Annotated in this window: 103 protein-coding genes, 1 tRNA gene and 3 pseudogenes (2 of these 107 only partly in view); 68 read left to right on the top strand and 39 right to left on the bottom strand. The window is 45.1% G+C overall.

The window, feature by feature from the left end:
- The 3 genes in view from ACJJIO_RS01920 to ACJJIO_RS01910 are tightly spaced (at most 10 nt apart) and all read left to right on the top strand, a layout consistent with a single transcriptional unit that may run on beyond the window.
- On the top strand, positions 1 to 148 hold the 3' end of the coding sequence (locus ACJJIO_RS01920; protein WP_444909989.1) for a DUF6249 domain-containing protein. 653 nt of this gene lie to the left of the window's left edge; only the last 148 of its 801 coding nucleotides appear in the window; its start codon lies off the left edge, out of view; its stop codon occupies positions 146 to 148.
- A 10-nt stretch (positions 149 to 158) separates the two neighbouring features.
- The gene (locus ACJJIO_RS01915; RefSeq protein WP_252085422.1) at positions 159 to 713 is read left to right on the top strand and encodes a sigma-70 family RNA polymerase sigma factor; all 555 of its coding nucleotides are present in this window, start codon (positions 159 to 161) and stop codon (positions 711 to 713) included.
- The gene (locus tag ACJJIO_RS01910) at positions 706 to 1080 is read left to right on the top strand and encodes a hypothetical protein (protein ID WP_252085423.1); all 375 of its coding nucleotides are present in this window, start codon (positions 706 to 708) and stop codon (positions 1078 to 1080) included. Before ACJJIO_RS01915 ends, ACJJIO_RS01910 begins: the two co-directional genes overlap by 8 nt.
- 903 nt (positions 1081 to 1983) lie before the next feature.
- Here the strand turns inward: ACJJIO_RS01910 and ACJJIO_RS01905 are convergent.
- The 6 genes from ACJJIO_RS01905 to ACJJIO_RS01880 form a co-directional block, all read right to left on the bottom strand.
- Entirely contained in the window at positions 1984 to 3138 is a 1155-nt protein-coding gene (locus ACJJIO_RS01905; RefSeq protein ID WP_444909988.1) for a serine hydrolase domain-containing protein, read from the bottom strand.
- Positions 3139 to 3663: 525 nt separating this feature from the next.
- Positions 3664 to 4689 (bottom strand): hypothetical protein, encoded by a 1026-nt coding sequence (locus ACJJIO_RS01900; RefSeq protein WP_444909987.1) that lies wholly within the window; start codon positions 4687 to 4689, stop codon positions 3664 to 3666.
- Complete coding sequence (locus ACJJIO_RS01895; RefSeq protein ID WP_444909986.1) at positions 4686 to 5387, bottom strand: OmpA/MotB family protein; 702 nt, start codon at positions 5385 to 5387, stop codon at positions 4686 to 4688. Before ACJJIO_RS01895 ends, ACJJIO_RS01900 begins: the two co-directional genes overlap by 4 nt.
- A complete protein-coding gene (locus ACJJIO_RS01890) occupies positions 5380 to 6690 on the bottom strand; it encodes a MotA/TolQ/ExbB proton channel family protein (protein ID WP_444909985.1) in 1311 nt (436 codons plus the stop codon). The genes ACJJIO_RS01895 and ACJJIO_RS01890 overlap by 8 nt, the downstream gene beginning before the upstream one ends.
- Positions 6690 to 7922 carry a class I SAM-dependent methyltransferase gene (locus ACJJIO_RS01885; protein ID WP_444909984.1) on the bottom strand — a complete coding sequence of 411 codons (1233 nt, stop codon included), beginning with the start codon at positions 7920 to 7922 and terminating at the stop codon, positions 6690 to 6692. The genes ACJJIO_RS01890 and ACJJIO_RS01885 overlap by 1 nt, the downstream gene beginning before the upstream one ends.
- A gap of 71 nt (positions 7923 to 7993) precedes the next feature.
- Positions 7994 to 8608 (bottom strand): bactofilin family protein, encoded by a 615-nt coding sequence (locus tag ACJJIO_RS01880; protein ID WP_444885381.1) that lies wholly within the window; start codon positions 8606 to 8608, stop codon positions 7994 to 7996.
- A gap of 1109 nt (positions 8609 to 9717) precedes the next feature.
- On the opposite strand from ACJJIO_RS01880, the gene ACJJIO_RS01875 reads away from it, so the two are divergent.
- The 5 genes from ACJJIO_RS01875 to ACJJIO_RS01855 all read left to right on the top strand — a co-directional run bounded on the left by ACJJIO_RS01875 (position 9718) and on the right by ACJJIO_RS01855 (position 20922).
- Complete coding sequence (locus tag ACJJIO_RS01875; RefSeq protein ID WP_444909983.1) at positions 9718 to 10383, top strand: phytanoyl-CoA dioxygenase family protein; 666 nt, start codon at positions 9718 to 9720, stop codon at positions 10381 to 10383.
- A 558-nt stretch (positions 10384 to 10941) separates the two neighbouring features.
- On the top strand, positions 10942 to 11946 hold the full coding sequence (locus ACJJIO_RS01870; protein ID WP_444909982.1) for a hypothetical protein: 1005 nt from the start codon (positions 10942 to 10944) through the stop codon (positions 11944 to 11946).
- A 1282-nt stretch (positions 11947 to 13228) separates the two neighbouring features.
- Entirely contained in the window at positions 13229 to 15115 is a 1887-nt protein-coding gene (locus ACJJIO_RS01865; RefSeq protein ID WP_444909981.1) for a VCBS domain-containing protein, read from the top strand.
- Positions 15116 to 15383: 268 nt separating this feature from the next.
- Positions 15384 to 16355, top strand: coding sequence for a DJ-1/PfpI family protein (locus ACJJIO_RS01860; RefSeq protein ID WP_444909980.1), 972 nt, complete (start codon positions 15384 to 15386; stop codon positions 16353 to 16355).
- A gap of 1060 nt (positions 16356 to 17415) precedes the next feature.
- On the top strand, positions 17416 to 20922 hold the full coding sequence (locus ACJJIO_RS01855; protein WP_444909979.1) for a fascin domain-containing protein: 3507 nt from the start codon (positions 17416 to 17418) through the stop codon (positions 20920 to 20922).
- Between the two features lie 518 nt (positions 20923 to 21440).
- Here ACJJIO_RS01855 and ACJJIO_RS01850 read toward each other — a convergent pair.
- From ACJJIO_RS01850 to ACJJIO_RS01835, 4 genes are all read right to left on the bottom strand, one after another.
- Entirely contained in the window at positions 21441 to 22916 is a 1476-nt protein-coding gene (locus tag ACJJIO_RS01850) for a ricin-type beta-trefoil lectin domain protein (protein WP_444909978.1), read from the bottom strand.
- Positions 22917 to 23254: 338 nt separating this feature from the next.
- Positions 23255 to 23539 (bottom strand): 2TM domain-containing protein, encoded by a 285-nt coding sequence (locus ACJJIO_RS01845; RefSeq protein ID WP_252085435.1) that lies wholly within the window; start codon positions 23537 to 23539, stop codon positions 23255 to 23257.
- Between the two features lie 189 nt (positions 23540 to 23728).
- On the bottom strand, positions 23729 to 24358 hold the full coding sequence (maiA, locus tag ACJJIO_RS01840) for a maleylacetoacetate isomerase (protein WP_444909977.1): 630 nt from the start codon (positions 24356 to 24358) through the stop codon (positions 23729 to 23731).
- Between the two features lie 75 nt (positions 24359 to 24433).
- Positions 24434 to 25567, bottom strand: a complete 1134-nt coding sequence (locus ACJJIO_RS01835) for a homogentisate 1,2-dioxygenase (RefSeq protein WP_444909976.1) — start codon at positions 25565 to 25567, stop codon at positions 24434 to 24436.
- 266 nt (positions 25568 to 25833) lie between these two features.
- On the opposite strand from ACJJIO_RS01835, the gene ACJJIO_RS01830 reads away from it, so the two are divergent.
- The 30 genes and pseudogenes from ACJJIO_RS01830 to ACJJIO_RS01685 all read left to right on the top strand — a co-directional run bounded on the left by ACJJIO_RS01830 (position 25834) and on the right by ACJJIO_RS01685 (position 49233).
- A complete protein-coding gene (locus ACJJIO_RS01830; RefSeq protein ID WP_252085438.1) occupies positions 25834 to 26334 on the top strand; it encodes a MarR family winged helix-turn-helix transcriptional regulator in 501 nt (166 codons plus the stop codon).
- Positions 26335 to 26359: 25 nt separating this feature from the next.
- Positions 26360 to 27550, top strand: coding sequence for an amino acid aminotransferase (locus ACJJIO_RS01825; protein ID WP_444885375.1), 1191 nt, complete (start codon positions 26360 to 26362; stop codon positions 27548 to 27550).
- Between the two features lie 68 nt (positions 27551 to 27618).
- Positions 27619 to 29010: a class II 3-deoxy-7-phosphoheptulonate synthase gene (locus ACJJIO_RS01820; RefSeq protein WP_444909975.1), complete on the top strand. Its 1392-nt coding sequence runs from the start codon at positions 27619 to 27621 to the stop codon at positions 29008 to 29010.
- 443 nt (positions 29011 to 29453) lie between these two features.
- On the top strand, positions 29454 to 29768 hold the full coding sequence (locus ACJJIO_RS01815; protein ID WP_444909974.1) for a hypothetical protein: 315 nt from the start codon (positions 29454 to 29456) through the stop codon (positions 29766 to 29768).
- Positions 29769 to 29851: 83 nt separating this feature from the next.
- Positions 29852 to 30154 (top strand): hypothetical protein, encoded by a 303-nt coding sequence (locus ACJJIO_RS01810; RefSeq protein WP_444909973.1) that lies wholly within the window; start codon positions 29852 to 29854, stop codon positions 30152 to 30154.
- Between the two features lie 113 nt (positions 30155 to 30267).
- Entirely contained in the window at positions 30268 to 30585 is a 318-nt protein-coding gene (locus ACJJIO_RS01805) for a hypothetical protein (RefSeq protein ID WP_444909972.1), read from the top strand.
- Positions 30586 to 30632: 47 nt separating this feature from the next.
- The gene (locus ACJJIO_RS01800; protein WP_444909971.1) at positions 30633 to 31637 is read left to right on the top strand and encodes a hypothetical protein; all 1005 of its coding nucleotides are present in this window, start codon (positions 30633 to 30635) and stop codon (positions 31635 to 31637) included.
- Positions 31638 to 31721: 84 nt separating this feature from the next.
- On the top strand, positions 31722 to 32108 hold the full coding sequence (locus ACJJIO_RS01795) for a hypothetical protein (RefSeq protein WP_444909970.1): 387 nt from the start codon (positions 31722 to 31724) through the stop codon (positions 32106 to 32108).
- Between the two features lie 98 nt (positions 32109 to 32206).
- The gene (locus ACJJIO_RS01790; RefSeq protein WP_444909969.1) at positions 32207 to 32614 is read left to right on the top strand and encodes a hypothetical protein; all 408 of its coding nucleotides are present in this window, start codon (positions 32207 to 32209) and stop codon (positions 32612 to 32614) included.
- Positions 32615 to 32696: 82 nt separating this feature from the next.
- Complete coding sequence (locus tag ACJJIO_RS01785) at positions 32697 to 33308, top strand: LysE family translocator (RefSeq protein WP_444909968.1); 612 nt, start codon at positions 32697 to 32699, stop codon at positions 33306 to 33308.
- A 467-nt stretch (positions 33309 to 33775) separates the two neighbouring features.
- On the top strand, positions 33776 to 34102 hold the full coding sequence (locus ACJJIO_RS01780) for a hypothetical protein (RefSeq protein ID WP_444909967.1): 327 nt from the start codon (positions 33776 to 33778) through the stop codon (positions 34100 to 34102).
- A gap of 134 nt (positions 34103 to 34236) precedes the next feature.
- The gene (locus ACJJIO_RS01775) at positions 34237 to 34935 is read left to right on the top strand and encodes a hypothetical protein (protein WP_444909966.1); all 699 of its coding nucleotides are present in this window, start codon (positions 34237 to 34239) and stop codon (positions 34933 to 34935) included.
- Positions 34928 to 35359, top strand: a complete 432-nt coding sequence (locus ACJJIO_RS01770) for a hypothetical protein (RefSeq protein WP_444909965.1) — start codon at positions 34928 to 34930, stop codon at positions 35357 to 35359. The genes ACJJIO_RS01775 and ACJJIO_RS01770 overlap by 8 nt, the downstream gene beginning before the upstream one ends.
- 46 nt (positions 35360 to 35405) lie before the next feature.
- Positions 35406 to 35864 (top strand): hypothetical protein, encoded by a 459-nt coding sequence (locus ACJJIO_RS01765; RefSeq protein WP_444909964.1) that lies wholly within the window; start codon positions 35406 to 35408, stop codon positions 35862 to 35864.
- A 120-nt stretch (positions 35865 to 35984) separates the two neighbouring features.
- Entirely contained in the window at positions 35985 to 36383 is a 399-nt protein-coding gene (locus ACJJIO_RS01760; RefSeq protein WP_444909436.1) for a hypothetical protein, read from the top strand.
- A gap of 103 nt (positions 36384 to 36486) precedes the next feature.
- Positions 36487 to 36789 (top strand): DUF2004 domain-containing protein, encoded by a 303-nt coding sequence (locus tag ACJJIO_RS01755; protein ID WP_252082824.1) that lies wholly within the window; start codon positions 36487 to 36489, stop codon positions 36787 to 36789.
- A 625-nt stretch (positions 36790 to 37414) separates the two neighbouring features.
- Positions 37415 to 37804: a hypothetical protein gene (locus ACJJIO_RS01750; protein WP_444909963.1), complete on the top strand. Its 390-nt coding sequence runs from the start codon at positions 37415 to 37417 to the stop codon at positions 37802 to 37804.
- Positions 37805 to 38336: 532 nt separating this feature from the next.
- Positions 38337 to 38723, top strand: a complete 387-nt coding sequence (locus ACJJIO_RS01745; RefSeq protein WP_444909962.1) for a hypothetical protein — start codon at positions 38337 to 38339, stop codon at positions 38721 to 38723.
- Positions 38724 to 38819: 96 nt separating this feature from the next.
- Positions 38820 to 39176, top strand: a complete 357-nt coding sequence (locus tag ACJJIO_RS01740) for a hypothetical protein (RefSeq protein WP_444909961.1) — start codon at positions 38820 to 38822, stop codon at positions 39174 to 39176.
- A 689-nt stretch (positions 39177 to 39865) separates the two neighbouring features.
- Entirely contained in the window at positions 39866 to 40186 is a 321-nt protein-coding gene (locus tag ACJJIO_RS01735; protein WP_444909960.1) for a hypothetical protein, read from the top strand.
- A 118-nt stretch (positions 40187 to 40304) separates the two neighbouring features.
- Positions 40305 to 40649 carry a DUF6966 domain-containing protein gene (locus ACJJIO_RS01730; RefSeq protein WP_444909959.1) on the top strand — a complete coding sequence of 115 codons (345 nt, stop codon included), beginning with the start codon at positions 40305 to 40307 and terminating at the stop codon, positions 40647 to 40649.
- A gap of 7 nt (positions 40650 to 40656) precedes the next feature.
- Positions 40657 to 41112, top strand: a complete 456-nt coding sequence (locus tag ACJJIO_RS01725) for a hypothetical protein (RefSeq protein WP_444909958.1) — start codon at positions 40657 to 40659, stop codon at positions 41110 to 41112.
- A gap of 21 nt (positions 41113 to 41133) precedes the next feature.
- The gene (locus ACJJIO_RS01720) at positions 41134 to 41700 is read left to right on the top strand and encodes a hypothetical protein (protein WP_444909957.1); all 567 of its coding nucleotides are present in this window, start codon (positions 41134 to 41136) and stop codon (positions 41698 to 41700) included.
- Between the two features lie 144 nt (positions 41701 to 41844).
- Positions 41845 to 43209: pseudogene (locus tag ACJJIO_RS01715) on the top strand (IS4 family transposase).
- A 1441-nt stretch (positions 43210 to 44650) separates the two neighbouring features.
- On the top strand, positions 44651 to 45655 hold the full coding sequence (locus ACJJIO_RS01710; protein ID WP_444909956.1) for a hypothetical protein: 1005 nt from the start codon (positions 44651 to 44653) through the stop codon (positions 45653 to 45655).
- A gap of 528 nt (positions 45656 to 46183) precedes the next feature.
- Entirely contained in the window at positions 46184 to 46372 is a 189-nt protein-coding gene (locus ACJJIO_RS01705; protein WP_444910967.1) for a transposase, read from the top strand.
- A gap of 24 nt (positions 46373 to 46396) precedes the next feature.
- Complete coding sequence (locus ACJJIO_RS01700; protein ID WP_444909955.1) at positions 46397 to 46588, top strand: hypothetical protein; 192 nt, start codon at positions 46397 to 46399, stop codon at positions 46586 to 46588.
- A gap of 119 nt (positions 46589 to 46707) precedes the next feature.
- Positions 46708 to 46878 (top strand): IS3 family transposase, encoded by a 171-nt coding sequence (locus tag ACJJIO_RS01695; protein ID WP_444910966.1) that lies wholly within the window; start codon positions 46708 to 46710, stop codon positions 46876 to 46878.
- Between the two features lie 110 nt (positions 46879 to 46988).
- Positions 46989 to 47357, top strand: a complete 369-nt coding sequence (locus ACJJIO_RS01690; protein ID WP_444910965.1) for a DDE-type integrase/transposase/recombinase — start codon at positions 46989 to 46991, stop codon at positions 47355 to 47357.
- A 1000-nt stretch (positions 47358 to 48357) separates the two neighbouring features.
- Positions 48358 to 49233 (top strand): RbmA family biofilm matrix protein, encoded by an 876-nt coding sequence (locus tag ACJJIO_RS01685; RefSeq protein ID WP_444909954.1) that lies wholly within the window; start codon positions 48358 to 48360, stop codon positions 49231 to 49233.
- A gap of 633 nt (positions 49234 to 49866) precedes the next feature.
- On the opposite strand, the gene ACJJIO_RS01680 is transcribed toward ACJJIO_RS01685, so the two are convergent.
- Together ACJJIO_RS01680 and ACJJIO_RS01675 are read right to left on the bottom strand one after the other, a co-directional pair.
- Positions 49867 to 50064 carry a hypothetical protein gene (locus ACJJIO_RS01680; protein WP_444909953.1) on the bottom strand — a complete coding sequence of 66 codons (198 nt, stop codon included), beginning with the start codon at positions 50062 to 50064 and terminating at the stop codon, positions 49867 to 49869.
- Between the two features lie 557 nt (positions 50065 to 50621).
- Positions 50622 to 51158, bottom strand: a complete 537-nt coding sequence (locus ACJJIO_RS01675; RefSeq protein WP_444909952.1) for a hypothetical protein — start codon at positions 51156 to 51158, stop codon at positions 50622 to 50624.
- Positions 51159 to 51454: 296 nt separating this feature from the next.
- Here ACJJIO_RS01675 and ACJJIO_RS01670 point away from each other — a divergent pair, with 296 nt between their 5' ends.
- From ACJJIO_RS01670 to ACJJIO_RS01660, 3 genes are all read left to right on the top strand, one after another.
- Positions 51455 to 51844 (top strand): Y-family DNA polymerase, encoded by a 390-nt coding sequence (locus ACJJIO_RS01670; protein ID WP_444909951.1) that lies wholly within the window; start codon positions 51455 to 51457, stop codon positions 51842 to 51844.
- Positions 51845 to 52111: 267 nt separating this feature from the next.
- Positions 52112 to 52447, top strand: a complete 336-nt coding sequence (locus tag ACJJIO_RS01665; protein WP_444910964.1) for a DinB/UmuC family translesion DNA polymerase — start codon at positions 52112 to 52114, stop codon at positions 52445 to 52447.
- Between the two features lie 20 nt (positions 52448 to 52467).
- A complete protein-coding gene (locus ACJJIO_RS01660) occupies positions 52468 to 52563 on the top strand; it encodes a hypothetical protein (RefSeq protein ID WP_444909950.1) in 96 nt (31 codons plus the stop codon).
- A 60-nt stretch (positions 52564 to 52623) separates the two neighbouring features.
- On the opposite strand, the gene ACJJIO_RS01655 is transcribed toward ACJJIO_RS01660, so the two are convergent.
- The 7 genes from ACJJIO_RS01655 to ACJJIO_RS01625 form a co-directional block, all read right to left on the bottom strand.
- The gene (locus ACJJIO_RS01655; RefSeq protein ID WP_444909949.1) at positions 52624 to 53004 is read right to left on the bottom strand and encodes a hypothetical protein; all 381 of its coding nucleotides are present in this window, start codon (positions 53002 to 53004) and stop codon (positions 52624 to 52626) included.
- Between the two features lie 280 nt (positions 53005 to 53284).
- Positions 53285 to 53361 (bottom strand) — tRNA-Arg (locus tag ACJJIO_RS01650).
- 107 nt (positions 53362 to 53468) lie between these two features.
- Positions 53469 to 55688 (bottom strand): ATP-dependent helicase, encoded by a 2220-nt coding sequence (locus ACJJIO_RS01645; protein ID WP_444909948.1) that lies wholly within the window; start codon positions 55686 to 55688, stop codon positions 53469 to 53471.
- Between the two features lie 72 nt (positions 55689 to 55760).
- Entirely contained in the window at positions 55761 to 57515 is a 1755-nt protein-coding gene (locus tag ACJJIO_RS01640; protein ID WP_444909947.1) for a SulP family inorganic anion transporter, read from the bottom strand.
- 112 nt (positions 57516 to 57627) lie between these two features.
- Positions 57628 to 58059: a DUF6691 family protein gene (locus ACJJIO_RS01635; RefSeq protein ID WP_444884371.1), complete on the bottom strand. Its 432-nt coding sequence runs from the start codon at positions 58057 to 58059 to the stop codon at positions 57628 to 57630.
- Between the two features lie 14 nt (positions 58060 to 58073).
- Positions 58074 to 58505: a YeeE/YedE family protein gene (locus ACJJIO_RS01630; RefSeq protein ID WP_252082222.1), complete on the bottom strand. Its 432-nt coding sequence runs from the start codon at positions 58503 to 58505 to the stop codon at positions 58074 to 58076.
- A gap of 4 nt (positions 58506 to 58509) precedes the next feature.
- Positions 58510 to 58824 carry an ArsR/SmtB family transcription factor gene (locus tag ACJJIO_RS01625; protein WP_252082221.1) on the bottom strand — a complete coding sequence of 105 codons (315 nt, stop codon included), beginning with the start codon at positions 58822 to 58824 and terminating at the stop codon, positions 58510 to 58512.
- Positions 58825 to 58921: 97 nt separating this feature from the next.
- On the opposite strand from ACJJIO_RS01625, the gene ACJJIO_RS01620 reads away from it, so the two are divergent.
- From ACJJIO_RS01620 to ACJJIO_RS01610, 3 genes are all read left to right on the top strand, one after another.
- A complete protein-coding gene (locus ACJJIO_RS01620) occupies positions 58922 to 59800 on the top strand; it encodes an MBL fold metallo-hydrolase (protein WP_252082219.1) in 879 nt (292 codons plus the stop codon).
- Between the two features lie 65 nt (positions 59801 to 59865).
- Positions 59866 to 60279: a protein tyrosine phosphatase family protein gene (locus ACJJIO_RS01615; RefSeq protein WP_252082217.1), complete on the top strand. Its 414-nt coding sequence runs from the start codon at positions 59866 to 59868 to the stop codon at positions 60277 to 60279.
- A 147-nt stretch (positions 60280 to 60426) separates the two neighbouring features.
- Positions 60427 to 62139, top strand: a complete 1713-nt coding sequence (locus tag ACJJIO_RS01610) for a SulP family inorganic anion transporter (RefSeq protein ID WP_444909946.1) — start codon at positions 60427 to 60429, stop codon at positions 62137 to 62139.
- A 90-nt stretch (positions 62140 to 62229) separates the two neighbouring features.
- Here the strand turns inward: ACJJIO_RS01610 and ACJJIO_RS01605 are convergent, their stop codons facing one another.
- Both ACJJIO_RS01605 and ACJJIO_RS01600 read right to left on the bottom strand, forming a co-directional pair.
- Positions 62230 to 64407, bottom strand: coding sequence for a hypothetical protein (locus tag ACJJIO_RS01605; RefSeq protein ID WP_444909945.1), 2178 nt, complete (start codon positions 64405 to 64407; stop codon positions 62230 to 62232).
- Positions 64408 to 65339: 932 nt separating this feature from the next.
- On the bottom strand, positions 65340 to 66251 hold the full coding sequence (locus ACJJIO_RS01600; protein WP_444909944.1) for a LysR family transcriptional regulator: 912 nt from the start codon (positions 66249 to 66251) through the stop codon (positions 65340 to 65342).
- A 126-nt stretch (positions 66252 to 66377) separates the two neighbouring features.
- On the opposite strand from ACJJIO_RS01600, the gene ACJJIO_RS01595 reads away from it, so the two are divergent.
- The 5 genes from ACJJIO_RS01595 to ACJJIO_RS01575 all read left to right on the top strand — a co-directional run bounded on the left by ACJJIO_RS01595 (position 66378) and on the right by ACJJIO_RS01575 (position 73454).
- Entirely contained in the window at positions 66378 to 67220 is an 843-nt protein-coding gene (locus ACJJIO_RS01595; RefSeq protein ID WP_444884378.1) for a type 1 glutamine amidotransferase domain-containing protein, read from the top strand.
- A gap of 160 nt (positions 67221 to 67380) precedes the next feature.
- Entirely contained in the window at positions 67381 to 68208 is an 828-nt protein-coding gene (locus ACJJIO_RS01590; protein ID WP_444909943.1) for an SDR family NAD(P)-dependent oxidoreductase, read from the top strand.
- Between the two features lie 454 nt (positions 68209 to 68662).
- Positions 68663 to 69538: an SDR family oxidoreductase gene (locus tag ACJJIO_RS01585; protein WP_444909942.1), complete on the top strand. Its 876-nt coding sequence runs from the start codon at positions 68663 to 68665 to the stop codon at positions 69536 to 69538.
- A gap of 1536 nt (positions 69539 to 71074) precedes the next feature.
- Entirely contained in the window at positions 71075 to 71998 is a 924-nt protein-coding gene (locus tag ACJJIO_RS01580; protein WP_444909941.1) for a DMT family transporter, read from the top strand.
- 280 nt (positions 71999 to 72278) lie between these two features.
- Positions 72279 to 73454: a glycosyltransferase family 4 protein gene (locus ACJJIO_RS01575; RefSeq protein ID WP_444909940.1), complete on the top strand. Its 1176-nt coding sequence runs from the start codon at positions 72279 to 72281 to the stop codon at positions 73452 to 73454.
- Positions 73455 to 74209: 755 nt separating this feature from the next.
- On the opposite strand, the gene ACJJIO_RS01570 is transcribed toward ACJJIO_RS01575, so the two are convergent.
- Complete coding sequence (locus ACJJIO_RS01570) at positions 74210 to 74818, bottom strand: short chain dehydrogenase (RefSeq protein ID WP_444909939.1); 609 nt, start codon at positions 74816 to 74818, stop codon at positions 74210 to 74212.
- A gap of 126 nt (positions 74819 to 74944) precedes the next feature.
- On the opposite strand from ACJJIO_RS01570, the gene ACJJIO_RS01565 reads away from it, so the two are divergent.
- From ACJJIO_RS01565 to rho, 3 genes are all read left to right on the top strand, one after another.
- Positions 74945 to 75832, top strand: coding sequence for a LysR family transcriptional regulator (locus ACJJIO_RS01565; protein ID WP_444909938.1), 888 nt, complete (start codon positions 74945 to 74947; stop codon positions 75830 to 75832).
- A gap of 561 nt (positions 75833 to 76393) precedes the next feature.
- Positions 76394 to 77287: an alpha/beta fold hydrolase gene (locus ACJJIO_RS01560; protein WP_444909937.1), complete on the top strand. Its 894-nt coding sequence runs from the start codon at positions 76394 to 76396 to the stop codon at positions 77285 to 77287.
- 145 nt (positions 77288 to 77432) lie between these two features.
- A complete protein-coding gene (rho, locus tag ACJJIO_RS01555; RefSeq protein WP_444909936.1) occupies positions 77433 to 78371 on the top strand; it encodes a transcription termination factor Rho in 939 nt (312 codons plus the stop codon).
- 103 nt (positions 78372 to 78474) lie between these two features.
- On the opposite strand, the gene ACJJIO_RS01550 is transcribed toward rho, so the two are convergent.
- The 5 genes from ACJJIO_RS01550 to ACJJIO_RS01530 form a co-directional block, all read right to left on the bottom strand.
- Positions 78475 to 78936, bottom strand: coding sequence for a PaaI family thioesterase (locus ACJJIO_RS01550; protein WP_444909935.1), 462 nt, complete (start codon positions 78934 to 78936; stop codon positions 78475 to 78477).
- Positions 78937 to 78957: 21 nt separating this feature from the next.
- A complete protein-coding gene (locus ACJJIO_RS01545) occupies positions 78958 to 79908 on the bottom strand; it encodes a DMT family transporter (RefSeq protein ID WP_444909934.1) in 951 nt (316 codons plus the stop codon).
- Between the two features lie 128 nt (positions 79909 to 80036).
- Complete coding sequence (locus ACJJIO_RS01540) at positions 80037 to 82139, bottom strand: 3-hydroxyacyl-CoA dehydrogenase NAD-binding domain-containing protein (protein WP_444909933.1); 2103 nt, start codon at positions 82137 to 82139, stop codon at positions 80037 to 80039.
- Between the two features lie 60 nt (positions 82140 to 82199).
- Positions 82200 to 83402, bottom strand: a complete 1203-nt coding sequence (locus ACJJIO_RS01535) for a 3-oxoadipyl-CoA thiolase (protein ID WP_444909932.1) — start codon at positions 83400 to 83402, stop codon at positions 82200 to 82202.
- A gap of 56 nt (positions 83403 to 83458) precedes the next feature.
- On the bottom strand, positions 83459 to 85336 hold the full coding sequence (locus tag ACJJIO_RS01530) for an acyl-CoA synthetase (RefSeq protein ID WP_444909931.1): 1878 nt from the start codon (positions 85334 to 85336) through the stop codon (positions 83459 to 83461).
- 457 nt (positions 85337 to 85793) lie between these two features.
- On the opposite strand from ACJJIO_RS01530, the gene ACJJIO_RS01525 reads away from it, so the two are divergent.
- Both ACJJIO_RS01525 and ACJJIO_RS01520 read left to right on the top strand, forming a co-directional pair.
- Entirely contained in the window at positions 85794 to 86993 is a 1200-nt protein-coding gene (locus ACJJIO_RS01525) for an acyl-CoA dehydrogenase family protein (protein ID WP_444885341.1), read from the top strand.
- Between the two features lie 27 nt (positions 86994 to 87020).
- Complete coding sequence (locus ACJJIO_RS01520; RefSeq protein ID WP_444888677.1) at positions 87021 to 88148, top strand: acyl-CoA dehydrogenase family protein; 1128 nt, start codon at positions 87021 to 87023, stop codon at positions 88146 to 88148.
- Positions 88149 to 88224: 76 nt separating this feature from the next.
- Here ACJJIO_RS01520 and ACJJIO_RS01515 read toward each other — a convergent pair whose 3' ends face one another.
- The gene (locus ACJJIO_RS01515) at positions 88225 to 89025 is read right to left on the bottom strand and encodes an IclR family transcriptional regulator (RefSeq protein ID WP_444885339.1); all 801 of its coding nucleotides are present in this window, start codon (positions 89023 to 89025) and stop codon (positions 88225 to 88227) included.
- Positions 89026 to 89401: 376 nt separating this feature from the next.
- Here ACJJIO_RS01515 and ACJJIO_RS01510 point away from each other — a divergent pair, with 376 nt between their 5' ends.
- From ACJJIO_RS01510 to ACJJIO_RS01495, 4 genes are all read left to right on the top strand, one after another.
- Entirely contained in the window at positions 89402 to 90811 is a 1410-nt protein-coding gene (locus ACJJIO_RS01510) for a serine hydrolase domain-containing protein (protein ID WP_444909930.1), read from the top strand.
- Between the two features lie 23 nt (positions 90812 to 90834).
- Positions 90835 to 91629, top strand: coding sequence for a class I SAM-dependent methyltransferase (locus ACJJIO_RS01505; protein WP_444909929.1), 795 nt, complete (start codon positions 90835 to 90837; stop codon positions 91627 to 91629).
- A 501-nt stretch (positions 91630 to 92130) separates the two neighbouring features.
- On the top strand, positions 92131 to 94347 hold the full coding sequence (locus ACJJIO_RS01500) for a M3 family metallopeptidase (protein ID WP_444909928.1): 2217 nt from the start codon (positions 92131 to 92133) through the stop codon (positions 94345 to 94347).
- Between the two features lie 612 nt (positions 94348 to 94959).
- Positions 94960 to 97185 (top strand): M12 family metallopeptidase, encoded by a 2226-nt coding sequence (locus ACJJIO_RS01495; protein WP_444909927.1) that lies wholly within the window; start codon positions 94960 to 94962, stop codon positions 97183 to 97185.
- Positions 97186 to 97373: 188 nt separating this feature from the next.
- On the opposite strand, the gene ybiA is transcribed toward ACJJIO_RS01495, so the two are convergent.
- Positions 97374 to 97931, bottom strand: a complete 558-nt coding sequence (ybiA, locus tag ACJJIO_RS01490) for a riboflavin biosynthesis intermediates N-glycosidase (RefSeq protein ID WP_444909926.1) — start codon at positions 97929 to 97931, stop codon at positions 97374 to 97376.
- A gap of 1331 nt (positions 97932 to 99262) precedes the next feature.
- Between ybiA and ACJJIO_RS01485 the strand changes: the two genes are divergently transcribed.
- Positions 99263 to 101179 (top strand): phosphatidylinositol-specific phospholipase C domain-containing protein, encoded by a 1917-nt coding sequence (locus tag ACJJIO_RS01485; protein WP_444909925.1) that lies wholly within the window; start codon positions 99263 to 99265, stop codon positions 101177 to 101179.
- Between the two features lie 360 nt (positions 101180 to 101539).
- Here the strand turns inward: ACJJIO_RS01485 and ACJJIO_RS01480 are convergent, their stop codons facing one another.
- The 5 genes from ACJJIO_RS01480 to ACJJIO_RS01460 form a co-directional block, all read right to left on the bottom strand.
- Positions 101540 to 103195 carry an amidohydrolase gene (locus ACJJIO_RS01480; RefSeq protein WP_444909924.1) on the bottom strand — a complete coding sequence of 552 codons (1656 nt, stop codon included), beginning with the start codon at positions 103193 to 103195 and terminating at the stop codon, positions 101540 to 101542.
- 110 nt (positions 103196 to 103305) lie between these two features.
- The gene (locus ACJJIO_RS01475; protein WP_444909923.1) at positions 103306 to 104367 is read right to left on the bottom strand and encodes a PQQ-dependent sugar dehydrogenase; all 1062 of its coding nucleotides are present in this window, start codon (positions 104365 to 104367) and stop codon (positions 103306 to 103308) included.
- A 1069-nt stretch (positions 104368 to 105436) separates the two neighbouring features.
- Positions 105437 to 105838, bottom strand: a complete 402-nt coding sequence (locus ACJJIO_RS01470; protein WP_444885330.1) for a hypothetical protein — start codon at positions 105836 to 105838, stop codon at positions 105437 to 105439.
- A 1166-nt stretch (positions 105839 to 107004) separates the two neighbouring features.
- A complete protein-coding gene (locus tag ACJJIO_RS01465) occupies positions 107005 to 107421 on the bottom strand; it encodes a DUF805 domain-containing protein (RefSeq protein WP_444909922.1) in 417 nt (138 codons plus the stop codon).
- A gap of 28 nt (positions 107422 to 107449) precedes the next feature.
- Entirely contained in the window at positions 107450 to 108916 is a 1467-nt protein-coding gene (locus ACJJIO_RS01460) for an MltF family protein (RefSeq protein WP_444909921.1), read from the bottom strand.
- Between the two features lie 149 nt (positions 108917 to 109065).
- Between ACJJIO_RS01460 and ACJJIO_RS01455 the strand changes: the two genes are divergently transcribed.
- The 8 genes from ACJJIO_RS01455 to ACJJIO_RS01420 all read left to right on the top strand — a co-directional run bounded on the left by ACJJIO_RS01455 (position 109066) and on the right by ACJJIO_RS01420 (position 112317).
- The gene (locus ACJJIO_RS01455) at positions 109066 to 109380 is read left to right on the top strand and encodes a hypothetical protein (RefSeq protein WP_252085480.1); all 315 of its coding nucleotides are present in this window, start codon (positions 109066 to 109068) and stop codon (positions 109378 to 109380) included.
- Positions 109381 to 109479: 99 nt separating this feature from the next.
- Complete coding sequence (locus ACJJIO_RS01450; RefSeq protein ID WP_152453976.1) at positions 109480 to 109749, top strand: hypothetical protein; 270 nt, start codon at positions 109480 to 109482, stop codon at positions 109747 to 109749.
- A gap of 59 nt (positions 109750 to 109808) precedes the next feature.
- Positions 109809 to 110033 carry a hypothetical protein gene (locus ACJJIO_RS01445; RefSeq protein WP_444888690.1) on the top strand — a complete coding sequence of 75 codons (225 nt, stop codon included), beginning with the start codon at positions 109809 to 109811 and terminating at the stop codon, positions 110031 to 110033.
- A gap of 24 nt (positions 110034 to 110057) precedes the next feature.
- Positions 110058 to 110255 (top strand): hypothetical protein, encoded by a 198-nt coding sequence (locus tag ACJJIO_RS01440; protein WP_152453974.1) that lies wholly within the window; start codon positions 110058 to 110060, stop codon positions 110253 to 110255.
- Between the two features lie 4 nt (positions 110256 to 110259).
- Positions 110260 to 110511, top strand: a complete 252-nt coding sequence (locus ACJJIO_RS01435; RefSeq protein WP_252085482.1) for a hypothetical protein — start codon at positions 110260 to 110262, stop codon at positions 110509 to 110511.
- A gap of 12 nt (positions 110512 to 110523) precedes the next feature.
- Positions 110524 to 110760 (top strand): hypothetical protein, encoded by a 237-nt coding sequence (locus tag ACJJIO_RS01430; protein ID WP_444885327.1) that lies wholly within the window; start codon positions 110524 to 110526, stop codon positions 110758 to 110760.
- A complete protein-coding gene (locus ACJJIO_RS01425) occupies positions 110753 to 111058 on the top strand; it encodes a hypothetical protein (RefSeq protein WP_252085484.1) in 306 nt (101 codons plus the stop codon). Before ACJJIO_RS01430 ends, ACJJIO_RS01425 begins: the two co-directional genes overlap by 8 nt.
- Before the next feature lie 512 nt (positions 111059 to 111570).
- Positions 111571 to 112317 carry a hypothetical protein gene (locus ACJJIO_RS01420; protein WP_444909920.1) on the top strand — a complete coding sequence of 249 codons (747 nt, stop codon included), beginning with the start codon at positions 111571 to 111573 and terminating at the stop codon, positions 112315 to 112317.
- A gap of 94 nt (positions 112318 to 112411) precedes the next feature.
- Here ACJJIO_RS01420 and ACJJIO_RS01415 read toward each other — a convergent pair.
- The 4 genes and pseudogenes from ACJJIO_RS01415 to ACJJIO_RS01400 all read right to left on the bottom strand — a co-directional run.
- A pseudogene (locus tag ACJJIO_RS01415) lies at positions 112412 to 112642 on the bottom strand (IS481 family transposase); the annotation flags it as partial.
- A gap of 124 nt (positions 112643 to 112766) precedes the next feature.
- Positions 112767 to 113626, bottom strand: a pseudogene (locus ACJJIO_RS01410) (ADP-ribosylglycohydrolase family protein).
- A gap of 130 nt (positions 113627 to 113756) precedes the next feature.
- The gene (locus ACJJIO_RS01405) at positions 113757 to 114059 is read right to left on the bottom strand and encodes an NrtR DNA-binding winged helix domain-containing protein (protein ID WP_444909919.1); all 303 of its coding nucleotides are present in this window, start codon (positions 114057 to 114059) and stop codon (positions 113757 to 113759) included.
- Between the two features lie 14 nt (positions 114060 to 114073).
- A complete protein-coding gene (locus tag ACJJIO_RS01400; protein WP_444909918.1) occupies positions 114074 to 114469 on the bottom strand; it encodes an NUDIX domain-containing protein in 396 nt (131 codons plus the stop codon).
- A gap of 120 nt (positions 114470 to 114589) precedes the next feature.
- Here ACJJIO_RS01400 and ACJJIO_RS01395 point away from each other — a divergent pair, with 120 nt between their 5' ends.
- A complete protein-coding gene (locus ACJJIO_RS01395; protein ID WP_252085488.1) occupies positions 114590 to 114796 on the top strand; it encodes a DUF2905 domain-containing protein in 207 nt (68 codons plus the stop codon).
- A 258-nt stretch (positions 114797 to 115054) separates the two neighbouring features.
- On the opposite strand, the gene ACJJIO_RS01390 is transcribed toward ACJJIO_RS01395, so the two are convergent.
- Positions 115055 to 115343 carry the 3' end of a TonB-dependent hemoglobin/transferrin/lactoferrin family receptor gene (locus ACJJIO_RS01390; protein ID WP_444909917.1) on the bottom strand. The gene runs 1883 nt beyond the window's last position, so only the last 289 of its 2172 coding nucleotides appear in the window; its start codon lies beyond the right edge, outside the window; it ends in the stop codon at positions 115055 to 115057.

Raw genomic sequence — 115343 nt, 5'->3', positions numbered from 1 at the left:
AGGGATTACTTTAATCGCAGTGGGTGCTGCAGTGTTTATCTGGCTCACTTCCCTTGCAGGATTTGGGGTAGGTAGTCTGGGCTTGATCCCACTGTTTATCGGCCTGGCCCGCTTTATCAACTGGAAGCTCGATACTAAGCAGGCGTAGGGACCGAAATATGGACCTCAATGATGAGGATTTGATCAGGCGCACCGTCAAAGACGGGGACCAGCGGGCATATGCCCAGCTGGTGCGTCGCTATCAATCCCAGCTGCGATTCTCGCTCCGCAAGCTGTGTGATGGCGATCAGGGCCTGGCCGATGATATGGCGCAAGAGGCCTTTATTAAGGCCTATAAGGCGCTGCCGGCATTTCGGGGAGATGCCCGCTTTAGCACCTGGTTGTACCGGATCGCCTACAATCTCGTCATGAGCCACAAACGCAAGAACGCTCCAGAAGTGGATCAGGAGGCGGTCGATCGGGCCCAGGCGGAAGAGTCGGTTGAAGAGTCTCAGCGCCTGGGGATGGCCCGGGACCTGAACTCCGCAATGGACTCTTTAAGCGATGCCCAACGCCAGGCGATACACTTGTGTATGCAGCGGGGCTTCTCCCATGAGGAAGCGGCAAGTATTATGAAGTTGCCACTAGGTACGGTAAAATCCCATGTCAACCGCGCGCGAGCAAAGCTACAGAGCTTGTTGCAGCCGTGGCGCGAGGAGGTGGTCAATGGTTAACTTTGAACAGCGCAACACAAAGGGTGGCGCCTTGGGCGATTTAACTATAGAGGGCAAAGACCCACAATTTGATGCTTGGCTGGCAGAGCAGCTGCAGTTCGATGAGCCCTACCTGGACGATGACGGTTTCTGCGAGAGCGTCATGGCAAAATTGCCAATGCCCTCCAAGAAGAACGAACGTCGCGCCAGTCGTGTTCAATACATCGCTGTGCTGGCGGCTTCGGGTATTGTTGCCTGGCAATTTCCTTTTGGCGAAGTGCTTAACGAAGCCGCTCGCCAGTCTATCAGTCTTTATAGTTTGGTTGGTGTGGGAATGCTTTCCTCGCTGGTAGTGATGGCCGGCGGTATCTTTGCCGCTCGTCGCTGATCATCTTGTAGCGGGGAAGCACACTACACAAAATCTGTGCCGCCTCTAATGATGCATTAGAGGCGGACTATTATATCTTATACCCCCGGGCTGCTATGGGCTTGGAGAATCATCTCTTCAAAAGCCCGATGTCTTTTATAACTTAATGCCCCGATTTACTGAGCAGCGCTAATGCATTCAGCATTGAGTTGACTTGAACGCTATATTTTCTAAGCACCTTGATTGGCTGGTGTGGAGATATGGCGGTGCACCACATGTCACGATTTTTCCAATTTGATAAAGCAGAAAGTCTCTCGAACAGTATCACGAACTTCCTTGCCATCGAGAAGAGTGCCACCACACTTAATATGGCAGTGGGCAAAGCCTGTTTAACGCCCTGCGGTAATATTTAATTCTTCTAATTCAAACAGTGATGGAGCCTTAAAGGGTGGCTGCCATTCATCAAAGCTCTCCATAGGCTTTACTGGCCATTTTTTCTTAAATTTTATGTTGGCTGGCATGGATGAATTAGGTTGGAACTTGTGGCTCTTTAAAGGCGGCAAGCGAAAGCTATGATTTTTCTCTGAATGGAAATTCTAGATTACATCTTTAAGAATTCTCTCTATTGAAAGCTATAGCTTCATCAAGTTGCAGTGTATTTCTGAGTCTTTATATTTAAATAAATTGCTCAGTACTATGTATGATAAATAGGATTCTTGTGGCGGGTGACGGTATGCGTTTTCCGTGAGATTATTCTGTCAGGAATATAATTGACTCGCTTTATTCGCAGAGCCATGGGCTTGGATCTTGGAGGCTGGCTCTGATAACTATCCGATTCGCGCTGCTGACTTTAATTAATTATCAAGTATATATTCCAGTAGCCGCTGGATTGCGGACTTGTCAAGACAAGTCCGCTTTTTAGGTTCACTCAAATGGTTTTAGGCGCTCCATAAGAAGCTTGCGGATATCTTTCATTGATTTTTCTGCAGTATCACCAGCAGAGTTCATCGCGATTAGAAAAATTATGTTGTGCTTTGGCATGATAAGTGCATCGGTGAGCCAATAGCCGTTACTACCCGTGTGTGTAAGCAGCAATAACTCTGGATCGACCAATGCCCCCCAGCCCAGTGCGTAATGACCATTTACGGGTGAGTGTAGTTTGCGATAAGTTTCGGACTTCAATAATTTACCGCGGCCATGTACGCCATTGAGTTGGTCCTCTGCGAAGAGAATCCAATCTTTAAGAGAAATATTGACTGTGCCAGCGGGGCCGAGCGCTTGAGGGTTATCACTTTGTATGTCAGCGGGATCGAGTGGTACGAGCTTGCCCCACCAGTTTTTTTTATGACCACGCGGTTGGTCCAACTTGCCGGAGGATCCGGGCGCTGCAAATCCTGCATTTTTTATGCCGAGCGGAGTAAAGATCTGTTCCTTGATGAGATCCTCCCAAGTCTTGCCTGTTCGTGCCTCGGCGATAGCACCCGCGATAATGTAACCGAGATTGGAGTATTTAAATGAACCAGTTGCGGATGTAGGTGGCATTGCAAGGTAACTGCGTGCAACCGCAATACGTTGCGCCCGAATACTGGGTACTGACTCGATTAAGTCTTCAAATTGAGGAAGTTCATTATCGTCGGTCAGAGGTGGTAAGCCTGCGGTATGACTGAGCAATTGCGTGATCGTAATATTGCGGTAAGCGGGGTCCATATTTTTTGCGAAAGCGGGAAAAGAATCAGCGAGTGTATCCTCAAATCGCATGACACCTTGCTCAACTAAGCGTGCGATCATTGTTGCAGTTAGCGCCTTGGTATTCGATCCAATATGCCAACGATCGTCGATAGTGGCTGGTTCCATATGACCATGCGCACGAAAACCGTCTGCAGCTATAGCAGCGGTCTTGCCATCGATTTGAATCAGCGCGGCGACGGCTGGAAGATCGTTTTTGTCACGTGCTGTGGTAAGTGTCTGTTCGAGAAATGTCTGCAACGCTTCGTCCGCACGTACAGCAACGGTTACTGCTAAGAGTGCAATTGTAAGAAAAATCTTTGACAGAATTTTTGTGTGCCGACTATGCATCATGATAAGCCTGTATTAAAAGTAACATGAAAACTGAGTCAGATCTTAGTTACCGCTAAAAGTGGTACGAAATTTCGAGGTTATTGGCGTACTACTTCGATTTCCGACTGGATCGTTTTGTTTAAGTTCCTAAAAAGCATGTAATTGTGAGGGGGAAATCCTATGCAGAAAATTATTGGCGGTAATTTAAACCGTAATCATGATATTTATAACCTTCCAATACCAAGAAGCTGCTTGTGCAAAGCTTGTAAAAGAGGTTGAGAGTATAAATAGGATAAAAAGCATTTGATAGAGTGTCTTTTAAAAAGAATATCAAATAATTTATTTAAGTCATGCGTTTATAAAATTATTGGAAATAGTAAGTTGTTGATGGTCTGCTATATCTAAATCAGATAAGCCGCAGTAGGAAATACCTGCGTACAACTTTAAGAATCTTCTAGAATTTTTCTTATTGATAGATTTTGAGAGTGAGAAAGCCGGATGTTTGTAAAAGCCAGCTGCCCGAAGGCAGCACAATGAAGTAATTGCTCAGCCTAAGCCCAGTTCTTGCTCAATTTGGGCTTTGCGCCAAACGGAATAGTGAGTAGGCAGTTTTGCTTCTTTGGTGTTATCAGCAATGATGGCACGTTTCATACTGGGCCAGGATAAGACGGCTAAAATTTTCGGAGCGATCACCTGAAAGACCTTGGGCGGCCCCATCAGAGTTTTCAGTTTCTGGATCAGCGGAAGCCAAGAGGCGGGAACTACTTGCTCGGCGATTGCCCAGGATGCTTGGGGTTCACTACCCAACTGTTTGGTAAGGGATTCGTAGCGCAGGGTTGCTGCACGCAGCGCTGCTTGAGGGGGTGCCACTAATACAGTGCGAGCTCTCCGCTCGGCGCAAAGAAGGCAAATTTCTCTGGGGAGACTGCTGAGTTCAGCCAGCTTAGGGTTAATCGCCCAGCCGTTGGCATTAATATGGCACTGACAAATTGAGCAGGAATACCTCGGGGGTTCAGTGGTGAATAGTGCAGTCACTTTTTGTGGGCGTTCACCGTTGCGCCAGAAGAGTGGGTATTTTTCAAAAATTGTACCGGCAAAGTATCGTGCGTAAATTAACCAATCGATAGCGGTAACATTACCAAAGCGGTCTTTGTGCAGTAAATCTGGAATATCCAAACTATAAAGGTGGCGCAAGCAGTGCGGACAGGGCTTTAGGTTGTCTCGCGGAAAGGATTTATGTACGGCTGAGAAGTCGCTGCTCGCCCAGAGGGGCCCTTGGTAATTACTTACCGAAGGGCATTTGGGAGAAATATGGACCTGCCCAAAGGAATCTTCCTGTGTTGAGGGTGAATACTCAAGACCAAATACAAATACTGGGATGCCCCGGTAGCGCCATCCGCAGGAAAGTATATCGAGGTCTGAATAGTCCAGCTGAATACCTAAACGAATGGCGCTTGCCAAGCTATTTCGACTCGGCTTGCAAATAGTTAAAGGCTTCTGTTCGGGATTGAGAAGATTTTGAGAGCTTTGCCTTTGACGCTTATGAATAGGCCGCAAGTCGGTTAGTTTCACAGGGCCTCCTCAAGAATCTGCAAAATGTGGCTTTCAGAGTCTCGCACTACTCGGAATGCAACGCGACGAGAGCGATTTGGATCCTCAATACCATTGTTATTAAGGACCGGGCGGGCGGATGAATAACCTACGGCTGCAACTTTTGCACGTACTAAAACGGCTTGATTTGGGGGTAGTAGCGAGTGGGCATATTGCATTACCGCCCGTGACCGCTGCTGAGAAAGACGTAAGTTATGAAAATACCCATCCTCTGGCGCCGACTGCTCACCCCACTCAGAACTTGTGTGACCTTCAATTTGTATTGCAGCAATGGAATCCATATAGGGGGTCAGTGCAGCAATATAGCGGGGCACAAATGAGGACATAATTTCACGCGCATTGTCACTCAAAGTAAAATCCCCAGTCTTGAACAGCGCATCACTATTGTTAAAAGAGATAGCTAGGGTCTGTTTATCCAGAGAGGCTCCCCAGCGAGTAAGGTCGCGGGAGAATTCCTGTTGCAAAGTTTGATAAATCGCCAGCTGTGTATCGCGATAGGACTCGGCAAGTTCTCGAATTTTGGCTCGTTCATCTATTAGGGAACGCATCACGAAGACGGCAATACAGAGAAAGACCATCATTAGGCCGGCCATCATGTCAGATAGGCTGATCCACTGGCTTTCACTGGATTCACTGTTGGAGTGAGCGCTCTCAAACATGCTCCTCTCCAGCGGCCTGCTTCACTTGATTGTCAATTCTTTTCATTTGCTGGATTAACTGGCGAAAATCCCGTGAAAACTCACCGCTCAAGGTACCTAGGGCATCACCCATCGCAGCCATTACACTCTCGACTTCGCTATGTAAGCGTTGATCCAGTAACTCATACTGGCGCTTGATGCTTACGTCTGCATTGGTCAAATCACGAGTGATCACTTGGGATAATTCAGTAATCATTTGTTGATGGGTCTTGGCAATAAGCTGAGCAAGCTCAACCATTGACTCACGATGGCTGTTTGCAGTCTCTCGTATAATGTTGGAAAAGTGGTTGGGGTCGATATTATTCAGGACATCGGCAAGAGCAACGACCTTATTCGTCCTCTGTTCAAAGACTTTCGCCTGGGTTTCACTCAGGGAGATTAGATGTTGAACTTGAGTGCCTAACTGCTGATTCGCTTTTTCGATTCCCTGGGTAATCGACTCAAACTTGGGCGCGATATCCGGAATAGATTTTTGTAGTATTTCAATGGATGCCTGCTGTTCATTAAGCATGACAGAGATTTGTTCGGAGTGAGTGCGCTGCTGTTCAACCAGCGAAGGAATAACGTTAAAGATTTTCGGTAATTCAGTAATACGTTGATGTAACTGCAGAAGATTCTCCTGCGCACCGTTAATTTCAATCAGTAGAGATGTAGTTTGCTCACGGTAGATTGCAGCAAGCTCGGCGTGTTGCTCATGCTGATCGATTAATGCTTGCAAGGCAGGGGATACGGCCTCCAGCTGCTGAATAAACTGCTGTAAGTTATCACCCATTTGTGCGTTCAGCCCCTGATTAAACTTCTCCACAACTGAAGTTAGTGACTGCAGAACCTCTTCACTAATACTGTGTTGAAATTTTGCCAAATCCTGGCGCTGGTGATTGATCGCTTGCAAAATATCATCTGCAGTGGCTTTGGCTGGCTGATCTTTGTTGAATATTTGGAAGATAGTGCGCAAGACCAATGAGAGGAAAAGGCCTAAGATGCTAGTCATAAAGGCGGTTTCCAGACCTTGCATAAGTTCTGAAATTGAGGTATCGATATCAGCAAGGTCAAAACCATAGATACCAAGAATAATACCGATAAAGGTACCCAGAATTCCAAGAGCGGTCAGTAGAGAAGGCGTTTCTTTTACGAAGCGTGGAAACTTGCCAAATGGGTAAAGGGTCAAGGCTATAGTGCCAAGGGCAAGCATAACTATAAGAAAGGTGTCTGTTACCTGCTCAGGAGATAACTTAGTCAACCAGTGGTAGAAAAACTGGGTCATTATTGATCCTTTACAACTTTCTGCATTGTTATTTCGTGATAAAAGGGCCCGTTGGGTATTCTTCCAGTGCCCTGACTTAGAACTTTCATTTGTGGTAGTGCTTTCACTACATCGGTAATAGTGCGGAACTTTGCCTGCTTATTTCCAGCTGCTTGGATATAGGTTCCAACAAGGCCTGATGGCTGAATCTCGAAAACACCACAATTAACCGGAAGTCGCTCTTGCTTGAACAGCAGAAAATGCATCACAGCGCCATTGCTGAGATACTGATATAGCGCATGCGTGATTAACTGAATTTGTTCAGTGGAAAAGAAATTCAGAAGATCCCAGAGTAAAATACAATCCAGGTTTTCAGGCAGGGTGGCCTGTCGTAATGCTGCCTGTATCGCGCTATCAAAGGGTACCTTGCGGCTACATTGCCAGAGAATTGCAGAATAGAGATCGGAAATAAATAGTTCACCCACTTCTCGCTGGAGGTGCTGCATATTCCTTCCAGCTTTTTTCCCTACATCCAGAGCTTTACTGACGGGAGAGCGCTTGGCGTGCATTAATGCTTGATCAAGTGCTGTCAAAGGGATTTCGGTAAGGCTTGTTTGTCTAAAGGCGGAAATTGCAGCTGAGGTGCCCCCCGCACGTATAGCGTTTTGTGACTTTACATTACCGTATTCAAACATCAGCTCAATAAGGTCTTTACGCATGCCTTTTCTATGCAGGAGAGAGGAGCGCAGAGAAAAGTTACCCATGGTTTTCATTAGGTTGAGCGAAGAGTATCGGTATGTAGGTAATGGCTCCGGCAGTGCTAGGGGGGCTGAGTTAAAAGTGAAGCCGGACAAACGCTTGAAGTCAGCGGGGGCTTTAGGCATTGTGCCGGTGTACAGCATTGTGTGGAAGACAGTGCCAGCTTTTAAGTGAGGTCGGATTTCCTCAATTAATTGGGCAATAAGCTGGGGTTCCATAAAGTTGAACAGGTCCCAGCAGAGCACGACATCAAGTTTTATCCGTTGCGGCTTTCTGGTTAGGTGTTCAGTTAACTTTATAGTTCGTGTCCGCAGGTCAAATGAGTGGATTTCAAGCAGCAGGCTACGTAAATCCTCAATAAATGTCTGGCAGGACAGTTCCAAAAAGGTTTGTGTAGTGCCAAATGAGAGGCACCCCAAATCCAATACTTTACCACCTGGTTGAATCACCTCGTCCACCAAGGCGGCAATACCAAACGAATGATGCTGCAACATACTTTCACACCAAAAGCTAGAGCCCCGGCAATAGCCGGGGCTCGTATGGAGGATTAACGGAGGAAGTTAACTCAGCTCTCCACTGTTTCCTCTTCAGTCTCCTTGGTACCGAACAGATAGTCGCTGGTATCGGATAGACGGGATGAATCACTCGCAGTTGAGCTGCTAGAAGTGTAGGAGGCGTTGTTCTGGGAGCGGTTTGCTGGCTTGTCTTCCGTTGCCGGCAGATCTGGGTGCACCAATCGGTCTGAGAATTCCTTGTGGCGTTCTTTCATTTCGGAGTCGGTATCTACCATATCCATAGAGCCACGGAACTTACCACCATCGTCGAGTTTGATTCGAGGGGCAATCAGGTTGCCGTTTACCTGGGCAGTATTTCTGATCTCAATTAACTCATCGGCAAGTGCGTCGCCGTCCAGTGTGCCTTCAACAACAATATTTTTTGCATGGATGTTTGCAGTTACTGCGCCGCCGGTACCAACAGAAAGGTTGTGACCAACCATAATTACTGTACCGTCTACGGTGCCTTCTACATGAAGATCTTCTGTGCCAATCAACTCACCGCGAAAATTGATACCCTCACCAAGCACTGATTTGGCGCCTGAATTCGAGAGAGATGATTGCTGTTCACCAGCACTCATGCCTGCTAGAAAAGGTGTGGAGTCATTACTTTTGTCAGTGCTCATCTAAATAAATCTCTTCGTTGTGGAAAAAGTCAGCGTTAAAACTCTTGTAGCCAGGCCCTCGGCTGAAGTCTTATCCGTAAGCGAGGTAATACATTGAGTCGAAAAATCACGAAAGCTCAATGCGTGAACCGTAATCTCTCGATGGCAAAAGATATATGTTCATTTTTTCACAGAAACATGGATATCATTAAGCAAAGATTTTCTACTATTAAACCATCTTTATCTCTTATCCATGCTCTTGGCTTTGGAGAATTTGGCTGAAATACACATTTCATTCAGCAAGAAAATTTACGTACTTATGGTTTCACCTGTACATAAATCGCTGGTAGATTTTTCATACCTACTCTTAGTAGCTTCAATTTTTTCACAGGCGGTTTGTTCCAGGCTAGAAAATTAATTTAGGCCAGTATGGGAGCATGACAACAGTGAGCACACCAAGCAATTTACAAAACTGAACCCGCAACCTTTAACTGTACAAAAATAGTCCTACTACCTAATTCTAGTGACGAAGAATTGCTGGGATTGCTCGACATAACGTCACATTCTTACTTTTACATTAAGGTGTAATTTGTAAGTAAATATTTACTTTTTGTTGTGGAGGGCATACTGCTTATTATCTGCTGATGGGTATTGAGTTCTACTGGGCATACATCAATATAGATTGAGTTGTTACTACCTTACAGCGTGAAAGCCACCGTAAAACGGCTCGGCAATCAATCAAGCTGACCTCGACTTGAATGGGCTGAATTTAGCACGGATTCCACGTTAAAAGTGTGACATAGAGCACTTTTTCCCAGCCCTGGCCTGGCTTGCAGTTACTTTGGTGTTCTAAGTGCAGCAGCGTCCGTGCCATATGCTATTAAGGAGTGTGTTGCTGGGTAGGTAATATGAAGCGTGGAACAATTCCTCATGTATTATGAGCTGACAAAGATGATCTTAAGAATCTAAACCACAAAATACGGATAGTGTCTATGCGTAAATGGGGAAAGCCTAAACTAAAGTTTCCGGAAATAAAAATTCCAGCTAGAAAACACTTTCTGGTCGGTAATATTTCGCTCGTTGGGTGCGCTGTACATAAAATCCGGACTCTTTTTTGTGGTTATTAAATAATGATCGATTTGGAAAAAGGTTATTTCTTAATTAATGGCATCTTTCCGGAAGGCCAGCTTGAGGTTCTTCAAAATGAGTTTGCAGATTTAAAGCTCGCTAAGCGGACGGGAGGCATACGCAATGTAGAGAAAAAGTATAGCTCTATAGCGGCCTTGGCTACATCGGACTTGATTGTAAATTTAGCGCAGAAGTACTTAATTCAGCGCCCTCGATTGGTAAGGGGTATCCTATTTGATAAAAATGAAAAATGTAACTGGCTTGTTACTTGGCATCAGGATAAGACTGTAGCGGTCTCTTCAAAATTTACTAAGTCTGGATGGGGCCCCTGGAGTGTTAAGGATGGCGTTCACCATGTGCAGCCTCCACTACATGTTCTTAAGCAAATGATTACGATCCGTATTCATCTGGATGATACTGATGCTAATAATGGTTGCTTAAAGCTTATTCCTGACAGCCATCAACATGGAATTTTGAAGAAAGATGAAATATATCAATATGTTAAAGAGCATAATCCAGTTGCCTGTGAGGCAAAATCCGGTTCTGCACTAATTATGTATCCTCATATTCTTCATGCTTCAGATAGAGCTTTATTTCCTAGGCGTCGCAGAGTGATACACTTGGAATATAGTTGCTATGAGTTGCCAGCTGGGGTTACTTGGGCATAGTGCAACTAGATTCAGTTTTCAGTAATGATGTACGAGTTAACGCCCATTACACTACCTTGCTATCAATTAAGATGTTCGTGCTGTATGTTACGATCGAAATTAAGGCATGAAAGGTCGTGTGGCGTTATCTGTCGGGGCGCGGTCCACTGCTTCTGCTTTCTTCTTGTGATTGGGTAAAAAATATAATTATTTACATGATGTTCAGGTGTTCTGAAGGGTTGGTCGGCGATCATGTTTTCCTAGGAATTCATGGTTTCCTAAAGGAGTCGATGATTTTATAGATGTTTCGGCTAATTTATGGGCGCTTTAAGTGTTGGAAATTACTGTTGGCTGCTTATCAATTTGTTGTTTAGGCCTTTCCCGTTGTTGTATTTTTTTGTCTTGGATTTGATCTTTTCTTATTTGAAAATTTAAGATTTGTTTTTTTATTGGTTTCTCTGTTTGGCGACATTTCGTCTGTTAAAATCATCTGCGGTCAGATAAGGGGTTAGTTTATTTGATTGGATGGAGGGTTTTACCTTCTAAATATAAGAATGATCATATTGAAAATGGTGAAAAATGAAAAATCAAATAATAAGGCTTTTAGCTTGCTGGGTGTTCCTTTTGGGCTCTATTCAGGCTAAGGCATTTGAGCCTAAATCAGATTTATCGGTGAGCTTGGAGCGTGTCCGCTACTGTCAAAACTTTTGGTGTACCCAGCAAGCTACTCAATCTGAGTATCTAGCTTGGGAGCAAGAAGGTGTCAGTAATACTCATCAATTATACACTCAGATTGCAAGAGTGCGGCAGCCAGAACGAGAAGATGTGCGAAATTTGGTGTTTATTGCAGCTGGGCAACAGCCTCCGGGATACGGTTCTGAAAGTGCGGTAACAGGCCAAGGGGATAACTTTAAAAGAAACTGTGGTATCTCAGAAGAATCCTGTTCTAGAAGCATAGATGGCCGCTCGCTTGCCCGGCAGGTTTTAGATTCAGAGTATTTTCCAGCAGATGACACCTTCTTTGCCGTAGCTTTTGATGCACAATTTAACTATATGGTGAATAGTAGTGAGAAATCGCGTATAGAAAGTGCCTACCTTAATTGGTTAAAGTCAAAAGCTTATGTATCAAATCTAGAAACCATCTACTTGGCGGGATCATCCAGAGGGGGCTGTTTAGCAATGCGCTTGGCAAAGGCTCTGCGTAATGATCCGGACTTTCGTAGCATTCGAACTATTGTTCATAGTTTTGATGGAGTCTGTAAATGGGATCAGAATGAAATGGGAGTAACTTCTTCTTTTTTCCGCAACCCCGAAAACTCAACTTATTTGAGCTACTATACTGATCTCAATGCTCAGTTCCCCTATAAAGACAATTTATACATCCGTCAACTGGCAGGCGGTGACGAAGTTATCGAATTTACAGGGGTGCACTCTTTTGTCTATGCAGCAGAAGATATCAATCTAGGTTGGTATGCTCAAAGTTGGGTCAATTTGGATCATATTACTATTGATCGAGATATGTACCCAGCTGTGAGAGATCAAACCGTGGTACCCTTTTTAAAGCATTTGCAAGAAGTTTTTTAATTCGTTACTTTGATTTTAATTAATCTAAAATTCAATATTTGCATGTCTAATTGATTGAGTGTGAGGGCTGCTGTTAAGCAGCCCTCATTAACTAGTTAAGCTTTTATTCTGTGGAGTTTCAATAAGTAAGTGATTAACTGTGCTAACGCCGGGTAGTTGGTCAGTTGCTGAGCCAATAAATGATAGTTCAATATAGCCAGCCTGTTCTGAAGGAAATCCCTACGTATACGAATAGAACGGAGAGAAGTGTTACTGGAATTATATGATAAGCGAGAGGTTTTAGGTTTCTGGTGGAAAGATGCGGAATAATTCTGAGTCTTGCGTCAATAGCAAGAAGGAATGTACAGCCCAATATGATTAGCTTATATGAAATAAGTCTCGAAACCGGATTCGAGAAGTTAAACCACTGGGATATATCGGGCAAGAGATTGAAAGCTAGATAGATGCCAGAAATAATCTGTACAAAAAGAGCAGGGATGCCAATTTTTTCATAGCTGCTTTCGAACCTTGAGATAAATTCAATATCCTGACTTCTTAGGGCGGAAGGGAGGATTGTACATGCCAGCACCAGATGGCCCCCGGTCCAAATAGTTGCACCTAGCAAATGCAAAAAAAGTACTACCTCGTACATCTTTATTCCTTTTTGGTTCCTTTTAAGCACTATATCTATAAATGTAATGGGTGCCCACTAATTTCTTAGGTTGGTAAGCTGAATATTGTAGATGTATCACCTGTGAGAATATTTCAGTTAACATAAGATGCTGGTTGATATAAATCAAGATGATATGCTGGATCATGTGGTATTAGTTTACTGCCTCCTAATTAAATAGTGCAGAGATCCTATGTATTTTGTTTATTAGTACTTGAAAAATTCTCATCCCCACTCCATTCGATAATTACCTTAACCTGGCTCGGGCCCTTATCTATTGCTAGAGGCTCTTAATTCAATGCCAATAGATTTTTAATGTTTAAAATGAATCCGGTTTAAGCTCGATAAATTACTTAAGTTTTTTAGTGAGTCTGATCGGCCGGCAAAGATATGTGTTGCGAGGACTGCTTACTGTAGGGCTACTTGCAATGAGTCAAAACTAAGAAATCCTTACTTGGCTCCCAATAGTTGATAAATGATGCCTAAAAAAGAAAAAAGTCAATTGTTCGCAATTTGGAAACTCCAGGTACTCAATATAGAAACAATAATGTTTAACCTAGTTCACAAAATAGAAAAAGAATGTTCTTATAATTTTGTTCCAAAATAAGTGTGATTGAATCTGTAGAGAACAATATGAACAAGCTCTCTAAGCTTCTTATGGTTACTGTTTTGTCCGTTTTCACAGTTGCCTGTAGCGGTGGTGGTTCTAGTGACAGCAAAAACAATAATCCAGAGGTAACTAACAATGGTGGTAATGCTGGGCCCAACCCAGGTCCAGGTCCAGGTCCAGGCTCAGATCCAGGCTCAGATCCAGGCTCAGATCCAGGCTCAGATCCAGGCTCAGATCCAGGCTCAGATCTAGATCCAGACCCAAACCATGGGGTCATTAGTGGTGGGGAAGGTTACGTTAGTGAAGATAATGTAAAGTCTGCTACTGGCATACTGATTGATAGTACAAACCCAAATAGAATTTTTAAGGAAGTTAATGAGTGGGGGAAATACGGCCGCCTCCAAGTTCTCTCAGATGGCACCTGGAAATACACTTTGGATAGTAATCTTTCTGATCCGCTTAGTGAAAATGAACTTGCTACAGATGAATTTTCAGTAGCTGTGGGAGCTGGAAATGACTTTACAGTGATTGTTATCGAAGTAACAGGTGCCGATGATGCCTATATTTTCGAACCAGACTCCCCCCTGGCGACATTAATTGTAGGGAGCAGAGAAAGTGCTAATGGTATTTTGTCGCTGCATGATGTGGATGGTAATACGCCGGGCTTTTCAGAGAAAAATATAGAAAGCACTTATGGTAATTTTAACATTAACAGTAGTGGTGATTGGGAATATATCCTTAATGATAAGGCGGATAGCATAAAAAGTGGTGACTCAGTAAAAGATACTGTTAATTTCCAGTTAACCGATGGTGCTCAACAATCTGTTACATTTTCTATAGTAACTTCAGACCCCAATGGGTCTGGCCCTTTTGAGCTTTCACTGGATCAAAAACGGGTAATGCTCGATAGGCATAATCACCTTCGTCAGCGATGCGCCAGTGGTCAATCTGGAGAAGGAGAAGGGCCTAAAACTGCCGGAAATATGCAAACTCTTTTTTGGGATAATGCCTTGGCTAAGATGGCGAAGGAACGGGCATCGGCCTGCTATTTTGGACATTTAGGTGACTCTACGGGTATTAGAGATTCTTTTGATAAAGTAAAAAGTGAAGTATCTTTTGTGTTGCCCGCCGGTTACGTTGAAATTGGTGAAAATGTAGCTATTCATTTTACCAATCCTCCAGCATCTCAATATGGTGCCGAGCAATGGGCTGGTGCGGTTCAGGCTTGGTATGATGAAAGTTACGCATATAATTGGGAGGATGGACAATGTCACGATGACACCTGTGGGCACTGGGCTCAAGTCTGCTATGGGGAAACTCGTTATGTTGGATGTGCGGTTGCTGAGTGTGACACTATCAATGGTGTTGATGATCCTGCATATAACGATGGCGCGCATGTCACAGTCTGTAATTATTTCCCCGCAGTCGATAAGTCTGTGTTGCCTTTTGTAGATAATTTTGGGTATGAAAACTGCAGAACTTGCCTCAATTATGATATGCCCTTTTGTGCCGATAATATGTGCACTGGCGGAATAGCAAAAAATTGGAATGCATCAGGTAAAACCGACAAAAATATTGATCAGTGTACTGATGGCTTAGGCAGAGATATTGTACCTTGCAAGTATGGGGATCATCCTCCACCCGCTAAGGTTAGTGGCTTTAAATATAGGATAGATGGAATGCAAGTGTTTCTCTCCTGGAATCACACTATTGAAAATGGTGGTGTGCTCCATTACGAGTTATCACGTGATGACGACTTGCTTTTAAAAACACGAGAACCTTCATACAAAGATTCAGATTCAGATTTAGAGTTGGGGAAAAACTACCGCTATAAAGTCATTGCGGTGGATCATTCTGGTAGAAAAAGCCAAGAGCCCGCCTTCCTTGATGTTACGATAAGTAATAATTAGGTGCTTTATAAGCAGATTTTAAATACGAGTAATGAGTTAATGGAAGGGAAATATGGATATGTCCATCGAAAAGGCCATTATCAACACTGCTGCTAATAAAGCATAATCAAACAGGCTGCCCCTAGTAAATTTGCACGCTAATATAGTACCTGGTATGGATTTCCTAACTGCCAATAGCCTATTCTAGATAGGTGCAATTCGCTTTTGTGGGGCGCAATCTAAAATAAATAGGTTTTCTAACCTCAATAATAAACAGTTGGATTTTATTTTGAAAAAAATATTATATATCTTCGTGGCTGTTCTTTTAAGTTTAAATGCCTATGCTAGCAATGGAAAAGTGCTTGTTGTCGTTTCAGCAGCTGACCATTTGACCCTAAGAAATGGTGGTGTAGTCGAATCTGGGTATTTTGTGAGTGAGCTATCAGAAACCTTGAGGCAGCTGGAAGCCAATGGATATGAATTTGATATTGCCACACCAAAAGGGAAAACTCCTGTAATTGATGGTTTTGGCTTGCAAATGTATTTTTATAAAGCATCAGTGGTATCAAATTGGCCTCAGTATGCTTTAAACCCTAAGATAAAAGCCGAGGAGGAGCGCTTAAAAGATATCGCTACAGCAATGAAATATTTCGGTAGGCTCAAGTTTGCTAATCGTTACGCAAATGACGAAGTATCTGCTTTTCTAGATGATGTTGAATACATAATGGAGCAGCAGCAACTTACTGAAAAACCTCTGCTCTCGCTGGAGTCATTGACACAGTCAAAATCTTTAGAAAAATATGATGGAATCTATATCCCGGGAGGTCATGCGCCAAAAACAGATCTTCTGTTTAGCGAGGAGCTGGGTAGTATCTTAACATATTTCCATGAAACCCAAAAGCCGACTGCTATAATTTGCCATGCTCCGATAGTGTTGTTGACAGCAATGGAAGGTATCTATGATCCATTTATCCCCTTAAGTGAAGAACAAAAAAATAACTTCATTTACAAAGGATACAACATTACACTGGGTAACAAGTCTGAAGAGTTAATTCTTGAGAACTTTCTTTATTTAAAAGGCAGTCGCCTAGAGTATTACGTTGCAGAAAAAGTAAGAGAGGCTGGCCTTAAAGTAAGTAATTTTCGTGTACCCTCAATGTCGCAAGTAATCGAAGACAGAGAGCTGGTCACTGGAGCGAATCCGTCCTCGGTTTATTCTCTGGCGGATAAATTTATTTATAAGTTGCAAAAAAGGCAGTAGCTTAGCCAGTAAGCGCAGTTCATTAGCATAGGAGGAATCACGATGTACCTAAAGTGGAGTGATCTCCTTTAAAACGTTTCTGAGTAATTTCTTAACTTGAAGGTTACAGATGTTAAGCGCAACTCTTGTGGGTGGACATTGCCTAGCAAGACCTAATAACTGTAGCTTTCAAGACCTGTCCTCTGGGATAAGTCTGTCACATACAAGCCTGCCTGATTTCAAGGAAAAATTATTTCTTTAGAAAGAGCTCATCCCGGCCGGAATTTCCTGAAATTGATTTACGACAGCTTGGTATTTTCTTTCTGTTCGGAAGCAGATGGTTTTTCGTATCATTATCATCCATTTAAGTATTATAAAAAGCTACAAAGCCTCAAAGTTGCCGGGTTGCTAAGAAGTGATTCCTTTCGGTTATTTTATTAGATCTTAAATTTGAAACCTAGATAATAAGTCACTTTGTTATCCCCGCAATTCGAATTATAAAGCCCGCAGCTATTGTTTTGTAAATTTTGTAAAGGGCTGCGACCATTCCGATGACTACCATTTGCAGCCTTTGCGACCCGTAAAGACATTGCGGAATTATGAGCGGACCTCCTTGATCTTCAATCTTTCTAATGTCCCTTTTAATAAGTTTAATTCTATTTAATGGCTCAAGTCTGCAGATGAATTCCTGATGGGTTGATTTATTGTTCGTTAATTAGAAACCGGTTGCTGTGAAATTTGAAACAATAATCTATTGTCAGTTTCTTACTTTAAAAGATTCAATCCGTTTTATTTTTATGTATATTGTTGCTTTTGTACCAATATTATTTTTAATGGTAGGATGAAATTATTTATTTTCTGTTTTGTTTGTGAGGTTTGAGCTGGTCGGATTAAATTAATATCATTTTTGCGCCATTTAGGGTCTCTTTAGTTTTTATACCCTTTGTATCTGAGTTTAGAGTTTATTTTTTGGGGAATGTATTGTTTTATTGATAATTAACATTGCCATTGATTATTTTAATTTTGTGTTAAGGGTGGGAGATCTTGCTCGGCATATCCTTTTATCAGAAAAAATTAAATTTTGGATTTAGTTATGAATTTTAAGAGAGCCGGCCTGTATATCGTGTATATCATGCTCCTATCTAGCTTAATCATGCCTACATACGCTCATGCAGGCATATGGGATAATTTCACAAGCTGGATTGCTGAAACCTGGGATAAAGTTGAAGAGAGTGCTGAAGAAACTATCGAAGATGTAGTCACTACAGTAGAAGATGCCGCAACTGCCTCTGTAGGATTCTTAGTAGACACTGGTGAATGGCTATATGATGGCCTGACAAATTCAGTTGAGGGGTCACTTGATTTTTTCTTTGGGGTAGCTGATAACTCAGTTACCGCACTAAACTATTTTGGTCTTGATGTCGATATATCTGATTGGTTTAGCACGGGGCCCCGAAACTCTGAAGATGGGGCACAGCCGTGGACTTTAGCAGACTACGATACTGGATCATACCCAGCCTATCTAGCAGCCTTCCGTGAGCGCCAGGCGGCCTATATAGAGCGAGTTTTCGATTCAGCGAGAGAGGAGCCAAATAATGACCACATGGTTCTCAGGGCTTATCTCGGTTTGCCCTTGGATAGGGCAGCATTGGCTCAGCGATTAACAGAACTTTTCACTCCGGGCAAGCATGCTTATAAAAATCCAGACATGCAGTTGATTCTATATATTCGTGTGTTGGCGGAGAGTGATGAGTACGATGACTTGATTCTAAATGAAATTAATAAGCTCCCTTATTGGCAGGACGAAGATACCGAGCGAGTACGTGTGTATACCTCTGAAAATCATGTGCTTATGTGGCTTTCCACTAGCTGGTTGTTATGGGAAATGGAGGGATGGAATATTGGGGGCGGGCCACAGAAAATCAAAGATCGCCTTATACGTTATTTAGAAGTTAAAAAACGTTATGGTGTTTATGAGTCTACTTCAAATACCTATAGTGGATTTTCGATATCCGCGCTATTAAATCTTTACGACTATGCCAAGGATCAGGAGATTAAGGAGCTAGCCGGGGAGGTCGCATTAATATTTCTCAATGATATAGCTATGGTGACAAATGATCTTGGCGCTGCAACGGCTACAGATTCAAGGAGCTATGCGGGAAGTTATGGAGGAGTAAACACTATGAAAAATAGCTTCTCAGAGTATATGGCTTTAGTCACCGGCATGGGTCCACAGGCATTTACCGCTGGTAACCATATAGATATATTTGCCATGACTAGCCTTGATGCTAGCAGTGTTGCTTATAATCGTCTGGAAAAACTAAATGGGGAGGTCAATATCAGCTATTACTCAGGCCACCCTATCACTGAGGTGGATTCGGTATGGGCAGGTCTAGATTTGCAAGATAAGATTATTTTTTCCCAATCTGCTGGTGCCTATGCTCATCCTGAACTGGCTGATGAAATGTTGGAATACTACCTGACGCCTGTTGCCGGATTAAATTTCTTCTTTGAAGATATTATCGTGGAATCTAATCTAGCAGACGATTTGGTTGATATGTCTGGAGTCCTGCTTACGAAGACCAGTGCGCCTTTTACTACCAGTTCTGTAATTTCAGAAAAAACCTTGGATCTCTATCGCCATGGTGTAGTGCAGTTGAGCTCTTACCAAGATTACCATGCGGGCAATGCCGGTTGGCAACAACAGCCTTGGGTTGCCACAACCGGCACGCTTCAGGTTACCACGCGTTCAGGAGTGGGAAATGGTGGTTGGAAAGCTGGTGGCCAGAATATGATGAATACGAACTTGCCCTATATCAAGCAAAACAAGAATGTGGCTCTGGTATTGTACAAGCCGGCTATGGAGTTGCGCTTTATGGATGGCGTAGGTAACGCCACGGATTTTCTACCGATTGATGACTTTGTTACGGAATCAGTTAATTTAACTTGGCCAGCTGATAAGTTTGATGAAACATCCAGCTTCAATAACTGGTTATTTGCAAGAGAAGGGGAAGGTTACGTAGCTGTCTATCGTCATTGCCAGGATACAAAAACCTTTATAGATCACGGAAAAACTATACAGATTTACAGCTGCAATGACGATGAGCAGGTTTGGGCAACAGTTGTTGGTAATACTCAGACTCATGGAGATTTTAGTAATTTTATATTCACAGTTTCACAAGCCAAGATCCAGAGCAAGTGGCGTTGGAGTTGGGCAGAAAAGCGACATGTATGGGAAACTACTCTTGAGGTAGACGGAAAAACACTGGGTTACAGCTGGGAAGCCAATGTCGATGATTTAACCGATCAGGAAATGTGGAATCTGGCGGGTGCCAATAGCTCATCTATCATAGAAACGGCATCTGTGCGCGGTTACCAGGTAAATGATGTAACTAGTAATTTGACTCCTACAGGCCAAGGTAACTGTGAAAGCTCCAATGATATTCTTCTACATCAAAATGTGAGCTACCATGGTTCTGATCCAATTATTTCACGAATATCGGAAGACGCTAACGGCGAGTGCTTTCTGCTGAATGTGGAGGAGCAATCTTTGGATACTGAAACTGACCACGGCGGTGAGCAAATCGATGTGGTGCATTTTCAGAATCGACGTTTTGTTGGAGGGGAAGCGGATAAAGTCTATGCCGTAGACCATGAGTGGACCACAGTTCAGCTGGATTTTAGCTATACCAACCCTGTGGTATTCACTTCTGTCATTGGTATCGCCGGTCCCGACCCTATTACGACTGAAATTCGCAATATAACCTCCAATAGTTTTGAGGTTCGGGTAGCAGAATTTTCATGGAATGATGGTGTTCACTTGCCTGAAACTCTGCATTATGTGGTGATGGAAGCGGGCACTTATACAACAGCTAATGGCGCTGAAATTCATGTGAATGCTGTATTGCTGGAAGATAATCTAACTGGTACCCCTGAGTTTCAAACCGTAGGTATTGATTTACAGGATTACCTCCTAGTGAGCCAAGTGCAAGGCAAGAATATGAATGAAACAATTGGTACTCGTATCAAGGATAAACAAACAGGTTCTTTTGACATTAGTTTAATGGTGCAAGAGGCCCACAAAGAAAAAGGAGAAAATCTGAAAGCCGTAGTGGGTTATATAGCTATTGGTAAACCCGCGGTTAAATCAATGAAAATTGCTTTAAGGGGCCACCATGGTAAATATTTGACCGCAACTAATAATGGTGGTAGTGGGCAAACAGTCAATGCCAATGCTTCAACAATCGGAAGCCATGAGACTATTATTCTCAGCGGTAATAGCAACCAGCAGGGCTGCTTTGTCGACGGTGACGATGTGTGGCTGCAAACCACCGATGGTTATTATTATGGTGCCCAAGAATGGGGAGCACTTGATGTAGCCGTTTCTGCCAGATATAGCTGGGAAACATTTAAATTAATTAATCATACGGACAGAACAGGCTGTTTGGAGGATGGTGATCGGATCTCCTTGTTCAATGTCCGACATGGTAACTATATTGTTGCTGAAGAAAACGGTGGTGCAAATGCAAATCGCAAGAATCTTGACATATGGGAGATGTTTACTGTACATAACTTGATCATTCATTAAGCAATACGAAATGGGCACCTCAACTTGATGTGGTGGGGTGCCTTAATTGATTATGAAGAATCTCTCTCTGGGTTGGATTTTTGCACTCAAACTAAACGAGCCCTTCATATAGGAGGGCTTACTTGAGTAAGAATTCCTATACGAGGACAGCTAGTCTGAACTTATGAATTTCTTAATTTCCAAACTTGAATGCCGACTACACCTTGTATTGGTATGGAAGGTAAGGCTTTCACTTCTCCATTTTCATTAAGGATATTTCGGAGCTTATCTTTACCTATGAAAGCCGGATAGCTGCAGGTGATGGCACCTTCGGTGACTGGAGGCAGTGTGAAGCTGGCGAACTGAACTAACTACTGATTTAATTGGGTATGTTAAGAAATTTCTGCATACCAGGGTTAATAGGCATTTATACGGTAAGGCTGTCGATCTTTGATCAATCTTAAGACCGACGCCTTTACTAACTGCAACAATACTCTTCTTTATACTTGACTCCTGAGAGTCTGAATAAAAAGTAATACTTAGAAGCTTGTTTGTTTCCATTCATTCACAGCATTCAGGGAAAATTTCTGACCAGTGTCACTACTGTTGCACTTATAAATTTGAAGTTGTTCTCCATTATCGGCACTTGCCCCTGGTGTATCAATACAGTATTGCCAATCTTTGTCGCGATTTTGAATAATACCGCTTTCCTGTACCTGCCATTTTTCTGAATTGCCACCATCGCAATCCCACAGGTGTATTTTATCACCATTGTCTGCAGAGCCCGTGTTGTAGTCGACACAGTATTTATTGTTGCCTTTAGGTCTTAACTGTCCCTCAGCGGTGTAGACAAACTGCTGTTCGTTGCTCGAGTTGCAGTTGGCCAAGGTCAGGTTGGAGCCATTGCCATAGCCTTGAGAAACATTCATACAGAGGTTTGGGTTTTGAATGGACTGGATACGAAAATAACCAGGTAGGCTTTTTCGCACACCGACAAAGGGAATAGCTTGGCCGGTATAGCTGGGCGTGTCATTGACGGTATTTGGGTCCATGCCAATAGCGCTAGCGCCGTGTGCAACAGCGATATAGGAATAGCCAAAATCTGTATTGCTGAAGTCGCCAGAGCTGCTCCATAAATGCATCAATTGTTTACTGTTGGCCGCTTCATTGGCTGTTATTTGGTAGTGATCACCGGCTTTTACATTACCGCAAAATATCTTCTGGGAGCTGCTGGAATCCATGGAGTCGACATTGCCAGAAAACTCTTCAGGATCGGCAGTATCTACATCAGGGCAGAGGAAGGCATGTAATGGGTAGTTATCCAGTGCCGATTCCATACGATTATTGACGTTGCCACTCTGGCCACCGGTAAACATGACCAGGACTTTCTTATTCTGCGATTGCAGCTCGCCCAAAGTAGGCCAACCTATATTCTTTAGGGTGTTTCGATAGTCGGAGGAGGGGGAGCTTGCCTGTAGATGTGCTAGTAAGTCCTGGTAGCTGAATTGCAAATCGCCTAAGTGTTGCTTGATATATTGATCCAACACATAGATCTCATCGGCATACCAGGCAGCGAACCAATTACTGTCTGGCTTCATATCAATATATAGCATTAGCGGTGCATTGAGTTCGTTGTTGTCAAGCCATGCCTTGATGTCGTCAAGGCAGTGAACCAGTCGATCATTGTCGCCATTACTACGACACATATGATTGCCGATATCACTCTGGCCGTGGGCTACATAGGGCCCATGATTACTACCCTGCCAGGGGCCGTGGTCAACAACATCCAGTTCCAACGAGCGAAAGCCCTTATCCAGCCAATCCGCAAGAGTTTCTTCAGTTGCAAGGCGCTCATAACTGTTGTGAGGTTGGAGGTAGTAGAGTTGGTCGATACGGTGATCATCTTGAGGGGGCTCCGCTGTTAATTGCGGTGTAGAAGCGATGCTTGCTTGTGAGCTTGCACAAAAAAAGAGGAGTAGGGGAAATAAAAATGAAAAACTAACTTTATTTGGCATAAGGATATCCATTTTGACTGTTATTATGAGGCCGCCCTAACTGATAGGGCGGCAATATTAGTATGGGTGTGTGAAAATGATATGGCATCTAATAAGGTGTTATATTTTTATGAGATTGACCATGCTTTTCGATTATTATTTAAAAGCATTATTCTAGAGCACAGACTGTGAGTTTGGATTCTTCAGCGACTAGTGGGTTAAATTTAGCAAGCCTGCTCTCTCGAGGCGTTAATAAATAAAGAGCGCCTGCACTGATTGAAATGGTTTGTAGATCTTTTACAAAGGTGTACACGGAGGAGAGCGTAACCAGGCTTGAAGCGGTAAGGCTGTGTCTTGACTTAAGGCTTCTTTTTTAATCTTTTCTCTACCTGCTTTTTCTCCCACTCAGGCCCAAACAATGTAAAAGGTTTAAAAGTTCTCACAGCGTGGGAGGCGATTCCGATGCCCCAACCAAGGGCTGCCCAGAGAGACCAAAGGTACTCTGGGGTGAGGATTAAATTAGCTATTAAAAGTCCAGCAATCACTATCAAATAAGTAATTAGGTGTTGGTAAAAGCCTTTGAGCTTTCTTACATGCTCGATGGCTTCCTTCTCTCTTGCAGAAGTTGCTTGCTCAGGCTGCATTTTTTGATCTCAGTGATAGATACTGCGGTGTTATATTTAATTCATTATGTGCAGAATATTAACCACTGCGCGCTATGGTGGGCAAGTGTAAAAGATGGGATAACAGTTGAGTTTTGTTAAGAGTTTTATGACTGGATATTCATGTAAGCCAGAGCCCGGAGAAGCCGGGCTCTGGCTTATTTAAATAGACTATACAGTGCTATCGGGCTGTTTTTCGGGGTGAGCATCAATAAAGGCCGCTAATTCGTTACAGGCCTGGGTGATCTTTTGTATTTTGGGGTACTGATTCATATCCATACCAAAACGTTCGGCGTTATACACCTGCGGTAGTAAGCAGCACTCAAAAAGCCCGGGGGTGTCACCAGCGGCAAAAGGCGCGGGTTCTAGCTGTTTCTCCAGGGCGGCAAATCCCAAGTGAATCCAGTGCTGAATCCACTGAATTTTCTGCTCTTCAGTCACTTTGAATTCAGAAATCAGATATTTGAGCACGCGGAGGTTTTGCAGGGGTTGGATATCGCTGGCAATGCTTTGTGCCAGGGCTCGAACATGGGCGCGAGCCCCGGCATCTTTGGGTAAGAGCGCTGGCTCTGGGTGAGTTTCTTCCAACCACTCCAAAATAGCCATAGATTGAGAGAGGCTGATGTCCCCGTCATTGAGCGTTGGCAGAAGCCCCTGGGGGTTTAGCTGGCGATACTGCTCGCTGTGTTGATCGCCTTTCACTAGATTGACTGGGAGATAGTTATAGCTCAGGCCTTTTAAATTAAGCCCAATACGTACTCGGTAGCTTGCGGAGGAGCGGAAGTATCCGTAAAGGTCCATTCTCTTTCCTTTATTGTCAGTCATTATGGTGGCGGCTGGGAAAGCTGCCGATTAATTTATTAATTCTTTCCCCTGTTACTGTGGCGTTTTCCAGGAGTTCACGTAATCCTCAAACTCTATCGCCTGGGCATCCGGCAGTATATCCCATGGGGTGCGGCTATCGATCATTACCGCCACTTCATCGGTTGCCTTGCGAGCATGTTTTACGCCGGTGGTAAATGCCTTTGGGTGGGGCCCGTGGGTGAATCCCATGGGGTGCAATGTGAGCATGCCGGGGTGAATATTATCCCGGCTGAAAAAATTGCCGCGGTGGTAAAAGATAAGCTCATCGTAATCGTCATTACTGTGAAAAAACGGCACTTTTAGAGCGCCGGGATCACTCTCAATGGGGCGCGGCACAAAAGTGGCTACGACAAAGCCCGGGCCCACAAAGGTGGTGTGCGCAGAGGGGGGTAGATGGTAGCGATGACTCATTACTGGGCGAATATCTCTCCAGTTGATTCTTACTGCGAGGTTGTCACCGGTCCAACCAGTGGCATCTAGAGGGTTAAATGGGTAAGTGATCTTGGAGAGTTGTTGGCGTGCCTTCACCACTACCTGCCACTGGGTGTCTCCCTGTTGGGCGAGAAAGGCTTCGTCGATGCTCGGCACATCCAGGATTGCCTCGTCAAAGATAGCATTGGGGCCGAGAATCCCCTTCTCTGGGAGCTGGAAATGCCCACCGCTTGCCTCGATCAGCAGTAATTCCAGGGGCTCGTTTTCGGTGGGGGAGAGTCTCCACATGGTCCCGCGCGGTAGGAGTATATAGTCACCATCGCGGATACTCAGCCGGCCAAAATCACAGAACAGCTTTCCACTGCCGTTATGGACGAAGAGAAGTTGGTCGCCATCGGCATTGCGTATTAAATGGTCCATGGGTTCCCGGCAAATCCACAGGCCCACCAGGCTATTTTCATTGCGCAGAAGGGGTTTCTGGTCCCAGGGGCTATCGCCTGAATGTTGCAGTTTGGTGCTGTCGAAGGCGTGTGGTCGCAGTGGGCCTGTGAATTGGCTCCAGCCTGTGGGGGGGTGGCTATGGTAGAAATGCGTACAGGGGCCAAAAAAGCCCTCCTTGCCCATTTCCCTCTCAAAGGTATTGGCCGGGAAATCTGCATGGGCCTGTCGGCTGGTCTTCCCTTCAACGCGGGGAAAGCGAATCCACTTGTTCATGGGCGGCCTCGCATCTTGCTCGCAGGGCGGCTGGCGGAACATTGATCAACTCGATGGACTGCCACGCATGTTTTTTGCGTTTAACGGGCAGACTGGTAACAAAAATGGCGCTGAAAACCCTATACTGTGCGACCAATTTTGTCCGGTGCTCCAGGATGTTGCTGCGCAACATTCGTGCGCGCAGTGGTTACAATTGAAACCAATGTTAGTTAAATTGGACATCTGGTACAACCGGGGTTCGAAGATAGGCAGGTGTGAGAGCAGCCATGACCAATGACCACAATTCGCCGGATGCGGCGGTAAAGCAGGATGAGTTGCGCCTGGAGAAGTTCTTGCCATATCGCCTTTCGGTGCTCTCGAACCGCGTGAGTAACGCCATCTCTCAAGCGTATGGTGCGCGCTTCCATCTCACCATTCCCGCCTGGCGGGTGATGGCCATTCTCGGGCGCTTTCCCGATCTTTCCGCCGCTGAGCTGGTGGAGCAGACAGCCATGGATAAAGTGGCCATTAGCCGCGCTGTTTCCTCTCTACTTAAGAATGATTACATCACTCGCAGTGAAGACCCTGCGGATCGCCGTCGTCAGGTGTTGAACCTGTCTGAGCTGGGGAGTGAGGTGTATGCGCGCATAGTGCCGCTCGCGCAGCAGTATGAAAATGATTTGATTGCCTCGCTCTCCTCTGAGGAGCGGGAGCAACTGGATGGCATTATCGAAAAACTGATGGTTCGCGCTAAGGAGTGGTCCGAGCGCGGCTTGATAGACCAATAAATAGGATAAATAAAGGAGTTTTCAAATGTTTGAGCATTTAAGCAGCCTACCGCCAGACCCAATTCTCGGCCTGCTGGCCAGCTACCGTGCGGATGAAAACCCCAGCAAAATTGACCTTGGGGTAGGGGTCTACAAGGATGAGGCCGGCCACACTGCCGTTTTACAGGCGGTAAAAGAGGCAGAGACTCGCTTACTGCAAAGCGAAGAAACCAAAGCCTATATTGGCCCTGCGGGTACCCCAGGGTTCAATTCGGTGATGCAGGAGCTGATCCTGGGCGCTGGCCATCCGGCCATGATTGGAGGCCGAGTGCGCTCAGCGCAAACCCCCGGTGGATGTGGAGCCCTGCGCGCTCTGGCAGAGCTGATCAATCGCGCCAAGGCCGGGGCCACGGTTTGGGTGAGCGATCCTACCTGGGCAAACCATGTTCCCCTTCTTGGTAACGCTGGCCTCAACATCAAGAGTTACCCTTATTACGATCGCGCTACCAGCAGCCTGCAGTTCGACAAAATGGTGGAGAGCCTAAAGAACGTGGGTGAGGGTGATGTGGTTCTGTTCCACGCCTGCTGCCACAACCCCTGCGGTGCGGATCTTTCTCGCGAGCAGTGGAAAGTACTGGCAGAAATGGCGCAAAAACAGGGCTTCACCCCGTTTATTGATATGGCCTACCAGGGCTTTGGCGAAAGCTTGGAAGACGATGCCTATGGTCTACGCCTGATGGCTGAATCTGTGCCCGAGATGTTAGTGGCAGCCTCCTGTTCTAAAAACTTCGGCCTCTACCGTGAGCGTGTAGGCCTGGCGATGGTGATCTATGCCAACGGTGAGAGCGCTGATAAAGGCCATAGCCAGATGCTGAGTGCCATTCGTGGGAACTATTCCATGCCACCTTCCCACGGTGCAGCGATTGTGGAATCTATCCTTACAGATGCAGGCCTTAAAGCGAACTGGGAAGCGGAATTGACCGAGATGCGTGAACGTATCAACGGGCTACGCGCCGGTTTGGTAGAAGGCTTGGCCGCTGCCGGAGCTGCTGGTGATTTCGGCTTTATCCGCCAGCAGAAAGGCATGTTCTCCTTCCTGGGCATTAGTCCAGAGCAGGTGCAGCAGCTGCAGAAGGACTATTCCATCTATATGGTGGACTCCAGCCGCATCAGTATTGCCGGTTTGAGCTCCAACAATATGGAATACTTCTGCAAGGCAGTTGCCAGCGTGCTGTAAATTCGGCACATTTGGGGGTGAGCGTATTGCTCACCCTTAAGTTTTACCCAAAGAAGTAAGAGTGAAAGATGGAAGTTGAGCTAGGAGTCCCAGTGTCTGAATCCCCCACCCAAATCTGGACCCCGCAGAGCTGGCGAAACTTCACCGCACACCAACAGCCCAAATACACCTCTACCGATGATGTTGCCCAGATTGCCAAACAGTTAGCTGGCCACCCACCTTTGGTATTTGCTGCCGAAGCGCGTGAGCTGCGCCGCCAATTGGCCCAGGTAGCGGAGGGTAAGGCGTTTTTGTTACAGGGCGGTGACTGCGCCGAATCTTTTGCCGATTTCAACGCAAACCGCATTCGCGATACGTTTAAAGTGCTGCTGCAAATGGCTGTAGTACTGACGTTTGCAGGTAATTTACCCGTAGTAAAAGTGGCTCGGATGGCCGGCCAGTATGCCAAGCCCCGATCTGCCGATACTGAAACGATTAATGGTGTTGAGCTGCCAAGTTACCGTGGAGATATTATCAACGGTATCGACTTTACTGCGGAAGCTCGCCAGCCAGACCCTCAGCGTATGGTCACCGCTTATAACCAGTCGGCGGCGACTCTCAACCTGCTGCGCGCCTTCGCCCAGGGCGGCCTGGCTGATTTACACCAGGTGCATGGTTGGAACCTGAGCTTTCTTAAGAACAATCCGCAGCGTGAAAAATACGCACTCTTAGCCGAACGCCTGCAAGAAGCGCTGGAATTTATGGCGGTGTGTGGCGTTACCTCAGAAAATACTCCCGCAATTCGAGAGACGGTGCTTTACACCTCGCACGAAGCACTATTACTGGAATACGAGCAGGCGCTCACTCGCACCGATAGCCTTACCGGTAAATGGTATGACTGTTCTGCGCATATGCTCTGGATTGGTGAGCGAACTCGCCAGCTGGATGGTGCCCATGTGGAATTCCTCTCCGGGGTTTGCAATCCTATCGGCGTAAAAGTCGGCCCCAATATGCAGCCTGATGAGTTGCTGCGCTTGATTGATAAACTCAACCCTGAGAACGAAGCTGGCCGCCTTACCTTAATTACCCGTATGGGAGCCGATATCCTCGCCGATAAGCTGCCCGCACTGGTACGTGCAGTGCAGGCAGAGGGGCGCTCTGTGGTCTGGAGTACCGACCCCATGCATGGCAACACGGTAAAAGCTGGCAATGGCTACAAAACCCGCGATTTCGATAAAGTTTTACGAGAGATCCGCGACTTCTTCTCGGTACATTGGTCCGAAGGCAGTCACCCCGGCGGTATTCACCTGGAAATGACCGGTGAACATGTTACCGAGTGCACTGGTGGCGCCTGGAAAATTTCCGAAGCGGATCTTGCCAGCTGCTATCGCACCCAATGCGACCCAAGACTGAATGCCGACCAAGTGCTGGAGCTGGCTTTCTGCGTATCTGAATGGCTGCGTGCAGGGCGAATTGCCTAACGGCTTAATATAAATACTAATACATTAAAACCCCTTGCTCTGAGATCGTTAATTGGGCAAGGGGTTTTTCTTTACTGGAAATAAAGCTGAGGGTTAAGTGCGAGCTGATAGTTCCAGCGCTCAATCATTTCAAATGTGAAACCTACCTCCAATTCATGACCAAAACAGAACAGAGATTTCGATCGTCGTGACCGTTATTTTTGAGAAGTTGTGGGTTGGTGATGAAAGTCTAATGAAATCAACGGGTTGGATGCGGAAAGAAATCTGTGATAGTGGTCATGATGACCATTTTTCCATTTGTGAAGATAGTGCCAATTAATTGTATCTAGTTGATTTTTGAGGGGAAGTCAGAGCCATGGCGGGAATTTGCATCTGAAATAGTAATCAAGATAATAGTGGTCGTGATGATCACTATATAAATGTTATGTTTATACGAGGTTTTCGTGAAGAAAGAAAAAGAAATTCAATATCTAAATGGTCTTTTGAAAACCATGGATAGTCAAGCGGACGCTGATATCCGGGCTAAGTTAATACAATGGTTGTGCTTTATTGCGGGTTTTGCAGGTTATATCTCAGCATACTTTATGGCTAAGAATCTTACATTGGAGCCTAAGCATTGTGTGACTTTTAGTTTTGTTTCTGGTGTGCTGTTTTGTGTGGGCATATATGTGCGCGTGGTTAGGCAGTATAGCCCGGTAACGGTAAGCCACTTAAGTCGTGAGTCAATCGTTGCAAGGTTAAACGAAATAAAAACATAACAAGTGCAGGCAGCCGATGCAAAACCGCTATCGCGGTTTCACACAGCTGCTACGGGCGTTATGAGCATTCGCAAGGAAAATAAATGAAAGCAAAGTGGTGCTGTGAAGGAATGAAGCATTCCTACGAAGATCGTAAAGGAAGAACCATCTTTGCGTTTGCAATAGAAGATCCGAATAGCGAAAAAGCTTCACCCTTGTTCTGGCTGGGCTCTAGAGCTGTCGAGCAAGAGCATCTGGGAAAAATCAACTTCAAATCAGAATTCCCGGTAACCATGAGCACAAGAGTGCCAATTATTTATTGTCCGTGGTGTGGTGTAAATCTCGCAAAACATTACAGTAAATCATATGGCATGCTAGTAGATAGCAGCTTAGAAACAATTGGCTAATGTTATAGTGCATCATTCAATCGCAGGTGCTCATAACAAGTGCAGGCTGCCGATGCAAAACCGCTGTCGCGGTTTCACACAGCAGCTACAGGCGTTATGTTTAGGTACGAGCAATGGCAATACCGAAAAAGGGATCGAGGAAAATAGTTGTCAACACAGTGGAGTACCGTTGGATTGTGCGAAGCAAGCCTACATATAGTCAAGGTGCTTTCGGTGACGATATGACTGCGGCAGTTGAATTAGCTGAATCACCGGGACAAGTTTTATCTATTACTTTTCCTTGGATTCGTTGCGATAGTTGGATTGGAATCCCTGAAGTACCAGTAACTCCAAAAGATATCGAAGCGTCTATTACCGCTGCGCTTCAAATAGGTTGGCAACCCGAGAAAAAAGGCAGCGCATTTAAATATGTGCATGAAGCTAAAACATAACAAAGCCAGGCTAGGGAGCCACTCCGTGGCCCCCAGCTGGCGACGTTATGCCCCTTTCAAATATCGGAGAAAAAATGGCAAGAGGTGACTACAACACGATCATAAAAAACAAAATCTACATTGAATCAGAAAAAGAGTGGAATATTGAACTCCAGCAATCTGATATGGTTTGGTATGACCTAGTTGTTAATTCTCATGAAATTTTCCCTCTCAAAGAGCTATTCATAGAAAGGTTTAAAAAGCTAAACAAACAGGTAAAAGACAATTTAGAAAAGAGATTTGTCTATTTTATATGCAGCCGAAAGAAAGTTAGGTTCAGCCCTTCAAAAAAACCTAGATACTCGATTACAGGTAAAAAACTCTACTTATACTTAGAGGTTGGAAGAGATAAAAAGCCAGTTAAAATCACCTTGCCAGCCCCAAAGAAAAAATCTGACAAACCTAAAGTTGAAGTAACTGATAAATTTATCACCTTTACAGACAATATTGGTGACAAATACACCACACCCCTACATGATTTTTTACTTAACAACCAAATAGACATAGGTATAGAGACCATTGTTCATTATGTAGGAAAAACAAAATTGCCTGAGAAAAGACCTCTAAATGGCTCTCATACTGGCCTCAACAACATTCTTCACAATATCTCGAATGAAGAAAATGATATTTTTATTTTCTACAATCTGTTCAAGATCATGGTTTCTGCTAATAACAATGAATTCAAAGCAAACTTCATTGTTCCTAACTCAATGACAGATGAAATAAACGTAGAAAAAGAAGGTGACATATTAGAGAAGTCTTTAATTCTTCACTTTGCATCAGAAAACCAACTCAATAACCTAAATAAAGAGCTAGGTGAGCTAAGAAACAATCTTTCTCAAATAGCAAAAGAAAACAACATCAACAAAATAACAATGCGGTATGAAGTAGATGACACCAGTGAATATTATAAATTTGGCTCATCTGCAATAACACCTAAGCACAATCATACGTTCTCCTTCTCTACCATCAACGGAGTCTTGAAAAAGGAAAATCATGACAGTTCATACTAAAGACATAACAAATCAATCAACTACGCACCTTCGGTGCCGGACGCAGCAAAGCTGCGCCGGTTATTGAGGCGTTATGTGTAGATCATGAGACTGCTACTAATCGCAATTTTATCAGTGATTTTGTTTTTCCCTCTCTATTGGGCTTTACATCCATTTTTTGGCCCAAATTGGGGAGCTGGTATTTCTGCTTTTATGATGTACATTGGTTTTCCTACCTTATTCCTACTGAAGTGGGGTAAACGGAGCAGCCATCCTTTCATCAAGGCATGTAACTATGTACTAGCTACGATTGTGTTAGCTTTACTCGGCTGGGTCTTCTATGGGGTGCTTTTTAACAATGCCCCTTTACCCAACTCAATTGCGTTGGTGGGTGTCTACGGTTATCTGGCCTTCTATTTTTTAAAGAATGGATATATGCCTTATCAAGCTGAGGAGTTAGAGAAAGAGGTAAATGAGCAGCAAAACACATAACAAGCGGTTCAATTCGCTCCAGTCACAAAAAGCGTGGCTTCCGCTGGGACAGGCTAGGCGCTGCTTCGCCTGCCCATTAACCGGGCGTTAGAAGCACAATGAATATGCATCGAGTTAAAAGTATAGTTTTGGTCGCGTTCCTGCTTTCGCTGCTGGCATGCTCCGATTTATCAACGAGTTCACCTGATGAACAGCTGGCTCAAGATATTAAAGCCAACAGTTACTCGTTTTTAACATGGTATGACGGCTGGGGTGGCCATACAGTTTGGGGCATCGGTAAAGTCGGTGCATGTTTTACCTGTGGTAAGGTAATTTGCGGTACTATTAAAGTTGATTTTATAGTCACCTATGATTCGCACACGAGGTCTGCTGACAGCAAATACCCAAAAGATAAGGATTATGCAACAACATACAATTCCATGTTGCTATCTCATTTTAATAACCAAGAATTGGAGTGTGACTTTGAGTTTATACCCACAAATGACAGTTCAGCTTCTAACAAGTAGCTGCACCGGAAAAATTACTCGCTACGCTCGCATTTTTCCGGTGAGCTAGGCGTTATGTTTCCGAGCTACCAAAGAGGTAAAGATGGAAAGTTATTTATTGTTCTTGCTTATTGCTATAGCAACTGTCTTGAGCCCTGGTCCCGGTGTTATTCTGACACTTACCAATGCTATTCGATATGGTATGTCTGGAGCTATTGGTGGCATTCTGGGAATTGCATTCGGAACATTTATTGTTGCGGGAGTTTCTGCGACTAGTCTTGGAATACTATTGGCTACTTCAACAGTGGCTTTCAGTATTATGAAATTTATCGGGGCAGCCTACTTAATATATCTCGGTATCAAGCTATGGAAGTCACCAGCTGCAAAAATAGATCCCAAAGGTGTTGCAATAAAGAGTCGAAAACGGCAGTTTTCTGAAGGTTTAACTCTACAGCTTACAAACCCAAAAGCCGTTTTCTTTTTTATGTCCATATTTCCACAGTTTGTTGACTTTTCATCAAATCATGTAGGCCAGTTCGTACTTTTGGTGGTTACTTACAGTAGCCTTGTAGTCTTAATCCATTTGTTCTATGCGCATTTGGCTAAGTCTGCACGTAGCTGGCTTTCATCAGATAAAGGCGGTCGTATGGTTAATCGGCTGGGTGGCGGTACATTTATGTGTTTTGGTGTTGGTCTTGCGTCAGCTGGCAAGTAGCAACATAACCAGGCCATGCTGACGGACAGCTTACGTAACGCGCTTCGCGCTAAATACGTTTCAGCTGCCGCAGATGGCAACGTTATGTGTACTAGATCGCTACTTAAAATAGAGAGTGAATAGAAAAACATGAATATTGTTATCTTACTTTTATGTGTAGTTATCGTTCTTCAAATATTCATTCTTTTATCAATCAGAAAGTCGAGGCAGGTACAGGTTGCAACAACAACCGCAACGGCTTCTGAGCTGGGCAAAGCTTTCGACTGGGTGGACTCAGGCTTAGCCAATTCGCTTGAAAATTACAGGGGATATCATGAATAGCGATGAGTCTCTATCAGTTAGCAAAAAATACACATAACAAGTCAATCAACTTCGCTCCAGCTGCTACGCAGCTTCCGCCGGACAGCACACGCTTTGCGCGGTCTGCTGGTTATTGAGGGCGTTATGTGGTTACCGGAGTTTGAGAGATGATAATTAACAATTATGTACTGGTTAGAAGAGATAATGCCAATATTGGCTGTTTCAAAAAGAGTATTGAAATGCCATGCGTGCCTCCAATCGGAACCAAGGTCTTGTTTAACAAAGCTATAGGCAGTTTATCCTTCATAGTGGAAACGATCACTTATTCAGAGGACTCTGCGGAGTTTAGTTTGCATTTTGAGTTGGACGTTAGTGAAGAAGAAGTTCGCACAGAGCAGCCTTTAAATGACAGTCATTTCCCTAAGCGCCTTATAAAACTGGGTTTTGAGCTTGAGTGGCTTGAAGAGGGCTACGAAGATCTAATAACCACATAACAAATTGTTCAAGCAGGCAGCTAACGTTTGGCAATTTCGGTTTGGTTTGGTTTAGTGATTACGGTGGCTTTGTTTGAGTGTAGTGGTAGTTAGCTGCTACTTAACAAGGCGTTATGCAAAGGGAACACTGAGTAATGTCGGTAGCTGAAAGATTAGAAAAAGAGCTAGAGACCGCTCGAAATCGAACGAGATCAGATTTCCTGAGCTTTCATGAAAAAAGCAATGTTCTAGTAGTTTGCATCAATGAGTTAGTTGCAAGTCATCTTGATTTCATTAAGGGGAAAGATTGGAGGCAAGTCGATAATGGCGAGTACATTCACAAGTTAATCGTATCTTTTACTCGTTCTCACTTTCTGCTGTACGATCTAATACTGACCGGTGAATTGATCGATGCTGGTTTATTATTCAGAAAGCAAGTTGAGCTGTTTACGCGGCTCTGTGAACTCGAATCCGGGGCTGATCAGGTTGCACTGCTAAAAAAGACCCCCAATATAAAGCATATCGACATCGCTCTACGTAGGTTGTATTCCGATTATTCAGAAGTTGCGCATTCCTCCACGCTAGATAAGTTAGGGCTAATAGGAACTATTCAAGTCGATGAGAGCCTTTATACGCAGCATTTACCGAGTTTTGACGAAAATGCTTACGTTAACCTGCTACATCTATTCATGTTGGTCGCTGAGTATCATTACTGGATAGTCGACTCCTATTCTGAGTGGTTTTCCGAATACGACTCTACTCAAGACTGCAAGCTGTTTGCTAGGTGTGTAACAGCTTATGAAAGTATCTATATTCAAGACATTAAGTTCAGTAAAATCGGAGTGCGTGCATAACAAACGCATGCATTTGACCTCCGCTGCGCTGCGGCAAATGATGCGGGCGTTAACCCATATGAGCAAAATGGAAGATATAGAAGTTTATGTGAAGGGAAATGAAACAACGCAAGTGGTTTCATTCCTTAATGAAGAGATTGGTGCACTGTCCTACGATTGCGAAATCGATGAGGGACATACTTTATTCACGTGTAATAAGATTGCGGTTCTAATTAATACTGGCATTCAAGATGGTTATATATCAGTTAGTATCAAGGGTGCAGAAAAATGGAGTTCTGACGTTGAATTTGCTAGAAGGCTAGTGGAGGTTCTTGGGGTTACTGTTCGCTGTGACCCTGGTGTCGAGTTTCCTGAAATTTCGCCTTACTCAGATATTTTCGTTGAAATAAATGAGCAAGGGGAGAGTTTTCTTGAGTGGGGTTAACAAGGCAAAACACGCGACAAGCGCGTGTTTGCGACGTTAGGTGAATATGAGATCAATACTTTTAACTATTTTTTTAGCTCTTGCTTCACAAGCGACTGCTTGTGGTGAGTGTGATCTTGTAGATACTTTGAGCCGGATCTCTGAATTCAAAAATATTTCACGAGAGAAACTTTCGCTAGCCATTGACCAAGGAAAGTGGAATAAGTGGAAAAGCGCTTATGCGCTTTGCTACAAAGAAGAGTCTTCACAGTGTTACTTAATTATCTTCGGGGCAGGTGACCCGCATGTAACCGACATGAGTAAAATCGAGCATGCAAACCTCGGTAAATTAGGTGCACCAGGAACTAAGTATAAAAACGTAAAAACAACAGTAACTAAATGGTTTTATTCGGACAACAGGTTCTTTCAGTTAGAGCTAAAAACCGTTGCTTATAGAGATGGACAGAGACTTACAGTAACAGAACCTGTATTCGTAAAGAAGAATGGCGAACTTATTTATCGGTAAGTCACCTAACCAAGCCAGGCAGTACGCTCCGGCGCTGCGCGCCTCCGCAGGACGGCCTACGCTATGCACTGCGCGCATACACAGCGTAGGCCGCCTCTGCTGGCAACGTTAAGCATAAGCATGATTAAATATCTTTGGATTCTCATAGCATTTACTTTTTTGCTGTCAGCTTACAACTGGTACGAAGAAGGTTATTTCAGTTTTTTGGGCTTTTGCGTAGCAAACCTTGGCGCTGTAGCTACGCCAATATTGGCTACTCTGATCCTGCAAGGTGTTTCTAAATTATCAGGCTTGCCCGATCTACCATTCAAATTTTCGGCCGTCCTTTCTGTGGTCTTAAGCCTGGTTGCATATGCTTACTACGCCTTGAACGGTCGCGCTGAAAACTCAGGCACATCAGCCGCACAAATGCATGTTATCGTGGTACCAATAGTGCTCTTGTCTTTTACTCTGTTAACATCGTTAATGGCTTTGGTGACAAGCGTTGTATTTAAGCTGTCGGAGGGGAAAAATGCTTAACAAACACAGGCAGATTGCTCCGCCCCTTCGGGCCTGTGCGGGACGGCCTACGCTACGCTTCGGCCGCCCCTGCTGTGGGCGTTAGGTGTAAAAGTAGTATCAAATGAACAATGAAAAAAAGGCCCTTGAGGGCATCAAGCAATCTTCAGGCACTGAGCAAGGTGAGTACGGTATTGATGAGTTTGTCTCCCATCACTTGGAAGAGTTACCACCAAGTTATTGGGAAGAGCATATCGGTACGTCTAAGCCCACAAATGACGATGTAATAGGCTTGCTTGTCTTGCGTAGTAAATGGGACGAAGAGGAAGTCTATGATTTCACTCTACCTAACGAAGTCACAGACTACGTAGTTAGCGTTTCTTTTGATGAAGACGGTGTTATCGAAAGTATTTCTATGGAGAGCTAGTAATTACACCTAACAAGCGCAAGCAAGTTGCTACGGCCCTTTGGGCCTCCGCGGGACGCCCAACGCTATGCATCTTTTGTGCTGGTCGTTGCACTCCCATTTTTGCACAAAAGCTGCATAGCATTGGCCGCCCCTGTTGCGGGCGTTATGTGTAAACTAGTATGAAATTAATTTTTTCCCTCATGGCCCTCGTTTCGATGATGGCGACATCTTTCTTCTTAGGTATGAAGTGGGAAAAGTACCGAATTTTGGAGTCGGACAGCTTGGAGCTCCAGGCTCCGTTCGTACTTCAGTCAGATAAAGGCAATGGCCAATTGCCTGTTGGCACTATTTTGTATCCCTATTCATCTGGGCCCAGTATAGATACCTTTGTCGTCTTCATTAATACTAAGAACTTGAATGCACTAGAACCATTTTTATTTGAAAAGCCCTTTACTATGGTTCCATTGGATGCATACCAAGAGTGAAACACATAACAATCACAGGCAGTGTGCTACGGCCCTTCGGGCCTCCGCGGGACAGCTTACTTTGTGCACATTTCGCGCAGGTCGCTACGTTCCCATTTTCGCGCAAAATGCGCACAAAGTAAGCTGCCCCTGCTGTGGGCGTTATGCATAAAGGCCGAATGAATATCATCTACTCAAAATTGATAGAACTGATTGGCTTAAATGAAGGAATTGTGTGGGGCGAAAGCTCGTGCCACGATTCTTACTTCCGTTTACAATTTTACATTCATGATTCTAAAACCAGATTGTTAGCTCATTATGTGGCAGAAGCTTCAAATACGCTATTAAATGTTTATGCTAAAAAGCCACCAGGAGAGCTTGATCACGAGAATAACTTTGATAGTGAGCTTGTCCATGAGTACAGGTCTGATTCGGATGATGATGCTCTGGATAAAGCATGTTGGCTAGGTGCGCATTTTACCTGGGCTATGTATAAAGCTGGCATAATCAGCCCCAAAATGGAGCAAGAATTTTGTGGTGTGTTTGGCGCGGCAAGTAGAAATGCATAACAAGCGCATGTTGTTCGCCGCTATCGCGGCCGGACGGCTTACGCTATGCTCCAGCCGCCGCAAATGCGAACGTTATGAGTAATGGGTAGTACGGAGTGGAAGAACCAAAAACAATGAAAATATTGCAGTTAATTACTGCAATATTACTAATGTTGATAGTTTTAGTGCTGGGCGCAGTGATGCTCGCAAATGGGTACTTTTCTGGCGAGATGGGCAGTATAGGAAGGGGGGTAGAGAGCAATATACATTAGCAGACGATCCTGGTGGATATTGGATGAACATGCTTGTGGGTATAGGGTTATGGTTGTTCATAGCTGGTGGGTTAATACATCATATAGTTAAAACAATACGCGGTATTAAAAACTCATAACAAAGCCAAGCATCTGACGGCTTTTCCGTTGCTTGGCTTATGCGCTTTCCGCTACGCTAGCGCAATACCAATCAACTACAAAGCCGCAGCTGTTGGCGGCGTTAAGTACACAAGAGTATGGCGTTCATAAAATTTAAAAAGGTTTGGGAAGATGATGATTCTATGTTGCAACTAGAATTAGCAGCCTCTAATGATCTCATAGCTACAACACAAGATTTTTATATCTATCCAGATGACTTTTCTGCCTTCGCAAAGCAGCTTGAAAATTTCTTTCCGAAGCTTGGCAAAGGTGAGGTTGTACTGGAGTACGGTTCAGAGGTATCAAATTACTACGCTTATGTTTTGTGCAAAGTAACTTACAAAAAACTCGGAGAACTAAATATAGAAATTCGTACCAATAACAACTCCGAAAATAAAGACGAATCTACGGCGATTGCACATTTCTTTTCCAGTATATCTAACCAAGAACTAAACAACCTTGGTAAAAAGCTGGTAACTTGGACACAAAACATGGAGCAGCCTTTTTCTTATGAATGGCAAAGTACTTAACAAGCAGCAGCACGATCGCCCGCAAAAAGCGCGGGCTGAACGGCCTACGCTACGCTTCGGCCGCCCGTGTGCTGAGCGTTAAGCATCAAGACACATATGCCTAAAAGAAATAAGCCCTTTTTTATCGTTTTGGCCATTGTCAGCGGCGGCTATGCAGCGACATCTGCTGTCTTGGGTGAAGTGATTGCATATCAGAGAGCTGGACTATCCGAGACTATTAATGCTTCAGATAATCCGGAAAAATTCTGGGGTGTAGTACTAATGTATACGGCCATAGCCTTTGTCTCTGCCATCCTTGGGGTGAAATCCTATTTCCATCCTAGAATACAGGCGTTTCTCAACTTTGGAATGGAGACGAAGCTTTCTCGAGTGCAAGTCATATTCATCTTATCCTTTGCGTTCGCTGTGTTTATGAGTATTACTTGGATGTCCGGTGTCCTAGCAAATGCTTAACAAACGCAAGCAGGATACTCCGGCCCTTCGGGCCTCCGCGGGACCCCCAAATCTGTGCACCTTTTGCGCGGTCGCTTCGCTCCCATTATTGCGCAAAAGGCGCACAACATTGGTCGCCCCTGTTGCGGGCGTTAAGTTTGCTGAGCATGGACGAATATTCGAGCACACGAGCTTTAAATAAAACCATCCGAAAGATGGAGAACCGCTTCGCTATCAATTTAGCCAAATCTAAATGGCAACGAAGACAGATTGAGAACAATCTCGAGTGGTTTGTAACCTGGAAAATTAAGCAGGTTACCAAGCCTGATACCTTCTGGTGTGACGGGGTCAGGGATTTACATTTGGAACGTCTATCTAATCGCTCGCTACTCATAAAGGCTATAGTTCGGATTGGTCCAGAGAGTGACGTAAATTGTATCAATGAAGCAACGTTGCATGGCACACTTGTGTTGAGCTCGCACGGTAAAAGACTTAAGAGCTATAAAATAGTCATTGAGGCAAGTGATTCTACATATGTGCTTTCGAAAAAAACTTAACAAGGCCGGGCAATTTGCTCCGGGCCTTCGGCCCTCCGCGGGACGGCTTACCTTGTGCACATTTTGCGCAGCTCGCTACGCTCCTATTTTTGCGCAAAATGCGCACAAGGTAAGCCGCCCCTGCCGGCGTCGTTAAGCCCTCAGAGAAAAAGTATGGATGCCAAAGAGTTTGTAAAACGCTGGAAGATCGAGAAAGAAGATCTCCTGAAACTTTATACCTCCGGCAGTGAAGAAACTGAGGTGGCTTCCATAATTAAGAATATGGAGCTAAACCCAAACCAGCAGAAGTTGATGGTATCAGTCCTAGATGGTGTTCTTACTGATACCTTCTATTCCTTGCTATTGGGGCTTGATGGCTCTGGAAGCATAGGCGGCACTCAACATAGATTTAAGGTATATGACGAGTCTGGAAATTTAGTATCAGATTGTGGTGATCTTGAATCTGAAGCGTGGGAACAGTTTCATGGTGAATAGCGAGCTTCGTGCCAGGCTTAACAAGGCGCTCAACTACACTCCGGCCGCAAGCGGCCGGAGTCGGACAGCCAAAAGCGTGCTTCGCACTGGCTGCCGGTTAGCTTAGCGTTAAGTGCCTATGAGCGATAAGTACAGTGCATATAAGATAATTCTTGAAGAGTTAGTATTGGTTCTCGGAGAATATAATGAAGAGAATTGGTTCGCCTATTTCTCTAAATCCTTGGAGCTACTAGAAAACAATAAGCCACAAGCAAGTATTTCTCACTCATTGCGTGCATATGGAGGAATGTGTAGCTTCAGTGATGAATTGTATTTTACTGGCGCTCCTCCAGTTGAGGCGCAAAGAGGGTATGAGCTTCGTGAATTACTATGGCAGCAATGCAAGGACAGCGAAAATGTTCTCAAGCGTATTTTTGAGCTACGAGCACTTAACAAATTTAGGCAAGCGACGCGCGCCTGCTAAAAGCGTTATGCGTAAAAAGAACTACAAAGACATGAATGGAAAACCAGAGTTAATTGCGATAGATCATGATAACTATCATGCTCGGCATATCGGAACTACCAAAGAAGGGCTGCAATTCTTCCTAACAACTCCTTTTGAGCCGGGTATCGCTGAATATATCGCGTTATTCAAATTTGACGGGTTGGGTAATTTAGTAGATTCAGATATTGAGGCTTTAGGTCGTAGAGGTTCTTTCTCAGAAGATGAAGCAAAAGCGAAGTATTCATCGAAATTAGAAGGCCTCGGAAATGTAAGTTTAGGAAGAATTGAAGTTAAGCCTTTTTCTGTAAGGATCAATGAAACAGAATTCGGGCTAGTTGTCAGTGAGCCTGAAGATGAGGATGATATTTGGGCTGTAGAATTACTACCCGGTAACTACATGGCATTTTTTGAGCCATGGGATAGCGGCGAGTACGATACGTAGAGCGCATAACAAGGCCAGGCAATGAAGCTTCGGGCCTTTGGCCCTCCGCGGGACATCTCACCTTGTGCACCTTTTGCGCAGGTCGCTGTGCTCCCATTTTTGCGCAAAATGTGCACAAGTAAGCTGCCCCTGCTGGCGGCGTTATGCGTAAGTAAAACTATGAGTCATCCAAGAGAGCTTTTAGATATAATCGAAGAATCGTATGATCTTAATTCATTCGAAGATGAAATATTTACGTTTATGATTCGTTGTTTAAATAGGTTTAAAAACAAACTGCCTAACTCAATAAAGCAGGAGCTAGAAATCGCTAACGAGTTTCGTTTAGGCAATGTTAGTGAAACAGAGCTTGAGCTATCTAAACAACGTGTTTGGACATTTATTGCCAAAAACAAAGAACAAATTGGTAAGCAAAAAGAAAGCTTGCTTCGCGCTCTGATTTTTACTTTGTACCCAAAAATAGAATCAGATAGCGACGCATTTGAGTGGGTTGATTGGTTCATTGAGTTTTCCAACGCTTCTACACCGATGGAAAAATTTCAATGTCAGTTAATCGAAGAGATTTTCGCGGAGCAACTAAAATCCGCATAACCAGGCGCTCAGGCAAGGACGCGCATTAATGCGCGCCGCTTAGCTTGGCGCTAAGTTTATACACAAGTTTTTTTCAGTTTTATTATAAAAATCAATGAGTTACAGTTTGTACGGTATAGGAGCTACAGATTTGGCTGGATAATAATGCAGGACTGGGTCAGGGACGAAGTGAAAAATCAGGTTATGGGTGATGCACGATTGAATAAGCGGTTGTCCAATATTCTCAGTAATTTAAGTTCCGACCCAAAGAGCAGTATTCCCTGTGCAAACAAGTCTTGGGCAGAAACCTTTGCAGCCTATCGATTTATCGAAAATGATAAAGTCAACTTTGACTCCATTATGAGTGGCCATAAATCAGCCACTCTTGAAAGAATCAAGGTTCAACCAGTTGTTCTTATCCCTCAGGATACCACTTTCCTAAATTTTGCTACCGATTTAGAAAACAAAGAAATGGGAACACTCCGACGCAAAGAGACTAATCAGCAGCTTCTACATACGTCTATCGCTATAACACCATCCAGAGATAATCTGGGTATTATTGAGGGTAGCATGTGGCAGCGAGATAAAGAATCTAGTGCTAATTCTCGCTATACCAAGTCGATACAAGATAAAGAGAGTCGACGTTGGCTAGACCATTATGAATCAGCTTGTGAGATACAAGAGCACTGTCCTGAAACCACGATTGTGAGCATTGCGGATAGAGAGGGGGATATTCATGAGTGGTTTCAATTAGCTGAAGATCAAAATGAACATCGGCGTGCAAGCTATATTGTTCGAGCCAAGGCTAATCGTAGTTTAGAGATCGAAGGAGAAGATACGACTTTACTTTGGGACTATTTGACCAAACAGAAGTCCATCGGAAAATACACAGTAGGTATCCCCAAAAGAAATGGAGAGCCAGAAAGGTAAGCTAAGGTCAGTGTATCCATTGCAGAAGTAAGATTGCAGGGAAAAGGAAAATCAAAACGACCTCTTTCTATCTACGCAGTTTTTGCTAAGGAATTAGGCCCACCAGAAGGCAAGAAAGGTATTGAATGGATGCTGCTGACCGATCTTGCAGTTGAGGACTTTAAGCAAGCAAGGATTATCATTGAGTGGTATCGAAGTCGATGGGAAATTGAAACCTATTTTAGAGTGGTGAAAGGCGGATGCCAGATAGAAAGTAATCGCTTTAGAACCGAGCAGCGAATGCTGAACTGTATTGCAATCTATATGATTATTGGGTGGCGTCTACACTCCATGACAACACGAGCACGAACGCTTCCTAATACATCGTGTACGAAAGTCTACTCTGAAAAAGAGTGGCGTATGATATGGATAATGCAGGCTAAAATCTCCCCACCAAGTGAAGCTCCAAGTATGAGAGATATAACTCGTATGCTGGCAGGACTTGGAGGCTTTCTGGGGCGGAGCGGCGATGGTGAGCCTGGAGTTAAAACCGTTTGGCAGGGGTACACTAAAATTCTCCATTATATGGAGGCAGCGGAGGCTTTAAATGGACTTAAATGATGTGTATAAAACACAGACTGGGCGTTATGTGTGAGTAAAATTTTGAGTTATCAATGAAATTATTTTATGAGATATGCTTCTTCGGCTTTTGCATAAGTTTGTTTCTTATTGGGGTTATGATATTGGCAACAGGAGATCTTCCTCAAGGTAAATCCGCTGAATTCTTTGTGAAGTGAGAGGGTAATAGAAGATATTTTGTTGGTGGCTTCCTAATATTTGCATCATCGTTACTTGCAGGATTAAGAATTAAGGATATAGCTAAGGATGGCTAGTTACATAACAAATTACAGGAAAGGCTCTCTCTAATTGCTTGGAATACGTTGGCCTAAATTTCAGGCATAGGAAGGTTTTAACGTGTCTTTCGAAACAAACGTAGCCAATAGAAATATAAATCTAAAACATAGGATGTAGATTTTGGGAGAATTACTGTTTGCACATAACAAGTTGATGCTGTTTGTTCCGGCCCTTCTGACCTCCACCGGACAGCCCGCACTTCGTGCGGCCTGCCTCAGCTCAAGACGTTTAGTTGCTAATACATGAATGAGCCTACGAGTGCACCATACATAGCACCCCTCACTGCAGGAGTTGTTGGCGGGCTGTATCTTGCACTGAATGAACTAATATTCTTCAGGGATGGGTTTTCCTTTTTGTTTGCGGGACTGTTGGGTATTTTTCTGTATGGCTATTGGGTCTGCTATTCGCTAGTATCCTTCTGTTTCCACTTAAGCTAATTTTCAAAAAATATACGCTATATATTTCCTGCGCCGCTTTTCTAGTCGCAGGTATAGTTGTTCCACTGGTGTCGCAGCATGGCCTAAATCAAATCCATGCTCATGGCATCGCCCCATACTCACCCGAAGAGAAATGGAGTACGATAAGCCGCATGGTCATAATATGCTCTATTGGGGCTGCTAGCTCTTTTAGCGCTTAGTTCACACTAAAAAGAAAGCTGCAAGTAAGTGACAACTAACAGGGCAAGACTAGGGACAAATTACCTGCGCTTCGCTCCAGCAATTTTCCTCAGCTCGCGACGTTAAATGCCAAATGGAGAAGCCATATCAACACTACTGAAAAAACTATTATCGTGTTGTCATTGTTAATGTGCATACCAACTTGGTTTTCATGTGATGGGCCGAGGATATATGTATTGCAAATAAGCCTTACCTGGAAGGAGGGAATGCATATCATTACGTATATGGCAGTATTCTCAGTACTAATTTGGATGCCCTTTTTGGGGTTTTTAGTTTTCAAATGGTCACATATACGAAATATTATAAAGGCTATAACCTTGTTACCCTTTATGAAGATTCCAAGGGTATTCCATGGTAAGAGCATTTAATAAATACATCAAAAACCGCTCCACTACGTTGGGCTCGACGTTGCTGACGCTCAGCCTTTTATGTTGGCAAGACCAAAACACTCGATCAGGAAAGGAGAAATAATGAAATATATAGTATTATCTTTTATAGTTTTATGGAGTAACTGTTCTTATTCTGCGGATTCATTCAAGATTTATATTTCCCCATTGGGGAGTGACTTTAACGAAGGCCTCACAAATTCTTACCCTATAAAAACCCTCTCGCGAGCTCAAGATGTTCTTGAACTATACAAACCCAACCAGCCAGTAGAGATTCATATAAATCAAGGAACTTACTTTAGTCAATCAGTTGTCTGGACCTATACTAATGGCCACTCAATTACATTTACACCTATCAATTTCACAAAGGACAGGCCTGTTTTTGATGGAGGTGGTAATGTGGATACCTGGTTTACATTGAGAAAGTCAAATAGTTCAGCAAGTAATCTGAAATTTAGATATATTAAAGTTCAAAATTATCACACAGCCATGTCATTTGAAGGCAATAGAAGCCACGTTAGCAATTGGAATTCTGAAAATGAATTGTATGGAATGTATTTTTATAGGATAGGAGGAAAGTATACTGGTTTTGGTAACTCTACAGCCGCTGTTCGCTTTGTGAATTCTCGCAATAATTCAATTGCTAATACACACTTCGTAGATATATTGAACAACCCGGCAGGGGCATCAGCAATTCATGCAATATACTTCGCTCATTACTCGTCGAATAATGAAGTATTAAGTAATCGTTTTCTGCGTATAAATGGAGACCCAATAAAGGTGAGAGATGAATCAAACTATAATTACATAGCTGATAATCGCTTTTACTCTTCTGGGCGAGTGGCTTTTTATCAAGGGTGGTACTGTAATGCGGATGTTAGAGGATGGAATCTAGATGACAGCAACTCTGATGGCTGTACTAAACCATCTGGGGAATGCCCCTCTATTGGTAACGAATTCCGTAATAATGATCTATATGGAGGCTATGATGGAGCCATCAAGGTTTTTGATGTGCGAGAAGTCGATAATTATTGTGGAACATTAAGCAGTCCAAGATTGAGAACATCGGGCAACGTTAAATACTATTAAACCACTGCTAATAAAGCGCTGCCACGGAAAATTTACCTACTAAAGTTTCTAAATTTCCGTGGAGCGCGGTATTAGGTGCTCTACTCATGATATTTTTATCTGTAATTGGAGTTGTACGATGGTCTTTATCTGTAATAGCAGAAATACCCGAATAGTATAAGCATGATGCTATCAAAAAACATCGATGGAGCAGAAGGTGTCATTATCTATAAAGTAAAAAGTTTGAATCTACATTCGGTAAATGGGCAACACTATTCTTACAAATTAGATACTGAAATGGTTGAAGAACTAAAGTGAGTAGCCCCAAAAGGTAATTGCTATTCCATCCATACAGAGGGTGAGTGGAAATCACCGATAAAGGTAGGCAAAACTAGAATTGTAATACTGAGCAATAAATACACAGGTGAGTGTGGGGCAATCGAACCAGGTTTCTATGCGCCAGCAACTGAAGATTATGTGTCATTATTTAATTCCATCGTTTCATCCGAGACCTAACAAGTTGCTCAACTAGCGTTCTGATCTTTCCCCATTTTAACGGACACCAAAGTCAAACAGACGAGGTGTCTTATACCGAAATACAACAAACCTAGAAAGACTTGGCAGTATTCAAACGAATTCAAAGTGAAAGCGGTAATGCTTAGCTTGATAGAGGGTATTCAAGTTAAGGAAGTGGCTGAAACTCTCGATATTCACTCTTTCATGCTGTCACGATGGTGAAAAGAGTATCAGGAAGGAAAGATTGTGGCTGATAAACGAAAAAAGCTTACTGGGGTAGTCTCTAGAGCAGAAAAGGAACTTTTTAGAGTAAAGCGTTTAGTGGCGGAGAATCGTAAATTAAAGCAGGAGCTTGATTTGCTAAAAAAGTGGCAACGGTTTCTTGCGGAGGGACATCAGCAAGATCTCAATTCGTCCAGAGGTTCGGATCAGAACTAGGAATCAAAAGAACTTGTCAGTGGCTGAGTGTATCACGCAGGGGCTATTGTGATTGGCTGAATAGGACGCGATCAGAATGAAAATACCAAGATGATGGTCTCAAGATTCAGATTTAAAAGATTTCCGATGACTCTGCAGGGCGCTATGGTAGTCCAAGAATTTGGAAAATCTTGCTGACTAAGGGCTATGAAGTTAGCCCTAAGCGCGTAGCCCGGCTGATGCAGGAATTAGGGGTCGTAGCCAGAGTTACGGGAGTGACACGTAGGGCATCAGGCATAAACGTTTCCTAGCCTCCGAGGAGAATCTTAGACCGGATGGAGCTGTGCCTAAAAGCAGGAATCAAGTTTGGGTTGCTGATGTGACCTACCTTAAGGCTAAGGGGGAGTGGTAGTACTTGTCAGTGGCGATGGATTTGTACTCTCGCCGAATAATCGGTTGGAGTTTAGATACGAAGAGAACAACAGAATTAACTCGAAAAACCCTGATAAATGCTATAAGGGAAAGAGGATCACAGCCGGGATTAATATTATACACGGACAGATGTGTAGAGTATAGAGGAGCTGAGTATCAAAAAGAGCTGAGAAAATATGGTATCAAGTATAGCTTAAATAGAGCAGGTAAATGTACGGATAATGCTCATATGGAGTCGTTCTTTCACAGCTTGAAAGCTGAACTGATTAGAGAAAATAGCTTTCAGGCAACAAGCTATCTGAAGTATGCTCTGGCTCGATACATTAATGATTTTCTAAAAAGTGAGAAGCATACCTGAAAGATCAAAAGCTGAAAGAAAGGTAAAGCTGCCCGCAGCTTGTCGAACAGATCAAAAATCAGGTTTGGGTCGGTGACGTTGGCCAGCTAGTATTTCAATTACTCGGAGTAGGGCGCTTAGGTGGCTGGGCTGTCTACGACCAAAGCCAGTTTTTAGCGGTTATCGGTGAATGACCAGAGCGCAGACATCAGCCCAGCCACGCTCACCATCCTAGGCATAGCCACTATCGCAGTCGGCTAGCTAAATAGCATCATCAGCCCAGGCCCGAAGGCACAAATCTGCGTATTAGCAGGAATCAAACAGCTTAAGCGACATACCCAATAACGGCAAACCCTTCGCACAAGAGGACACCCTAGCGCTCGCCGTTAAGCCCTGGATACCATCAGCGCACGACTACAGCTAGAAGAGCAGGCCATACAAAACGATCCGCCGGGCACTGCTAGTATTGGCAAGCGTAACCTAGAGACTTCAGGCAGCGGCGCCTGGGCCGGCAAAGTCGGCTAGCTTGAGCTATGTGGCAATGTCAGGCTACAGACAATTTTGCCTGGCAAAAGTGGCCCCGAATAAAGCGGAAAACTGCTGTATATGTAAGGCAACAGCGGCTGGCGTATCGCTTACCGCGGGGGGCTCTGCCGAAGATCACTGGGAGTGCAAGCAGCGATTTGGCTGGGGTGCTGGGGCGGATGTTATCCGCGTTAAATAACAATTACTGGGGTAACCAGGTTAGTTGATCGCTTTGCTTTTGACTGTTGGCTTAGTTGGTACGTATATAAAGGTGAAAATTTTGAGGCATGGGGAAAGAATGAAATAAAATACTTCGGACAGTTTTGGCCTGGTTGTTTTGGGGTTGTAGCTCTGTAAAGGTATTTTTTCACAATTTGGAGACGTCCAAGACAGCGATTAATACCGATTATCAAGCTGCAGGCCTTATTAGGGCTGGGCATTAAAAAACTGTATGAAGTATTTATTTGTTTCATAGTATATGTAATAGGTTGTAATTTTGAAAAAACTGGCTACAGAATCCGCTCTGCACAGGGCTGTGTTAAAAAATTCTATCGGTGGTATCACTTTTATCTGTGCATCGGCACTGGTTCATGCAGATACAATCAATACAAAAATAGATCTAGGTGAGCCGTTTCCCTTTAGGATGGAAGATGGAGTTAGACATGAGGTGAATTTAGATATTGGCTATCAATTCGATAACATTAAGAAAATTTGCATCAATACTAAGGTTAAAAATGGAACTGCCGACGCTGCATTTTATATAACAGAAAGTGAACCTTCAGGGCCTTTCACTCTCCCAATTATTGATTCTAAGGCGCAAATGCTGGTTAGGAGTATAGAGCTTCCAACACCGGAAAATCCTAACCCTATACCACAGCTACAAGAAAGCATCAATTTCTGCGGGGAAGAAAATAGCGTATTAGCAAAAAATTTTCTTGATGGAGATGGCAAGTTTACGTTCAATGTATCTGGTGGTTATGTGGATTTCTGGGACTTTGAGCTGGTTGTAGATGGGGATGTCTCTGATACTCAGTTGGCGATTGTGCTTGACGAACCTGTTGAATTTTCAGTTCCTGCCTATGGAGGAAGAGTCAATTATGATGCAAGTATTCGCAATTTAGATTCTTCACAATCATTGGTTACTCTTGAGCAATGGAGCGTGCTCACTCTTCCCAATGGGGATAATTACCCCATTCATAAATCACGTGATGTCGTGTTGAATTATTCTGAAGCAAAGGACTACACTCGAAATTATCTAACGATACCAGGGTGGTTTGAGGCTGGAGATTACGAGTTAACCTGGTATGTCACTGACCCAAGCACCGGGATTCGGGTGAAAGACAGTCTGCATTTCACTAAAAGTGCTGACTAAGTTTTAAGCTTTCGGCTGAGCTGGGGCGCTCTTGTGTCCCAGCTGTCATGTTCTAATCATATATGGCTCAGCTATCAAAATAAGCTGACTGCCTTTCGATGTTAAAGCACTGTTGTATATTTCTCTTGCTTGCCGTAACAGCCACTTTAAACGACTGCTACTAAACTGAGCCCGAGACTTATGTTCACAAGCAGTGGCTTCCCCAGTGGTCCGATGCCGATGGTGACTGTCAGAATACTCGCCAAGAGCTGCTGATTCACCTCTCCTTGACTTCGTTGAACCTCAGAAATGAAAAGGCCTGTACCGTTATGCCGCGCATATGGGTGGCCCCCTATAGCGGCCAGTTTTTTCAAAAGGCTTCGGATCTGGATGTTGAGCATATCGCTCTGCTCGCTTGAGTCCATAAGTATAGCGGTGCCAATTTGGCCTGCGAGCAGCGCCGCGCCTTCGGCAAAGACCCGGCCACCTATGGCTGGTGGAAGAGGGCCATAACCAGAGCAAGGGCGATAATGGCCCCGATGAGCGGCCCCCTACCAGAGCCATTTACAAGCGGCAGTTTGGGATAGTGGCTGGTAAGTATGGGCTGATGTGGCGCAAAGAAATTAGGCTCGATAAGTAGGGCCTATTTTTTAGTTACATGCTCATTCCTGAGTCTGAAAAACCTTGCTCTTGCAGAAGGCTTTCAAGTTTTGTAAGCGCAGCAGCTTTGCTTCCGCGAGTGAAGATGACGCCTACGGGTGTTCTGATTTCATTAAGAATGAAGTCGCTTTCTTGAAGTAGATTGGTTTCGGTGTGTACTTCAATTTCCCTTTTTTTTAGAGGTTTCAACATCTATATGTTGACTACTTACTAGCCCTTTAATTCAACAAATTATTTATTATGATAAATTTCCCTCGGTGTAATGCAGTTAATAGAAAAAATGAATTGGGAGATATACAATTATTGATCAACAACTACTCGGTTTCGTGCATGTATTGAGGAGGCAAACAATGCCAGACAATAATTTGATCTGGATCGAATTTAAGCCCGATTTAATAATTCGCAAACTCTGTGTTGAGAGGGCGTGAATAACCTAGAGAGCATTTCACTGATACTCATTGCCGGGATGACCTACAGCGTGATTATTGAAGGCTTCCTGTGCATTTTGCTGGCACTCTTGCAGTGCCTAAAGTTCTCGCCTTGAGGGAGGGCACGAAGGGTTCCCAAGTGTGTCAATGCGCCCAGGAGGACAGACTGGTGCCGTTTCGGCCCGCCGTCCAAGGTGGTGAGGCTGGAAATTGATGGCAATATGCGGATGCGCTCTATTAAAACCCTAATGAAGGTTAGCAAGCGCCGCATACTGGAGTTTTGGCAAAACCGAAAACCGGGCTTTTAACTCTACATGGTGTCTAGTTAGTTGCGCTAGCCGATAGAGTGGAAAAGTGGTTATGTCCATCTTTAAAAATGCTTTTTGTGAGGGCGTTCAACTTCTTTTGTAGCCGCTTAAAATTTTCTTGGTCCTGAGCAAAAATTCCAACCGACTGCGTGGCAAGCTCAATTGATTTCCTCAGATCTTCAATCTGCGTTTGTACTTCTGGCTCGAAATGCGGCGCCAGTTTCCCCAGCCTTTTATCAGCTTTATTGAGGTGCGAGATGAAGGTTTTTTTGGATTTTGTAGCTTTGCAGCCTGGACTATCGTCTTTACTTATTTTCTCGAATTCAGCTAGAAGGCGGTTTAGTTTCGACTCCAGGCCACTTATCAAAAGCACGGCATTTTCGTATGCCTTCATCTTTTCATCGTAAAGGACTTTTTTCTCAGGAACTCTGTCTTCTAAGCTTTTTAGTGGCTTTATTACACGCCAGACTATAAAAGCGCTAATTAGGAAAAAGGTTATCGTAACAACGGCAGTGCGAATGATCTTTGTTCCAAATTCGAGCTCGTCCATGATTTCTCCTGAGTCATTATTAAAAATAGTCATGCGATGCAGCAGCTTCTGAGTGGTTACTCCTCAGTCTTCACCGCAAATAAATCCGGCTGCTGTTTCAGTACTATCGAAAACTCCAGCCTGGTAATCAGTCGCCCTGTTGCTTGTTATGCGGCGCACCCTTATTAGGTATAAATTGATTCGCCCCATTTGTACCGCTTAACCTGCGAGAATGTAAACCAGAAATCTGTACACCTTAAAGCGGTCGCTGAAGCCTCCAGACATGGGGACTGCAGGATAGCCGCTATGCCAGCGGTGTGCAGATATTCCGGCCGGACCTGCGCGCCCACCGGGTAGTGATTTTCTCCAGCAATTATCTACTGTATGGCGGTGCTTTCCAGTGGGTGATGGCCACTTTGCGCGAGTTCGGCCCGAATGTGGAAGTCTATAGCATTGATGAGGTGTTTATGGACCTGCACGGGATGCAAGTGGATTGGCAGGGCTACGGCCACAAAATCCGTAACACGCTCTGGCATAATATCCGCATGCCTGTGGGAGTGGGTATCGACCCCAGTAAGACATTGGAGAAGCTCGCTAACCGCGGGGCCAAGCCCCCCCCAAGTGCGATGGCGTCTGTGTGCTGGATACCCCGCAGAAATGGCAGTAGATACAGCGCCGCACTACCGTCAGTGATGCGTGGGGCATAGGTCGGCGTCTCACCAATCGTCTGGCGGATTTCGGCATAGAGACCGCCTATGACCTGGCCAGGTCAACCCAAAAATATTGCGCCGCCGTATCAATATGAATATTGAGTGCACTATTGAAGAATTGAGCGGGATTCCCTGCCTGGGATTGGAAGAAGAGCCCCGGCGAGGAAGCAGAACTATTTCACCCGCTCCTTTGGTGAAAAGCTCAGTGAGCCAGCGCCCAGACTGCAAGCCACCGCCCTCTAGGCCAGAGGGGTCACAGAGAAGCTGCGCGCACAGAAATCCCAGGTAAAGTCGATACAAGTATTCCTGTATATCTCACCCCATGAACCCAGCTACTACAGCCGCAGCGCCGAAGTGCAGCCCCTATACCCAACCGATGACATGTGGGTGATCGTACGGCTGGTGAGAGAAGTCATTGCCGAATTATACCGCACAGGCTGCCGCTTTATGGAAGCGGGCGTCGGACTAATCGAGATAATCACCCGTGCGCTCGGCCAGAATGATTTGTTCACCCCAGGGCAATCACTCAGGGCAGACCAAGCAGGCGAGGGGCCGGATCAAGAAAAAGTTTTGTCGCGGGAGGCTGTTTCTAGGAGCTGAAGGCATCAAGAAAATGGAAGATGCGGCAGGTATTTACATCGCCTACCTATATCGCCCGGTGGGGGAACTTGCCTGGGGTGGTGACTGGAGGGGTTGGTAAAGTTTTAGTTTTATAAGTAAGTGCTTCGTTCAACTTTTGGCTTTGAGTCACGAAGATGAAAATCCCTGATTACTTGTTACACCGACTTGATAGCACTTACGAGGCCCTTCACCAACCGACCTGTTAAAGTTGCAGGAACAATATGAAAACCAATTACAAGTACACGATCGACTAGGCGAATTTCTCTGTACTGTACAGGGGAAAGCTTTTTCTTAATGGTAATCGTCTCTGCTCCTAGCCAAGATTTACTTCCATAGGTAGCTTTATTTCCTTGTTCTAAGTCGACAGAAAACTTCTTTAACTCGGATGCGTCCATTTGAATTAAGTGGGAAGTTTTTTGGTATGCAACAGCAAAGTTGTAGGAAGGGTCAATTTTTAGTTCAAAATGATCGGCGGAAATTTTAGATAGTACGACTAAAACCCCATTATCGTTATCTCTAAATATTTCTCTATTCATATTTATGTGGCCAGCGCCGCGGAGTGGCTTTGCCCTAAGCATCGATTTTAAAGAGAGAGTATTTATAGTGGTTGATTCACTAACTGATGCCTAGATTGTGTTGCCTCTAAAGGTGTTACGCGCACTTTTCCGGGGCCAAAGTGTTCATGCTTAAGTTACTTGTCGAGATAGGGGGGAATACGGGGCCGTCAAAATATACAAAATTTGAGTGATTCCCCTATTTAATTTGCACCACAACAAAAAAAGGCTTACGCCGTGTGACGTAAGCCTTTGCTTTGTATGGCGCGCTCGGGAGGATTCGAACCTCCGACCGCCTGGTTCGTAGCCAGGTACTCTATCCAGCTGAGCTACGAGCGCGTTACGGGTGCGGATATTATAGAGACGCTTTACCCAAGTCAACTGTTTTCTTAAAAAAATCGTTACAAATCATTGTCTTACCCTATACATACTGATCTTGCCAAGCGCTACACCAAATAGCGGGCCAGGGTGTCCCAGTCGAAGCGCCGTGTTTTACCATCGCTGAACTGCACTTCCACACGCTGATCCTCCCATTTTAAAACCCGCCCTTGGCCGAGCTTGTTGTGGCGCAGGGCTTCGCCTTGGGTGGGCTTGCGTATGGGGGCGGCGGGTGCGCTGAGGGTTGGATTGTAGTCGCAGGCCTCTAGGTAGCGCAGGGCCTGGCGGGAGACCGGGATATCGGTATGGATATGTTCGGGGCGCCCGCGCAGGCATTGCGCCATCAGCTGGCTGAGGGGCAACTGCATTTCGTCGATAAACAGCGAGGGCTGTGCGGCCTCGGGATTTTTGCGTTTGGCCTCCTCGGTGGGGGCCAGCAGAAATAGTTTGGACTTTGCCCGCGTCATGGCCACGTACATTAGGCGGCGCTCACTTTCCAGGGAGGCGGGGGTGCTGAAATCCCGCTGGGACTGGTAGGGCATATTGTGCTGGGAGAGGGTGGGAATAATAACCTGGTCCCACTCCAGCCCTTTGGCCTGGTGCATGGTGGTAATTTGGATAGCCTCCGCGGCAGTCTGCTCGCCTTCGCGGTGTTGCCGTTGTAGTTCTTGCAGGTGCGCCAAGGCTTCTGCTGGAGGTTGCTTGAGGGTATCCAGATATTGGCAGAAGGCCAGAATAGTTTGCTGCCTCTCCTCACCCTGCTGGCGGGTGAAGGCGTCTTCGGCAATACCGCTGAGGAGTTCCAGCTCGCCAATATGCCGGCGCAGTAGCTCGCCGGCGTGGCCACGCCAGCCCTCTATTTGTATCAAAAGCTCCGCTCTTTGGCGCAGGCGCTTGGCCTGCGGTTTGCTCAGGGTCTCTGGCAGTTGCGCAAGCAGCTGTTTGCCCCAGCCTTTCTCTTGTGTGGCGAGGGTGGCACAGAGGGGTTCAAGTACTTTGCGCGGGATGCGCACATGCGGCGCGGTGAGCCATTCGTACAATCCTTGCTGGCGCCGTTTGGGAGAGAGTTCGCTAAAACGGCCCGAGGCGATATTCAGGCTCCAGAACAGTGGCCGCAGTTCACGGCGCGATAGCACTGTGTTGCGGCTGGCGGAATGGTAGGGGATGCTGTTGGCCAGCAGCGCCAATTCCAGTGGTGCGGCAATGGACCAGAGGCGCACCAATATAGCGATACCGGCTAAAGATTGGCCCTGCTGTTGGCAGCGGCGCAAGTGTTCTACCAGCCAGTGGCCTTCCTTGTCGGTGTTTATTTGTTCAATTGGAGTTTGCCGCTCGCCATCGGCGGAAACACAAAAAATCTCGGCACGATCGCGGTTGTTCTCAATAAAGTGGTTAGCGGCCAGGGACAGCTGATGCCCGTAGCGAAAAGTACGGCTCAAGTGGTAAATGTGAGACGGTGGAAAATCCTGGTCGAATAATTTGAGCAGGAATTCCGGCTTGGAGCCGCGCCACTCATAAATGGTCTGGTCGGGATCGCCAATGGCGATCACATTGCCATTGCCGCCGTGCAGCACTCGCAACAGAAAGTGCTGTATCTCATTGATGTCCTGGTACTCGTCCACCAGGATATCTTCAAAATTTCCACCGTATTGTTGTGCCAGCTCCGGCTTTTCATGGAGTAATTTTGCCGGGTCGTAAATTAAGTCGGCGTAGGTCACGGCCGCCTGGCTGCGGCGCCAATCTTCAAAGGTGCGGAATACCTGTAAAAAATAACCGTATTCGTCGCCGAGTTTTAGTTCCTTGAGCGCGCTGTGTTCGCCGCAGAGAAGGGTTTTACTGTAGTCGATAAAAAATTCTGCGGCCTCGATTTCCGACTGCTTGCGTTCGCGAATTTCTTCCAGCTCATGGGTGGGAGAACACTCCTCGATGGCCTTCCAGATTTGTAGCTGTACGCTGGATTGTGACAAGGGGCTGAGATTCGCTGCGGCGATATGGCCGCTGGCAATCATGCGCTGGTAGAGGCGGTAGCCGATGCTGTGAAAGGTGTGCACTGCCGGGGTATGGTTGCTGGCCAGCTGGCCCATACGGCGTTCGAAATCTTCCCGCGCGCTGCGGTTGTACATCAATACCAGCAGCTGGGCGGCAGGCGTGCCGGCATCCAGGCGATTCTTTACGTAGTGCAGCAGGGCGGTGGTTTTTCCGGAACCGGCCACGGCAATAATTTTGGCATGGCCACCGGAGTGATCCGCAATGGCCTGCTGTTCCTGTGTCAGTGTATCGCCAGCCATGGTGTCCTTCGCCCAAATACTGGATATTTTGCCAGTGATTGGTGGTGGCAGACAAGTTTACCAGGTGATGGATCAAGTGGGGTCGGCGGGGGAGGGCGGTGTGTTGGCTTGGCCGTCGTCATGGATATTGTGATGGCGCAGGGCCAGCTCGGCGATATAGGCGGAGAGAAAAACCCGGCCGGTTAATTCCTGTAGCAGCTTGGAGCGCCCCAACCGGTCCAGAACAGGGCCCTTTACCTCTGCCAGGTGCAGACGGATATTGCGCTCGAGCAAATCTTGGTTGACTTGTTGCAAGCGCTCAATGGCGGTGCTGTCGATACGGTTGACCGAAGAAAGGATCAATACCAGGTCGTGCAGGCTTTTCTGCCGCTGTACTTCCGCAATCAGGCGGTCTTCAATCGCGCTGATATTGCTGAAAAACAAGTTTTCATCGATGCGCAGGAAGAGGGTATCTGGTTGGGTTTTTACCGTGTAACGCAGCACATTGCGAAAGTGCTCGGTGCCGGGAACGCGCCCCACCACGGCGATATGGGGGCGGCTAGCGCGCCAGATTAGGGTGGCGAAAGAGAGCCCCACACCCAGGCCGATACCGGCCTCAACACCAAACAATATAACGCCCAACAGGGTGCCACCCATGGCCAGACCATCGGTGCGGTCGTAGTGCCAGTGGTGCGCCAGCGCACGCAAATCGATCAGATTGGCTGCCGCGACAATAATCGTTGCAGCCAAAACGCACACCGGCAGTTCGGTGAATACCTTGGTGGCGTAAAGCAGTACCAGGGCAATAAATATTGCGGCGATAACGCCACTCAGTGGTGATCTCGCCCCAGCCTCGTCGTTCACCGCGGTGCGGGCAAAGCTGCCAGTTACCGCAAACCCACCGGAAAAAGCGCTGAGGAGATTGGCGGTGCCGAGGCCGCGTAATTCTGCATTGGCGTCGAGCTTCTCCCCCCGCCGCAGGGCGATGGTATGGGCTACCGAGAGGCTTTCGACAAAGCCGATCAAGGCGATAATCAGGGCCGGCAGCAGCAGCTGATAAATCATGGTGGGGTTAAAAACCGGCAGCGTGAAGTCCGGTAGCCCCGCGGGAATTTCGCCCACCACGGGTAAATCCTGCTCCCAGTGAAAGATGGCGGTAAGGGCGATGGAGAGCAGTACAACCAGCATGGGCGCCAGGCGCGATAGAAGCTTTGCCCGTGTGCGCTCAACGCCCAGTGTACGCAGTAACAGGGGGAGCCCGAGGCGGGCGATAACCAGGCTGAACAGAGCGATCAGCCCCATTAATGCTGCATCCGGGTCGCTCATGGGGCTGTTGTCTATGGTGCTCAATAGTATCTCCAGGGCCGTGTGGCCCTCACTCTTGGTGCCGAGCAGGGGAGCTATTTGCCCTGCAATGATCAGCACCGCGGCGCCGGAGACGAAGCCGTTGACTACAGGCAGGCTCAGCAGGTTGGAGAGGCTGCCGAGGCCGAGAAAGCCCATCAGTAGCAGCATGATCCCGCTGAGCAGGGCCAGCAGTATGGCTCCGTTGATATATTCGGCACTGCCGGGTGTGGCGATGGGGGTGAGGGCGGATGCGGTCATCAGGGCCAGTATTGCCACGGGCCCTACAGAGAGTACCGAGCTGGAGCCAAACAGGGCATAGCCCACCAGGGGTAACAGGCCTGCGTAGAGGCCCAGGTAGGGGGGTAGGCCGGCCAGAGCCGCATAGGCCAGGGCCTGGGGAACCAGCATCATGCTGGCAAGGATTGCGGCCACGGCATCCCCTATCAGCCACTTGGGCTGGTAGTTTTTCAGCCAGGAGGGGATCAGCTGGTGCGCACGCATACCTTTATCTTTTGGGTATCGGCACCCGCTGTGCGAGCGCCCTGAAACAACAAGATAGACCGCTGCGGCGGCGCGGGTTATTCGTAGCAGTCGCCGCCCACAGTCTTTGGCCTTAACCTTGCGCCGGGACCATCTTGCGGGCACTGAGTCTGAAAATCCCCATACCGGCCAGCATAGCCAGGGTGAATATCAGAGCTTTTTCCTGCCCGGCACCACTCGCCACAATAGCCGGGCCGGGGCAGAAGCCCGCCAGCCCCCAGCCGGCACCAAACATCAGGCCGCCAATCAGCAGACGGCGATCAATATGATTGTTTGTCGGCAGCTGTATGGTTTGCTTCAACAGGGATTGGCTGCGGCCTTTAAATAATTGGAAAGCGGGCAGGCTCACGGCGATGGCACCAGCCATCACCAAAGCCAGGGAGGGGTCCCAAGCGCCGGCAATATCCAAAAATCCGAGGACTTTTTCCGGGTTGGCCATGCCAGATAACAGTAGCCCGAGGCCAAAGATCAAACCCGCCAGCAGTGCAGTAAAAGTGGTTTTCATAATTCGATCCTCGCTTAAGCGGCCAGCAGGTGGCGTACAACGTAAACAGTGACAAAACCCGCAGCCATAAATACCAGCGTGGCGACCAGAGAGCGCTGGGAGAGGCGGGAAAGACCGCAAACCCCGTGGCCGCTGGTGCAGCCGGAGCCCAAGCGAGTGCCAAAGCCCACCAGTAGACCGGCTGCGATTAGGGTGGGGTAGCCGGCTTCAATTTCTATGGGTGGCAGGACAAAAAATAATTGCCAGGCCAGCGGCGCAGCCAACAATCCGATAACAAAAGCCAGGCGCCAGCCGATACCGGGGTTGCCCTCCAGCAGGCCGCCCAAAACGCCAGAGATACCGGCGATGCGGCCGTTAAACATCAGTAACAGAATGCTGGCTAGGCCGATAAGAGCGCCGCCGGCGAGTGCTGTGGCTGGGGTGAAAGCAGTCCAGTCGATGGTCATGGGGTTACTCCGCGCAGTAGAGTTGGTAGAGGGTTTGTAAAAGGGCCATTACCCGTGGATCGGCTACCCGGTAATAGACGTGTTTGCCCTCCCGACGGGTATCTACCAGCCCCTCGCGGCGCAGGACCCCCAACTGTTGGGAAAGACTGGGTTGGCGAAGCCCCAGACGCTCCTCAAGTTCGCCTACATTTAGTTCTTCCTGGCTGAGCTGGCACAGCAGCAGCAAGCGGTCTTGGTTGGCCAGGGAGCGCAGCATGGCCGCGGCTTGGCCGGCGGAATCACGCATCTTGTCTAAGTCGAGGTTTGTGGTATCGGGCATGAACTTGGCCTGGCAATAATTTACAGATCAATAATATATTGTTTTATATATTATCAAAATGTATATTGTTCTGGTAGTGAAATTTGGAGGGCATAAAATGTCGCAGTTAGAGCAAGGCACCCAGGTGCAGCCATTCCTGGACAAGGAGACCGAAACCTGGAGTTATGTGGTGTATGACAGGGACGGCGGCTCGGCCGCGGTGGTGGATGCCGTGCTTAACTTTAACGCGGCATCTGGGCGCACCAGCAGCAAGGGTGCTCAGGCGATAGTGTCGTTTATCCGCGAAAAGAACCTCACCCTGGAATGGATACTGGAAACCCACGCCCATGCCGACCATCTCTCTGCAGCCCCTTTCCTACGGGAGCAATTGGGCGGGCGCATCGCCATTGGTGAGCAGATTTGCCAGGTACAGAAGATTTTTCGTGAGGTCTTTAATTTGGAGCGGGAGTTCCTTGCCGATGGCAGTCAGTTCGATCACCTATTCAAAGATGGTGAAACTTTTCAGGTGGGGGCACTAGAGGCGCGGGTGATTTATAGTCCCGGCCACACGCCGGCGGATATGGCCTGGCTGATCGGCGATGCCCTATTTGTGGGGGACACCCTGTTTATGCCCGACGTGGGCAGTGCCCGCTGTGATTTTCCCGGTGGCGATGCCGCGCAGTTGTATTTGTCGGTGAAAAAAATATTATCTCTGCCGGATGAAACCCGCATGTTCATGTGTCACGATTACCCGCCGCAAGACGAGCGGGACTATCAGTGTGAAACCACGGTGGGTGCTCAGCGCCGCGAGAATATCCACCTGCGCGACGGCATTAGTGAAAGCGAATTTGTGGCAATCCGTAAAAAGCGCGATGCCAGTCTGCCTATGCCGCGGCTGATTATTCCCTCGGTGCAGGTCAACATCCGTGCAGGGCAACTTCCCCCGGCGGAATCCAATGGCACTGTTTATTTAAAAGTGCCGCTGAATCAGCTGTAAAAAACCAGTTAATCCCAGCGCTGTAGTTCTATTTTAGTGAGGACTGCTGTCATTTCGAGACGACTATGAATATTAAAAAGTTAGATGAACAGGTGAGTGTTTCTGAACATATTACCTGTGAGGCAATGGCACCGTTGGCACAGAGTGGTGTACAGGTGGTGGTTTGCAATTGCCCGGAGGGGGAGAGTGAAGTACACCCCAGTTACAAAGCTATGGAGCGGGCCGCCCAGGACGCCGGCTTGCGTTTTATTGCGATCCCTTTTACCCGTGGGCGAATGACGCGGGAACACTGTGAGGCCTTTCGTGATGTATTGCAGGGCGGCGAAAAAATCCATGCATTTTGTCGTACCGGCAATCGTTCCAGCCAGGTGTGGGCTGGCGCCAAAGTTTTAATGGGCGCAGATAAAAAACATTTGTTCGGCCAAGCGCAGATGGCCGGCTTCGATGTCAGTGCCGCGCTGGTTGCTATTGAGCCCTAATAAAGACATTTCAATGGCCGGCTAGGTCATACCCAGAATTGCGGCACAGTTGTGAAAGTGTGCCGCAGTTAAATGCCCGTGATGTGCCGTGATAAAACGGGAGATACCGGCGTTGTTAAACAACAGAGTGGAAGGTGAACCAAGGTTATGCAGCAACTCTCCCGGTGGTTTCCCATCCTCACTACTTTTCAATCCTATAACCGCCGCACCTTAAACCGCGATCTGCTCGCCGCCGCAATTGTCACAGTGCTACTGATTCCCCAATCTCTTGCCTATGCCCTGCTGGCGGGCCTGCCGGCGGAAGTCGGCCTCTATGCGAGCATGGTACCGCTGGTGGTTTACGGTATTTTTGGTTCCAGTAGTACTTTGTCTGTGGGGCCGGTCGCGGTGATCTCACTGATGAGCGCCGCCGCCCTGGGAGAGGTCACCGCCACGGGCGAGGTGGACTATCTGAGCGCTGCCGCCGCGCTGGCACTGCTTTCCGGGGGAATACTTTTTCTGCTGGGTACATTACGCCTCGGCATGCTGGCGAACTTTCTCTCCCACCCGGTGATCTCTGGTTTTATTACGGCTTCGGCATTACTGATAGCCCTCAGCCAGTTGCGGCATTTATTGGGGGTGGCCGCCCAGGGTGATACCGCACCGGAGCTGCTGCTATCACTATGGCAGAACCTGAACAGTATCAATAGCCTTGCTTTGATCACCGGAGTAGGGGTGCTGATTTTTCTCTACTGGAGTAGGGCCCTTGCTGCAAAATGGCTGGAGAAAATGGGCTCGTCTAGCAGCAATGCCGAGCTGTTTGCCAAGGCGGCCCCAGTAGTGGGTGTACTGGTAACTATCGTCTTATCCATCTCCATAAATTTTGAAGCACATCAAGTGGCCTTGGTAGGCGCTATTCCTGCTGGGTTACCGCCCCTATCACTGCCGCACCTCTCACTGCCGCTGCTGCAATCTTTATTTGTGCCCGCACTAATGATTGCCATTATTGGCTATGTAGAATCTATATCGGTGGCCAAAACCTTGGCCGCCAAGCGCAGGCAAAGAATTGATAGCAACCAGGAATTGGTTGCCCTAGGGATGGCCAATATAAGCTCAGGCATTTCTGGCGGTTTCCCGGTGAGCGGTGGTTTCTCCCGCTCGGTGGTGAATGATGCAGCGGGGGCGCAGACACAATTTGCCAGCCTGTTTACCGCATTGGGTATCGCCCTGGCTGCACTCTTTTTAACTCCTTTTCTATATTACTTACCGAAAACCACACTAGCCGCCACCATTATTGTTGCGGTTCTCTCCCTGGTGGATTTCTCCATCCTGCGTAAAACCTGGCACTTTGCTAAAGCAGACTTTATTGCCGTTACCCTAACAATTGCCGTTACCCTGCTAATGGGCGTCGAACCCGGTGTAGCTTGTGGTGTTGGTGCATCCTTATTATTATTTATTTATCGTGCTTCCAAACCCCATATCGCCGAAGTGGGCCTGGTGGAGGGTACCGAGCACTTCCGTAATATTCACCGGCACCAGGTAAAAACCGTTCCCGAGATTCTCACCTTCCGCGTAGATGGTCGCTTAATCTTCTCCAATATCGGCGTATTGGAAGACCGTATCTATACCGGCCTTGCCAATAACTCACAGGTAAAACATGTCATTTTGATGTGCAGTGCAGTGAATGAAATAGATTGGAGTGCTTTGGAGGTACTTGAGTCTATTAATAGCAATCTATTGGATAGAGAAATTCAACTGCATCTATCGGAAGTTAAGGGGCCGGTGATGGATTGCCTGGAGAGAAGTAGTTTTCTGCAGAAGTTATCTGGAGGTATATTCTTAAGTCAGTACCAAGCGTTTTCTTCTGTTACGGAGTATTAACTACTCGGAATCCACTTAGATTGTTGTTCATTAAAAATGGAGAGCAAGGCTCTCCATTTTTAAGTTATGAGTGATTTCTCTATAGATGAATTAGTTAACACTGTTTGAATGGTAAATCATCGCTTGCCAAACATTTTGCTTGCCGCCACCGTAATTATCATAGGTGGGGTTCTTGATGTATGACCAAGCTACTTTACCGTTGCCAAGGAAAATGGGTTCATCCAAGCCACCCCAACCAAACTTGGTTAGTTTTACTGGCCCTTCTAATACATTGAGGTCTGCGTCAATCTCCATAACATAATAGGCCTTGGGGACCAGCATACGCATTGCGCCATTCTTCGCTGAACTTCGGTTGTACGACAGGTTGTCGGAGATGCACTGAAATTGTGCGTAGCCAAACAGGTAGCGACCATTTTTCAAATCAATAAGTTGAGGATCACTGATTTGACAGTCGGGCTCTTCTACCAGCCATTTAAAGCCTTGCCCCTCGATACTGCCGTTACCATCGACTTTGGCGATACCAATACGGGTTAAAGAAGAGGCGTCCAGGGCATCGCCTCCGCGTAGGCCCTGCCTGGAGATGGTTGGGTTGCTGTTGCTTGACATATAGGAGAAGAAGCAATTCGTACTATCTGAACACTGCTCATCAAAGGGGCCGCCACTACTTGTATCAATGCCGTATTCGCTTTGTAGAAAGCGATTCATTTCCTCGTCATCAATATACTTGGGGGAGACGATAAGCGATAGATTTGTGTCTTTATCAACCGGCACTACCGTGTGCCCACCGCCATTGGAGAAGAATGCATTGTCGGAGGGAACAAGGTAATTGTAACTTCCTTCAAATCTACTGGTAGAGGAAGTATCCTCCATCTTGATCGCAATAGTGTTTAACCCGCGAGACTGATTATATTTTCCGCCATCGCTGGTACAAATTGCTCCATACTTTTCATTACCTGGATTATAGAAGGCGCGAATATTTAATACATGGCCATAGCCACAAAGCCAATACCAACCTCTATTATTACTTCCACTCATGTTTAGGGACCAGTTATCCCTATCAATAACCGTCATTCCTGCAGAGTAGTGGGAGCCACCATAGCTGCCGTCAAATACTCGCGCTGTTACGGAGAAGGCATAGCTGGTGCGGCCTTGGCTATCATTGTCCACATAGATAAGCTCCTGGGCTCCGGCATGGCCACCACCGTGCATCTTGTTCACAACATAGGCCGCAGGCTTTTCACTGAGTGGTTGATTGTCCCACTCCATGAGCCAGATCTGGTCGTTATATTTATAACCTCTCTCACGAATGTACTCGACCATCGCGTTATAGTCGGCTTCAGAGAGCTGATCGACGATATAAGCCATCTCCTCTTGCATCTCTTTCCCTTTAATGGTCTTAAAGGATGGAGAATCACCAAAATCGGTCTCTGGGAATTTAGCTTTAAGCCCAGGGAGGAAGTCCTCAAATGTCAGGGTGGCATGATCAGTAAAGTAGCCGATGTACTGACTATGATTGGTTGATATCATCAGGCCGATGTCCCTTTCAATACGGGCATCAATAGGGCTGATGTTATCTTCCATTTTCATCCAATCGCTACCGTATTGCTCTACCAAGTCACCCTGCACCTCATAGCGCTTGTTGGCTTGGTATTCCGTGTTGCACAAGACCGCAACCCGGGAGCAATCTGAGCTGGCCGCAATACCGTGCGACTCGTAGCATTGTTTTAGTATCGTTGTGTTACCGGTTTGATCGAAGCTTGAAGTCTCTGGGTTATATTGCAGCTCATAAACAGTGCCATAAGTGACTTCATTATCTCCACTACCCTCGCTTAGGGTCTTAGAAACAAACATTCGAGGTTTGTCGGTGTCAGTTGCGCAGGCAGCTGTGTAACTTCGCATGGGGACCGACTTTAGGGTGTCGTCCTGGGTGCTGTCTGTTCTGGCAATATAGTGTGGGAGCCCGTGAACCTCTTGGGCATTGGGTTGGCCATTCGGTAGGGTGATATCCCGAGAAGTGATTCGGGCAAATCCCAAGTCTGCAGTTTCAATATCGCCAACAGTCACTGTGCCGGGTTCATTGTCTGGAAGTGGTGTAGTGCTACCTGATCCGCTGCCGCCCGTACCACTTCCAGATCCCTGGCCACTACCATCCCCCCCCGTGGATGGGGCTGGACCGGAATCCGAAGAGGAGCCTCCACCGCCGCTGCATGAGGCCAATACGACAGTAAGTGCCAGTGCCAAAACTTTCTTGCTAAATAGCTTATCCATAGTCTGCTCGAAGATACATTATTTAAATCGAATGCAATGTGGGAACTTGTGGACCACTTCACAGTGTTGAAAAGGTAAATTTGGGGAATCATTCTAGTACCCTTTATTTACTTTTCTGTGCAGTACTTAATATATTTTCCACTGAACCTTTTTTTAAGCGAGGATCTTGATAAATTTAGAGAGCACGCAACTCTTGAGGTTTACAAAAGTATTATGATATGAAACCTCTCTGTTTGGATGGTCTCCAACTAGAGAGGACGTATACAGAACTTTGAGCAATCTCGGATATGTTCAATTCCAAGTGGGAAAATCAATAGGTAGTAAAGAAAGGTGGGCGATCTAGTTGGGAGAGAAATCACCAGTAACTGCGGAATTCGAATCTCAAAGTGTCTTGGCTGGGTGCCTGACATATTCAGTACTATCTCGTTGTCGATATAGAGTGCGATGTGGTGGTGATTGCCCATTACTGCATAGGCAGCGATATCTAGCGCAAATTTTCCAGCTGGTTTATGCATTTGAAAATCAATCCACAAGCGGAAATATTTGTAGTCTCAATATTCTAAAGACCTAATTTATGAAAGTTGTAGTGGTAGTTATGATATTGATAGTCGGTGTTGTCTATTTTTCCAGGCCGGAAAAAGCAAGTGAGTTACTTGCTGAATACTGCAGAGCTTCCTATCCGGATAGGTCATTAGAGAATTGCAGACAGCAAATAACGACCCCTAAAATAAGGTGTGATATTCTGAAAGGTACCCTGGAGGAAGGTGATGTGTGTGTAAGGTGGAGGCCGCCAAAAGGTTCTCGGCGGCCTCTTGATAACGATATCAATTTATAAACTAAAGATTTGAGAGGTTTCACTGATTGTAGTCACGTATAATAAAGCTGATACTTGATGCATTAATTAAGTTGGTTAAAACTAAACTCACTTGAAACTAGTATTCAATACGAGCAACTTCCACGATCTTTTCTCTCAACCATTTATTTGCCGGATCATCCTTATTTTTTAAGTTCCAATAGGCTTTCATAGAGTATTGGGGGAGGGTGACAGGTGGAGTAAAATGCACAATATTGAATTTTCCGGCAATAGACTGGATAAATTTTCTTGGTGCGGTGAGGATTCCGTCACTGCATTCTACGATGTAGGGCGCACTGGAAAAATTCGCTACTTTAAATTGAACATTTCTGGATAAGCCAATTTCTTCTAGTGCCTTGTCAACTGTTCCGCGGTTATCTCTCCCCGTGCCTGCCATAATATGCGGATATTGACAAAAACTATGAACATTTTTCTTGTCTTTCAAAAATGGATGATTATTTCTTACCGCTGAGACAAAAGAGTCTTTATACAAGGTTTTTACTATCAGGCTTGGATGACTTGATTCCATAACACTGATAGAAAGATCCGCCTCACCACTCTCAATTTGGTTGGCGATCCTGTGCTTATCTAACTTTATAAAAATAACCTGAACTCTCGGAGCGTCTTTTTGCAGTAATGCTATTAGGGGGGGAGCGATACTTTGCTCCACCAGGTCGCTCGTCGCGATATAAAAAGTGCGTTGCGTACTTTCAGGATTGAATTCTTCTTGATTTAAAATATTCCGCTCAAAATCACTTAGCCAGCGACTTAACGGTGTTTGTAGGGACTCAGCCCTTGGAGTCAGTACCAGTTGATTGCCTTGCCTGATGACTAGTGAGTCATCAAAAGTGTGGCGGAGTTTCTTCAGCGTATGGCTTACCGCAGACTGCGTTAGCCCTGCACGCTCACCAGTCCGGGTCAGGTTTCGGGTCTCAAATATAATCTGCAGGAGCCTTAGTTGGTTCAGCTCAATGTCCGAAATATTGCCCATTCTAACCAGTCTCAGCCATTAGTTATGCTCATGCCTATATTAGGTTAATTAATTTCAGTAATGAAGCCTGGGGTCCTATTCTGTCGCCACTTCAATTGATTCAACCCTAATTTCGAGGAAGTGATTATGAACTTGAAGAAACTGCTTGCGATGGCAGCATTGCTAGTCAGCCCACTGGCGGTGGCAGATAACGTTCTGGTTGTGATGTCAGACGTGTCAGAAATGAAGCTGAAGGGTGGTAGTGACTACAAAACGGGCTTCTATTTGAATGAGCTTATGGAGCCGGTCAAGTTGATGATGGAAGCTGGCCACACAATAACATTCGCTACCCCGATGGGGCTGGCACCGACACTGGACCCGGTTTCAGACACGCCTGACCATTTCTTGGATACTAGTCAAGAAAACTACAATGCCCATAAAGCGTTACTCAACCAGCTAATGCTGACTGACAAAGATCACAGCCCAGTAGTTAGCTTTGCTCGCATTGAGCAAATCGGTATAGAGAATTTTGATGCGCTGTTTGTACCTGGGGGTCATGCACCTTTAGGTGACTTGGTATCCAATGATCAATTGGGCAGTTTCTTACGTCATTTTAACGCTGAGTCCAAGCCTACCGGTTTAGTGTGTCATGGCCCAGTTGCGCTGTTGTCCGCTTTGCCTAACAGCTCTGAATTTGAAACCCAAATGAAAGCCGGTAAGAAAGCTAAAGCTGCCAAGGGCTGGGTATATGACGGTTACAAAATGACCTCTTTTAGTAACTCAGAAGAAGCTGTAGCTACTCAATACTACTTAGGTGGTGATGAGCTGTTCTACTGGCCTCAAAATGCACTCACCAATGCCGGTGGTAATTACTCCCGTAGCAAAGAAGATTGGCAGCCGCATGTAGTTGTTGATCGTGAACTGGTAACAGGCCAGAACAACAAATCCTCCATTGCTGTTGCTCAAGAGCTTCTAAAATTGATGAAATAGTCGTCTATCTTAGTAGCAGGCTTCTTCAGGCAAAACTCCATTGAGAGTCCCAAGGCTGTAAAGAATGATTTCGGTAAAAAGCCTATGCCTGAAGGAGCAGTATTAATACCGTATTCCACAAACTCTAATTTATGTCTTTGACGATAATCCAGGAATCCCAATGAGCACATCTACTATCTTTCAGTCGAATAATGTTGCAGTTATTACTGGTGGTGCCAGCGGAATAGGTTTTGCGGCAGCAAAGGCCCTATCAAAAAGAGGGATGAAGATTTGTTTAGCAGATATTAACAAAGAAAAACTGGAAGAAGCTAAGCGCGCTCTACCAAATGATACTTTAATAGTAGAAACCGATGTGAGTGATTTTAGCTCGGTACTAGCGCTCAAAGATCAAGTTAAACAAGAATTCGGTCGTATCAACTTTCTTTTTAATAACGCAGGAACTGTTGTTAAAAATGGAAGTTGGGAGAATTTAGATGGTTGGAATAAGATTATCAACACAAACCTTTGGGGTGTGATTCATTGTATTCATGCATTTGCCCCCGAAATGATCAGTCAAAATAGCCCATCTGTTATCGTTACGACCGGATCTAAGCAGGGAATTACCACTCCACCGGGAAATCCGGCTTACAACGTCAGTAAGGCTGCGGTAAAAGCTACTGCGGAGGCGTTACAGCACTCTATTCGAAATACACCTGGAAGCCAGGTCTCATCTCACTTGTTAATTCCTGGTTTCACTTACACGGGTATGATTGGTAGCCCTAGTAAACCAGATGGCGCATGGACTGCGGATCAAGTGGTCAATTTTATGCTGGAGAGCGTCGAGCGTGGTGATTTTTACATTCTTTGCCCGGATAATGACGTAGATCGTGAAACTGATGTTAAACGCATGAGCTGGGCGATAGGGGATATTATTAACAATCGCCCGCCACTCTCTCGTTGGCACCCCGACTACCGTGAGGCATTTGAGGCGGAGATGGGTAAACAATGAGAATACAACTTTCCTAGTGGGAAATATAACTAGGGTTATCTAAATGGTATGTGGGTAGGATTTAATTCAATTTTTTAATTGTTTAAGTCCTATACTTGTATGGTGCTAGATGACTGCTTTTAAGGTTTTCATTCCTTAGGCTGGTTATTCAAAATATCTTATGATTTTTTATTCTGCACGTTGTGTCTAGCTATTTTTCCAGTAAAAACTAGATGCAAAATCTGATAGATAACCAGTGCGGCTCTTAGTGCTGAAGGCCTTTGCTCTTAATTTTTTTCAAAACCCCCTGATTGAATGTCTGATCAATAGGGGTGCCTTATGAAGCCTTTTGCGTACTGGTTTTGTGGCTATTATTTTTATTCATTGCTATATGCATTAAATCAATTTCATTAATGCACGTGCAATTCTTAATCTTTACACCAGTTGATGTGATGCAAAATTTAAGGAGACAATCATGACTCAAACAGCGCTTATTACTGGTTCAAATAGTGGTTTTGGTTATCTAATAGCCAATACACTTGCAAATAATGGCTACAAAGTAATCGGCACTATGCGTGACCCAAGTGGCCGCAATGCTTCTGTAGCCAATGAGCTTATTGCTAAAGGTATCGTTGTCGTCGATATTGATGTAACCGATGATGAGAGCGTCGCCAAGGGTATTGCTCAAGCAACTAAAGAAGTCGGCCCAATTGATATATTAATTAATAATGCGGGAGTCGGTACGCTCGGGTGGCAGGAAAGCTTTACCATCGAGGACTTTAAAAAGGTTTTTGATATCAATGTTTTTGGCGTTCAGCGTTTAATACGTGCAGTGTTGCCGCAGATGAAACAGCGCAGCAGTGGAACTATTATTCAGATATCAAGCATTTTAGGTAAGTTCGTATTACCTTTCCTTGGTTCTTATAATGCCACCAAACATGCTGTAGAAGGAATGGCAGAGAATTATCGCGTTGAGCTGGCGCAATTTGGTATTCAATCTTTGATTGTTCAACCCGGCGGATTTGGAACCGATTTTGGCTCAAACCTGTTAAGAGCAAGTGACAAAGAAGTGGCTGCGAGTTATGGTGAGTATGCAGATGCCCCTGAGCAAATGTGGGCCGGTACAGAGAAGGGCCATGAATCAGAGAATGCCCCGAGCCCACAATTGGTTGCAGAAGCGGTTCTGAACTTACTGAAGACAGAGCCTTCAAGTCGACCGTTTCGAACAACTGTTGATGGTACAGGATTGAACCCTACGATAGAAAAGATCAATCAAGTTACCGAAGAGGCAATGCAGGAAATTTATTCAGCATACGGAATGGGTAATTTATTCCAGCTTAAAAAATTCTAAACGACTTATGGTATTAGTGGGCACTCTGCATACTTTCACAGGTATAAAGGTGCCTTTTTGTAAATGTACCTATCAAAACTTCTTGAGTTCGGTTGTGGATTTTGCTTGAAAATAGAAATCATCAAGTAGAAATTAACGTATGCTAGAGTATGGTGCCTGGGAAGAAAGTAAAGAGATAGACAATGGGCTTTGCACTGCGGGAGAGTTATAGAGAACTATTGATGCTGTTATTTTAAGCGCTTATTTACTAAAGAGATCGCATTTACCACAGATTGCCATTTTCAACTCTTGTGAATTCTACCGTACCAAAGATGATTTTATTGGAAGCCGTTTTATAATTTTAAATTAACAATTTGTATAGTCTTACGGAGACATAAGATAAATAAGTGTGAGTAGATTTAAGCCAGTATTAACCTACTCTCAGTGGAAATTGATTAATTCTTGCTTTCTCCAATTTAAATGTAAAAAGCTGCCCTAAACCCATTGATGATCGTGCATATTTTGAAAATATCTTGTGCGTTTTGTGTTCAGAAGGGAGGTGGGAGTACTTCTATCCATATCACCTCTATCCGAATATTTGTTGAAAAAGCCTTCATTTTCTGGTTGGGGGTCTTAATTGGGGACTTGGCCTAAAACTCTCGAGCACCCAATTAAAGATCCCTGATTAACTTGGAGGAAGGTTTATCGGGTGGCAGCGTTGCTTCAGCAAAGAAAGCGATCCAGGGGTTAGAAAAACCAAGTGGTTCGAGGGTGTAAAGTGGGTAGTGTTGGTTGATGGAGAGGGTATTTAATTAGAATGTGTGGTTGCTTTGACTTCGTTAGCAGAAGTAAATTTATTACATTCACCATTGGATTTTACCTAAGAAAAAAATTAACGTTTTGTGTACGACAAAGCTATAAATTATTCCCCACTGTAGGAATGGAAGGAAACCTCCAAAATAAAATAACAAAAATCTTAGAAGATATGTGCGACCTAAAAAAATGCGCGAATTTTTGTATAGATAAGGAGATACCGTCAATTGGTCGTCAAGAGGAGTCACTATTTTTTCTGTATTGCTTAAATCTTAATTATATGAAGAACAAATCTAGATATTAACTCCATTCTTTTTATCAACGATTCTGGCATATTCAGCCCCAGGTTTTCTCTAACAATGACAGATTAACATTGCGAAAATATTGGGTTGGCAGGCCATTTGGTCTAGCTTAATGCCACTAGTTTCTCAGGTAGCTTCGCCATTTGTGTTTATGTACGGCTTTGATGAGTCAATATTTAAGGTTATCAATATATTTAGAGTCGCAGCAATATATTTATTTGTCGAAGATAGGTTAGCCTGTACTGGTATTTTTTATGAATCTGCTCACGGTTTGGTTATAGATTAGTTTTTAAAGCATATTTGTATGTGGGGCATTGTCTGAGTGGCCTTCCTGCAAGTAGATTATATTTGGCTGGCATTAGTGAGGGGGCTGCACTATTGCATAGTGAAAAACAATCGATGTATCATGTTTACTTGATTTTTTCAACTGGGGAATATGGAGTTGAGCATAAAAAGTGGTCGAGGAATATTCCTCAGTATTGTAGCTATGCTCTGTATAGCTGGTATGGATGCAGTCGGAAAGCTACTTGTTGAAACCTATCCTATTGTGCAAATTATGGCTGTCCGATTTGCATTTTTCTTTGTTGTTGTAATACTTATTGCTTCTCTCAAAGGTGATCTCAAGCAAGTTCGAAGTAATATTTGGGGTACTCAAGTTTTAAGGTCGCTTTTACTTGTGGTTGAGGTTACGGTATTTATACTTGCCTTTAGCATGATGCCATTAGCTGATGTCCATGCTATCGCTGCAATGGCCCCATTGTTCGCCATACTAATGGCTGGATGGTTTCTTGGGGAGAAGGTAGACCGAAGAAGCTGGATTGCCGTTGCTATTGGCTTTATAGGTGCTTTGATTATTATTCGCCCTGGATTGGGTGTTATGAGCTGGTATGTTGTTATACCGATCAGTGGGGCTATTTTATGGGCGTCCTATCAAGTCCTTTCTCGTCGTGTCAGCCAATTTGATAGTTCTGCTACAACAGTCTTTTATACGGCCTTTATAGGTCTCATTGTATTTGGTGGGCTTGCTCCCTTTAACTGGGTAGAGCCGACGTCGATTGGCTGGCAACTATTAATACTTAATGGGCTGCTTGGTGCAATGGGACATTACTTATTGATTAAAGCTCTTGCCTATGCTCCGGCTTCAACTTTGCAGCCTTTTAGCTATACCTTGTTGTTTTGGGCTATAGCAATAGGCTTTATTTTATTTGACGAACTGCCAGATGAGCTCACACTGATTGGTGCAACTATTGTGTTGAGTGCGGGGATATATGCTTCAGATGCTGGACGGGAAATTAGTAAAATTTATTTGGTTGGATTTAAAAAGAGATTTCATAGTGCACGAACTACGCCAAAGATACTAGATTGACATTTTTTATTAAAAGATGGATGCTGTTTTAGATTTCGCAAGCAATGTTTTATTGTATGTCCTAAATTTCATTTTAATTTTACTGGCTTGAAATAGATCTAAAATTATTTGCTTAAGATATAGTTTTACTTTTTTCAGCATTAGAGGAAGCTGAAATCAATGTATCTTCATATATCAAGTATTGCTTGATTGTAAGGCTATAAAGTGTTCTATTTAAAGTTTCAAATAAAGAATGGGTATGTGTTGAAAGGTTAATCTCAATTATATTTGGAGGGTGGTAGTGCATATTCTTATCCCTGTCTACTTTATGGCGCCACTGGGTGGACTTCATTCTCATGTATATGCTCAAGCAAGAGCAATTGTCAATGAAGGGTGGCGCTGTACTATATTGTGTAAACCTGGCCCTTTCGCTCAACAATGTCGCAGTAATGGCATAGAAGTTATTGAAGACGATTTTAGAAGTCCTTTTGCATCGGCCGATCGAATTGCTGAGACTTTTGATTTCGATCTTATACATACACATCCCTTTGCTTCTAGGGAGATCGGGCAGCGTATTGCTAAAATATTAAATATTCCCATAATACTTACAATTCATGGTAAGTATACTGATTCTTTGGAAGATGATTGTGAGGATTTTAGCCGTATTTACTGCGTTAGTCTTGGTGTAAGGGATCACCTTGTAAAGAAGCGAGTCGAAAACCTTCATAAAATATTGGTATATCCAAATGCAGTAAATACCGATGTTTTTTATTGTGACCATATCAGTCGAGAGGATAAAGTAGGCCTTTTAAGGAATTTGATTTCTAGCCCAATCAGGAAGGATGATCGAATAATTGTTTTTACGTGTCGTATGGGGCCGGATAAAAAATTTATAATTAAATGCGTTATAGATGCCTGGAAGGATCAAGGTAAGAAGGAGTTGGATTCTTGGCAATGGATAGTAGCTGGTGATGGCTCGGAGAGAGATGAGTTGATATCTGCCGCAAACACTTTGAACAAAATTCTTGATCGTCAATGCATAACCTTTTTAGGATGGCAGTCGGAAGATAAGCTAAACACCCTTTATCAATCGGCAGACTTAGTTATAGCTCCCGGAAGGAGTGCTCTAGACTGTATGGGAAGTAGTAAGCCAGTAATTGCTATCGGTTCTAAGGGTTATATTGGCATTATAGATGAGGAAAACTGGTACAGGGGTGCCTATTCAAATTTTGGTGGTGTTGGTGAAAAAGATTATATTTCTGGTAAGTTATTTCAGGATATTAATACCATTATCAATGATGATGAGAGGCTTGCAGCAATCGGTAGATTTGGCAGAAAACAAATTTTAAGTTTTTATAATCAAAAATATTGGAATAATTGGTTGCTAAACCAGTATCGTGAAGTTGTGACGCTACACAAGAAAGTTATCCCTCACCTTAGTGAATCAAAGAAAGATTTAATTTCGCTTGATGTTTGATTTAATTCTAGTCAATAGATTCTCGATTAATTTTTAAATTGGCCTATTCTAGTTGATAGAATAGGGTGTCGTATTTTGCCAAGTATATGTTGATTGGAATAGTACTTTTTTGATGTTCTGATGTATAAACCATTAGCTGACAATGAATTAGGGTGGGGATATGCGTGTGCTTAAATATATAAATGTAGTGGAATACCTTAAGAGCAGTTGGTGAGGTCGTAGCTACATTTGTAGCAGTTGCTATCTTGGTTTGTCTCGCTGATTTGATCAGGGCACAAAACAAGGAGCCGAAAATAGCTTCTTCGTATGGAATATCTGTCGTATATAGGGAGGTTATGACAGCCATCTGTGAGTGAGATATGGCATATATCTATGCCAAAGTGATGAAAGAGTTTGCCTTCCTGCCCAGAGCAGATACTTTACGACTTATAGGGTTTGTATGTGGATTTTTTAAGGTTTAGGTTGAAGTCTTTTTTCAGTATAAGACTAATTAATTGGATGTTATCTCTTGGGGATCAAGGCGGTATAACAATTAGCAATGCCTGAGTCTAGACAAGTGGGAATATATTAAGGCTAATGTGAGATATCTGAAAATGAATGATATCTTTTATAGTTCCCATAAGTCCGTAGTAGAAGATTCGTAGCAGCATAAACTGTACCAATCCGCTAAGGACACCTAAAGAAATTTTAGGAGGTCTGCTCCACGATTATATCTAGTTACTTCACACAGGGAAGGGGGGTTATCCCCCCCCGGGCTAGGCATCAACGAAGATTACTTCGCCAGTGATAAATCCATCTACAGAGCGCTCAAAAGCTTTTCCGACCAGGTGCCCCGGCACGGGCTCAAAGCCTGGCATCATGCCACCGTAGACATCCCAGGCTTCTTCCAATAGCGTCGGATTAACCGCATTGATTCGAATCCCCCTGGGGAGTTCATAAGCAACGCATTTGACAAAGGTATCAATTGCTCCACTGGTTGTTGCATCGGCAATTGCCATGGGGATCGGCTTTATGTTTAGAATGCCGGATATTAGCGTAAAGGATCCTTTATCGGCGATATACTCTTGACCTATTCTTACAAGATTGATTTGCCCCATCATCTTGCTCATTACTGTTGTCATCCACTGTTGCTCAGTCATATCGACAAAGTTTGCGTATTCACAGAAACCAACGGTGTTTACGACAGCATCGAAGTCACCCACTGTCTCAAACAGTCGTCTGATAGACTCTTCATCAGTAATATCAACCTGATGGTCACATCCCTTGCCCGAACGACTTGCTGTGATAACCCTATGACTGCTTAACCCTGTTAAAGCGGCCTGTCCCATTTTACCTTGTGCGCCAATGAGGATAACATTTTTCACTCTAAGTACCTGTTTTATATGAAGAATTTGCTATTTGCCGCAATGCGATGCTGCTCAATTACTAGGAGAATGCTAGTTTTATTGTGATACAATGTTAAACAGTATTTATTTGTAAGAGATACAAGTGTGAACCAAATAAATCGATTGGAGGTCAAGCAACTCCGAATATTCCAGGCATTAATGTCTGAAAGAAGTGTATCTCGTGTCGCAAGCCAGATCGGCCTTACTCAGCAAGCTGTTAGTGAACATTTAAAGAAGTTGAGAGATATTTTTAGTGATGAACTTTTTCTCCGGAAAAGCAATGGACTAATTCCAACGCCGACAGCAATAAACTTAGGGAAAAAGGTTGATGCGATCCTCCAAGGGTTAGATAAATTGCTGGAGCCAGCAGTTTTTGATCCAGCTAAAATAGCACAAACCTATACCATCGCTGCGACAGATTACTCCCAACAAGTGGTGCTTCCCAGCTTATTGCCTAAACTCAGAGCGCTAGCTCCCAACTTGAAAGTGGTAATACGGGATATTTCTACAGACAGACTGGAAGAGTTAATGAGTGAAGCCAAGGTGGATTTAATCGTTGCAGATTCGGATGTAAATTCTGAGCTGTACTCCTCTATCACGTTATTTACTGATTACTATGTCTGCGTTACGGCGAAGAGTTCGCCTCTGACCAAGAAGAAACTGAGTTTGGAGGAAATAGCTTCTGAGCCGCATCTTATGGCATCTCCTGTTAAGTCTGGAGCATCAGGAATTATTGATGGTTGGTTTGCAAAGCACCGTTTGCGTAGAAATGTTGTTATGTCTACACCATGTTTTACCACGGTTCCACAATATCTAAAGAAAACAGATATGCTTGCTTTTTTACCTAATCGGGTAGCGAGTGATTCAAACCTTGCCATTCTTAATCTGAAAAACAAACCGATAGAGTTTGATGTTATAGCCGCATGGCACCCACGTTCAGATCATGATGCTTTACATAATTGGGTTGTAAACTTGTTGAGAGAGAGTGCCTAGTATTCTGTAGTTGATATTAAAGTGCATAAAGGTACGAGAGGGCATAGAGATTTCTGGAAGAGCTGAATAAATGAGATCTTTAGAAACGCAATTTTATCAGAAAACAAATGACTTTTGATTTTTGTTCGTGCAATAAGAAGTTGAATAGGAGAGGCACGTCGGAGAGGGGGCGTAGAAATATACCAAGCCCTTAAATGTAGAGATTGTAATAGAGCATGAGACTTTGCTATTCCTGTTGGGATGCCACGGTTTAGCTCTGTGGGTGAGCATACCCATTGTGATATTGAGGAGATGTATATCATTTTAAAAGCTAAAGGTACTAGGCTATCGACGGCGAGAAGATACGAGTTTCCGCTGAATGTATAATTTTAACTAAAAAGCTGGAGCCCATGGATTAGTTAATGACTTATCGAAAGAGATGGAATTGTTAATTTATCAAGCCATTTTGAAGTGGTGCCAGCTTAGTAAGTCAGTTAATTCGACGGTAGAAAATTACCAGGCTTTAATGCCCCAATTTTTATTGGGGTGACGATTTAACAACGTGATTGGGAGTGGGGAAGAGTGTTGAAAATACGAAACTTCTTAAGAATGGTCTTTATTGGGATTGGTTTATCTGTGGTTAATGTGGCTGCAGAAGAAGTCGAGATAGATAAAGACCTCACTATTTATTATGAACAATCGGGGAGTGGCGATACTGCCATTATTTTTATTCCTGGCTGGATGATGTCGGTAGACGTTTTTGAGCATCAACTTGCCCACTTTAAAGATTCTAAAAAGTACCGCGCGCTGGCATATGATCCCCGTGGGCAGGGCAAATCATCAAAGCCCGTCGAGGGGCACACCTATCAACAACATGCTAGAGACCTGGCTAAGTTAATAGAGGCATTGGATATAGACAACGTGATCTTGGCAGGTTGGTCATATGGTGTAACGGAGCAATTGGCCTATTTGAATCAGTTTGGTTCCGATAAACTGACAGCGATGATCATGATTGATACTGGACCAGATATAGCGGGAGCAAGCCGTGATGAGTGGGTTTGGTATCTAAATGATGATTCGGACGGCTATTCACGCTCATTTACTGAGGGCATTATAGAAGATCGAGATAATGTAATTAGTGAATTTGTGAAATGGATGCTTGAAAACCCTTCAAAGGAAAATATTGCCTGGGTTACCCAGATTGCTAATCAGACCTCTAGTAGTGTCGCTTCAATTACCAACGCGACCGGGTTTTACCTGGACTATAGTGATGATCTTGTAGCATTGGAAGGTAAATTGCCCCTATTGTATGTTGTGAGAGAGGAAGTTAAAAGCGTTGCGGATAAATGGATTAAGGCCAATACACCGTCTGCCACTGCTGTTTATATGGGAAAACACATGATGTTTTGGGAGAGACCTAGAGAGTTTAATCAGGTGCTCGATCAGTTTCTATCTGCCATGGAGAATGATAAATAATATATAAGCCCCTGCTTTACTTGACTTGTATTTAGAGTGGTTTCGTGGTGATAAACACAGAGGATCAAGAAAACCTGGTTCTCTGTAGTTTTGTTTCAAAAGTTAAAGTGCTCCCCAATGGGGAATGATTTGTAAAGCGCATATTATGTCTAGAAAAATATTATCCTTAAAGGTAAAAAGAAATACGGAACCTAAAAAGGTTGATAAAAAGCAAGAAGATACTTCTGATCCAAAGAAGCGGTTCTTAAATGGTGTAGCTATTAATCCATCTGAGCCTATTCGCCTTGAGTCAGGTTCTCAGCAACTTACGGTACGGGCGATGGATTTGATTACGCCAATTGGCAAGGGGCAACGGGGCTTGATTGTGGCTCCACCGGGCTGTGGCAAAACCACTATCCTCAAGCATATCTGCCAAGCAGTGGGGAAGGCTTACCCCGAAATAAAGCTGTACGCTTTGCTGATTGATGAAAGGCCAGAGGAGGTTACTGACTTCAAGCGAAGTGTACCGGCGGAAGTTTATGCGTCCTCTTCTGATCATAGCTATAAAGAGCATGTGCGTGTAGCTAATGAACTCCTTGATAGGGCCTGTAAGGAAGCCGGTGAAGGCCTGGATGTAATGATTGTTGTTGACTCGTTGACAAGGCTATCAAGGGTGCATAATGCGCAGCAGAGTGGTAGGGGACGTACAATGTCAGGTGGGATAGATGCCAGGGCTATGGAGATACCCAGAAAGCTGTTTGGCGCTGCGAGAAAGATTGAAGGTGGCGGATCACTTACGATTCTGGCAACGATACTCGTGGATACCGGAAGCCGAATGGACCAGGTGATATTTGAGGAGTTTAAGGGTACGGGAAATATGGAGGTAGTATTGTCAAAGGAAGTTGCGAGGCAGCGAATTTTCCCTGCCTTGGATATTACTAAAAGCAGTACTCGTCGTGAGGAAATTCTGTTTAACTCGAAAGATATCGCAACGATAAGAGCTTTACGAAGAACGCTTGCCAGCCTCAAGACTGTAGACGGCACTAAAAAACTTATTGAACTCCTTAAAAAGTACCCGACTAATGCGGAGTTACTTGGCCACTAATTTTGGTTAAGTTTAAGGGGAGTATTTAGCCGCTTAACATTTTAGGGGTTAGTTACTGAAAACCCGAGCCCTTATTATGACAGCTGTTAGTCAGTTGAGGGCTTCACACTTTAATTCTATGGTGTGTTTTTGCAGGATACTCTTCAATGGCTTCCCCCTCTAGTATTTCACTACCAGTTTGGTAACGCATTGTCATCTGGCCAGTTGCAAGCAGAGTTCCTACACTGTCATAAACTTCGGTATAGGAATAAAAGATTTTATGCCCCGAGCTGGTCAACTTACCTATGGCGGTTAACTGGTTGGTTTTGGCTCGACCGGTGAAATTAGTTGTTAATGAAAGCGTGAGGGATTTACGCTGACGATTTGGGTGCGGGCAGTAGAGGCCACAGTAGGAACCGGCAATATCAATTAACGTTGTAATAAATCCCCCATGGGGTACTCCGTGGCTATTCAAATGCTCAGGAAGTACGGTTACGCTGATCACCACACGGCCTTCCTGCCACTCATCAATTTTCACACCCAAATGATCATTAAACGGTGGTTGTTTTTTATTTTGCCAGCTCATTTGGACTTACCTTTTGGGAAATTAGTTAGGAGCAGGGTGCGTTCGGGCAGCCTGCTGGGTGGAGAAATACACTGTAAGCAGACCTGCTGTGACCACTATACAAATTCCTATCAGCGCAATTGTGTTAGGTAGATGTTGCCATATCAGCCAGCCAAAAATGCCAGCAATAACCACTCCAAAATAGCTGATTGGTGAAACTACACTGGGTTTTGCATAACTATAAGCTTTGGTATAGAGCCATATCGCTAATAAAATAGAAACTCCATTAAAAGCCAGGTAGGGAATAGTCCAGCTAGGTATTGATTGCCAGTAGTAGATACCCAGGGGCAGGCTGCACATAAATGAGATAAGGACATAGTAAAACAAAATAAGACTCGACTTATCAGTGTGTGACAAAATACGTGTGCCCACCATAGAGGCAGCTAGAGTAATACCTGACAGTAAGCCGAAGGCGTGGCCACTGCTGATACCATGGATATCAGGTTGAAGAATCAGTGCGATACCAAGTAGCCCAAGCACAATGGGTAGCCAGCTTGTGGCGGGAATCTGTGCGCGCGCCCAAAGCCAGGCTACAAGCGGAACAAAAATAGGGGCGGCATTGCGCAGTAAGCCTGCCTCCATCAATGAAATACGGCTGAGTGCATAAAAGTAGGAAAAGAAGCAGAGCCAGCCTGCAAAGCCGCGCAGTAAATGGGTTTTCCAGTGTTGTGTTATGAGCTTTTGGGGTGATTGGCGCACCAGCCAGGGAATAAGTAATAGTAAGCAGATGCTGTATTGGCTGAGCACTATTAAAGGTACTGGTACGGCGGGTGATATCCATTTACTGGCTGCGGCGGCTGTACTGGCAACCATAGCGGTGGCCAGTGCGTAACCTATGCCTTTCCAATTGTTTCTCTTAACCCTGGCTTGGATCGCTTTGTGGTGATCTGGCGGTTCTGGTGACTGTTCGAGCTGCAGCTCATTAAGACGCATTTGGCTCGGTCGTAGTTTCGATTCTATTAACGTATCAGGCCTTATCATTGTGTTGCCAACTAAAAATCTCTCAACTTTGGCAAAAAGGGTAACCGGTACTTTTACCGGTTACCCTTGAGAAGCGAATACTATCGCTGATCGTCTGCCCAGTCCGTAAATGTTTTACCTTCTTTTGCCAGTTGGACGAGCAATGGTGCAGGAGTCCAGTTGGCTTCGCCATGTAGGTCACGGAATGTGCAAATAGTATCGTAGATCTTTTTCAGGCCGATGCTATCTGCGTAAAACATGGGGCCGCCACGATGGGGAGGGAAACCATAGCCATAAACATACACAACATCAATATCACTGGGGCGTTGGGCTATTCCATCTTCCAGAATCCTGGCTCCCTCATTAATTAAGGAGAAAGTAAGGCGATTAAGAATTTCTTTATCAGAGATTTCTCGCCGCTCTATCCCGTGCGCTTTGGCTTGAGCCTCTATAATTGCTTGGACTTCGGGGTCACCGGTACGAGCGCGAGTTTCTGGGTCATAGCGGTAATAACCGGCTCCACTCTTTTGGCCCAGGCGTCCCAGCTCTACTAAAGCATCCGCAATGCAGTAGGTTTTGGGGTCGCCTTTTTCTGCTTCGCTCAGGCCCTCGCGGGCCTTGTGGCCAATATCGAGACCGGCCAAATCTCCAACCGCTATGGGCCCCATGGCCATGCCCCAGGATTGCATTACGGTATCTATTTGCTCCGGGGTGGCTCCTTCTATTAAACAGAGTTGCGCTTCACGGGCATAGGGCCGCAGCATCCGGTTGCCAATAAACCCATAACAGTTTCCGGCTAGGACGGGAACTTTCTTGATAGTTTTTGCCAACCGCATTGCGGTAGCGATAACATCGTCGGCGCTCTTTGAGCCACGAACGACTTCTAGAAGTTTCATAACATTGGCGGGGCTGAAAAAGTGTAAGCCGATAACATCTTCTGGCCGATTGGTAGCAGCGGCGATCTGGTCGATATCCTGGTAGGAAGTGTTTGTTGCGAGAATGGTGCCGGGTTTACAGTATTGGTCCAGCTTGGAAAAAATTTCCTTTTTAAGCGTTACATTCTCAAACACAGCTTCGATAGCGAGGTCTACCTCTACCAGGTCGGAATAGTCAGTGGTGCTCTGGATTAGTGAGAGACAGTGTGCTTTTTGGGGCTCTGTAATCTTCCCCTTTTTCATACTGATATTGTAATTCTTGTCGATTACTGCTCGGCCACGTTCTACGGCAGCTTGATCGATATCTAGCAGCTTAACTGGGATACCGGCATTGGCAAAATTCATGGCGATACCTCCCCCCATCGTGCCGCCGCCAATAATGCCAATACTGTTTATTTCTCTGATAGGGGTATCTTTGGAGAGACCCTGAACTTTTGTCGCACGTCGCTCGGCAAAGAACATATGCCTCAGGGCGGCGGACTGACTTGAGAGTAGGCATTCGATGAATAGATCCAGCTCTTTAGCCAGCCCTTTATCGAATGGCAGCTTCACTGCTGCCTCCACACAGGAGACAATATTCTGTGGGGCCAGTTGACCAGGTGCTCTTTTTTCCAGTCGCTGGCGGAAATCCTCGAACAGGCCCTCTGGAATACTGGCAGGATCTATTGTGATGTCCCGGACTCTGCGTGGTGGGGCTTTCTGGTCAATTAGTTCGCGAGCAAAGGCGAGGGCCCCTTCGAATAGATCATCATCAACCACGTGATCGATCAGCTTCATGCTTTTGGCTTTCGCGGCCGGGATTGGGGCACCCTTGGTGATCATTTCTAATGCAGCCGCAACGCCGGCCAGACGTGGCGTGCGCTGAGTACCACCGGCCCCAGGCAATAACCCCAATTTAACTTCAGGCAGGCCGACTTTGGCAGATGCCAGGGCACAGCGATAGTGACAAGCCAGTGCCACCTCAAAGCCCCCGCCCAATGCGGTCCCGTGAATAGCGGCAATCACCGGTTTACGAGAGTTTTCGATTTCGGTAATCACTTCAGATAAGGCAGGTGCCTGTGGTGGCTTACTAAATTCTGTGATGTCTGCACCAGCAATAAAAGTGCGGCCTTCACATATTAAAACCAGTGCCTGAGAGGCATCTTCCTGGGCACTCTTGATCGCTCCCCATATGCCTTCGCGCAGCCCGTGGGAGAGCGCGTTGACAGGGGGGTTGTTAAGTCGAATAACACCAATATCGCCAATAAGTTCATAATTTACGGTAGACATTGTTATCTCCAGATCTTAAATGACTATTAGATGGTTTCTCCTAAAGGGTCTCGCCGGTTTTTATATACGCTCTATAATCACTGCGATTCCCTGGCCAATACCAATACACATGGTGGCTAACCCGTAGCGCCCGCCGCTACGCTCCAGCTGGCGTAATGCTGTGAGTAGAATGCGGGCTCCGCTGGCGCCGAGCGGATGCCCAACTGCAATTGCACCACCATTGGGGTTAACCCTGGAGTCCTCGTAATCAATCTCGAGCAATTTCAGGCAGCCCATGGCCTGTACAGCAAATGCCTCGTTAAACTCCATGACATCCATATCTGCCAGGCTCAAGCCTGCACGAGCCAATGCCTTACGGGTAGCCGGGACCGGGCCTAAACCCATTACTCTTGGCTCCACTCCCGCAATAGCACTGGCGAGAATACGTGCGCGGGGCTTGAGATCTACGGCCTGGCCGGCTTCCTGGCTGCCAATAATGAGTGCTGCGGCACCATCGTTGATTCCGGAAGCATTTCCGGCAGTCACTACGCCGTCTTCAAACAATGGGCGTAGTGTTTGTAGGCGCTCCAGGCTAGTATCGGGGCGGGGATGTTCATCAGTATCGATAAGGCGAGGTGGTTGCTTTCTGCCCTGTGGCACCTCGATAGGGATAATTTCATCAATAAAAAAGCCATCAATACGCGCGCTTTCATATTTTGCTTGTGAAGCTAGTGCAAAGATATCGCACTCTTCCCGCTTAATATTCAGGTCTGCGGCAATATTGTCTGCAGTTTGCGGCATGGTATGGCTGCCAAATTCTGCAACAATATCGGGATTGGTGAAGCGCGGACCCAAAGTGGTATCCGCCAGTTGCTGGGTGCGATCGAACGGGCTGCTTGCTTTGGAGAGGACCAAAGGGGCACGGCTCATGGATTCAACACCACCGGCAATGAATAAATCACCTTCCGAGGCCCTGATGCAACGTGCTGCATCGGCAACGGCAGATAAGCCTGAACCACATAGGCGGTTTACCGTAATACCACCGGTGGAGATCGGCAGTCCTGCAATTAACCCGGCAAAGCGAGCGATATTACGACTGTCCTCACCGGCCTGATTGGTATTTCCGGCAATCACATCCTCAAATTGCTTGTGATCGAAATTATTACGTTCAACCAGGGCTTTAATGACATGCGCGAGCATATTGTCAGGCCTGATACTGGAAAGGCTACCTCCATGGCGACCAAAAGCACTTCGGCCGCCATCATAGATATAAGCTTGTGGCATTGTCAGTTTTCCCAATGATTGATTATTGTTTTGTGAGCAGTAGTAAATGTCCGCGCTTAATCAAACTCCAGCGCTACCGGAATGTTTTCCAATGCCTCCTCTGCTACCGTTTTAGCTGAAGGTTTTTCCAGACGAACTTTTGCAACCTGGCCCAGGGCACTATCAAAACGGGCAGAAAAATCTGCAGATATATTTTTTTCCTGAAGTGCCTGGCCAATAACATATTCGGTAGCGCGATTACGCAAAGCGGGTTTGAATACCTTGGCTACAGCGGTTAGGGGGATTTCATCAATGATCTCGATCCGCTTGGGTATCGCTGCACGTTCAGAAATCTGGGTGCGGCAGTAGTCGATAAGCTGCTCTTCCGTGGGAGGATTTTCGGACGGATATAGAGTGACATAGGCCACCGGAACCTCACCGGCATAGGCATCGGGCTGGCCAACGGCAACGGCCATAGCCACGGCGGGGTGACGGCTTAGCGGTTCTTCAATCAAGGCTGGATCTATATTGTGGCCGCCACGAATGATTAAATCCTTGGCTCGCCCGGTCAGATAAAGATTGCCATCGCCATCGACATATCCCATATCGCCAGTATTAAACCAGCTGTGGTCAACCCAAGCCTTGGCGTTATCCTCTTCGGAGAGATAGCCTGAAAAAATATGTGGCCCCCGTGCAAGTACAATACCGACTTCACCGGTGTTACAGGTTCTCACTAGCCGGTTTCCATCCACTTCGGCAATTTTCATTTCCATATAGGGGAGGCGGCGGCCGACGCTGCCCTCGGGTGCTTGCATATCTGTTGGGGGGCGGGCCAGCAGGCAGCTGGACTCTGTCATGCCATAGCCGTTACTTACCGTCACATTGAATTTTTCCTCAAACGCACTCTTAAGCGCTGCGGGTAAAGGCGAGGCCCCGCAGCCAACATCAGTCAGGCAGCTGATGTCATTGTCGCCCACAGGGATTTGCATCAAGATGCCGAGAATAGTGGGCACGGCGCCAAAGCCCTGTACACGGAAGCGGGCGACGTGATGCCACCAGTTGGGGAGCACATTGGGGGAGCGAAAACCTGAGGGGGTCATTATAACAATCGTGCGGCCGGCGAGCAGAGTGCCAATGCCGGCGACCACAGTGCCGAAAATGTGAAACAGAGGAAGGCCACTGAGGGTAGCAAATCGCCCCTTACTGGATGTTGTGTCCACACTCAGCTGTGCGACAAACGCAATATTGCTGTGGGTCAGGCGTGCAATTTTAGGCCGCCCGGTTGTCCCTCCGGTGTGGAAGTAACTGGCAATTTCATTGCCTTGAATAGTTCTCCCACTAATTAAATGGTCATTTGGCTGTTGGGCAATAGCCAATACAAAATTCTCTACCTTAATGCCGGAAGGTATGGATAGGGTGCTAACCGGTTTTTTACTGATTAGCAGCAGTGCCTTCAAGGTTGGAACCTGCTTAATGACCTGCGCAACCTTTTCCCAAATCTCCTCACTGAGATCCTGCCCAAGGCTGACTAATACCTTGGCTTTGGTGGCATTCATGATCTCGGCGATATGCTCCGGTTCCAGCAACGGATTGATAGGGCTGGCGATTCCCGCGGCTTGTCCACCCCAGAGTGCAAAATGCGTTTCAGGAAGGTTGGGTAATAGTAATGAAACGGTATCTGTCGAATTAACTCCGAGAGAATGGAGTAGATTGGCGGTTTGGTGAACTTTTTCGGATAGCTGCGAGTAGCTCACAGTCACACTTTCTTCATCTGGTACAGCGGTGGGAAGAAATTCGATGGCTGCATCTTGTTGGTAAAGACGGGCGGCCTGCCGAATTAAATCGTAGGTGTTTTCCCAGGGATAACGTTGTAACAAAGGTACTTTTTCATATTCCTGGATTTCTGCAAGAGATTGCAGCATGGGACTGCCAGTGGAAGTGGACGTGATAGACATGGGGGCTTCTCTCACTATGGTTATTATGTTGGTGACAATATCAAAAGTGAAAAGAGCATTCCACTCTGCGGAATTCAGTGGTAATGTTTTGTGCGTCGAGTGGTGATTTAAAAGCTAATTGGTGGGAATTGGCGGATAAATATTTACACCAGCTATGTATAAACGCCACTAAGTAGAAAGTTGCGTCAATAGAGTTGGCTCGATAATTGAGGACCTACTTGCGTGAGTCGGAAAAAGTCAAAATAGCGATGCTCAGATATCAATATCATCCTGAAATTGTTTGTAGATAGGTTTAATTAAGACAAAGAGTGGAGCTCGCCGAGCCAGATCGAAAGTGAATTTATTCCGCTTGTATAAGGGAACTTCCGAATTTAGTACATGTTGATTGTGCAAGTTGGTGAAGGAAGTTAGCTGAAAAATCTCTGCCAATTGCACCCATATAAACAGGAGCAAGCGAATGAATATAGATTTTTCCCCCGAAGAATTAGCTTTTCAGCAGGAAGTTAAGCAATTCCTGCAAGAGAAGCTTCCGGCGGATATCAGTGAGAGGACTCTGGATGAAATTCCCCTGGGAAAAGAGGACTATGAACGCTGGCAAAAGATCCTGTACGAACAGGGTTGGGCTGCGACTAACTGGCCAGTTGAATATGGGGGTACCGGTTGGACGCCAACACAAAAATACATATGGGCCAATGAGTGTGCCAACTTCGGGGCGCCAGATGTAATTCCTTTCGGCTTTAAAATGGTTGCACCGGTTATCTTCACTTATGGTAGTGAAGAGCAAAAACAGCGGTTTTTACCAGATATTTTGGCAAGTAATGTTTGGTGGTGCCAAGGGTATTCGGAGCCAAATGCGGGCTCTGATTTGGCGTCGTTAAAAACCACAGCAGTGCGAGACGGTGATGAGTATATCGTTAATGGCACCAAAACCTGGACTACTCTGGGACACTGGGCCGATTGGATTTTCTGCCTGGTTCGTACCGGAGGCCCCGAAGTCAAAAACCAGGCCGCAATTACTTTCCTATTAATTGAAATGAACCACCCGGGCATTACTGTATCGCCCATTATGACTTTGGGCGGTCATCATGAAGTGAATGAAGTGCATTTTGATAATGTACGGGTACCAGTGGCCAACCGTATTGGAGAGGAAGGTCACGGCTGGACCTATGCCAAGGTACTGTTGACCCATGAACGCACGGGCATTGCACGGGTTGCCACTTCCAAAAAACGTTTACAGACTTTAAAAAAACTGGCAGGTGATACTTGTGATGGTGACGTCAGCCTCCTGGAAAATCCAGCCTTTGCGCAAAAGCTCGCAGAAGTTGAAATAGATCTTTTAGCTTTGGAGTTTACTGAGCTAAGAGCACTTGCGGCAGTGAGTACCGGTAATGCACCGGGGCCGGAATCCTCCATTTTAAAAATTAAAGGAACTGAAATCGCCCAACTTATTGATGAACTTTACATGGAAACTGCGGGTTACTACGGAATGCCATTTGTCCGGGAACAATTTAAAAGCGGATTTGATGGCGAGCATGTAGGCCCTGGAGTTATTACCAGCAGTGTGCCCCGTTACTTAAATAACCGTAAATCCTCGATTTATGGTGGCAGTAACGAAATTCAGAAAAATATTATCAGCAAGTGGGTACTTGGCCTGTAAACGCGACGTTTAATGAGGATTGGAACGATGGATTTTTCCTATAGTGAAGAGCAGCAGATGCTACAAAGTAGTGTGAGCAAATTTATTCAACAGGATTATGACTTTGATCGTCGCAGTAAGTTAATAGACAGTGATACTGGGTTTAGTGAAGATAACTGGAAGTTATTTGCTGAGCTGGGCTGGCTAATGGTTCCATTTAATGCAGAAGACGGTGGTTTGGGTGGCTCTGCTGTTGATCTGATGGTAGTGATGGAAGAGTTTGGTCGTGGCCTGGTAGTGGAACCCTTCCTGGCCAGTGCAGTTTTAAGTGGTGGACTAATAGCAAGCGGTGCCAATGAGGCGCAGAAGCGAGAGCTAATTAGCTTGTTGATGGAAGGCCAGTTGCAGCTGGCATTTGCATTTGCTGAGCCCCAGAGCCGTTTCAATCTGTCTGATATTGCCACTAAAGCTATAAGGAGAGGAGACAGCTACGTAGTGAATGGCCACAAAGCCGTTGTTTTGAACGGCTCAGCCGCAGATAAACTATTGGTGGCAGTACGTACTGGCGGCGGCCAACATGATTGTGAAGGTATCACTTTATTATTGATAGATGCCAACTCTGAGGGTATTCATCGCCAGGGATATGCCACTGTGGATGGGCACCGTGCGGCTGAGGTAAAGTTTAATAACGTGATGGTCCCTGTGGCAAACCGAGTTGGGGAAGAGGGAGCAGCTTTACCTGTAATCGAACAGACAATTGACCGGGCCACACTGGCGCTGTGTGCCGAGGCAGTAGGGGCCATGGAGAAAATTTATAAAAAGACCGTGGAATATACCAAGACCCGGGAGCAGTTTGGCGTTCCCATTGGTAAGTTCCAGGCCTTGCAACACCGGATGGTGGATATGTTTACCGAATATGAACAGGCCCGCTCTATTCTATTAATGGCAGCGTTACAGTTGGATGTGAATAATGGCGTTGCCCCTAAGGCAATTTCTGCAGCAAAAAGCCGCATTGGAAAAGCTGCCCGGTTAGTAGGCCAGGAAGCAATTCAGTTACATGGCGGTATAGGGGTTACAGAGGAGTTGGATGTGAGCCATTATTTTAAACGCTTAACCACAATCCAGTATTTCTTCGGTAGTACAGATTATCATACTCGCCGATTTGCCGGGCACTAGCGAGGCAGGCAGCCGTGAGGTGATGAGTTATCCCCCAGGTTGGTCGCATTGCGCTACTAACCTGGGGTTAAGCTATCTAGTAGCGGATCAGCATGGCCTCTATATTGCCGACCATATTTTTCAATAAGGGGGCGACTTCTTCTTCCAGGAATTCTGGACTCAGGCGGTAAGCAGGTCCGCCCGCATTAAATGTATAAATGCGCCCCTGGCTTAATTGTAGGGGGACAGCAATACCATTAACATCGCGGTTCCAGTCGCCAAAGGAGCTACAAAAGCCGCGCTGCTTATAGCTTGCTACCGCTTCTTCAATTCCAACCTTGATTTTAGGCCAGCGCTCGCTATTTCTTTTCTCCAGGTGCCCATAAAAGTACTCGCGCTCCTCTTGAGGTAGCGCTGCCAGGAAAGCCCTTCCTGAACCACTGGTAGCTAAAGAAACACGGTTACCTATTTCGTAGCGAAAAGTCGTAACATTAGCGGCTGCACAAAACTCGACAAATATCATGTCGAGTCGATCACGGTCAGACAGCCCTACAGCAGTTCCTGTGGAGTTTGCCAGGTCTTGCATTAGGGGTTTGGCAACCTGCCGAATAGCCAGATTAGAGACGAAAGAGTAACCCAGCGCTAGTACGCCGCTACCTAATTGGTACTTTTCCAGTCGGTCTGAGTAGGTCAAATAGCCTAATTTTGTCAGAGTATAGGTTAACCGTGAAATACTGGAGCGAGGCAAGCCTGTGCGTTGGGCGATTTCAAGGTTACCCAGAAAGCCATCACCGGGCTGAAATGCCCGCAGAACATCCAGTCCTCGGGCGAGGGCTTCAATAAACTTGCGATCGGGTTCTGCGCTTTTCTTTCTTGGGAGATCACTCAGCGGAGCCATGGTCTTAAATCCTGCTTCTACAGTAGCAAGTATACAAATTTTACTCCTGGATCTGAAGTTAGATACTTAGCCTTAAAGAGAAATTTAGGCCTGCGAAGGGTGTTTGGATAATAATGAGCGGTAACGTAAATTGTGGTTGTACTTGGGGGGGCAACTGTGAGTCCGGGGCAAGAGTGTTCTTTAAAGCCGATATGGTTTAATTGTATTTTTTGCGAAATACCTATATATACATTCTATTTATCGTATTTTGCATAGTTGCTGCTTGTTTCAAAGGTGAAATTAGTGTTTGAATCCGTTACCAGTGAACTTTTCCAGGTTTGAGCTCATTTAAAAAAGAATTTTAGATATGATAAAAAGGCTTCTCATTAGTATCACAATGGCTTTGATTGTCGTTAGTAACTGTTATGCCATAGATGATAATGTTGGAAAAGAAATAAAATCAGCTCTGGAAGAGCTGTCTAATAGCAACCGCTTAATTGGCTCACATTTTGTTGCGGTAGTTGATAAGAACGGGCTTGATTTCTTTTATGCCTATTCTGAAGGTGGCCCTCAAGTTACAGAGAACACGCCTTTCTTAATCGCAAGTCACACAAAGTCTTTTACCAGTACTTTGATGGCTATCCTGCATAACTCGGGCAAGTTAGATTTAGATAAACCCATATCATCTTATAATCTCCAGCTGGGGCTTGAGGGAAAAGTTGACACCAATAAAATCAGTGTTAGGGATTTACTTACCCATACGTCTGGATTTACAAGTGTTCAACATACCTTCAAGTCAGCTTTTTTAGGTTATTCCGGTCAAGAGGAGCTGGTACATTCATTAAGTGAGAATCTACTTATAGCGCCAGATTACAACTTTAGGTATTCAAATACGGGCCCGATAGTCGCGTCGATGATTGCAGAGAATGTCACTGGAAAAGCTTGGGGAGAGCTTATAGAGAAGTATATAACTGAGCCTCTGGATATGAATTCGACTACGAATAAGGTATCCAAAATGGATAATTTTCTTCCATCTATTATCACCTCCAGTGATGGTAATATCTTTACTTCAGGACATTTCAAGTCTGATCAAACGATGCACCCCTCAGGAGGCTTGGTTTCTACTGTAAGTGATTTGGCGACATGGCTTCAGGTAAATATAAGTAAAGATAGGTCAAATGTATCTAAGATTAATATTTTTGATGAGCTTCATGAAAAGCAGGTAGATCAATCAAAAACCTATTTCACCTATAAGAGAACAGGCTACACCTTGGGGTGGGATCTGGCAGAGTATAATGAAGAGACTCTTTTAACTCGGTTTGGAAATTATGGTGGATATAGCATCCATGTATCATTTATACCAAAAAGAGAGATTGGTGTAATTGCATTCACCAATCAGGATGCGGCTTATATGTTACCCCATGTAATGGCTAATTATACTTATAACTCAATTTTAAATAAAGCAAATAGAGATACGCTGTTTGAGCAGGAGATTAAGCGGCTGAAGAAGTCTGTCCGAGGCGAGCTATTGGAAGCGCCAGATCCTGCATTGGTTGTCAGTGCCGAAAATTTTCCAGGAAACTTGCTTGGCATCTATGTGAATAGTAATGGCTGGCCGGAGCAAAAACTCTATATTGAGGGTGGTAAAATAATGGTTAGTTGGGGAGGGCTCAGTGGACCATTGCTAAAAACTGGGGAGGTATATAAGGTGCATTTAGGAGCGCTCCAAAGAGATCTTTCATTTCATTTTCAGGGTAAGGGCGTTGTAATGTCTCAGAATGGATCAGTCAAGTTTATTAAAATATAAGCTGGGTGCTAAAGAGGTGTTCCATGAAAGAAAATACAGATTTTTTTGTCAGTAAATCCTTGGCCTCCTGGGATGAGGCTGGACCTGTTCACTGGGAATTCAGCAAGCGGCTACTTGAGAAAGTCTCCGAGTCTAATTTTAATGCCTTAGAACAAGACTTTGATGGCATGTTGGATGGGTTTGATCTTTCCGGAAAGTCAGTGGTTCAAATTTGCTGCAATAATGCGAAAGATTTAATCTCCATCAAAAAGAAAGGTGCCGGGCTCTGTGTGGGGATTGATGGATCCCAAGCTTTTGTCGATCAAGCTCGGCTTTTGGTAAATGCCTCAAGGTGTTCGGATGTAGAAATCGTATGCTCTAACATCTATGAGTTGCCTGATGAGTATATCGGCCGTTTTGACTTTGCGGTTATCACTATTGGCGTACTTAATTGGATGCCGGATCTAAAGCAGTTTATGAGAATTTGTACTTCCTTGCTGAAGCCGGGTGGCTATCTTTTAATGGAAGAAATACATCCGGTTCTAAATATGTATGAGGAAGGTAATCCCTCACACATTGCCATGTCTTATTTCAATCGCGAGCCGCAAAAGGATGATCAAGGTTTGGGCTATTTGGATGGTAGAAAATATCAGGCTAAAGAAAATTATAATTTTCATCACACCTTGTCAGATATTTTGATGGCGGCAATTGAAAGTAATCTATCTCTACAGAAGTTTGTTGAACTCGGGAAGAATGTGGGTAATTGGTGTGGAGATTTGGAAAGCTCTAAATGTGTTCCGCCAATGGCAATGCTGGCTTGTTGGAAAAAGGACGTATAGATTTTGACGTTCACCAAGGTCCTAAGCTATAGAGCCAGTAGAAATAGGCTAAGAAAAGAGGCCTGCCATTAAAGTTGAGTCTTAAATTCCTTAATTTTTGTATTTACACGAACAATATTTCTTCCGGCGGTGAGAACTCAATGTTTTAGCGGGCGTGCCACTGTTGTCTACTTGATGTTCTGTAGATTTCTTGGGCAGCAGCACCCGTATTGAGATCGCCTAACTTACTTTATTGAGAGGCTAAATGAGCCACATTGGCTAATTATTCGAATGATTTATAAGTTCAAATGAAATCACTTAATAAATCGTTATCAAGATAAAGTATACTCTTTATGTCCATGGTGGCGCCGGTAGTCCAAAGGGGGAGGTTGTCGCACAAATCACTCACTTAGCCGCAGTTTCAGACTGCTGAGACGGTAGAATTGGCCGGCATAGGCCAAGAGAGGGTAGAATCCCGCTCTTAAAACTATTAAAAGACCCTTTTTTACGAGGAGATAGCAAATGCGTCAGACAATGATCGCACTAGCCGTAGCCGCATCCCTGGCGGTTGTGGGCGGTTGTGGTGAAAAGGCAAAACAGGCTGAGGTAGCTAAAGACACTGTGAAAGCCGAAGAGTCCATGGCTGTAACTCCAGAGCACGCCAGTAACATGCTGCTGGCAGAGTGGACTGGTCCCTTTGGTGGTGTACCTGCGTTTGACAAGATGAAGCTGGAAGATCTCAAGCCCGCAATTGAAAAAGGTATTGAGATAAGCCTTACCGAGCTAGGTGCGATCGCTTCAGATTCCGCTGAACCAACCTTTGCTAACACCATTGTGCCGATGGAGCGCAGTGGCGCCGAGCTAAGCCGCGCAACGGCTTACTATGGAATCTGGGCTGCGAATATGTCTTCACCAGAGTTCCGCAAAGTTCAACAAGAGCTGGCACCAATCTGGGCTGATTACGAGTCCAAAATTTATCAGAACAAAGACTTGTTTAAGCGCATCAAGGCGATCTACGACCAGCGCAACGCGATGGACCTGGATGCTGAACAGAAGCGTGTGGTTGAGCTGATCTATACCCAGTTCTCTACCAATGGTGCGACCCTGGAAGGTAAGGCCAAGGAGCGCTATGCGGAAATCAACAAGCGCCTGGCTGAACTTTATACCAAGTTCTCCAACAATGTACTGGCGGATGAGGAAGGCTACGATATCTTCCTGAGCAAAGATCAGTTGAGCGGCCTGCCGGAATCCTTTGTTGCAGCGGCGGCAGCACTGGCGGAAGAGAAGGGCGAGAAGGGTAAGTACGCAATAACCAATTCCCGCTCCTCTATGGATCCATTCCTGACTTACTCCGATGATCGCGAGCTGCGCAAGCAAGTATGGACCAACTACTACAGCCGTGGGGACAATGGCGATGAGCACGATAACAACGCCATCATCGCTGAAATCCTGAAGCTGCGTGATGAGCGCGTAGGCCTGCAGGGCTTCGATAACTACGCTGAATGGCGCCTGCAAGACCGTATGGCTAAAAATCCTGAGCGGGCCATGGACCTGATGGAAGCGGTATGGCCCGCAGCAGTTGCCCGCGTAAAAGAAGAAGTAGCTGATATGCAGGCGGTGGCGGATGCCGAGAAAGCCAATATCACTATTGAGCCCTGGGACTACCGTTACTACGCCGAGAAGGTTCGCAAGGCCAAGTACGACCTGAACTCCGATGAAGTGAAGCAGTACCTGCAGCTAGATAACCTGCGTGAAGCCATGTTCTACGTAGCTGGTGAGTTGTTCAACTTCAAATTCACCCCGGTGAAAGAAGGTTCCGTACCGGTATTCCACGAAGATGTTAAAGTCTGGGAAGTCACTGACAAGACCACTGGCGACCATATCGGCCTCTGGTACCTGGACCCATTTGCCCGTGCTGGCAAGCGTTCCGGTGCCTGGGCAACCATGTATCGTGACCACTCCACCTTTGATGGCAAGAAGAACGTCTTGTCTTCTAACAACTCCAACTTTATCAAGGGCGCGCCGGGTGAGCCTGTGCTGGTGAGCTGGGACGATGCCGAAACCTTCTTCCACGAGTTTGGCCACGCGCTGCACTTCCTTGCTTCCAACGTGACTTACCCGACCCTGAACAGCGGTGTTCGCGACTACACCGAGTTCCAATCCCAGCTGCTGGAGCGTTGGTTGTCTACCGATGCGGTTATCGATAACTATCTGGTGCACTACAAGACTGGTGAGCCTATTCCTGCGGATCTGGTGAAGAAGATTAAGAAAGCCGCCAAGTTCAACTCTGGTTTTGCCACCACTGAGTACCTGGCCTCTGCGCTGATTGATATGAAGTTCCACACTGCTGATCCAGAGGGTATCGACCCAGATAAGTTTGAGCGTGAAACTCTGGATAAGCTGGGCATGCCGAAAGAGCTGGTCATGCGTCACCGCACCCCGCACTTTGGCCATATCTTCTCTGGTGAAGGTTATGCAGCTAGCTACTACGGTTACATGTGGGCCGACGTGCTGACTTCCGACGCCTCTGAGGCCTTCTCCGAGTCTAAAGGTGGCTTCTACGACAAAGAGGTAGCAGCCAAGTTGGTGAAACACCTGTTTGCACCGCGTAATGCTGTAGACCCCGCTGATGCTTATCGTGCTTTCCGTGGTCGTGATGCCAATATCGAAGCGTTGATGCGCGATCGTGGCTTCCCGATCCCGGAGAAGAAAGAGAGTACGGTTGCCTCCAAGAACTAGTTTATTGATTTAATAAATTGTTCATGAAAAAGCCGCATCTTTGGATGCGGCTTTTTTTGTTTAAGTGGTCTTTGAGTTAAGAAGTGCTCGAGAATAAAAATTCATTAACCATATGTTTGCGGCATATGCAATCTGCATTGTAAAAATTTCCTATTCAGTATTGGTCTCGTGATCCCCTCTTTGGCTGGTTAGTAGATACCCAGAAGTTATTTCTAGGACGAATTTTCAATACTGGGCAAGGTCTTCATTTCTAAAAGTAAGTCCCTAGCTATATCTGCTGCCCTCTATTTTTAGCGGAATCAGATAGCTGGTTCTTATGTTCCATTTCTGATTGGTCGTTGTTCTTTTGTTTTGTTATTTGTTATTTGTTAAAAAAATTTAACTAAAAATATTAGGTTGCTTGTTGAAGTGTTCTTCTCTTTTTCTACCCTTGTGCTTATAAATTAGCAATAAATATCCTATCGACCTTAAATTTCAACGGCTGTATTCTTGCCCGCGTCGACATGCCCATTGATATTTTATTATTTTGACTTATATCAATTGGTTTTGTCGTCTTTCAAAATCTTAAACACCAGATTAGGTTACAAATCCGTGAATTTTCAGAGAAGGAACATGAAAAAGTTAACCGGTGCAGTGCTGGGGGTTACTACAAGCTTGGCCTTATTAAGTCAATTGACACTGGCATCAAGCCAGGCAGTGGCTAATAGCATTCCAAACTTTACCGAGAATGAATTTGCACAACTGGAAGAGCAATTCTCCTCAAGGAAGGTGATGGTTGATGGCAAACTCTATCAGTTAACTGGGGATATGCTGGAGCTGGTTCCACAGGAATCCGGGCAGGCCAGTATAATGTCAGCCTTTGAGTTGTCAGCAAATAAGTGGCCTGAAGGTGTTGTCTATTATGATTTTCATGAAGACGTAACAGAAGAAAACCGCCAGCGATTCGTTGATGCTACCAAGGTCTGGGAAGAGGTCGCAGATTTACATTTTAAATTGCGCAAAGACCAAACCAATTATATCTACGTGCGAAATGGCAGTGAAAATCGATCTATGGTTGGAATGTCTGGTGGCGGGCAGTTTTTCAGTATGAAAGACTGGAGTATGAAATATATTATTGTTCATGAGCTGGGTCATGCTATCGGCATGAGACATGAGCAGCAGCGTTCTGATCGGGATCAATATGTGATGATCCTGGAAGACAATATAAAGCCAGCGTATATCTACAATTTTGATGTTCGCCAATCACACAACTACAGCGAATACGACTTCCTGTCAGTCATGCACTATCCCTCCCGCGCATATAGTGCTAATGGGAGTGCGACAATTGTCCCCAAAAAAGGCTATGAGAAATATGATGGCATTGTAGGGCAGCGCGTCGACCTCGGAGCAGGTGATCAGGTAGGGGCGGCTTCTCACTATGGTACTGTGAATATCAACATTCCTGATTCGGCATTTAAATCTTATTTGCTTGCTTATTTTGATGCCGATAATAATGGTGAAATAAGTAGTTTAGAGGCGGCGAAGGTTGAGGAAATTCATACCCCTGGAAACGGTGAAATTCAATCTTTGCAAGGTATACATCTTTTTCGATATCTAAAACATCTTACTGTTGCCAGTGAAAATCTAACCGAGGTTCCTGAGTTACCCAAGCGCTTGGAGTCTATGAATTTCTCTGGCAACCATTTGGATTCCGTTCAATTTGAGTGGGTAATGGATAAGCCTTTCCTAAAAGAGGTAGATTTCACCAATAATTTATTGGATGTTTATTCCTGTGAAATGCTCACTTTTATCAATGGTGTGATCGAGGGCGGTAATATCCAATACAGCCCGGTTAAGGGTGGTGAAACATTTATTTGTGATGAAGAGGCGGAGCGAACACTTATTTCTGGCAAACCAAGGGTCGACTTACGGGGGAAAGATGGCAAGCTATTTCACATTGATGTCCCTGAAAATGCTCAAAAACTGACTATTCAAACAGAAGAGTCGGAAATAGGCGGTGAGATGAATGTATATGTGGCTCATAACCGCCTACCCGATACCACAGATTTTGACTACAAGTCTGAAAATGCCGGTAATATCGAAAACATACAGATCATCTCGCCTCAGTCAGGCCGTTGGCATGTATTGCTCACACCGGTAGAGCGTTCATTTGAAGGCGTGGATCTAACCGCGACTCTGGATTTGGGAGGTGAGCCTGGCAACCAGCTAGTCAACCTTCAGGAAATAGGTGGGTTGGCTGCCAGCAAGGGGGAGGCTTTGTATTTCACCATGAACGTTCCCCAAAATGCTAAAGATCTACAGTTTGCCATGAATGGCGGCAGTGGTGATGCAGATCTCTATGTGCGTTTTGGTGAGAAGCCAACGGAATCTGTCTACGACTATCGTCCCTATATAAGTGGTAATGACGAAACTGCTTCAATTGCTAATCCGAAAGCGGGTGTGTGGCATATTATGCTATTGGGCTATGCGGATTTTGAGCAAGTCACTTTAATGGGCTCCTTCAAAACGTCTACCCCAGAAGAGTTTCTCGTAGCTGGCGAGACCATCGCCGACTTGGATGGCAAAGCGGGTGATGCGCTCACTTTTAAAGTTCAAGTGCCAGAGGGCGTAGCCAAACTCTCTATTGCCACCGGGACTTCATTTATCGCTTCTCTTGGTGATGCAGATTTGTATATAAAGTACGGTGAGGAGGCTTCTGTGAGCAACGCGGATTTCACTTCAGAAAACTGGACCAGTCATGAGTCTATAAATGTAAATGCGCCCCAAGCAGGTGTCTGGTATGTCACCGTTTATGGCTACACTGATTTTGAAAATCTCTGGTTAAGTGTTGATTATTAACGGCTAGGTAATTTATTGATTTTGGGTGATGGGTTGATTTAAATTTAAATCAACCCATTGCCTGCTTTGCTTTTAAAAAATTGATCAAGTGCAATATTTTGTGTGTACTTGATTCAGTGAAAGCTATTTAGGGAAGGTTGGATCATATTTTATTGGCGATATTGGTTGAAACTACTTAGGGCTTCATCCTAGGAGGGGTTAAAGCTCAGTTGATCTCTCACTTCCATAAGTGCAAAGCCCATAAGGTTAAGGCCTGCCCAGCTTCTTGGGTCTTGTATTGTCGAGCTATCCTGCGCTTGACCTACCCCCCAAATTTTATCAACGGGGCTAGCCTCCACCAGAATCCTATCCTTTGTATTGAGCAGAAATCTCTTCAGGTCATTATTTTGGGAAAACTTAGCAAGGTTACCATTAACGACAATCTCAAATCGTTTTTTTATCCAGATATCATGGTTAAAACCAACAACCTGCCGGCCTAATTCCTTGGCTTTACCTGGGTGATCTGAGGTTAGAATCTTTTCACAGGCTTTATGGTCCTTAAAAAGTTTGGCCTTGTGATACATCATGTAGTGCTCAGCGGTAATAAAATGATACCCATCTTCCTCGAATTTGGTGTCATACCACTGGCTAAGACAGCTCTTTGAGATCTGATTATCTATTTCTTGATGGTCCCAAAAAAAGACATAATTAACTGTATTTCCGTTATCTACGAAGTCGATAAGTTGATCTCTTGACCTTATATTCATTTTTCATCCATTTAAAGATTGTTTAGGTGTAAAACACTTTGTTCGGAGAGTTTGTTACTGAAAAGCTATAGATCCACTTTTAATGGAACATTATAGATATAATTGGGGCTGCTGGAGCTCCAGATCACATACTTTTAGTATGAGTTTAGACAAGTATCTGGGGATTTATGCAGAGAATATAACTCTTAGCTAATTATAATTATTGCTGAGATTCTTTCTCTCCTTCAATCCAAGTCTGCAAAACCTATATCTGCCAGATTTCTTGTGAGTTAATTTCAACAATTCATAACTCGAAAGATAAAATTGGCAAATTTTCTGGGCGGTAGGTCGCCTATGATCTCTTCCTGATGGCTGGCATAGGCTGCATTCAGGGGAAATGCATATAAAAAGCCTCAGAGCCATTACTTCTATGGTACGCCAGTCTCTAGTGGGGGTACTCAGGTGGTCAAGACGGGTTACTATTGTATGGAGGCAATCAGGGGGAGCTGCAGGAAGCGGATAATATCTCCACCTCAACTACCTGCGCTGGCGATATCCTTACTGACTTTTCTTTTTATCCAGGCTCTCAAGAACCCTGAGCACGATGTGGTTGGCTCTACAGCCAATTTCATGTTCGTTTGCCTGAAAATTGTTATCAATGGCCTGCTTTAGTAGCGATAACAGTTTTCTCTCTGGGTAGAGCTGCAACCCTTTCTCCTATCAGTAGTCGTGATAGTATTCCAGAAGCGCCGCGCCACGCCTGCCCAGGGCGCCATCGGTAGATAATTTAATACTGCGTATGTAGTGTCGCGCATCAAAGTTGATACTAAGAATTTTGCTCTTAAATAATATTTTTTAGAAAATAGATCGCTAAAATGAATCTCAAATAGAGGAAAAGTTACTAAGGGGCAATTTTTTGACTTGGCTAGTAGTTTGTTTTGCCATTTGAGTGCAGCACAAAGCTAGTATGAGCGCTCAGATCCACTGAAGGTCAACATGGTTAGATGAAAGGAAATAAGCTCAGGTCTTTCGTGTCATTATTTTAAGTCCGATATCATCATAATTACATCGCACTTCTTACTTGCATGTCACTTGCGGTTAAATGTTGACGCTTATTGTTATGTTGTGGCGTGACACATCATTAATTTTTTCAAGGTGGCTAACTAAGGTAGTTGTTCGCATCGCATTTTAGCACGCTGGGCGAGAATGTGTAAATAAGCTACCTAATGTTGTGAATTTTTTGAGGAACTTACATATTCTTATATGGCATGGTTGAAAAGTATTTGTAAATGGCGACAATATTTTGTGATTGAAATAAAAATTTCTTTTAGATTAATATAAAGCCGAATAAAATGAAAAAAATAATTTACTTTCCCTTGCTGGCTCTTTCTCTGGCTGTAAATGCTGAATTCTATGATCCTATTGATGTGGATACTTTTATAGTATCAGATACTTATAAAAAATTGAGATTACAAAGAGATTTCAATTTAAGGACTCCATTTTCGCAGCAAAGTTTTTGGGGGTCGCACAATACTTACAATACTTACTCTCATAATTACCCATGGCCTAACCAGGGTATCAGTATATATGATCAGTTGAGAATGGGGGCTCAATTCATTGAACTTGATTTGAGTTATGAAAGGAGTGGAATTCGACTATGCCATGCAGTTTGCGGGATTGTTGATCAGAGCTTGAGCGATGGCCTATTAGAAGTAAAAAACTTTCTTGATAACCCGTCTTTCAAGAATCAAGTTGTTATTATCTACTTGGAGGATAGAAATAATAATGTAGGTTATAGTGATAATGCAAGTGCTGAATTGTTGGATACAATTAACAATACGATTGGAAATTATGTCTATAAAAGCAATGGCATTGGTAGTATTCCGAAGAATTTAACTCCGCAAAATGTTTTGGCTCAAGGCAAACGCGTGGTTATTTATAAAGATCGTGATGTCAGTGTTAACGGTACATTAAATAACATGCTGTTTACTGGCTTGGGGCATATTGGTAGGAGTGCAGAATCAATTGCTAATGATTTTATTCCTCCCCAGAACCCATGGGAGAGTTTTAAGGATTTTGACTTCGATAAAATCCAAAATATTCACAGAAGTAACCGAGCTAATCTAGTTAATCTTGACCATATTGGTGGAGAGTACAATGACCTTGCCGCAATGGTTTGGAGTTGGGATCCGCTAATGAGAGGAAATGCAACTGGTGATAGTTACTTGAGGGCTATTGCTTCTGATGGTGTTTACCTCAATTCTGGCTGGAATGTCAGTGGTAATACATCTGAAAAGGCGCGATTTGCTTGTACAGATGGGAATACCTGGAGGATTACAGCTGGGGAGAACACATTTAATACAGGCGAGACGACCTGTCAGAATGAATTTAATGAGGGATATCACTTTGCGTATCCGAGAAACGCCTATGAAAATCAGCAATTAATAAATGCAATTACGGAATTGTTTCCCGATAGTACTTCTCTGATTGTTTATGACAACCAGCATAAGACTGGCGAGTCAAAGGTCATCAATGTTGAGGGTAGTTTTGGAGAAACCATAAATTTGAGTGAAGACTGGCATGACCGAATAAGCTCTCTGGTGGTTCCGAGTTGCTGTTACATAACAGCATGGACTGAAGAAGATCAAGGTGGGATTCCACAATTTTTCTACGGAGGAACATATAATACCATTTCGAATGGTTTTGATAATGCAATCAAGAGTTTTGCCATTTCTGAGAGGGGGCCTAGCGATCCCTACCGTCCACCGGTAAAAGTGTGGTTAGCATTGACTGTGGGGGACAATCAAACTACCACTACTACCACTACTACCACTACTACCACTACTACCACTACTACCACTACTACCACACAGGCTTTTTGCGGCCAATCTGAATTGCCAGTATCAGATAGCCAGCCAGCAGAACATACAAATTTTTACAATGGTGAAACTCTGCTAGCCACTAATAAGGCTCGCCTTGAATTTAGTGGTGGGGCATTGAATTACTATGTGTGTGAAAAAAGAGTATGGACTTCTCCCAATTGGAGGCCTACTAATGACTCTCCAAGGGTGGTTTTCCAGGGGGACGGACACCTTGTAATTTATGGTTCATTAGAGGGTGGATTCCATCATCCCGTTTGGGGGTCGGGGACACATGGTAAAGGTGTTACCGCGCTTCGTATAGACGAAAACTGTAAGCTTGTATTTGAGGATTCTAGCGGCGTAGTTAAAAAAATATTAGTTGATGGATCATCTAACTGTTCCAAATGATCGACAACGAGTCGCTCTTAATTGCAATGATAAGATTGAGAATCCTTGTTGCTTCAATTTAATCGAATAAATCTTAGTGCAAGTATTTCTTCTATAAAGTTGAGACATATTTTCCTTGCTTTAGATAAAAGCTGATAAATCTGCAGCTTATCGATGCACAACTTCGATCGCTCAGACCCATCTGAGCGATCTGTTTGTGAAAAAGTAAATAGGGAGCTAGCAAGTCCTTGTAACTATTTACTATGAACTAAGATCTGCCTTTTAATACGATATCTGTAGAGTCGCGCCTTTAAATTTATGGATCCGAATCCTGCAGTGGGTATTCGTTGACCATTCAGGGTAGGAGAAGTGTAGACAAACCTATAAAAACGTATTCTGGTAAACCCTTTTCCCCTCAACCCAGGTCTCCATTACTTTTACTTTCCAGATTTCCTGAGGGTCAATCTTAAAGATATTTTTATCCAATAAAATAAAGTCTGCAAATTTCCCTGCTTCAAGACTACCAATCATTTTCTCTTGGTGGCCGGCATAGGCTGCATCCAGGGTAAATGCGCGTAGGGCTTGCTCCAGCGTCATTGCTTCTTCGGTGCGCCAGCCTTTGCTAGGGTAACCCCGGCGGTCGCGGCGGGTGGCTGCGGCATGAAGGCCAAACAAAGGGTTGGCGGGTTCAACCGGGAAGTCGGAGCCAGCGGCTATTGGTGTGCCCTGGTTGAGAAGTGTTTGCCAGGCGTAGGCGCCGATCAGGCGTTTATCACCAAGGCGGTCACCCGCCATATTTTTGTCGCTGGTGGCGTGGGTGGGCTGCATGGAGGCAATCAGGTTGAGCTGTGCGAAGCGGGGAATATCCTTTACCTCTATAACCTGTGCGTGTTCTACGCGGTGGCGATACTCTTGCTGGCTTTTCTTTTTATCCAGGGCCTCAAGATGGTTGAGTACGATATGATTGGCTCTATCGCCAATCGCATGTACGTTCACCTGGAAGTTGTTATCCGTGGCCAGTTTCAGTAGCGATAACATTTTGCTCTCTGGGTAGAGTAGCAACCCCTTCTCCTGTGGGCGGTCGTGATAGGGTTCCAGAAGCGCTGCGCCACGGCTGCCCAGGGCACCATCGGCAGATAATTTAATGCTGCGCATATAGAGTCGCGTTTCTGGGCTGCCGATATGGCCAGCCTTCAGCAACTTAACATAGTTGTGGCTGTCCACCGATAACATTGGATAAACCCGCATAGGTATGGCGTTTTCCTTGGTCAATTCTCGGTAGGCAGTGAGGGTTTGTTCGTTGATACCCGCATCGTGCACACTGGTCAATCCCAGAGAAAGCGCCGTAGTAAAGGCGTTTTGCAGGGACTTTTTTTCCTGGGCTAGGGTGGGGGAAGGTACTGCCTGTTGTAGCAGGCTCATGGCGTTGTCAATTAAGATCCCAGTGGGTTCCCCTTCGCTATCCCGCAGAATCTCTCCGCCCTCAGGGGCCTGAGTGCTCTTATCGATACCAGCAAGATGCAGGGCTTTGGAGTTTGCCCAGCCTGCGTGGCCATCTACCCGCCGCAACCAGATGGGATGATCAATCTCCAGAGCGTCCAGTTGCTCTCGACTGGGGAATTGTTTACCGGGCCAGGTGACTTGGTTCCAACCGCGGCCAAGCAGCCACTGGCCTGGTTCCAGTCTCTCGGCTTGGTGTTTTATCGCCGCAAGGGAATCCTCCAGAGAGTGGTCGCGCAGATCCAGTAATTCATTAAGTTGCCCAAGGCCCAGCATATGTCCGTGAGCATCAATCAGGCCGGGCAATAAGGTCTTGCCCTTGGCATCTATCCGTTCAGCATCTGAATACTTTTCATCCAGCTCAGTAAAATTACCAGTCTCCAGCACCTTGCCCTGGTCGAAGGCCATGGCATTGAACTGAATTAACGTTTTATCTGTGGTTTGGTATCCTGAAAAGTTATGGATGAGTGTCACTGCCTGGGAGCTGATAGAAGTGGCGGCAAGTAGTGTCGCCGCCAAAGTTTGGGCTAGACGCATATTGGAATGCCTTGTTGTTTTCGTTATTGGCCATTCTATGGTGGCTTCATGCCCCCTGAAAAGTAGATTAAATGGCTACTGGGTTAATGAGTGTGGGAGTAGGGGGCTTCTTACTGATCGGGTTCTATACGAAGTAAATGGCCCTGGGGTCCATCGGTGATGATGTAGAGATTGCCGTCTGCTCCGATTTCAGCGTCTCGAACCCGCTCACCGATGAGAATTCTTTTCTCAATATTCAGCGGATCCCCTTGCGGATTGATTACCCTCAGGTCTTGGGTGACCAAACCAGCGGAAAGGAGGTGACCACGCCACTGTGGAAATGCTGTGCCGGTATAAATGGTGAGGCCGCCGGGGGCATGGGTATCAATCCAGGCAAGGAACGGAGAGGTAAATTCCGGGCTGGCAATTTTGAAAGAGATATTGGATCCATCCCGATAATCCCTACCAAAGGTCACTCTAGGCCAACCGTAGTTAGCGCCCTTTTGGACCTGGTTTAATTCGTCTCCAGCTGCAGGACCGTGCTCTGAGGACCAGATAACCTGGCTTTCAGGGTCGATAGCAAGCCCCTGAGGGTTGCGGTGGCCAAAACTCCAAATCTCTGGGAGGGCGCCTTTGGTATTTACAAAGGGGTTGTCATCAGGTACTGAGCCATCAGGGCCAATACGGATTATTGAGCCAAAGTGTGTTTGTAGATTTTGTCCCTGCTCACGGGCAAAGATGTCGAGAAAATCCTGTGGGGGATTGCCGCCGTCCCCAATACTGGCCAGGAGGGTACCGTCAGGTAGAAAGGCAAATCTCGAACCAAAATGTGCGCTATTCTTTTTACCCTGAGCTGCCTTGAATATCTCTTGAAAGTCCACCAGCTGGCCACTTTGCCACTTTCCCCTACCAATAGTTAGGCGGTTACTTTCGGTATTGCCACTAGCGTAACTGAAATAAAGTAGCTGGTCTTTGTCAAAGTCTGGGCTGGCAATTACATCCAGAAGCCCTCCTTGCCCCTCAAAGAAAACCTGTGCTGGAAAATCAATAGCTTCGGAAAGGGTATTGTTGCTTATGGTGCGTAACTTACCATCTCGCTGAGTGATGATTAGAGTGCCATCAGGGAGCAAGGCTATACCCCATGGATATGGAATAGGGCCTGTCACCTTACTAATCTTAATTTTGTCTATCACGGGGATCGCGCCCCGGGAAAGAAAAGTATCAGCAGAGCTTGCACCAGAGATGATTGTGCAAGTGAACGCTAATAATGTTGTATAAAAAGAAATCCTTCTCACTTTAGGCGACCCCTGGGGTAGGTGGGTGTGCCGAACAGTATAACAATAGGGCTATTGACAACAATATCGATTTGCCCAGTGCAATGAGCACTACGCATTGCATGAAGAGTCTCTTTCTTAGTGGTACCTAGTCTATACTGAACTATTTTTTATTTTGTAAAAATTCAATAGTAAAATAATCAACCGTTTCAGCCTATCAGCTAAAAGTAGTAGGAGAATAGTTTACCCAAAATTTTTTAGGTTTTTCCACTTTCTACTTATATCGAGATTGTGATAATGGTAGTGAAATTAGTTGATGTGGCGCCAAAATACTTTTGACTTGTGGCAGTAGATGGGTGTCAATGAATAGCAGATAACGGGGGGGGATAGCAGCTCTTTTGGTGAAAAACCAGCAAAGGGAGGTAGTTGTTTTAGGGGGTGTAATTGGAATTTATAGACTTTATTGTTCAGCGGGGCTGATTTTTCTGGTTATCAATACGGTCAAACAAAATCCTCTGTTTATGGTTAAGTGGTATTTTAATTGAGCGTGGTATGTAATACCTATGTTAATGCTATGGCCTTCATTTTAGGGTTTAAGATCTACATTGACAGTCCTTAATAGTCAAGCAGGCTATAGCAACTCTTAAAGAGTTCTTCTCAAGAAAATCTGATGTTTCAGCGGATTCTACCCCAGCCTCATTGAGGCTAAACAAAGAAGTTAACTCCCTTCTTTTTGAAAGCAAGCATACATGTACTCCATGTATCAACCAGGGAGAAATGGCTACCGGCACAGGCTGGAGTTAAAGAAAGCCAGTTGCTTTTCCTTTCATTGGTGAATAGCTGTTACTCAGGCGACTAATAATTTAGTTTTACGCAGGATAATAAGCCATATCTACTGGTTCGGGTTGTTATTTGCTGAGATAGAAATAACGTGTTAAGCAGCTCTTTATATTTTTATTTCAAACAAAACTATTTTAATACTTTTGTCTTAGTGGCGATTGTTGTGTTTAGCAGTTGCTTTTATATTTGCCACTTGCCTTACCCCAAGCCCGAACCTTTTGGCAACTGCTGATCGAGATTCACCAAAGTGCAAAGCTTGTAAAATCTCACGATTACGTGCCTGAATGTCGATTTGTCGTGATGTGGGTAAGGTGAGATAGGTACCGCCATAGATGTCACTAAGGGTTTGCAAGGATTGGATGGGTAGTATATCTATCAGCTTGCTTCTCTCTGGATATTTAGGGATATAAACATCCTGCCCTCCAAAAGAAGCTATCAGTATAAGCATATCGCTATAGCCAATTAGCTCGATAAGCTCTTGCATCAGATCTGGTAGCTTCTTGTGATCAATCTCCACACTATAAAAGCGGTTTTGGTTCCCTTGCTGCATCTTGTCATCCTTGTCAGATATAACATGCAACGAGAGTACGATTAACGATATACCCTGGCGTAGAGTGAAATGGTTCCCAGTGCGTTATGGTGTGGCTTTGTGCTCTTTTGATTTTTTTAGGAATGGATGAAAGTGAAAAAAGATTTTATGATGAAAGGAAAGGTAGTATTTACAAGTTGTGGGGAAAAGTAACACCGGAGTTTGCAGTATCCAGGGTTGAATTTTGATTTTTTGATCTTTGTAGATATTTAGGAAATATATGTGGGCTCAAAGGTATTGACCTGCTAGCCGATAGCCAAATACTTTAATTCATCGTTCTATGGTGGCTCGTAGTTAATGATGAATGTTGACATTTTCAATAAATGTCAATGATTTAATGCTTCTTGGTTGGGTAGAATTAATCATTGGTTGATCTCTACTTGAACTTTTCTTCTTTTAAGGGGCGTTCTATGAAGCAAGCCCTCTTGAAATAATTGTCTGGGAGAGGAGCTGATAAAAGTTAGTAGCCGCTTTAAATCAAGTTGATGCAGCTATCAGAGGAGTAATGTTTGCCCATACTCCTAGGAGTCAATCCTTTGGTGCTTTATGCTCTTTAGCTGTGATTTATAAGTAGGACGATTCTAAAAGATGAAAGAGAATGTTCACTTTAGAGAATAGTTGTTAGTTTATTGGGTGAGGGGTGGCATTCAAGAGTTGAATACACATGCCTCACGCCCTTCTATCATTCTATGGGAAGAGAAGTCTATATAGGTGTTTGAGGCTTCTTTGCTCCCTATCTTCTTTGCGGTACAGACTTTACTTTACAGCTTATGAGGATGCTCTATTTGTCTTTATTTGATTAAAAGAGGTAAATAGAAAGTAAGGGTTTAAAAATTTATTTTTGAATTGTGATGTAATTCACTTGCTGTGTAAGTGAATTACATTGACGTGTAGAGTTTATATCTTAAAAATTGGCTCCATGTAGGACCGTAATAATGCTTGTGGGGTGTTGTTGCTCTAAGAATTTTGTAGTTTTTTTCTTAGAGGGGGCAGTGTTTTTCATAAATTTTTTTAAACTGGCTGAAATTATTTTGTAATTAGGAGGGTGGTTGTCTGGATATGATAGATCGCACTGTATGGTAATGTTTGATGTAAGTGCGCCCAGCGGATGGCCAGGCGCTATTTTCCTACTGAGTGTCAGGTCTGTTGTACAAGGTGTCTTCAGGTTCTAGCAATTTTTCGCTGTTTAAATTCTTGGCTGCATTGGGGGCAAAAAATAACTCTGCGCAAACCCATATTGCTCCAATGCCTGGTATGGCAACGATCAACATACGACGGGGTAGCCCAGAACTGCGAAGGCGTTTGCTGCATACTGTTAGCGAAACCCAGATTATGCTTAGCTGAACCGGGACACTGACTACCGCCATAAATATTTCTGCAGTTTTCCAAATTCCATCGCTAAAATTAAAATTGCCATATTCCAATATTAGCCCAGTAATAAACTGAATGCAGAGCACCGGTATTATAAAAAGCAGCCAGAACTGTCGCCGCGTTACGTTACCATCAAAGTTGAAATAAAAATCCAGATAGTCTTGATCCCTCATGAGCATTTCCTCATCTGATTGTCAGAGCTTATATGGTGTGGTTCCGAGGTGATGTATTATCATCGGGAATTGCTTCACTGTTTTTCTTAAGGCTCTCAAGTTGGGATCGATAAACAGCTTCTCTCTGAAATATTTTGCGCACATAATGGCGGGTTTCCGTGCCGCGGCAATAGCCATATTTTACCTCTGGACTATTGTAGAACTCTGCTTTTTGCAAGAGTACGATGTAATCTTCAACTCCTTTGCTGTTGCTGGTTGAGAACCATTGGTTAGGGTTCGCCCCATCCTGCAGTGCTAGTCGGCGGGCATCTAAGACGTGTCCTGCACCTGCGTTATAGGAAGCAAAAGTAAAGGCCATGGCATCCCGTTTCGGTAAATTCATCCAACGTTGATATTGATTCAGATTGTACTTGGAGCCACCTTGGATATTTTGTGCCGGGTTAAAGTTATCCTTTACTCCCATTTCATTGGCAGTTTCAGGCATTAACTGCATTAGCCCCTGTGCCCCGGCGCGGGATATGGCATTAGGCCTAAAGTTGGATTCTGTAGATGCTTGTGCGGCGAGCCATACCCAATCGAAAGGTTCAATTGCATAGCGTTTAAAGAGCTTGTCCCAGGGACTTAGCGTGCTGTTGGGTAGGATATATTCTTGTTGGTAGCCTATTCTTAGCTTGTTCGGTTGGCTCAGAAATTTCTGGAGTATTGTCTGGGCCTCAGCACTTTCCAGCCAACTGTTGAGGTCGTCGAGGAGAGAGGTATCATTATCCTTAGTTAAAGCAAAAGCAACCTTTCGATTTTCCCCAAATACCAGCGAGGTATCTAAGTTATTTCTGTAACCATTACTTCCATTCACGATATGTTCATCGGCGATAGTGAAATCTATTTCCCCCATGCTAACGGCATCAATGAGTTCAAGAATTGATACTGCTTTATCCGCAAAACCAATTCTGATTGCTGTCATGTTTTTTGCGTTTCCGGGATAGGTCAGGGGAATTTCTTGAGATAGGGCTTTCTCCTCTATTTCTTCAAGATAGGCGCTATCTTGATGAATAGTGAGTGTTTTTCCTTTTAGATCCTTGAATACTGCTAAAGCTTTTTTTTTGCGCTGTACGAGTACCTCCCGTGTTTCAAATAATGTGTGACTAAACGTTATTTGTTTTTCCCGTTTGCGGGTGTGAGTAAGATCTGCAGCTGCTATATCTACGTTTCCTTCTTTCACTAAAGTTAAAATTTTTTTAATCGATGACACTTTTTTGAATTCAATATTTACGCCCAGGTGCTCTGCATAGGCTTGTAGTAAATCGCATTCCAGCCCGGCAGGCTGACCACGATGATAATAACAGCCCACCCCATCCATTCGTGTGGCGACAGTTAACGTATCTATTGCTAGGATACTGTTGAGTCGATTCTTCGGGATCTTGCAGGCATAGATAATGACTCCTGAGAGGATCATTGCTGAGAGAAGGAAAATCCAACTTTTATTGAATGACTTCATGATAGCTCCTTGACTTGGTTTAAATCTTGGAGCCTATCGATGTCTCGCTAAGCCAAAAGGAGGAAGCAATTCCCGATTAACTGGTTATAAATCGCGGTTTAGAGTGATCGGGCTACATACCTAGCAACCCTCTAAGAGAAGGAAAAAACATGTCTGATGAAACTGATAGCAACTTGGAAGGAATTGATCCCTCGCCTTACCGGGATCGGCTCGACCCCAAAGTATCTGATGAAACCACTTCAAGTGCTGCGAAAAGCCTAAATCTAGATGGATTGCGCGATCTGTCTGCACTTTCCAAATTACAGGTACGTGAATTTACTCATACCAGTTCTACCCAGATGCAGGCCACATCCAATGCCATGACACAAATGGCTGCGGCTGGCGCCACTGCGGTAAATGCTATTTTGGGTAATGGTAGTAAAGGGGAGGGGCAGAAAGATACTGCACAGCTATCTAATCGCTGATGGAGAAAAGTTTCCCGATTATCAGTGATTGGGATTTTCCGTACAGTGATATAGCCCAATAACTGGGTTGATTAATTAACTGATTGAAAGGAAAAAATTATGTCTGATGAAACCAATACTGTAGACGGTATTCAACCTTCCCCTTATCGCGATCGTGTTGACCCTAAAGTCTCTGACCAGACAACCAGTTCTTCAGCACAAAGCCTGAATCTGGATGGTCTACGTGACCTGTCTGCGCTCTCCAAGCTGCAGGTTCGTGAGTTTACTCACACAGGTGCAACACAAATGCAAGCAACCTCCAATGCTATGACGCAAATGGCGGCGGCAGGTGCAAAGGCCGTAAATTACATCATGGATGGCGGTAAGTAAGGTTTTTGACCTTCAAGGGGTAGCGGTTTATCGCTACCCCTTAATAAAAGGAGCAAGTTATGAGAGATACTTTCCGAGATCGCCTGGCGACTAAAGTGGTTGATCAGATGGCAACTTCTTCAGCACTTAGCCTTCATCTAGATGGTCTGCGCGATTTGTCTGCACTATCTAAACTACAAGTACGTGAATTTACCCATACCGGCGCAACTCAAATGCAGGCAACAGCAAATTCAATCCTGCAAATGTCGGCAGTTGGGGCGCGCACATTTAAAGATACCTTCTAATTTACTGTCTGAAAGGATGAACAGATGGCAAAGGACGATGATACACCAACGCTTAGGGAGCTCTCCGCAGGGAAGGGGAGGCTGATTGATGTGATGTCTAGTGCTTACTTGCAGCGTTCCATCAATAGCGCTGTGGAAACTACGCTGCAAGATCAAGTTAATGCGCGCAACCAGCGTATGTTGTTGATGACTAAACAGCTAAATAAAATAGTTGATTTGTAATTTTATGAAAGACGAGGGGGGGGCGGCAAAAGAAGGGAAGCGTATGTCTTCCTCTTTTTTGGTTCAAAGTGCAGCCGATCATGTAAGGGATACAGCCTTGCAAACCTCTACAGTTGCCGGGAAAGCTTTTCAGAAATGGTTGACCCAACCATTCAACCTCATCTTCCTGCTGATAATCATCGTTGCACATATACAGTTGATCGTGGCTGTGATTCAGAGTTTCTTGATGCTGTTGCTTTCGATGTTCATGCGTTAAGGATTTCAACTTATGCCTAATACAAAACCTACAAGAGAAAGTTACCTCCCTCCGGATTTTGAAGAGCAGCTGGATAAACTGATTAGCAGTCAAGGCACTGATGTTGACTTGGGTGAAGAACTACAGCAGTCAATCATGGCTATCTGCCGAGAAGTTAACGATGCATTGACAAAATCCTTTTCGGATATATCAACTACAGGCTTTGAGATGGATGACCAAATAAAGGGGCAAGGAGAAGATAATGAGTAATCAGACTAAAAATACTTTTCAGCCGGATGTGAGTAATATTTCCAAGCAAATTGTGAGAAACGCGGTAGAGCTACAAGGAATTCACATTTTACAAGGAAAATCTGACTCGTTAAGGGATGAAAGACTTAGCAATATCATGTTAAAAAATAGTGTGATGATGAAGTGGCTTCAGAATCCATCCAATACCAGCTATAAGGAAGTATTAAGTGGTATAGGTGTCAACTCACTAAAAGACGATGTCAGAGAAGCTTATCAGTATGCTCTTGAAATGGTCCATCAAAAGAGTGATAAAAGTTAATATAGCGCTCTATTTGACCTTTAGTGACTAGAGGGCAATAACTCCTGGGGTTTCCTGGAGAGACCGGGGAGAGAAAATGCAGCAGGAGCTTGCTGCAATGCAGCCAGATTATGATTTTGCGGTTTTTATCGGCCGCTTCCAGCCATTTCATTTCGGCCATTTGGCTGTGATTTAAGGTCGCTTACAAGAAACTAAATTTTTATATATTGAGATAATTATAGTTCTCTAGAAAAAATTTCCAGAAATTTAGATGGCGGCGATTGATTGGATAGATGGCTTGGTTAATCTTTTTTTCTACGCCGATCGTTAACGGCTTCTCCAATGCTTGATCTATTCACCATGAAATAAATGTATATGTAATCAAGCTAAGGATTAAGATACAAAGTAAATGCCAAGAGTATACAAAAAGGAGAAACATAAAGACAAAAAACCTTTCTAGTTAGCCCTAGACTTCTGTTAGCTATGTCAATGTAGCTTATTGAACACTCTGTAATTTTTTAAGATAGGAATTAATGATGCCAGTAACACAACTTAGCCAATTACCTAATGCTCGCGCAATTTGGAGTGCAATAGATCAGTACAATATTTATGTGGTCGCCACAATGAGCGATGCTTTCGCACAAATACCGGACACTGGAGCCGACTTTCAAATGCCACCTCCGATACTTATGTATCATGAAGGAGACATGTGTGCACTTCTTATAATGGGAGAAAGGCATGGCGCACAATCTCAGGATATAAGAGCAGCTGCAAAAAATACTGCAACTGCAATTTTAAATATTCCCGACACGATGATAGCAGTTGAAGAACCTATTGAAGTTAATGATAGGCTCTATTCCAATGGTGGGGCCCAGAAACAATTATCATTAATTGGTGATCAAAACCTACTTACATACGACCCCTCTTTGAGAGGTGCAATTAGCGCCGAGCTTGCTGATCAAGGCTATCGTCTAAATACTGATGCTCAGCCCTATCGTTTTTCTGCAGAACAAGGAAGGCGTTATGATCCTAGATATGGACAAAATGGAAATGCGCCATTGATAAACAACCAAATGGCCACTTCTTTAAGCACCTATGCTAACACGGGGGCACTCATAGCTTATCCAGTTGGACCCGACCATCTAAGGTTTGGGCCCGCTGCCTACGTCAGAAATGAGAATGAAACTTTACAAGGTCAACTCCTAGCAAAAAATTGGACGGTACTTGAAATTTCAGAACCTCCTCGTGGCGGTAACGGTAACGGTAACGCTCAAAATTGACAGATAAATAAACATATCAAATTATTAATCTGTTGTAGTTCAGACTTGATCTGACAGTCACCGGTTTTTCAGAAGGTGCTCTGTCAGGTCAAATTCAGTTTACGAGCTCCTCCTTCCAGATACTTTTACCCTCTTCAAAGGTTGCTATCGGTGTGCGACCACAACACTTTTTACCCTGATGAGTTCGATCATTACTGTAATATACGAGCCATTCGTCTAGATCCTTTTGTAGGTCTTCTATTGATCCATAGTTCTTTCGTCGCAACGATGGTTGGTAAAACTCTTATAATATAGTTTTATGGAAGCGCTCACGATGGCCAGCTGTTGGTCGACCAGGATTTTGAGGCCGTCCGCTTACTGGCAGAAATGCCCACACAGGAGGGGATGCTGGCAACAGCTATCTGAGCTCTTCTTATTACATCGCGTTCAAGAGCCGGCTTATACCGGCTTTACCATTCATTGGCGACTGATAGCCCAACCTTATAGAGATCTTCTGCCAAGGTGTGAATTTCTTCCGACAAAGAGATTTGCTGGGCCCATTCCTCAGGTATTCCAGAAACTCCATAGTAAGCTCCGGCTATTTGTCCGCAAATGGCTGCTGTTGTATCAGCATCGTTGCCAATATTGGCTGCCAAAAGAATGGCTTCCCGAAAACTATTGGTATTGAAAAAACACCAAAGCGCCGATATTAGGGGCTCGATAACGTAACCACTTCCGGTTAACTCTTCATAGTGCTGGTCTAGAAATTGCCCACTGGCAATGGTTTTTACTTTTTCATTAGTTGGAGTTTGTTCGATAGAAGCGAGAAGCTCATTTTTATTGATGCCAATAAATATGGAAAGTATAAGATTACAGAGGAGTCGGCAGCTTTCGATGCATTCGTCCGAGCCATGAGTGGTTCTGGAGCTTTACCCTGCGAAATAAATGGCATCCGAAGCTGTTGAAGAAAAAAATATGGGAATAGGCGCTAAGCGCATGAGTGAACCATTACCTGACGAGCGTGTAGATGTTGAACCACTAAAAGGATCACCTGTTTGCAGATATCGATTTAATGCGGATAAAACTGTTGAACCAATATCGAAGCACTCACCCGTAGAGCTCATATACCCATACTGGTACCAGTTACAGTAACGATTCATCTGATCAGTCGCACTGAAGCCTTTTTTCTGGAGTAAACTGTGGGCCAGGCAGAGCGCCATGGAGGTATCATCGGTCCATGCCCCTTTTTTAATCCAAATGGGCCTCCACCTTCCATGTCTGATAAAGGAGTGAATTCCCCTTTGTACTTAAACTCCAACGTGGTGCCCACAGCATCACTGCATGCGAGTCCGACTAAACAGCCTTTTACCTTGTCTAGCGTTTCAATATTCACCTAGAAAATCCTTCTTATACCTGCTTGAGAGTGATTGCTAAATAAAATTAGGGACAATGGGGCAGGGCTATTGCTCCAGATTCCGCACAAAAGTATGTTTCCCTGAACCTGGACGCAAACTGTACAACGCGGCCGGGCGACCTCGCTCAGTACGTTTTTCACCGGTATCTATCAGAAGATCTGCCTGATCAATCCTTCTGCGAAAAGACTTTTTCTGTAGAGGCTTGCCGATAATGACTTCGTGCACCTGTTGAAGCTCGGGTAGAGTGAATTTTCTGGGCAGCGCGTAGGCTGGGATAATACTGTAAAGAGCCTTTTGAATAAGACGCTCATGTGCCCTATTAATAATTTTGAGATGGTCAAAGGCCAAGTTTATTTTCTTAACTATTCGATAGGCAGCCAGGCGATATCGGAGATGGTTTCTAATTCGCTTTCACAGGCCTGATGAGCGATCAGAGCCGTGTAACATATGGTTACAGACCAGCCCCGCTGATCTCTGGAGCCGCCACCAAAGGTAGCTAGCTGCTCAACATAAGGGGGAACAACTCCGGTTTTCTCCTTGAGCTTTCGGGTGACCGTATCCTCTAGGGTCTTATCTTCGCTCTCGGAAATGAAACCTCCCGGCAGCGCCCATTTTCCCTGTTCGGGATGATTGGAGCGCTCTACCAGCAAAACTTTGAGTTGACTATCTTGATAAGTAAACAAGACGGCATCTACGGTAACTAGAGGGGCTTCAAAGTTGCCCTTGTCGTAGGCGGCAAGGAATTCTTTCTCGTTCATTGCCTCACTAAGTGTCAGTTGGTCACTTATGGTAGCTGCCTAATCCTGCGTGCTCAAGGGGGTTAGTGGGGTAAACAAATTCTTCTTGTCAATTGAATAGAGCAAAGTGAGAGGAGAGATATGTCACGCTGGTTGATAATTACTGGATTGGTCCTGATAGTCGTTGGTATAGCGCTGCACTTTGCCCCCTGGCTATTTAACTGGTTTGGCCGGTTGCCGGGGGATATTCGTATTGAATCTAGCCGCACTCGTTTTTATTTTCCAATTGTCTCGATGATTATTGTCAGCCTGATATTAAGCCTCTTAGTTAATTTTTTCCGCAGATAAATATTCTATTGATGCAGCAGAATAAAAAAAGGCCGCATGGGGGCGGCCGCAAGGGACTTATAGGAGAGTATGAGAAAAGGAGGGTGCGTTCTCCGCTAGTCAAAAAAAGGTCGTCCGTGACCTACCTGATTCAGCCTCTGAAATTGCGCAAAAGCGCAGAGTGATTTGTATTTCAGGGGCTTTGCTGGCCGTGACCAGCGACGACGCTTCCTTGCGTCGTATCAATCCGGCTATCCACAAATTAGCCGGATTAATAACTTAGAAATCGTACTTAATGGATGCAGAGAAAGTACGGCCCGGAGCAGAGTTTACGTAGATATCACTGTCTTCATCCCAGCCAGCAACATTTAGGTAGGGCACATACTCCTTGTCGAGCAGGTTGTTGACGGCCAGGTTGAGAGACATCTGCTCCATCAGCTGGTAGCCCAGAGTCCAATCTACAGAGCCATAGCCTGGAGTCCCTGTTTCGCCTTCATTGACATGTTCCATGCGGTCTGCCCAGCGCACTAGTACTTGGTTGGAAAGTTGTGCGCCTGTGTAGCTGGCA

The organism is Microbulbifer mixtoriginis (SeqCode) (genome assembly GCF_052467235.1).
This window is presented reverse-complemented; position numbering and strand designations above follow the sequence as displayed.

Excerpts from the sequence above, each read along its gene's own strand:
- ACJJIO_RS01915 (WP_252085422.1), top strand. The coding sequence starts at position 159 with ATGGACCTCAATGATGAGGATTTGATCAGGCGCACCGTCAAAGACGGG.
- ACJJIO_RS01910 (WP_252085423.1), top strand. The coding sequence starts at position 706 with ATGGTTAACTTTGAACAGCGCAACACAAAGGGTGGCGCCTTGGGCGAT.
- ACJJIO_RS01905 (WP_444909988.1), bottom strand. The coding sequence starts at position 3,138 with ATGATGCATAGTCGGCACACAAAAATTCTGTCAAAGATTTTTCTTACA.
- ACJJIO_RS01895 (WP_444909986.1), bottom strand. The coding sequence starts at position 5,387 with ATGTTTGAGAGCGCTCACTCCAACAGTGAATCCAGTGAAAGCCAGTGG.
- ACJJIO_RS01890 (WP_444909985.1), bottom strand. The coding sequence starts at position 6,690 with ATGACCCAGTTTTTCTACCACTGGTTGACTAAGTTATCTCCTGAGCAG.
- ACJJIO_RS01885 (WP_444909984.1), bottom strand. The coding sequence starts at position 7,922 with ATGTTGCAGCATCATTCGTTTGGTATTGCCGCCTTGGTGGACGAGGTG.
- ACJJIO_RS01880 (WP_444885381.1), bottom strand. The coding sequence starts at position 8,608 with ATGAGCACTGACAAAAGTAATGACTCCACACCTTTTCTAGCAGGCATG.
- ACJJIO_RS01875 (WP_444909983.1), top strand. The coding sequence starts at position 9,718 with ATGATCGATTTGGAAAAAGGTTATTTCTTAATTAATGGCATCTTTCCG.
- ACJJIO_RS01870 (WP_444909982.1), top strand. The coding sequence starts at position 10,942 with ATGAAAAATCAAATAATAAGGCTTTTAGCTTGCTGGGTGTTCCTTTTG.
- ACJJIO_RS01865 (WP_444909981.1), top strand. The coding sequence starts at position 13,229 with ATGAACAAGCTCTCTAAGCTTCTTATGGTTACTGTTTTGTCCGTTTTC.
- ACJJIO_RS01850 (WP_444909978.1), bottom strand. The coding sequence starts at position 22,916 with ATGCCAAATAAAGTTAGTTTTTCATTTTTATTTCCCCTACTCCTCTTT.
- ACJJIO_RS01845 (WP_252085435.1), bottom strand. The coding sequence starts at position 23,539 with ATGCAGCCTGAGCAAGCAACTTCTGCAAGAGAGAAGGAAGCCATCGAG.
- maiA (WP_444909977.1), bottom strand. The coding sequence starts at position 24,358 with ATGGACCTTTACGGATACTTCCGCTCCTCCGCAAGCTACCGAGTACGT.
- ACJJIO_RS01835 (WP_444909976.1), bottom strand. The coding sequence starts at position 25,567 with ATGAACAAGTGGATTCGCTTTCCCCGCGTTGAAGGGAAGACCAGCCGA.
- ACJJIO_RS01830 (WP_252085438.1), top strand. The coding sequence starts at position 25,834 with ATGACCAATGACCACAATTCGCCGGATGCGGCGGTAAAGCAGGATGAG.
- ACJJIO_RS01825 (WP_444885375.1), top strand. The coding sequence starts at position 26,360 with ATGTTTGAGCATTTAAGCAGCCTACCGCCAGACCCAATTCTCGGCCTG.
- ACJJIO_RS01820 (WP_444909975.1), top strand. The coding sequence starts at position 27,619 with ATGGAAGTTGAGCTAGGAGTCCCAGTGTCTGAATCCCCCACCCAAATC.
- ACJJIO_RS01810 (WP_444909973.1), top strand. The coding sequence starts at position 29,852 with ATGAAAGCAAAGTGGTGCTGTGAAGGAATGAAGCATTCCTACGAAGAT.
- ACJJIO_RS01805 (WP_444909972.1), top strand. The coding sequence starts at position 30,268 with ATGGCAATACCGAAAAAGGGATCGAGGAAAATAGTTGTCAACACAGTG.
- ACJJIO_RS01800 (WP_444909971.1), top strand. The coding sequence starts at position 30,633 with ATGCCCCTTTCAAATATCGGAGAAAAAATGGCAAGAGGTGACTACAAC.
- ACJJIO_RS01795 (WP_444909970.1), top strand. The coding sequence starts at position 31,722 with ATGAGACTGCTACTAATCGCAATTTTATCAGTGATTTTGTTTTTCCCT.
- ACJJIO_RS01790 (WP_444909969.1), top strand. The coding sequence starts at position 32,207 with ATGAATATGCATCGAGTTAAAAGTATAGTTTTGGTCGCGTTCCTGCTT.
- ACJJIO_RS01785 (WP_444909968.1), top strand. The coding sequence starts at position 32,697 with ATGGAAAGTTATTTATTGTTCTTGCTTATTGCTATAGCAACTGTCTTG.
- ACJJIO_RS01780 (WP_444909967.1), top strand. The coding sequence starts at position 33,776 with ATGATAATTAACAATTATGTACTGGTTAGAAGAGATAATGCCAATATT.
- ACJJIO_RS01775 (WP_444909966.1), top strand. The coding sequence starts at position 34,237 with ATGTCGGTAGCTGAAAGATTAGAAAAAGAGCTAGAGACCGCTCGAAAT.
- ACJJIO_RS01765 (WP_444909964.1), top strand. The coding sequence starts at position 35,406 with ATGAGATCAATACTTTTAACTATTTTTTTAGCTCTTGCTTCACAAGCG.
- ACJJIO_RS01760 (WP_444909436.1), top strand. The coding sequence starts at position 35,985 with ATGATTAAATATCTTTGGATTCTCATAGCATTTACTTTTTTGCTGTCA.
- ACJJIO_RS01755 (WP_252082824.1), top strand. The coding sequence starts at position 36,487 with ATGAACAATGAAAAAAAGGCCCTTGAGGGCATCAAGCAATCTTCAGGC.
- ACJJIO_RS01750 (WP_444909963.1), top strand. The coding sequence starts at position 37,415 with ATGAATATCATCTACTCAAAATTGATAGAACTGATTGGCTTAAATGAA.
- ACJJIO_RS01745 (WP_444909962.1), top strand. The coding sequence starts at position 38,337 with ATGTTGCAACTAGAATTAGCAGCCTCTAATGATCTCATAGCTACAACA.
- ACJJIO_RS01740 (WP_444909961.1), top strand. The coding sequence starts at position 38,820 with ATGCCTAAAAGAAATAAGCCCTTTTTTATCGTTTTGGCCATTGTCAGC.
- ACJJIO_RS01735 (WP_444909960.1), top strand. The coding sequence starts at position 39,866 with ATGGATGCCAAAGAGTTTGTAAAACGCTGGAAGATCGAGAAAGAAGAT.
- ACJJIO_RS01730 (WP_444909959.1), top strand. The coding sequence starts at position 40,305 with ATGAGCGATAAGTACAGTGCATATAAGATAATTCTTGAAGAGTTAGTA.
- ACJJIO_RS01725 (WP_444909958.1), top strand. The coding sequence starts at position 40,657 with ATGCGTAAAAAGAACTACAAAGACATGAATGGAAAACCAGAGTTAATT.
- ACJJIO_RS01720 (WP_444909957.1), top strand. The coding sequence starts at position 41,134 with ATGAAGCTTCGGGCCTTTGGCCCTCCGCGGGACATCTCACCTTGTGCA.
- ACJJIO_RS01710 (WP_444909956.1), top strand. The coding sequence starts at position 44,651 with ATGAAATATATAGTATTATCTTTTATAGTTTTATGGAGTAACTGTTCT.
- ACJJIO_RS01680 (WP_444909953.1), bottom strand. The coding sequence starts at position 50,064 with ATGTTGAAACCTCTAAAAAAAAGGGAAATTGAAGTACACACCGAAACC.
- ACJJIO_RS01675 (WP_444909952.1), bottom strand. The coding sequence starts at position 51,158 with ATGGACGAGCTCGAATTTGGAACAAAGATCATTCGCACTGCCGTTGTT.
- ACJJIO_RS01660 (WP_444909950.1), top strand. The coding sequence starts at position 52,468 with ATGCGGCAGGTATTTACATCGCCTACCTATATCGCCCGGTGGGGGAAC.
- ACJJIO_RS01655 (WP_444909949.1), bottom strand. The coding sequence starts at position 53,004 with ATGAATAGAGAAATATTTAGAGATAACGATAATGGGGTTTTAGTCGTA.
- ACJJIO_RS01645 (WP_444909948.1), bottom strand. The coding sequence starts at position 55,688 with ATGGCTGGCGATACACTGACACAGGAACAGCAGGCCATTGCGGATCAC.
- ACJJIO_RS01640 (WP_444909947.1), bottom strand. The coding sequence starts at position 57,515 with ATGCGTGCGCACCAGCTGATCCCCTCCTGGCTGAAAAACTACCAGCCC.
- ACJJIO_RS01635 (WP_444884371.1), bottom strand. The coding sequence starts at position 58,059 with ATGAAAACCACTTTTACTGCACTGCTGGCGGGTTTGATCTTTGGCCTC.
- ACJJIO_RS01630 (WP_252082222.1), bottom strand. The coding sequence starts at position 58,505 with ATGACCATCGACTGGACTGCTTTCACCCCAGCCACAGCACTCGCCGGC.
- ACJJIO_RS01625 (WP_252082221.1), bottom strand. The coding sequence starts at position 58,824 with ATGCCCGATACCACAAACCTCGACTTAGACAAGATGCGTGATTCCGCC.
- ACJJIO_RS01620 (WP_252082219.1), top strand. The coding sequence starts at position 58,922 with ATGTCGCAGTTAGAGCAAGGCACCCAGGTGCAGCCATTCCTGGACAAG.
- ACJJIO_RS01615 (WP_252082217.1), top strand. The coding sequence starts at position 59,866 with ATGAATATTAAAAAGTTAGATGAACAGGTGAGTGTTTCTGAACATATT.
- ACJJIO_RS01610 (WP_444909946.1), top strand. The coding sequence starts at position 60,427 with ATGCAGCAACTCTCCCGGTGGTTTCCCATCCTCACTACTTTTCAATCC.
- ACJJIO_RS01605 (WP_444909945.1), bottom strand. The coding sequence starts at position 64,407 with ATGGATAAGCTATTTAGCAAGAAAGTTTTGGCACTGGCACTTACTGTC.
- ACJJIO_RS01600 (WP_444909944.1), bottom strand. The coding sequence starts at position 66,251 with ATGGGCAATATTTCGGACATTGAGCTGAACCAACTAAGGCTCCTGCAG.
- ACJJIO_RS01595 (WP_444884378.1), top strand. The coding sequence starts at position 66,378 with ATGAACTTGAAGAAACTGCTTGCGATGGCAGCATTGCTAGTCAGCCCA.
- ACJJIO_RS01590 (WP_444909943.1), top strand. The coding sequence starts at position 67,381 with ATGAGCACATCTACTATCTTTCAGTCGAATAATGTTGCAGTTATTACT.
- ACJJIO_RS01585 (WP_444909942.1), top strand. The coding sequence starts at position 68,663 with ATGACTCAAACAGCGCTTATTACTGGTTCAAATAGTGGTTTTGGTTAT.
- rho (WP_444909936.1), top strand. The coding sequence starts at position 77,433 with ATGTCTAGAAAAATATTATCCTTAAAGGTAAAAAGAAATACGGAACCT.
- ACJJIO_RS01550 (WP_444909935.1), bottom strand. The coding sequence starts at position 78,936 with ATGAGCTGGCAAAATAAAAAACAACCACCGTTTAATGATCATTTGGGT.
- ACJJIO_RS01545 (WP_444909934.1), bottom strand. The coding sequence starts at position 79,908 with ATGCGTCTTAATGAGCTGCAGCTCGAACAGTCACCAGAACCGCCAGAT.
- ACJJIO_RS01540 (WP_444909933.1), bottom strand. The coding sequence starts at position 82,139 with ATGTCTACCGTAAATTATGAACTTATTGGCGATATTGGTGTTATTCGA.
- ACJJIO_RS01535 (WP_444909932.1), bottom strand. The coding sequence starts at position 83,402 with ATGCCACAAGCTTATATCTATGATGGCGGCCGAAGTGCTTTTGGTCGC.
- ACJJIO_RS01530 (WP_444909931.1), bottom strand. The coding sequence starts at position 85,336 with ATGTCTATCACGTCCACTTCCACTGGCAGTCCCATGCTGCAATCTCTT.
- ACJJIO_RS01525 (WP_444885341.1), top strand. The coding sequence starts at position 85,794 with ATGAATATAGATTTTTCCCCCGAAGAATTAGCTTTTCAGCAGGAAGTT.
- ACJJIO_RS01520 (WP_444888677.1), top strand. The coding sequence starts at position 87,021 with ATGGATTTTTCCTATAGTGAAGAGCAGCAGATGCTACAAAGTAGTGTG.
- ACJJIO_RS01515 (WP_444885339.1), bottom strand. The coding sequence starts at position 89,025 with ATGGCTCCGCTGAGTGATCTCCCAAGAAAGAAAAGCGCAGAACCCGAT.
- ACJJIO_RS01510 (WP_444909930.1), top strand. The coding sequence starts at position 89,402 with ATGGCTTTGATTGTCGTTAGTAACTGTTATGCCATAGATGATAATGTT.
- ACJJIO_RS01505 (WP_444909929.1), top strand. The coding sequence starts at position 90,835 with ATGAAAGAAAATACAGATTTTTTTGTCAGTAAATCCTTGGCCTCCTGG.
- ACJJIO_RS01500 (WP_444909928.1), top strand. The coding sequence starts at position 92,131 with ATGCGTCAGACAATGATCGCACTAGCCGTAGCCGCATCCCTGGCGGTT.
- ACJJIO_RS01495 (WP_444909927.1), top strand. The coding sequence starts at position 94,960 with ATGAAAAAGTTAACCGGTGCAGTGCTGGGGGTTACTACAAGCTTGGCC.
- ybiA (WP_444909926.1), bottom strand. The coding sequence starts at position 97,931 with ATGAATATAAGGTCAAGAGATCAACTTATCGACTTCGTAGATAACGGA.
- ACJJIO_RS01485 (WP_444909925.1), top strand. The coding sequence starts at position 99,263 with ATGAAAAAAATAATTTACTTTCCCTTGCTGGCTCTTTCTCTGGCTGTA.
- ACJJIO_RS01480 (WP_444909924.1), bottom strand. The coding sequence starts at position 103,195 with ATGCGTCTAGCCCAAACTTTGGCGGCGACACTACTTGCCGCCACTTCT.
- ACJJIO_RS01470 (WP_444885330.1), bottom strand. The coding sequence starts at position 105,838 with ATGCAGCAAGGGAACCAAAACCGCTTTTATAGTGTGGAGATTGATCAC.
- ACJJIO_RS01465 (WP_444909922.1), bottom strand. The coding sequence starts at position 107,421 with ATGAGGGATCAAGACTATCTGGATTTTTATTTCAACTTTGATGGTAAC.
- ACJJIO_RS01460 (WP_444909921.1), bottom strand. The coding sequence starts at position 108,916 with ATGAAGTCATTCAATAAAAGTTGGATTTTCCTTCTCTCAGCAATGATC.
- ACJJIO_RS01455 (WP_252085480.1), top strand. The coding sequence starts at position 109,066 with ATGTCTGATGAAACTGATAGCAACTTGGAAGGAATTGATCCCTCGCCT.
- ACJJIO_RS01450 (WP_152453976.1), top strand. The coding sequence starts at position 109,480 with ATGTCTGATGAAACCAATACTGTAGACGGTATTCAACCTTCCCCTTAT.
- ACJJIO_RS01445 (WP_444888690.1), top strand. The coding sequence starts at position 109,809 with ATGAGAGATACTTTCCGAGATCGCCTGGCGACTAAAGTGGTTGATCAG.
- ACJJIO_RS01440 (WP_152453974.1), top strand. The coding sequence starts at position 110,058 with ATGGCAAAGGACGATGATACACCAACGCTTAGGGAGCTCTCCGCAGGG.
- ACJJIO_RS01435 (WP_252085482.1), top strand. The coding sequence starts at position 110,260 with ATGAAAGACGAGGGGGGGGCGGCAAAAGAAGGGAAGCGTATGTCTTCC.
- ACJJIO_RS01430 (WP_444885327.1), top strand. The coding sequence starts at position 110,524 with ATGCCTAATACAAAACCTACAAGAGAAAGTTACCTCCCTCCGGATTTT.
- ACJJIO_RS01425 (WP_252085484.1), top strand. The coding sequence starts at position 110,753 with ATGAGTAATCAGACTAAAAATACTTTTCAGCCGGATGTGAGTAATATT.
- ACJJIO_RS01420 (WP_444909920.1), top strand. The coding sequence starts at position 111,571 with ATGATGCCAGTAACACAACTTAGCCAATTACCTAATGCTCGCGCAATT.
- ACJJIO_RS01400 (WP_444909918.1), bottom strand. The coding sequence starts at position 114,469 with ATGAACGAGAAAGAATTCCTTGCCGCCTACGACAAGGGCAACTTTGAA.
- ACJJIO_RS01395 (WP_252085488.1), top strand. The coding sequence starts at position 114,590 with ATGTCACGCTGGTTGATAATTACTGGATTGGTCCTGATAGTCGTTGGT.